The sequence below is a fragment of the Lunatimonas lonarensis genome, assembly GCF_000390185.1.
Classification (GTDB): Bacteria; Bacteroidota; Bacteroidia; order Cytophagales; family Cyclobacteriaceae; genus Lunatimonas; species Lunatimonas lonarensis.
Genome location: NZ_AQHR01000107.1, coordinates 1 through 115,343, shown reverse-complemented (window position 1 = coordinate 115,343; position 115,343 = coordinate 1). Strand labels below are relative to the sequence as shown.

Genomic DNA, 115,343 nt, shown 5'->3' with positions numbered 1-115,343 from the left:
CTCCGGATTCTTCCCCCGTTGATCGCATTGTGTTGATGGAGGTGATCGAGGATACGTTTTCATGGGAGATTAAGGAATTGATCCCCTTGGAAACCCACTCAGACAATTTGCTCAGCACTCAAGTTGAGGTAAGGTTTTGGAACGATGGATACTTGATTTGGGAGAGTCAGCGACGAGGAGATGTGCATTATTTTTTGAGTGATGGGGCTTATGTGGGGAAGTTATTGGAGGTAGGGGAAGGTCCCGATAAGGTAGCCGGTATTTCCCATTTGCTACGGCCCGGCGAGGGGCTTGAAATCCTCGCTGGACAAGGTATGCATACCGAGCTTATTCGGTTTCCAATGCCAAAGGGCACACCGGAATCTACCTCATTGGGTGTTTTGGGCTTTTCAGCGGAATGGAGTCCAACGGGTCGCTTAGCTGTGTACGCCGGACATAATTTACCGGTCTCGGACCATCGACTTTATTTGTTGGATGAGGAAGGGGTGATAGTCGGCCGGTTTTTGGAGAACGATTATTCCAACGATATGATGCCGATCACAGGTGTTAACCTGTATGCGTTCCCTGATCGGTTGTTTTTTCACGATTCCTTTGACGATGTGATCTACGAGGTGGTGGGTGATAGCATTACTCCCCACGTATCCTTTGATTTTGGGCGCATGGCTGTCCCAGCCGAGTTTTGGGAGGAAGATTTGATGGAGGGATTTATGAAGCTAAATGAGCGGGGATTTGCCGATGTGTATAGGATGCACGACAGTGAATCGTACAGTTTATTTGAAATTTACGTTCAATCCATAAAAGGGGTAGAAAACCATCAGGTCTTGCTAGACAAGTCAAGCAAGCTAGACAAGTCAAGCAAGCTAGACAAGTCAAGCAACCGCATAAAGAAGCAAGTTTTGCAACAGCACGAATCAGCGGTTTTTTACCAGCCAGTGGGATTTCGTTCGGATCGGGAGTTGGTTTTCTTGGTAGAAATGAAGACGCTGAAGTCGGGTGTGGGGCAAATGCAATTGGCTCCAGGGCTGCGTGACCAGCTAGAGGGTTGGGCAGACGACGACAACCCGGTATTGATCGTTGCGGCTTTGCGATAGGATAACTCTTGCACTCGGTTCTACATCATCAACAATTATTCCTTATTAAGGGGTATACGTTTGACCCTACGTTTATGCCGAAAGTGCATTTCAAACAGGGAGGATCTAACAGTTTAGCGGACAAACTACAACCTTCAATTTAACCCTCCGTAAAGCAGAAAGGGATATGATAGACTCCCTTTTTCAATCAGGCCATGTCTAAACATTTAGTAGCAGTATTATTTGCTGTTTTTCTATTGATTGGCAGCAACTTAGGGATTGCCCAGCAGGTATCCATTACCGGACGTATAGTTGATGGCACGACCAATGAGCCCCTCCCTTTTGCCTCCGTATTCATCAACAATTCCATGCAAGGATCCATAGCGGATCAAAATGGTCAATTTGAACTGAAGGTGAATAAAGGTGTCTACGAAATTATTGTTTCCATGATGGGGTATGACAGACTGGTTTACCAAGCTGATTTTACCTCCGGCCCTCTGACATATTTGTTTGAGCTTGCTCCACTTGTTGTTGAATTGAAAGAATTGGAAGTAAAGGCGGAAAGAAGCAGCGAGTGGTATGAGAACTTGAAAACATTTCAATTTTTTTTCCTTGGGAGTAGCGAGAATGGGATGCGAAGTGAAATTCTTAACCCGGAAGTGCTGGTCATAGACAGGCAAGAAAGTTCGCTAAAAGTTAGAAGTGTGGATTTTTTGGAAATAGAAAATCACGGATTGGGATTTCATATCAGGTACTTGTTGTCATCTTTTGAATACTATATTGAAGAGGGAATTTTCCGCTATATGGGATATCCCAGCTATATGGAATTCGATGGAGGTAGTAGGCTAAAGCTTAATAGATGGGCAAAGGCAAGGAAAAGAGCGTATTTGGGTTCTTGGATGCATTTTAAAAGAGCCCTCAGGGACGGCATAGTTAGTGAAGAAGGGTTTGAAGTTAGACATATGGAATTAATTCCAAATCCGGACAGGCCTGATGATCAGACCATAGAAGATGCGAAAAAACGCATGCAGGAGATAAATCAGCTTCCGTATAGTTTGTTTAAAGACTCCCTGAACGCATTGATTGAGAAGGAGAAGCTACCAAAAACAATCGAGAAAGTGGAAGAGGAGCTGTTGGCTTCAAATTCCTATAGCCGTAATGTGGAGGGGACCATTGAATTGGATTTTGAAAACTATCTTCAAATAACCTATAAACATGCCAAACTCCCAAAAGAATATGTGAGAAGCTTCCATAGTGGCTACCGCCCGGTTTCTGAAAACCCGGTTTCCAGCATTCGCTTGATAGCTCCCCTCACCATCTACCCATCAGGTCAGGAATCGAATCCGTTGCACCTTCATTTATACGGATATTGGGCATGGCAAAAAATGGCGGATTCACTCCCTATGGACTTTTCATTGGAGGATTAATCGTATATCCATATCGGCCGCTTCGCCGGAGGTGTCTTGAGGCTGATGATTTTATTCTCTCCTTTTAACTTTTGGAATACCTTCATTGACTATATTTGTGTAAACATATAAGAAGGCGATGGGCAAATACCTGAAATACACCAAGAACTTCTACTTTATTTTTACTGTTTTATTTGTTGCGTGGATGGTCTTTATAGATACCAATGATATCGTAAGCCATATCAAGCTACGCGCAAAACTTCGCGATTTGGAACGGCAGAAGGAATTTTACCTGGAGAGAAAAGAAAAGGTGCAGGCTGACAGGGAGGAATTGATGAGCAATTACGAACTTTTAGAGAAGTTTGCCCGTGAAAGGTATTTGATGAAACGAAAAGCCGAAGATCTATATGTTATTGTGGAAGAATAGTTCCCTTATTGTAAAATGCATTGCCCTAACCCTTTGGATTTCCGGGATTATCCTTTTTGAATCGAAAGCGCAGCGAGAGATTTACCCGGAAGACAATCCCCCACTAAGTGAACGGATGTATTTTGGAGGTAATCTGAGCCTACAGTTTGGTACGATTACCTTTATCGATGTTTCTCCGCTTGCGGGGGTTATGGTCACTGAAAAGTACTCCGCAGGTGTGGGTGCTACCTACCAGTATTTTAACGACCGCTTTTTTAATTTTAGTTCCAATATCTATGGTGGGAGGATTTTCAATCGATACAATGTATTGCCACGCATCTTTGCCCACGCAGAGTACGAAACGCTCAACGTGGAGGTAGCGAATCGGGTTCCCAATACCAACGATGTGGTGTTTACGCGGGACTGGGTTCCCGGCTTTCTGGTAGGGGCGGGGTATTTTTCCCCCTTCGGGAATCGGGGGGGAATGAATTTTATGGTTCTTTATAATCTGTTGCACGACAATATCAGATCCCCCTATAATGAACCTTATGTAATTCGGGTTGGTTTTGTATTCTAGCATACATCCCCAGTTGATTAGCCTATGTCTACTTTTATTGATCGCCTGCACCAGTCCCATAACCTTTGCCCTGGATGCCCATCCCCTAAGGTGATCAATCGGTTTTTTCAGGATATCCTCGGACTGATGTTTCCTGAGCATGCCAATGAACTGCTGAAGGAAAGGGGAAACCTGGAAATGAAGTATTTTGACCTTCAGGTTCAGTTGAAAAAGATTCTTACGCGAAACAGTCAGCTGCATTCCGGTGATGGGGAGGAGCTGGCTATAAAGTTTTTTGACTCGATGGAGCATGTGTATGACCTCTTGTTGGAAGACCTTGAGGCGATTTACGCCGGAGATCCCGCCGCTAAGTCAAAGACGGAGATCATTCGCTGCTACCCTGGTTTTTATGCGGTAGCGGCTTACCGCGTTGCCCATTTGTTGCACAGCTTGGGGGTTTTTCTGATCCCCCGAATGATTGCAGAGTATGCCCATAGCCGAACGGGTGTAGAGATCCATCCCGGGGCCCGGATAGGCAGGCATTTTTGTATTGACCATGGCACGGGAATCGTGATTGGTGAGACCAGTGTGGTCGGGGATCACGTAAAGATCTACCAGGGGGTAACCCTAGGGGCACTTAGTGTAAACAAAGAAGACGCCGACAAAAAACGTCACCCCACCATAGAGGATCAGGTGGTGATCTATGCAGGTGCCACCATTTTGGGAGGGGATACGGTAATAGGCAGAGAGAGCATCGTAGGGGGCAATGTATGGCTGACCAAAAGTATTCCTCCAAGAAGTAAAATTTATTACCAGACCAAACTTTACGATGCCTCCTCCAATCTGACCGATCTGTATGTGCTCAAAAGGGATGATTGATCAGATAACTTGTAGAGAAAAACAAATCATTCGATGAAGTTAGTAAGGCTTATAGGCAATACTCCGTTGGTTGCCTTGGAGAATATTCCCGTGAACCCAAAGGTCACGATTTTTTGCAAGTTGGAAGGCCAAAACCCTGGGGGTTCTGTAAAGGATAGAGCTGCCTATCATATGATCAGCCAAGCTATGCAGCGGGGAGAAATAACCAAAGGATCCCGGCTGGTGGAGGCTACCAGTGGCAATACGGGGATAGCCTTAGCTATGGTAGCTAATCTGCTAGGAGTGGAGATGACACTGATTATGCCGGATAATTCTACCAAGGAGCGCGTACTGTCCATGGAAGCCTATGGAGCGAAGGTCATTCTTACGCCTGCCGAGAAGACGATTGAATATTCCAGAACGCTTGCCGAGGACATGGCGGCGAACCAAGGTTACCACATGCTCAACCAGTTTGCCAATCCGGATAATTATTGGGCCCATTACCAGACCACCGGGCCGGAAATTTACCGTGACACGGATGGAAAAGTGACCCATTTTGTCTCAGCGATGGGTACCACGGGCACCATTATGGGAGTATCCCGTTTTTTGAAGGAGAAGAACCCTGCTATTCAGATAGTAGGTACACAGCCAACGGATGGTTCCAGTATTCCGGGAATACGAAGGTGGTCTCCGGAATTTCTGCCCAAGATTTTCGAAGCGGATCGGGTAGACCGGGTGGTGGATGTCAGTCAAGAACAGGCTACGGCGATGACACGCCGCATGGCCAAGGAAGAGGGAATATTAGCCGGTATGAGTAGCGGCGGTGCGCTGCACGCAGCATTGAGGGTGGCAGAAGGGTTGGAGGAAGGTGTGATTGTATGCATCACCTGTGATAGGGGTGACCGTTACCTGAGTTCGGATCTGTTTGGGTAGATGAGGTTACGAACTAGAGGGCCATTTTATTCTGGTTGACCATGGCTCTTTTTCTTCTACAAAAAGCACACTGGCTGCCGCCAATAAAAATAGTACGCCCGCCCCTACCAATGCGTAAATGGCCTCTCCTTCATAGAAGTTTTTGACGATATATCCTCCGATTAAGCCGTTGACAATTTGCGGAGCTGTGATAAAGAAATTGAAGATGCCCATGTACACGCCCATTTTGGCAGGGGGGATGGAGCCGGCGAGCATCGCGTAAGGCATCGCCAAGATGCTTGCCCAAGCGATGCCAACACCCACCATGCAAATGTTCAGCAGCCATCGGTGATTGGGATCGGTAATTAGCAGCATGGAGATCAGCCCTATGCCGCCTAAACTGAGACAGAGTGCATGGGTGCGTTTTCTTCCGATGCGGTTGGCGATAGTGGGAAGCAGGAAGGCAAAAACTGCCGCTACAAAATTATAGACACCAAAGATGATCCCGACATAGTTGCCGGCTTCGTTAAACGCAGCGGAACTGGTGTCCGCAGGATCCAATCCCCAACTATGTTGTGCCAACGCAGGAGTGGTGAACACCCACATGGAAAACAACCCAAACCATGAAAAGAACTGTACCAATCCCAACTGACGCATGGTGTTGGGCATATGGCAAAAGTCGCGGAATATGGAGGTAAATCCATTTGTTTTGGGAGCTATTGACTGAGGGGGCGGGCTTGGAGGGTGTTCTTTGGTGGTGAACACTGTCCAAAGGATCGTTCCCAACAAGACGGCTGCCCCCACAAAGAAGGATACTACCACATTCGTGGGGATGATTCCGGGATCTGCCGTGCTGGAAATCCCCAGCCATTCCCCCAGTACATAGGGAAGCCAAGATCCCAGTACAGCGCCAATTCCGATAAGTCCGGTCTGAATGGAAAATCCAAGCGTCCGCTGACTGTTTGGCAGCAAATCCCCCACCAACGCCCTGAAAGGCTCCATGGCGATGTTAAAGGAAGCATCCATCAGCATCAGGAAACCGGCACCTATCCAAAGTGCGGGAAGGAACGCTACGAAGAGAGATGCGTTGGGCAGCAAAATCAGGCCAGTAGCTGCAAGTAATCCGCCAACCAAAAAGTAGGGACGCCTCCGTCCCAGCCTGGTCCATGTACGGTCGCTATAGTGTCCAATAATGGGCTGCACGATCATACCTGTTACAGGGGCCACCAGCCAGAAGAGCGAAAGGTGCTCTACATCTGCCCCAAAGGTTTGCAGGATTCTGCTAGCATTGGCATTTTGTAGGGCAAATCCCATCTGAATGCCCAAAAAACCGAAGCTCATATTCCAGATTTGCCCGAGTGGGAGTCTCTTTCTAGGCGTCTGTTCGGTCATCGGCAGTAGGGTATTCCCGTTATTGGTTTAATGTAGTGTGATGGTCAGCTTGGCAGGTGGATGCGGAATAGTCAGCGTTCGGGTATCCTCGCATTGATGGTACGGGTGCCGATTGTCTGGAAATGGATCAAAATCGCTGATCCGATCCAAGAATGAGACATCCTCTTTTTCTAACTTCTTCATAACCTCCCCCACGCTAGCTTGGTTTTCCCCAAATCCATGGAAATAAATTTTTACCGTATGGAACTTAGATTTGTAGTTGCCGCGGGACTCTTCAAAAATAAGCACTTTGTGTGAATGGTCAAATAACAAATTTCTTTTGAAATAGGCATTATTTCTATAGTCCAACGTGCTTCCATCATCCTCGTAGTGGAGATGATTGCTCGTGCCTGATCCATGATATACATGCAAATGGAGAATTCCGTCGTGGGCTTCTCCTGTATGGTTTACAGGTTCCTGCAGAGCCACGATACTCCCGGCTTTCACGAATACGGGGAGGTAGCTCAGTGGACATTCCCAATAACAGACCTGATTGCCGTCTACGGGTTGGGAGTTGAACAAATAGTACCATTTCCCTTCGGGCAGAAAGACCTTGGTGACGGGCCGAAAACTTTCGACCGGAACCACCAAAAATTTATCACAAAACAGGTATTGATTATCGAAGGGCCCTTGGAAAACCCGATCATCAAAGGCGTAGTCAATGGCGAGGCTTTTAGCTACAGGAAGCCCGCTGGAGCAACTTTTGTAGAAAGCGGCATAAATGGTCGGAAGAAGCTTGTATCGCAATCGGATGTAGTTTTTCGCGATTTCTTCGACTTCCTCTCCAAATGACCACGGCTCGGAATCGTTGCTGTTGATCATAGAATGCGCTCTGAATAGCGGCGAAAAGGCACCAAGACTGATCCATCTGGCAAATAGCTTTGGGTTGGTGTTCCCCGCAAAACCGCCTACGTCAAAACCGGAAAAAGAAACACCGCTCAATCCCAGGCTGTTTACCAGTCGGATCCCCGCCAGCATGTGCTCGTCGGAGGCCACATTGTCTCCGGTCCATACGGCTGCATCCCGTTGGATACCGGCATATCCGGATCGTGAGAGAACAAAAGGTCTTTTATTATCCGCATGTTGCAGTGATCCTTCCCGAGTACTTCGGGCCATCTGCATGCCGTATATGTTTCGTGCCTTGCGGTGACTGCACTGTTCTCCCTCAAAGTGAAACTCAATGATGTTTGGCATGTGCTGGCCCCAAGTGGCAGGTTCGTTCATGTCTGTCCAGAAGCCGTCTACTCCCAAGGAGCTGTAAAAGGAGAGTTTGTTCGCCCACCACGCCCTCGCAGCCGGGTTGGTGAAATCAGGAAAGGCACACCAGCCCGGCCAGACGTGTCCTTCGTACGGCACTTGATCCGGATAACGTATAAAAAGCCCTTGCTCAATCCCTTCCAAATAGGGAGCGTAATTTGGATCATTTTTAATGCCGGGATCCAGTATTACCACCACCTTAAATCCACGTTCCTTCAGACTTTTGATCATAGCAGCCGGATCAGGAAAGGTTTTGCCGTCAAAGGTAAACACCTTGTATTTTTCCATGTGATGGATGTCCAAATAGATCACGTCAGCAGGAATTTCTTTTTCGCGGAAAGTTTCTGCCAATCGTAGCACCTCGCGATCCGGGTAATAGGAATAACGGCATTGTTGGTATCCCAATGACCATAGGGGTGGCATCTCCATTCTGCCAGTAAGCTGGGTATAGGCCTGAATGATGGATGCCACGGAGTCTTCGTGGAAAAAATAATAGTCCAAGTCGCCATCCTCTGCGCTGAAATAGCTGAACCGGTTGTTACTGGCTCCAAAATTGAAGACCGATTTATGGGGGTTGTCGAAGAATATGCCGTAGGCTTTTCCTCCGTTTAGTCCGATATAGAAAGGGACTGAGAGGTATAAGGGGTCAGCATCAATGCCGTACCCGAAGCTGTCCGTATTCCAGTTGGTGTAGGCTTTTCCCCAGCGGTTCAGCCCTCCGGTCTTTTCACCTAACCCAATAAATTTTTCCCAAGGCTGCAGCTTTTTATAGCAGCTCACTTCTGTTCCCAACCAGTTGATACCGATGGCTGGATCGTCCTCACAGAGTACTTTACCCTGAGGGGTTGCAAAGGACAGCGAAAAGCATTCTCGGGAAATGGTTACGGTCATCTTCTTGGTAGATAACCACAGGATGTCAGGCGAGGAGCGAAACTCAAACAAGCCAGATACAGGTTTGGCGATGACGGCATAGGGATTGGGAGAAAAGGCCTCGTGGCGACTCACTTGCACGCGTATAGTGTGATCTGCATAGACCTGAATCGCAAAAATGGCATCTTCCGTGTGACCGGTTATTCCATAGGGTGTTACTTCCCAATTTCTGATAGGCCCCGGGGAGATGATGGTGTGTTGCTGCGTTACCGGTATCATAGGCAATGAATGGGTTTACATTGTTTAAATGCGATTTAGATGCGATGATTTGGTGTTGTAATTCGTACTAGTTGGCCCCAAGTTAGCGAGTTAAATGAAAGTAAAAAATTCGCCCACACTGCCGTAGAGGGTGATTAATAGCGTTTTCTGGTGGTTTTAAGTAAAAAGACTTGAACGCGGTGCATTTCAATCGTTTGCATAAAAACCGGCAAAAAAATCAACATTTTTTTGGGTGGGAACTTCGTCGAGGTATCAATTCAGTCTTTAAAACCGTCGTTCCCGCTTCATAGCTTTCCGTTTCTATGAAGTTGAGCAGCTTTTTGGTGGCGGCTTCTCCCATCAAAAACCCTGGCTGCATTACCGAGGACATAGGCGGTTCTATCATACTGCTAAACTGCCAATTGCTGAATCCGACTACACCGACCTCTCCCGGAACTTGTATGCCAAGTTCCTTCAGGGCCTGTATTCCTCCCGCAGCGGCAACGTCATTGGATGCGAAAATACCATCTGGGCGATCTGGTTGGGAAAACACCTCCAGGCAAATGGCCACGCTTTCTTCGACAGTGCCACTTGGACACTCAATTACCCGGGCATCTGGGTGGTGGATACCGGCGTCCTTCATAGCCTGTTGATACCCTGCCCGACGGTTTTGGCTGATTGCCAGGTTTAGGGGCCCTGCCAAATGGAGAATGTCTCTATATCCCTGCGAAATCAGGTGTTTCGTTGCGTCATGGGCACCTTGAAAATCGTCCACGATTACGTTGGCCGTCGTTGCTAATTTGGGAATCCTATCAAAAAAAACGATCGGGAAATGGTTGTCCAGAAGCGTTTGAAAATGGTTAAAATCTTCGGTGTTTCTGGAGTGGCTTACCAGTAATCCATCGATTTGGTTGGAGACCATCGTTTCCACCATCTTTACCTCTCGGCTATAATCTTCGTTGGTTTGGCAAAGGATGACATTATACCCGTTTGCAATGGCTGCTTCTTCTATTCCACTTATTACCGTAGAGAAGAAAAAGTGGACCACCTCCGGTATGATAACCCCTAGTGTATAGGAGCGTCTTTTGCGCAGGCTCAATGCAACGGCGTTGGGGCGGTAATTCAGTGCTTCAGCGAGTTGCTTCACCTTGGCTTTGGTTTCCTCACTGATCCCGGGGTAGTCTTTCAGTGCCCGTGATACCGTGGACGGTGAAACCTTCAGCGCCTTGGCAATGTCTTTGATGGTGCTTTGCCCTGTTTTCATGTGTTTATAATTGTTTTTCAATGGTCAGGTCCTGTCCCAGTTTATAGGGAAGGAATCCCTGCCTTCCGGAAGTAAGGATCGATTTCATATGTAGTATTTTATCAAGATTTACCTGATTTCTGATGGTTGTGTTTGGCCTACCCAAGATAGGTAAGTTTTTGATTCAGTTGGGGGAGACAGAGCCATTTGTTGGCCAATTTTTAGAAAATTTTTGAGTTTACGCAAACGTTTGCGGTTTCGTTTGCATAAAAATTCTCGGTCCTAGCGTCTGAAATAATCTGATTTTGTCACTTGCATTCGTCAAAAAAATGGTAAACTCATTTATAGAATCTCAGATCCGGAGTCTACTGATACAGTACTATTGTAATAATAGCTGTAAAAAATAGTGATATTTCGATTGAGTTTTCTTGTTAATTAATGAAGTAAATCCAACCATAACTTACATGAGAAAAGTAAACACCCCCATACCTATTCTGGTATGCTTTCTGGGAATATTTTTAAGCTTACAGGCCTATTCCCAAAACAGAACCGTCACGGGGCAGGTAACTGATGCTGATTCAGGAGAAGAACTCCCCTTTGTCAATGTGCTGATCAAAGGTTCCTCTACGGGTACCACCACCGATATAGATGGAACCTATTCGATCGAAGTGCCCTCGTCAGAAGCCACCTTATTGTTTTCATTTATAGGCTTTCAACCACAGGAGGTGGTAGTGGGTAACCGGTCCATTGTCGATGTGTCCCTACAGGGGGCATTAAAGCAATTGGACGAAGTGGTGGTAGTGGGCTATGGTACCCAACGGAAAGCGGATATCACCGGTTCGGTAGGATCTGTGACAAGAGAAGACTTTAACGTGGGACAGGTCACCAACGCCGAGCAGTTGATCACCGGTAAAGTGGCCGGTGTACAAATCACTCCAAACGGGGGACGACCTGGATCTGGAGGACGTATTCGAATTCGCGGGGGATCTTCCCTCAATGCCACCAATGACCCCTTGATCGTAATTGATGGTGTGCCATTGGACAACTCCGGCGTGTCGGGAACCTCCAACCCGCTGAACTTCTTGAACCCAAACGATATCGAGGCCATGGACATCCTCAAAGATGCGTCGGCAACGGCGATCTATGGTTCCAGGGCTTCCAATGGAGTTATACTAATCACCACCAAGAAAGGGAAAAAGGGCCAGCCTACCCGTGTCAGTGTGAGTACGTTGGCCTCAGTTTCGCAGCCAACCCGACTGATCAACGTGTTGGATGCGGAGCAGTTCCGCGAGGCAGCAATGACGCATACCACGCCACAACAGCAGGCCCTGATGGGAGACGCCAACACCGATTGGCAACGTGAGATTTATCAAAACGCGCTTGCATTCGATAACAATGTAAGTGTATCCGGTGCGATTAGGGATATGCCGTTTCGCGTAAGCGCTGGTTACCTGCACCAGGATGGGATACTTAAGACTGATAACATCGAGCGAACTACAGCGGGTCTTTCACTATCGCCCTCGTTATTTGGTGACCAGCTTAAAGTAAACTTGAATTTGAAAGGTGTGCACACCAAAAGCCGGTTTGCGGATCAGGGAGCCATTGGAGCGGCTGTGGTGTTTGATCCTACCCAGCCGGTGTATGACCCGGAAGGGATCGGTGGGTATTGGGAGTGGCGAAACGCCAATGGGACGCCCCAAACCTTGGCACCCAGAAATCCGCTGGGACTTTTGGAACAGCGAGACGACCTAGGCGAGGTACAGCGAAGTATCGGAAACCTTCAACTGGACTACGCTATCCCGTTTGTAACTGGTCTGAAGGCCAACCTAAACCTAGGTTACGATATCAGTCAAAGTAGTGGAAGAACCTATATTCCCTCTACCGCAGCGGCTGGTATCAATGAAGGAGGTTCCATAGCCGTTTATGAACAGTATAAACAAAACCTTCTTTCAGACTTTTATTTTAGCTATGCCGGAAACTTCGAGCGCTATGGTAGACTGGATGCTACGCTGGGTTATTCCTTTCAGGATTTTTTGGTAAAGAACCCCACGTTTGACAGGCTTAACGAAGCCGGTGATGTGCTGACGCCCGCTGGCGTTGAGACCAGGCCTCAAAATAGGCTGATCTCCTATTTTGGTAGAGTAAATTACAGCCTTTCAGATAAATACCTCTTAACTGCCACGGTTAGGTACGACGGTTCTTCCCGGTTTAGCCCAGAGACAAGGTGGGGGGTATTCCCGTCCCTTGCGGCTGCGTGGAGAATCAGCGAAGAGGACATCCTGAAAGACAATACAACCCTTACGGACCTTAAGTTGCGACTGGGGTATGGAGTAACCGGGCAGCAGGACATAGGTTCCTTTTTTCCGTTTCTTCCCAGGTATACCCTCAGCGACGATGCTGCAAGGTACCGATTTGGTGAAACCTATTATACTATGCTTCGTCCCGAGGGATACGATAGGAACATCAAATGGGAGGAAACAGTAACCTATAATGCAGGATTGGATTTTGAATTGTTTGACGGCAGGGGATACGGAAGTTTGGACTACTATTTCAAGCGCACCAATGACTTGCTTGCAGTTATCCCGGTTCCCGCAGGCACCAACCTGACCAATCTGCTTTTTACCAATGTGGGAAACATCGAGAACCGGGGGCTTGAGGCTTCTTTTACCTATAACATTGTCCGAACTCCGTCCTTTTCTTGGAACTTGGGGGCTAATTTTACCTACAACCGAAATACCATTATTAGCCTAAGTAATGTGGAGGAGGATGCCGTAGGTATCTTGGTGGGAGGAATCTCAGGTGGTACCGGCAATACCGTGCAGGTTCATACCGTGGGCTTTCAGCCCTCCTCCTTTTTTGTATGGCAGCAAGTGTACGACCAAACTGGGGCTCCGGTCGAAAACCTGTATGTGGACCGAAACGGCGACGGGATAATCAATGAGCAAGATCTCTTTCGGGATGGTTTTCCAGACGCCCGTTATTTTTTCGGAATCAACTCCAAGATGAAATACAAGCAGTGGGATTTGGGATTTGTACTGAGGGGCAATCTGGGGGCAAAGGCCTACAACAACGTCGCCTCAGCAAACGGAGCATACCAAAACCTCCGATTTCCGGATTACCTAGCGAACATGCATGCAAGCGTATTGAACACCAATTTTCAAACCCAGCGCTTGCGTTCCAACTATTACCTGGAGGATGCTTCTTTTCTGCGAATGGAGAACATCAGCCTCGGTTACAATTTTGGCAGCCTGAACCAGAAAGGGTATACGCTGCAAGTAAATGCGACGGTCCAAAATGCATTTGTGATCACCAATTATCAAGGTGTGGATCCAGAGATACCCGGAGGAATCGACAACAACTTTTATCCACTTCCACGCATTGTGTCGCTGGGTTTAAATCTGGGCTTTTAACATAAACCTGAAACTACTATGAAACTATCAATCGTATATAAATGGATTGGAATCGGGGCCATTGTCGCCTCGCTAGGTGCCTGTAATGACTTAGACCTAGAACCCTACAATGAAGTGACTTCTCTGCAAGTGTATGAGGATTTTTCCAATTACAAGTCCGTGCTTGCCAAGATCTATGGCGGCCTGGCCCTTAGCGGTCAGCAGGGTCCGGCAGGTAGAGGAGATATTGGTGGTCAAGACGAGGGTGCTTCCACCTACCTGCGCGCGCTATGGAAGCTACAGCAGCTTCCCACAGACGAGGCAATCATTGGCTGGAACGACGAAGGACTGCCCACGCTGAATACAATGACCTGGTCATCGGACAATGGCTTTATTGCCGCTATGTACTACCGGATTTTTTACCAGATTACGCTGGCAAATGAGTATATACGGGAACTCAGCGACGAAAACCTCACAGCGAGGGGGATTGCTGGTGGAGACAGGGATCAAGCGGTGCTTTTCCGAAATGAGGCCAGGTTTCTACGGGCATTGAGCTATTACCACGCCCTGGATCTTTACGGCAACGTCCCTTTCGTGACCGAGGAAAATCCAGTTGGATCATTTTTCCCCTCCCAGATAGAGAGAGGAGATTTGTTTTCCTATATTGAAGGAGAGTTGTTGGAGATTATTCCCCAACTGGTGGCACCGAGGCAGAATGAATATGCGCGGGCAGACCAAGCAGCCGCCATGATGTTGTTGGCTAAGCTATACCTAAATGCGGAGGTATATGCGGGAGAAAACCGCTATACGGATGCAATCACCTATTTGGGCCAGGTCATCGATGCGGGTTTTTCCCTCGAACCTAACTACGAGCATTTGTTTTTTGCCGACAATGACCTCTCCGGAGAGATTATTTTCCCCATTGCTTTTGATTTGGTGAATACGACTTCCTTTGGAGGAACTACGTTTTTGGTCAATGCAGCGGTGGGAGGCAGTATGAATCGGGAGGATTTTGGTATACCAGGAGGATGGCAGGGCCTTCGGGCGAGACCACAGCTCGTGGACCTTTTCCCAACGACAGATGGAGCAACCGATAGCCGAGGCCGCTTCCATACCGATGGCCAGCAGAAAGAGATTGAGAACATCGGTCAGTTTACGGATGGATACGGCGTGATAAAATTCCGAAATGTAACCCGGCAGGGCGTTCGACCTCCGGGCCCGGTAAATGACCAAGTGTCGGTAGATTTTCCGATGTTTCGACTGGCAGATGCCTTCCTGATGTATGCCGAAGCAGTTTTACGGGGCGGTTCGGGAGGATCTCAGCAAGCTGCTTTGGCCTACATCAACCAGCTGAGAGAGCGGGCTTATGGAGACGCATCCGGGAATATTTCCCAAGCAGAGCTCACGTTGGATTTTATTCTGGACGAGCGTGCCAGGGAACTGAAGTGGGAAGCCCAGCGTCGAACAGACCTGATTCGCTTTGGACGGTTTTCCGGCGGGGCCTATTTATGGCAATGGAAAGGTGGTGATGTCAGCGGAGCTTCCACGCCCGCCTACAGAGACCTGTACCCATTGCCCGCGGCGGATCTTACCGCCAACCCCACACTTACACAAAACCAAGGCTACTAACCTATTGATGCCATGCATGAATACACTTTCTGAGGGAGAAATTCCCGGAACATGTACAAGATTCTCCCCATCATGGCATAAAACAAACTGACCGTTTAAAAACAATTATAAACACATGAAATATCAATTCCATAATTTTCTGTCATTGCTGCTACTGCTGGGCTTACTGGCGTCCTGTGCAGAGGAAGAGCTTGTGATGCTTAGCGCCGAAGCAGCACCACCTACGATCTTAAATCCCGTTGCTGGCAGCACCATCGCGCTCCAGCAGGAGGCCGAATCCGAGAGGATAGCGTTTGAGTTCACACCTGCTGATTTTGGTTTTCAAGCGGCCGTTACTTACGTCCTGCAGGCGGATATTGCAGGCAATAATTTTACGGAGGCCGTAGATATGGGGAGCGGGACAGCCTCACCCATTGAGTTGACTGTGAGGGAATTCAATCAGCGATTGATTCAGCGTGGCTTGACTCCCGAACAAGCGGAAGAAATGGAGTTTAGGGTGGTGGCATCCATAAACCCACTGGTGGAAGCCCGGGCGTCTGAGGCTGTTCTACTGGAAGTGGTAGCCTTTGCGGTTCAATTGCAGTTTCCGCGCCTTTACCTCCCCGGAGATCATCAGGGTTGGGATCCCGCCAACGAGCAGACCGTGATCTATTCAGTAAACTCCGACGGGATCTTCGAGGGGTATGTACATATCCTGACCGGTAACGGGCAGTTTAAGATCAATGAAACGCCAAGCTGGGATGTGAATTTTGGAGACAACGAAGGGAACGGTTCGCTGGATGCCGGAGGGGAAAACCTATCGGTAGCGGGAAGACTGGGCACCTTTTTGCTCAGCGTAAACATGAATGAGCTTACCTATGAAATCGGTCCCAATAGAGTTTGGGGTTTGGTGGGAGATGCCACTCCTGGAGGATGGGATACGGATACGCCGCTGGCGTTTGACGCAGCGCAAAATATCCTTACCTTAACGCTGGATCTGAATGCGGGGAACCTGAAATTCCGGGCTAACAACAGCTGGGATTTCAACTTCGGAGACAACGGGCTGAATGGCCAATTGGACAGTGGCGGAGCGGATATCCCGGTGGAGGAGGCCGGTAATTATACTGTAACGATGGACTGGCGCACACCTGGAGAGGTGACCTATACGCTTAAGAAAAATCCCTAATCCTTATTCCCTGCGGAAGTACACGAAATACGACTGAGATGAAACGACTTCGGCATATCATTACCTTATTCACGTTACCGTTGCTACGTCTTTCGGTCGTGCTTGTGTTTTCCAACTCGTGGTTTTTCGGTTGTTCGCCGCAGGAGCAGGTTAGAACCAAGGAGCAACTGGCCGATCATTGGCCCCGTGCGGGGATTACCTATGAAATTTTTATTCGCTCATTTTATGATTCGGATGGGGATGGTATCGGCGATTTTAACGGAGTCATAGAAAAACTGGACTATGTCAATGAGCTCGGAGCCAACGCAATCTGGTTTATGCCCATCATGCCTTCTCCCAGTTACCACAAATACGACGTGACGGATTACAGGGCGGTGCACCCTGATTACGGTACACTGGATGAGTTCAAGGCCCTGATTCAAGCTGCCCACGACCGGAATATTCGGGTGGTGATCGATTTGATTATCAACCACACCAGTTCAGAGCATCCCTGGTTTTTGGAAGCCAAAAAAGGAAGGGACAACCCTTACCGGGACTACTATGTATGGGCGAGAAATGACACCCTTGCGGCGTATATTGACAAAAAGGAAATCACACTGGATTCAGACAACATTCAGCAGTGGCATGATCCGGGGATGGGGGAGGACTACTACTACGGGTTCTTTTATGGGGGTATGCCCGACTTGAATTTCGATAATCCGCGGGTAAGGGAGGAAGTCTACGATATCGGTCGCTTTTGGCTAGAGGAGGTAGGGGTTGATGGATTTAGGTTGGATGCGGCGAAACATATCTTTCCCGACGAGCGGGCTCCGGACAACCATGCATTTTGGCAGGAATTTCGGCAAAAGATGGAGGAAGTGAAGCCCGACCTGTATTTGGTAGGAGAGGTATACGATAAGAAGGAGATCGTGGCTCCCTATTTGCCCGGGCTACCGGCACTGTTTAATTTTGATTTTCACTATGGGCTGCTGGAGGCGCTTCTTACCCAAGACGGTTCCAGCTTGCCCATAAAGCAGGCGGAAGTGCTTACCTATTACGAAGGTATCACCGATGAATTTATTGACGCTACCATTTCATCCAACCACGATCAACCACGAATTTTGACTTCTTTGGGAGGGGATGTGGAAATGGCCAAGTTGGCAGCAGTGATCTTGCTGAGTATGCCAGGAGCCCCCTACCTGTATTACGGCGAAGAGATTGGTATGCTGGGGGATAAGCCAGACCCGAATATCCGAGAACCTTTTCTGTGGGATGTGGCGGGGAAGGATGCTGGGAGGACTTCCTGGATTGACCCAGTATTCAGTACCGATGAGACCGTCACACCCCTTGCGATTCAACGGGAGGATGCGGAAAGTATGTTCTCCCATTACAAAGACATCATACGGCTTAGAAACAGCGATAAGGTACTGGCATTGGGTTCGCTAAAGCCGAGCGGGGACGGCTTGCCAACCCAAGTGATGGCTTATGAGAGGGAGTTTGAGGGGGAGATCCGATGGGTCTTTCATAATTTGGGAGGCGAGCCGGTAGAAATCGCAAAGCCAAAGGAAGCTACGGGCCCGGTCTACACCTTTAATAGGGCTCAACTTAATGGGTCCCAAATTCAGTTGCCCTCACGGTCATCTTTGATTTTAAAATAAAAGGAACTAGAAGTATTCTAAAAGAGGAATGTTTCAGCACCGATTAAGTAGGTATTCCGATTACTATTGATCCACAAAGTTTAGAATTCTTCTTTTGTAGTCAGCTTTGTTAGGACATCTCCAGATTTTTTCCCGTCCTGAGAATAAACAACGTTGGTCATGAGAAATTTTCTACTTGCTGGCGTAGTCCTCATGCTCTTTTCGTGTGGCGAAGATCAAGCCGATCCGTATGTGGGCTTTTTACGGTGCCGGGCCGGTCAACGGCTTTGGCGGAGCGTATCAGGTAGGTGAGAAGGAGGGTGAAATCCGATCAAACGGCCGGATTGGCCAGACATTCGTCGGCTCCACAAAAGCAATGATGGATTTTGAAAGTAACTATTTTTCGGCCCTCCGTTCGATGTATCGGTTTTCGATTGATAGAAACCTCCTCACCATCGGTTTTGGTGATGGTAGCAAAGAAATGGTGTTTGCGCTAATCGATCTGCCTCAAAACCAGCTATTTTCCGTACAACCGGAAGGATCGAACATGCAGGAAGTGCCGAAGTGATGCGAGGCGACTTGGATTATATTTGCGATTCATCCCATTTTACCCCTAATCGTTCACCCAATTCCCTGAGGTCGTCGACTACGGCGGGGAGCAGCGGAATACCTTCCCTTCTTCGAACTTCTTCCAATTCCCGCTCGGGATCTCCGGGAATGACCACTTTTTCTTGGCCTTCCACCGGTTTGGCCTCCCGAAAGCGCCCGATCCAGGTATCCATATGCGATTTGAATTCATCGGCGGGTCGGAAGGCGTCTACCCGCATGGCACCGAAGAAATGTCCCAGTCCTTCACCCACGGGATGGGGATGTGGTTCCAAAAAGGCCACAAACGGCGGCACCCAAGGGCCGTAGTTTGCCCCGGAGAGCACGGCCGAGAAAATATCGACCACGGCTCCGAGGCCATACCCTTTGTGGGAGCCGTGTTCCCGGTCTCCGCCCAAGGGTAGGAGCGCTCCCCCGTCCTTCACCCCGTTGGGGCTGGTAGTTGGGTTGCCGTCTTTGTCCTGGATCCACCCGTAGGGAGCTTCTTGCTGTTTACGTTGTAGGATTTCCAATTTGCCGTTGGCCGCAGTAGTAGTGGCCATATCCAGCACAAATGGAGGCTGGGTTGCGGCGGGAATGGCCACGGATATCGGGTTGGTTCCCAATAGCCGCTCCTTGGAAAAAGTGGGGCTTACCAGTGGGCTGGCATTGGTAAGGGATATACCGATCATGTCGTGGGTTAGGGCCTGCATGGCATGGAAGCCTGCAATACCGTAATGGTTGGAGTTCCTTACGGAAACCCAGCCTGTGCCTGCTGTTTTGGCCTTTTCGATGGCCACCTGCATGGCATAAGGGGCGACGACCAGGCCTAATCCTCCGTCACCGTCCACCACTGCCGTGCTGGGGGTTTCGTGCACGATGCTAACGTTCGGCTGTGCGTTTATGCGGTTTTTTTCCCAGAGCCGCACGTATCCCGAAAGGCGGGCAACCCCATGGGAATCAACCCCCCTAAGATCGGCAGACAGCAGAACCTCTGTCGCGGTGTGTGCATCCGCTGGAGAGCAACCCATACGTAAAAGAACCTCACAGGTGAATTGTTCCAAAAAGGGAAGGGGATATTGTTTCATTTTACTGCATCAAAGGTTTCGGATTTGGGTCGTAAAGTTGCAGAAAAAAATAAAACAACGGTGAAAAAAGCAGTATTCTTATGACCCACGGTAGCTCGAGCCAATCTAGGCAGGCCTTGCGAATTGGGGGGGATTGCTTTGCGCGGCTAGTTGCAAAAGTTCAGCAATAGCTCCTTCCTTCAGTGAATACGTGGAACAATATAGGAAGTCGGTTTCCACCATCTTCAGGACGTGGCGAATCAGGCAAGAGGCCACTACGATCATATCTACCCGCATCGGAATCATTCCCTTGATTTGGAGCCTCGCCATTTTGTTGAGGCTGACCAGTTGCGAGGCAATGTCCTGAAAACTGGTAACGGGTATGGAATAGGTGCTTTGTCGCGTGAATTTATAATCCGTTTGCCTAGCTAGATAAATGTCCGTTAGGGTATCAAAGGTGCCCGAAGCACCCACAAGCCTTTGAGGCTTATGGTTTGCTATTGCCTGTGTTAGGGGGGTCAATTTTTCCTGTAAAAATCCGTAGAGCCTTGCCATTTCCCCTGGAGCAATCGGGTCATGGGCATGGAATTGATCCAGCATGCGCTGCCCTCCAATCTCAAAGCTCTGCTTCCAAAAGACCCTATCTTCGTTGCCAATGATAAACTCCACCGATCCTCCGCCAATGTCCATCATTAGGGTCGTTTCTTTAGTTAAGCTACCACTGAGTCGGATTCCTTTGTAGATCAGCTCAGCCTCCCGGTTTCCGTCGATCACGTCCACGTCTATGCCCAGCTTGTCCCAAACTTCTTGGACAAAGGAAGCGCCATTGGTGGCATTCCGAACTGCACTGGTAGCAAAAGCAGCCACGTGGCGGATATTTTCACCGCTGATCAAATTCGAAAAATGGGTTAGGGTATGGAAGGCCCTCCGCTTTGCTTCTGGAAGTATCACTTGATGTGAGATACCTCCTTCCCCCAGTTTTACGGGAATCTTTTCTTTGTACACCGTACGGAATCCATCACCATCCAATTCTACCATCAGTAGATGAAAGGTGTTTGTTCCCATATCGATGACTGCAGCCTTTTGTCCCATGTCCCATTTTTAATGGTGCGAATATAGAAAGTTTATTTAATTACCCTATATCGATCTCCTCTTTCTAGTTTCAAAAATGAACTATACCCTATAGTACGCCATCATTCATCGGAAAGTTATTATCAAACATCGGTTTGGTTATATTGTTGACGAAGGTTTTCGGTAGTCTCCAACTGCCGTTTTTTTGTCGTAAAACGCTGGGGCTGCGAAAAATGTTAATGGACGGGTTTATTTGTTTTGCTGGCATTTTTCTAGCTGATAGGGGCTGCCTATATTTGGTCAACCAACCAGGCATAGGCCGGGGATCTAGCAAAGAAGGGGTATTGGGGGCCATGGGAAAGAATAGTAAGTTTGAAGAACAAATTATAAACACATGAAATCGAGCATGACGTAGCCGTCACACACCGGGATGCCCCGATAGCTATCGGGGAATTCAGGCGAAATTCCATCCCGATAAACCGGGACTAAGTTGTGACCTCTAAAAAACAATTATAGACAGATGAAACAGGCAGAAGGATCCTCAAAGCAAAACCCACTCGAAATGTTGCGCGAAAAAAATGAGCAGGCACTTAAGGGCGGAGGAGTAGAACGGATTGCCGCGCAACACGCAAAGGGAAAGCTGACAGCGCGTGAGCGGATATCTTTGCTCTTGGATGAGGGTTCTTTTCAGGAACTGGATCGATTTGTCGTCCATAGGGGCACCGATTTTGGAATAGACCGCGAGAAATACCTGGGTGACGGAGTCGTGACTGGTTTTGGCAAGGTTTTGGGCAGACTGGTCTACGTTTTTTCCCAAGATTTTACGGTTTTTGGCGGGTCGCTGTCAGAAGCCCATGCCGAGAAAATCGTCAAAATCATGGATTTGGCGATGAAAAACGGAGCTCCTGTAATCGGATTGAACGATTCGGGCGGTGCCCGTATTCAGGAGGGAGTGAGCTCCCTCGGGGGATATGCTGACATCTTTTACAGAAACACCCTTGCATCCGGTGTCATCCCTCAGATCTCTGCTATCATGGGGCCCTGCGCAGGAGGTGCCGTGTACTCGCCCGCCATCACCGATTTTATTCTCATGGTGGAGCAAACCTCCTACATGTTTGTGACCGGGCCCAATGTGGTGAAGACCGTGACGCAGGAACAGGTAAGTGCCGAAGAGCTAGGCGGAGCCATGACCCATGCGAGCAAAAGTGGCGTTACCCACTTTGCCTGCGCCAATGAGGTAGCATGCATCGATCAAATCAAGCACTTGCTTTCTTACCTGCCACAAAATTGCGAAGAGGAAGCTCCAAGTCTGCCTTATGAAACGAAGGGGGACGAGCTAAGGCCTGCATTGGATACGTTGGTGCCAGAAAATCCCAACCATCCTTACGATATGCGTGAGGTGACAGCGGAAATAGCAGATGGGGATAGTTTTTTGGAAGTCCATAAGGATTTTGCCGAAAACATCGTGGTGGGATTCGCACGGATTGCCGGAAGAAGCGTAGGCGTGGTGGGCAATCAGCCGGCGGTTCTTGCCGGGGTATTGGACATACATGCGTCTATAAAGGCTGCCCGTTTTGTGCGGTTTTGCGATTGCTTCAATATTCCGTTGCTGGTTTTGGTGGATGTGCCGGGGTTTTTGCCAGGTACCGATCAGGAGTGGAATGGGATCATCAGCAATGGAGCCAAACTCCTCTATGCCTTTTCGGAAGCGACGGTTCCTCGGATTACCGTCATTACCCGCAAAGCCTACGGCGGAGCCTATGACGTTATGAACTCAAAGCACATCGGTGCCGACCTGAATTTTGCCTGGCCCAGTGCTGAAATCGCCGTAATGGGAGCCAAAGGAGCCGCGGAAATCATCTTCAAGCGGGAAATCGCCCGGTCTGACAATCCCGAGGCCAAACTCAGGGAGAAAATCGATGAATTTACCGATCGATTTGCCAATCCATATACAGCTGCGGAAAGAGGGTATGTGGACGAAGTGATCCTGCCAAGCGAAACCAGGCAGCGCCTGATCCGTGCATTCGACATGCTGGAGAATAAAGTGGATACCCTGCCCCGAAAAAAACACGGCAACATTCCCCTATAACCAGCGCGGAGCGCCCTGTTGGTGAAGGCCGTACCCACATGATTGGCTTTTTAGATTGAGCAGACAACCCCATTTTACAAACTTGGACGATTAAAACTGAAATGAATAGATATGACAGCTAGTGAACAGTTTCTTTACCGCTACCTAAACAACGCCTCGCCTACCGGATTCGAAGCCTCCGGTCAGCAGATTTGGTTGGACTACGTCAAGCCCCTGGTAGATGACTACTTTACCGACGCTTACGGTACTGCCGTAGGCGTAATCAACCCAGGCTCTTCGTATAAGGTAGTAATAGAGGCCCACGCCGATGAGATCAGTTGGTTTGTAAATTACATTACTCCGGAAGGCTATCTGTACGTAGTGCGCAACGGTGGGTCGGACCATATGATTGCACCTTCCATGCGTGTCAACATCCATACCGACAGCAAGGTGATCGACGGGGTATTCGGTTGGCCTGCTATCCATGTGCGGGATAAGGCAAAAGAAGAGGCACCAAAGGTAGAGAATATATTCATTGACGTAGGTGCCCGCTCCAAAGACGAAGTGCTGGAGATGGGGATCTACGTGGGCTGCGTGGTCACTTTTAAGGATGAGCTTACCGAATTGAACGGACGGTTTTACACTGGCCGGGCATTGGATAACCGGGTGGGTGGTTTCATGATCGCAGAGGTGGCTCGATTGCTGAAGGAAAAAGAGGTTAAACTTCCCTTCGGTCTTTATGTGGTAAATGCAGTTCAGGAGGAAATAGGACTTCGAGGAGCGGAAATGATCGCTGCAAGCATCAAACCAAACGCGGCTTTGATTACGGACGTATGTCACGACACCACCGCCCCCATGTACAATAAGGTAGTCAGTGGAGATTACACAGCGGGTAATGGCCCTGTTCTGACCGTTGGTCCGGCAGTGCACCGAAAATTATTGGATCTGGTCATTGCATCGGCAGCCAAACGGGACATACCCTATCAGCGATCCGCTTCGTCCCGTAGCACAGGTACGGATACGGACGCTTTTGCCTATTCCAACGGAGGAGTACCTTCCGCGTTGATCTCCCTTCCCCTTAAATACATGCATACTACCGTGGAGACTGCTTCCAAGTCGGACATACAACAGGTAATTGCTCTTATGGCAGGGTTTTTGGAAGATTTCGATCCGTCGTTTGATTTTAGGTATGTAAAATAAGGAACATGAAGGTATTTATCAATAAAGTGATACCCGCGTATGGGCTCCGCTTACTAAAGGAAGCTGGGGTGGAGGTAACCATGTGGGAAGATTCGGCGATACTATCCAGGGAGGAAGCCATTGCCTTTTGCAAACAGCACGATGCATTCTTGAGCGCAGGCCAGGCGGGCCTCGATGAGGGCTTTTTTCGGCAATGCAGCCACCTGAAAGTGGTGGCCCTCCATTCGGTAGGATTTGATGGGGTGGATATTGCGGCAGCTACCCAACAGGGTATACCCATCGGCAACACTCCGAATGTCCTGAACAAAGCAACCGCCGAGACTGCTCTTTTATTGATGCTTACGGTGGCACGGCGGGCGTTATTTCTTCACCGGAAGATTAAGCGAGGTGAATGGGGTGTCAGTCAGCCGACCCAGGACTTGGGATTTGACCTGGCAGGTAAGACTCTTGGCATCGTAGGTCTGGGCAGGATCGGGTCTGAACTGGCCCGTATGTGCAGACAGTCTTGGGGTATGAAGATTGTGTATCATAATAGAAGCCGAAACTACGAGGCGGAGGATGAATTTGGGGCGACGTGGATGCCCTTTGAGGAGCTCTTGGCAAGTAGTGATTGCATATCCGTGCACACCGCTTTGACGCAAGAAACCCGAGGACTGTTTGGTTATGAGCAGTTTAAACAGATGAAGCCTGGAGCAATCTTCGTCAACACGGCAAGGGGAGGGGTACACTGCGAGCCGGATCTCATCCGTGCTCTACGTGAAGGGGTAATCTATGGTGCCGGTCTGGATGTGACGGATCCAGAACCCATGGCCCCTGATAATCCCCTATTGGATATGGACAATGCGGTGGTGTTTCCACACATAGGATCTTCAACCGTAGAGACCCGCAATGAGATGTCTCGCTGTGCGGCGGAGAATATATTGGCCGGACTAAGGGGCGAACGTCTTCCTTATCCGGTTAATCCGGAGGTTTATGGATAAAAAAAGCCTGAAGTCCATTTTGGTGGGCTTCAGGTTTGGTGGGCTAAAGTGATTTTTTGGCGAGGTAGAAATCTACCATCTCGTAGTCACTGGCTTCCCGGTCGAGCATTTCGGCTACCGTTTTTGGGGGAGATACGATCACTTGGTCGCCTTCTCTCCAATCCAATGGCATAGAGACCTTGTGCTCATCTGCAGTTTGCAGGGCTACGAGCGCCCGTTTGATTTCGACCATGTTTCTACCCACATTCAGCGGATAGTACATGATCAGGCGTATCTTCCCTTTAGGGTCTATGAAAAATACAGCCCTAACGGCGGCGGTTTCACTTTCTCCAGGCTGCAGCATTCCGTATTTTTTGGAAACGCTCATGTCGATGTCTGCAATGATGGGGAACTCAAACAAAATCCCCGTATTCTTTTTCACGTTGTTGACCCAGGCAATATGGGCATGAATCGAGTCAATGCTAAGCCCTACCAATTTGGTTTGGCGCTGTTCAAAGAAGTCTTTTTCGAGTGCAAAACCACTCATCTCAGTAGTGCATACCGGCGTAAAGTCGGCCGGATGGGAAAACAGGATGGTCCAGCTATCTTTGATATACTCAGAAAAACGGATTTTTCCGGTGGTGGTCATTGATTCAAAGTCAGGAGCGATATCACCGATTCGGGGCATATGATAAATTTGATCTTCCATTGCTTATAGTGTTTTTGTTTTTTTGATAATTCAAAATTAAAAGGTAGGAGGCCTATGCAGGGTGACAACTATCACTAAGAACCCGGTCTGCCAATAGTAATATTCTATGCGCCAGTGACAAAGTCTATGGAAAGCACCTATGCAATGCAATTTCTTGTGAAACATGGGTATATTTACGTTTGGCTGAATTGGATCAGCCGTCAGTCTAGGACATCTATAAAGGAATCAGTTATTATGCAACGAAGAAGTTTTTTTTGGTTACTCTTTTTGGGAATTGCATTGACCATTTATTCGTGTAAGGAAAAGGCCACAGAAGTGCAGCGGGTGCGCTTTGGATTGATTTCGGATGTTCATCTACCAACGATGCATGACTCTGAGCACCGTATTCAGACGTTTATAGACAGCATGCGGCTGGCCAAGCCGGATTTTTTGATCGAGTTGGGGGATCTGGTTACTCCCGCACCCCAGTATCAGCCCCTGTTTGAAATTTGGGAAAACTATCCCGGAGAAAGGTACTCAGTTATAGGAAATCATGAGATGGATGGGGGCTATGGTCTTGAACAAGTACTGGAGCACCGCAAGCTGCAGCAATCCTATTATCATTTTGAGAAAAACGGTTTTCATTTTATCGTATTGGACGGTAACGACAAGCGAACCCCGGAGGAGACAGGCTATCGTGAATACATAGGCCCCGTACAACAGGAGTGGCTAAAGAGCAAGCTTGAGGCGCTCGAAGGGCCGATTGTTATTTTTTCGCACCAATCCATCGGCCCGATAGGATCCATGCACAACGGTGCGGAAATCAGGCAGCTATTGGAAGCCCACAACAAGGACAACGAAAGAAGTCGGATCGTAGCTTGTTTCAATGGACACCTACACTACGACGATGCCCGGCAGGTCAATGGAATTTGGTATATTCATGTCAATAGCGCGGCTTATTTTTGGATGGGAGAGGAATACGCCCACATCCGATATTCCGAGGAGGTAGACCGGGATTTTCGATGGATCAAATACACAGCTCCTTACCGGGATCCCCTGTTTGCCGTAGTGGAGATATCCTCCGATGGAGAAATAAGTATTCATGGCAAACAATCGGAATACGTAGGCCCCTCCCCTTGGGAACTGGGGTATCCGGAAAGAAACAGGGAGTCCATCCGTCCGGCGATTTCTGATCGGAAGCTTCGGTTTGACCCTCTGTAAGCCTGCAGATACAAAACCCGGAAATTAAGGACTACGTTTTAACAGGTAACCTATTAAAATCAAAACTATGAGGGCTTTGGTAATCTCAGGAGGAGGAAGTAAGGGTGCCTTTGCGGGAGGTGTCGCTGAGTTTCTCATTCGTGAATGCAGGCACGACTACCGTCTGTTTTTGGGAACCTCCACCGGAAGCCTTTTGGTGCCACTTTTGTCCATAGGTGAGATCGAGAAGATCAAGGGCATCTATACGTCGGTCACACAAAACCAGATTTTTGATATCTCGCCCTTTTACATTGTCCAGGAAAATGGCGAACCCCGCATCCGAATCAACCACATAAACACCGTCCGCATGTTTATCAAGGGAAGAAAGACCTTTGGTGAGAGCCTGGCTCTGTTGGAGTTGATCAAGAAGATCATGACTCCAGAGGACTTTGCGAGGATGCAGGCAAACGAAGCGAATGTGTATGTGACGGTTTCCAATCTCACAACCAATCGTGTTGAGTATAAATCACTAAAAGAGTGCAGCTACCTGGACTTTTGCGAGTGGATATGGGCGTCTTCCAACTTGGTGCCGTTTATGAGTCTTCTGGAGAAAAACGGATGCCAGTATGCCGACGGAGGGTTTGCGGATATCGTTCCCATATCTGAGGCAATTTATCGGGGTGCCAAGGAAATTGACGTGATCGTGCTGAAATCCAATCAGCCGAGAGGTAAAAAGGACAACGTGAAAAATGCGTTGGAGCTTATGACACGAACCTTCGATTTTATGCTGGATCAGATTTCGGCCGATGACATCAAAATTGGCAAACTGGAAGGTGGAAGAAGAAAGGTGGATTTGAATTTCTATTACCCGCCTACGGTTCTGACAGAAAATTCCCTCATATTCGACCCAAAACAGATGAAGAGATGGTGGCAGGAGGGCTATGATTTTGCCAAAGCACACAATCCGGTTTGTAAATGCCTGGAGGTAGGCTGACAGCAATTCGGGTTGATAATTTGGTTTGTTTTAAATATAATCCCCATGTATCGTTATACCCTTTGGCATTATCTCGTTTCAGTTTCCCTGCTTTTTTTTGGTTGTAATACAAGCAATGATCCCACCAAGGGGAATGACACTCGACGAAAGATTGAGCCCGTAAATTTGAATGAACTTCCCGTCCAAGAAGGAACCATTGCCCTCACGCAGGGTCAGATAGTGGATGTAAAAAACGGAACCATCCTTTCAAACCATACGCTGTTGATACAGGAAGGCCGGATTCAATCCATTTTTCCGGATGGAACGAAAGGTCTGCCTGCTGGGACGAATGTTTTCGATTGCGAAGGCAGTTATGTGATGCCCGGATTAATAGATGTTCATTTTCATTTGGATCAGTTGAGGGGTTTGCCAAACCTCTTTTTGAAGAAAGGCATAACGGCTCTTCGGGATCCGGGAGCATGGATAGAGGCATACGGGAATGAGAGAAGACGGGGATTGCCTATACCGCGGCTATATCTTACCGGGCCTCACTTGGATATGTTTCCTCCCGCCCATCCCAAGGATGCGCTGATTGTGCGGGATGAGGCGGAAGCCCGTCAGCAGGTCAGGAATTTGGTAGCTCGTGGAGCCAGTGCCATCAAGATTTACTATCGCCTTTCCCTTGGACTGATAGAAGCTGTGGCGGATGAATCCCAGAAGCTTGGCGTCCCTACGACTGCCCACCTCGAGATCAGCGATGCCGCGGATGTTTTGCGTGCAGGCGTAAACGGCATTGAACACGTGACTTCCGTCGGCTTGGCATTGGTTCCTACGTTTGAGGCCGAGGCCTATCGGCAAAAAGTTCTTGCGGACAATAATGCCCGCAGGGAGGGTAGGTACGAGATGTGGAGTGGGTTGGATTTTACCGTGAACCAAGAAAGAGTGGATACCATTTTTCAGCTAATGAACCAAGGCGGTGTGTTTTTCTGTCCAACCTTGGCAGTATTTGAAGTTGGGGAAGACGCGGAGGATCCGGTTCGTAGGCAGGGCTTTGAAAAGATGATGGAATTTACCCGCTTAGCCTATTCGGAGGGAGTCACCCTTGCCGTTGGTTCCCATTCGTATGTGCCCTATTCGTCCTATGGATCAGCCTATCAACGAGAGTTGGAACTCATGAATGCCTGCGGGATGTCGCTCCCCGATTTGATCCGTGCGGCCACTTGGGAAAACGCACGTTTCTTGGGCGCAGAGGTGGACATTGGGAGTCTGGAGGCGGGGAAGCGGGCGGATTTGATCTTGCTGCGGTCAAATCCGTTTGAAAACGTCAAGAACATGGAAGGTGTCCGGCGGGTTATGTTGAACGGTGTTTGGGTGGATTGATCTTTTTTTGAGGATACTTACGAATAACACATAGTTTTTGGCCGCTTTTTGTTGCGGATGAGCGTTTTATTCTACACTTTTGTGGGACAAATGCGCACGTGGCGAAATTGGTAGACGCACTGTCTTCAGGCGGCAGCGCCTTCGGGTGTGAAGGTTCGAATCCTTTCGTGCGCACTTTTTATTTCTTCTTTAGCCTACGGGAGAGGAGTTTTACAAAATTTTCCCTCCGCTCGTTTACCGGAAAATCGTCCCCGAGCAAATAGCCATAAGCCTCCAGTCCGGGAATTCTATCCAACGTGATCTTTAATATACCTACCAACGGTATAGATAAGACCATCCCAGAAACTCCCCAGATTGCGCCGCCTATCAGTATAGCGAGTATTACAGCTAGGACGTTCACCTTCACTTTCCCCCCTACCACGACCGGTGTAATCAGGTTGTTTTCCAAAAGTTGAATACCCCAAAGTACGGCCAAGGTTAGCAGGGGATAGAACAAGGTATCGGTAGTCAGGAATACATAGAAAATCACCAAGGCCGAACTCACGATTACCCCAATGTAGGGAATCAGGTTCATGACGGCGATGAAAAGGGCAAACAACAGGTAGAATTTTATGCCAATGAAATAGAAATACACCCCTGCCAACACCGAAACGATCAAGGTTACCTTGGCCATTCCCACGAGGTATTGATGGATTATCCTACCTGAGTCCTCCGCCCATAGGAGGATCCGTTCGTTGCTTTTTTCCGATATTTTCATCAGAAAGGAAACGAAGAAATCCTTGTAATACATCAGTAGGAAAATATACAGCGGGACAATTCCGATCAGGGTGATGGACTTTCCCGTGTTGAAGAGTGTTTCGTTGAAGTTGTCAGGGTTAATAAACAGACTTGTCATGTCGGTTTCTGCCCACACCTCCATGTTCAGTCCACTGATGGCAGCGATGTTTTCCAGGTATCCGGCAAGTTTGGACTGGAAATTGGCACCAATGTGCGGAATGTCTCGAATCAAAGAAACCATTTGATTAAAAACAACAACTACAATACCCAAAAAAACGAGCGTAAACGAAGCCAACGACAACACAATCGCAACGCCTCTTGGAAGTCGTTTGTTTTCCAGCCAGTTAGCTACCGGATATAGAGCAAATGAAAAAAAAATGCCCCAAACCAGCGGAACAAAAATAAAGCTTGCATAGGTCAGTGCCAGTGTGCCAAGTGTAGCTATTACCAATCCATAGGCAGTTTTTTGGATCAGATTTGTTTCTATTGGCATGGTGAAATCGGTTCTTTGATCATCGGATAGAAATCGGAGATAAGATAGGGATTTTGCGGCCTTTTTAATCAAGTTCGCGTTCTTTTTTGCCATTAAGGGGGATCGCATTGGTATCGTTATCCAAAATAGCTATATTCACCTTCCATTTTTGAACGACCCAAATGACAACAATGAGACGTACCATTCTGCTGTTCCTGATTCTTGCCGGTATTTCGTTGCATACCTTAGAAGCACAGGAAGGCCTACTAAAAATCATCATGATTGGTGCCCACCCGGATGATTGTGAAATCAAGGGAGGGGGTACGGCTGCCTTATTTATTGAAATGGGACACCAGGTCAAATTTGTTTCCGTGACCAACGGCGACGCGGGTCACATGGAAATGGGCGGCGGTATGTTGGCAAAACGTAGAAGGGCCGAAACCGAGGAGGTATCCCGCAGGTTAGGGGTGGCCTACGATGTGCTGGACAACCACGATGGGGAACTCCTCGCAACCCTTCCCGTGCGGCTTGATATCATACGGCTGATCCGGGAGTGGGAGGCGGATGTGGTGATTTCTCATCGACCCAACGATTACCATCCTGACCACCGATATACGGCGATTTTGGTACAGGATGCGGCGTATATGGTCGGCGTACCCAATGTGGCCCCTGATGTGCCTCCACTTAAAAAGAATCCCGTCTTCCTTTACTTTCAGGACAATTTCCAAAAACCAAACCCCTTTACAGCCGATATAGCAGTGGACATTTCTTCGGTTATCGACAAGAAAATCGATGCCATGGATGCCCACGTTTCCCAGTTTTACGAGTGGCTGCCCTGGATAGGTGGCTATGCCAACGAGGTGCCGGCAGGATCCGAGGAGCGAAAGCAGTGGTTACGTACCAAACGCTGGGGCAGCGTGAGTCAAACGCTGCTTCCTGCACTGGAAAAATGGTACGGAAAAAGCAGGGCAGCCCAGGCATCATACGTGGAGGCTTTTGAGGTGTGCGAATATGGCAGCAGACCAAGCGAGGAAGACCTCAGGCGATTGTTTCCTATGCTAGGTAAGTGATACCGGATTGACTCTGGCTAGGTGTCTCGAATCAAGTGCATTTACAGTGATAAAAAAAATCATCCATACAATTAATTGCAACTATTCATGAGTAAACGAAATGTGCTGGTAACAGGAGGTGCCAGTGGAATCGGTCTTGCCATATCGAGGCGGTTTGCCGAAGCAGGTGATACGGTCTACGTGCTTGACTTCAACAGGGAAAATGGTGAAAAAGTAGCTGCTTGGATGCAGGATCAAGGATATTCTACCCATTTTTTGGAAACCGATGTGTCTTCTCAGGAGCAGGTTAGACAGGTTTTCGATTCCATCGAAGGGGAGATTCACGTACTGGTCAACAACGCCGGGGTATCTCATGTGGGCAACTTGGAACAAACGGTGGAGAGTGAGTTGGACAGGCTTTACAGGGTAAATATCAAAGGGGTTTACAATTGTTCGCTGGCTGCCATTGGCCGCATGAAAGCGCAGGGTGGTGGTGTGATCATCAACATGGCGTCGGTAGCAGCCACCGTGGGCATTGCAGATAGGTTTGCCTACTCTATGACCAAGGGAGCCGTGCGTACCATGACTCTTTCGATGGCGAGGGATTACGTGGCGTATAACATACGGGTGAATGCCATTTCCCCGGCGCGGGTGCATACGCCCTTCGTAGATGGTTACCTTGCCAAAAACTATCCCGGACGGGAGAAGGAAGTGTTTGACCAACTGGCGGCTACACAGCCCATCGGTCGTATGGGTAGCCCCGAAGAGGTAGCCCAAATGGCGTTTTACCTCGCTTCCGCTGAGGCTTCCTTTCTTACAGGGGCCGATTACCTTGTGGATGGCGGCTTTTCGCATTTAAAAATGTAAACTATCAAACAACCTACATATATCATGAAATTAATTCGATTTGGGAACGTCGGTGAGGAAAAACCGGGTATTGTAACAGAAGATGGCCGGCAATTGGATGTGAGTGCCTTTGGGATAGATTGGAACGAGGAGTTTTTGGGCGATGAATCCGGATTTCAGAAGCTCGCGGAGTGGCTGGAAGCCCATCAACAGGATTGCCCAGAGGTGCCGGCAGGCACAAGGCTTGGCTCGCCCATCGTCCGCCCTTCCAAAATTATTTGCGTAGGACTGAATTATTCCCTGCATGCCAAAGAGAGTGGAATGGAAGTGCCGGCTCAGCCAGTACTTTTCATGAAGGCGACATCTTCCTTGTCCGGACCATTTGATGATATTGTGATTCCAAAAAATTCCCAGGCAACGGACTGGGAGGTAGAACTGGCCATTATCATCGGTAAAAAGGCCTCTTATGTCAGCAAAGAGGATGCTTACGATCACATAGCAGGCTATGCCGTTCATAACGACGTGAGTGAGCGGGATTTTCAGCTACGACATGGGGGGCAATGGGTTAAAGGCAAAAGTGCGGATACGTTTGCGCCCTTGGGACCTTGGTTGGTTACCAAAGAGGCAGTTGCCAATCCCAACAACCTGCACCTATGGCTGAAGCTAAACGGTACAACCGTTCAGGATAGCTCTACTTCTGATTTGGTTTTTGACGTTCCCACGTTGGTAAGCTATATCAGCCAGTATATGACATTACTGCCTGGCGACGTGATCAGCACCGGTACTCCTTCGGGCGTAGGTATGGGTTTTAATCCGCCCGTTTACCTAAAAGAGGGAGACGTGGTAGAGTTAGGTGTGGAAGGCCTGGGAACTTCGAAGCAACAAGTGGTCGCCTATAAAGGCTAACCATAGTACAAGTGAACCCATAAAGCCGATGGCCTGATCTATGGATTGATCGGGCCATTGCTTTTTTCGGTATTGGCCGAGTTTTCAATTCGCAGCCTGGAAGTAAGTCGTTCTACCGACCTAACGTAAAAGAAAGTGACCTCACTATCGATTTTAATTCGGAAAGCCTTTTTTTCAAGCCGTAAGGGCTGTCTTTGGACACCCATATTGCTGCTTGTATTGGTCTTTTCAAATCCTTTTTTGGGGTTTTCCCAGGAGTTGCATTGGCAGGTGCTGCCATCACTTCCCGATGGGGAGGGCTTTGCCGGTATGTACGCGGGGGTAAGTAATGGTGTGCTGTTGGCCGCCGGAGGGGCGAACTTCCCGAAGGGCAGACCCTGGGAGGGGGGACAAAAGGTTTGGTACGACCGGATTTTTTATTTGGCGTCTCCAGGCAATTCTTGGGTTGAGACTGACCAGAAATTGCCTGCCCCTTTGGGGTATGGCCTATCGGTTTCCTTTGACGACTATGTTCTCCTAGTAGGGGGCAGCCATGCAGCAGGTCATACCGATGCCGTTTACGGGCTAGTCTTTGAGGGGGGAGCTGTGCGGGTGGACGAAGCATTTCCTTCTTTGCCCTATCCCTTGGCGAATATGGCTGGGGCGTTGCTGGATGGAGTCCTTATGTTGGTCGGTGGGCAGGTAAAGCCTGATGGTCTGGCCGATAGCCGGTTTTTGTATTTGGATTTAAATCTCCCCCGGGAACGCCTCCAGTGGAGGGAAGGTCCGATTTTTCCAGGAAGCTCCCGCATTCAAGCCGTCGCCGGCGTGGTGGATAAGTCGTTTTTTATACTGAGTGGCTTTCACCTTACCGAAAAGGGCGAAGGTTGGGATAGACACCTCTTGAGGGATGCCTATCGATTTTCGTTTGTGGATCAGGTTGGGGAGGGTGTTTGGGAAAAGTTGCCGGACTTGCCTAGGGGAGTGGCGGCGGCCCCGTCTCCTGCTTTTTCGATAGGTCGGTCGCACTTGCTGATAGCAGGCGGGATTGACACCGACGAACGGGCGGCTCTCGGAGCTATCGACCATCCCGGATTTAGCGAGCAGTTACTGGCTTTTCACGTGCCCAGTCAACAGTGGGTTGATATGGGTTCGTTGCCGGCGGGCGGGTCCCGGGTTACCGCTCCGAGTGTGTTATGGGAAAAGCAGTGGGTGGTTCCCAGTGGGGAGAGGTTTCCAGGCGTACGCTCTCCGTCCGTTTCCGGACTGGCGCAGCGCCCGGTTTTTGGGTGGTTAAACTGGACAAGCCTGGGTGTTTACTTGGGCCTCATGTTGGCCATTGGTTTTTATTTCTCCAAGCAGGAAAAAACCACGGAGAATTACTTTTTGGCCGGAAGAAAGATCCCCTGGTGGGCTGCTGGATTAAGTATTTATGGCACCCAACTAAGTGCGATCACGTTTATGGCCATACCGGTAGTTGTGTTCGCTTCAGACTGGCGACTGATTATGGGTGCCTGTATGATTTTGTTGATCGTGCCGATTGTGGTTCGGTTTTACCTGCCTTTTTTTCGTCGGGTAAATATTCTCACGGCTTATCAGTACCTGGAGCGTCGCTTTGACAGGAACGTCCGTAGCCTAGGTAGTATTACCTTTATTTTGATGCAATTGGCCCGTATGGGCGTTGTGCTTTATTTGCCCGCCATCGCCATCTCCTCTGTGACAGGAATGCCTATTTTACTTTGTGTGGGCATCATGGGGGTGTTTAGCACGCTGTATACTGTATTGGGTGGTATGGAGGCGGTGATTTGGACCGACGTAATCCAAGTGCTGGTATTGTTGGGAGGAGCTGTCGCCGCTTTGGTCATTGCGATCTGGCAAATAGACGGAGGCTTGCCAAAGGTTTGGCAGATCGGGATTGCAGAGGGGAAATTTAGGGTTTTGGAATGGGGCTGGGATTACCGTGAACTCGTTTTCTGGGTGGCAATAATCGGTTTTTTCTTCCTAAATGTCATTTCTTATACCTCCGACCAAGTAGTCATTCAGCGGTACCTAACCGTACGGACAGAGAAGGAGGCGGCCAAGAGCCTGTGGACAAACGGCCTGATTTCGGTACCGGGAATTTTTGTGTTTTTGGGTCTTGGCACGGTGCTGTATGTGCTGTACCAAACCAATCCCCACAAGATAGGAAGTTCAAATCCGGAGGAGTTGCTGCCTTATTATATCGTGTCGGAAATGCCGGCTGGCGTTGCAGGGATGGTGATTGCAGGTATATTTGCCGCCAGTATGTCCTCGTTGGATAGCTCCATGAACAGCATTTCCACGGCCTACATCTCCGATCTCCATCGGTTCATCCGACCCGGATGGGAAGATCGCAGGAACCTGAGATTGGCCAAGTGGCTGACCGTTTGGATCGGTTTTTTTGGTACACTCAGCGCGGTTTGGATCGCCCTGGCCAATGTGGGTTTTATCTTCGATCTCTTTCAAAAGCTCCTGGGTATGATCGGTGGAGCACTTGCCGGGGTGTTTATTTTGGGTATCTTCACCCGTCGAGCCAATGCAAAAGGTGCGGTCGTCGGTATTTTGGGAGGAAGTACCGTTACCTTTTTGGCAAGTCGTTTTACGGAGACCAATGGGTATCTTTTCGGAGCAATTGGTGTGGTGTCCTGTGTGCTGCTGGGGTATTTGGCAAGCCTTTTTTTTCCTGCTGAACCAACGAAGGCCGAGGGGAATACCTACAACAGCTTGATTGGCCGTAAAAGGGTAATCTAACCGGATGCTGATGGCGGATTCTCTGGTGGGTTTGCCATTCCGGTTCCCGAGGCAAGTGTAAGATTGCCTGTTTTGATGTGCAAGTCGCGCTGGGGAAATGGGATTTCAATCCCGGCTTCCTTGAATGACTCGTAGATGTCTGTGAGCACTTTATTGCGGGTGTCTACCCAGATGTCAAAATTGTTTACCCAAAACAACATTCGGAATTCGATGGCACTGTCCGCAAAATTATGCAGCAATACCTTTGGTACGGGAACCGACATGATGTCCTTGTTTTTTAAAACCTCCTCCAGTACTTCCTGCACTTTTTTAAGATCGGAGCCATAAGATACCCCAATGATGATTTCGATACGTCTTCGTCTATCAGAAAGCGTCCAATTGATGAGGTGCTGGGACAAAAGGTCGCCGTTTGGGATGATCACCTCTGAGCCATCGTAAGCCTGGATGGTACTGGACCGGATGCCAACTTCTTTGACAACCCCTGACCTCCCGCCCACTTCTATGGCGTCGCCGATTTGTATAGGTCGTTCAAAGGCGAGAATGATTCCCGAGGCTAGGTTGTTCACAATAGTCTGAAGCCCAAAGGCAATACCCACACTCAGGCCGCCCAAGATGATCGTAAGGTTGTCCAAGGAGATGCCCGAAAATGCCAGGGCCATGAAAAATCCCAGAATCAACACAGCCAGGCGGATCAGAAGCACTGATGATCCCAACCGTTTGTCTCGGCCATCTGCCTTATGACTGTCCCGTATAGATACGAAGTAGGCGATGTTTTTGGCCAAAACAGAGGACGTCCAAATCACCAAGATAAAAATGAGTATACTCCCAAAGGTGAAGGAAGAATTTCCGACGGCACGGGTCTGCGATAGAAATCCGCTCAGCCAATCGATGATGAAATCGTCTATGGAAAGGTTTAGTGCCAGAAAATAAGCCCACATTATCACTCCCAGGAAGATGAAAAAGTTACTTAGTTTTTTGTATATGGCTTTGTAATCCAGGTAGTTTGTGTACTCTTTGTCGTTGCCTTGGAGCAATTCCACTTGCAGGTAAAGGGCTTCCATGATCACTGTGACAAAAAGATACAAACTTATGCCTTGGGTTACACTTAGCGTGGAACCTACGCCCAGTACCTTTGCGAGGCTAAACCTGCCAAAGACGTGGAAAAGCATCGATAGTCCCTGCATGACCAAATAAAGGTAGATCAGACTGATCAGGTGTTTTGGGTACTGTTCGGACTTTTTCCGGATCAGCGACAAACTTTGAAATCCCACATAGAGACCAAAAATAGATGCTAAGGTCAAATACCACCGTTCTTGATTGGCATGCTCCACCACGAGGTTACTGGTTCCAAACACCAATAGGCTAATGACAACAAAAACCCACAGGCGAAACACCTTTTTGATCAGGACTTGTTTTATCAACAAGGTAGAGCAAACGGTCATTCCAATCAGTGTTGCAAAGATAAGGCCGTTCGGAGGAAAAGGGAGGATATACGGTGCTAGGGTAAGTATGCTGAGGATAGCACAGATGAGCGGGGATTTGGTCAGGTATTTATTACGATCCAGGATTAGCTGGGAGAATTTCTTTTCCGTTCGGATTTTATTCACCAAATACACAAACCAAAAATAAATCAGGCTTCCCAACACTAGGATCCACACAAAGGAGCCAAGGTTTCGTTTCAGGTAGGTACGAAGGATAATATGGTTCAATAAAACCGACTCCTCCAAGATGGGATAGAGCTCGGGAAGCTCCTTCAATGAGCGCAGTTGCCAAATAAAGGGAGAGTCTTTTTGGAAATAATCCGATCGAATGGCGCGCTGCTGTTCTTTGATCTCGTCTTTGGCGTCGTTTATCCCCACGCTAAGTGCGGAAAGCTTGGATTGGAGCTCTAGGTTTTCGATGTTTTGTAGGGTAAAGAGGCTATCTGCCCGCGTGAGGCGGTTTAACAGCGAGGTCCATTGTTCATTGAGGGCAGGCAGTGCACTTGAATCTACCATCGAAGTGGCGGATTGGTAGGTGTCTTTGATTACCTGTATGGTTTGGCCGATCTGTGAGAAGGATTCGGTGCGTTCGTCCAGGTCGGCCCGCCAGCGGGCCACAAGTAGGTTATAGCCTGAAAGGAGGTTATCCAGTTCGTTCAGGTATTGAAGATTGAATTCGATTTCACCGGTGTAAAAGTTCTCCATGATTCTTTCCACCACACCTTCGATTATGGGGATGTCTTCATTGATGGTTTCCCAGTTTGGGTCACGCTGGAGACGGATAATGGCAGTCTGTAGGGACTGGAAGTATTCTTCGTTGTTTCGAATGAGTTGGTTGATCGTCAGGGGCTTTTTGGAGGAGGTAGCTGCCAAACTGTCAGTGTTGTCCGCGTTTTCGGTAGCGGTTGCTTTGGTCTGTTGGGCAGCGATTGGGTACAGTGGCCCCATTATGAAAATGCCCCAAACAAGCATGGCCTGAACGATGGAAGTTCCGATTATGGCAGAAAGCCAATGTACACGTTTCCTTGGGTTTGGATAAATAGGGTGCATTTTTTTACATCGACCGTCCAAATGTATGCGTTTTAATTAGTAAATTTAAAGAAATGGTTGGTCGCAGTTATGCGTAGAAGCAATTAAATTTGAAAAAGTTGAAACATGGTATTTTGATTGTGGTTAATCTAAATGTCCGCTAGGTATTAAATCGTTAAATTAACCGATGAAATTTTCACAGGCTCAGTTAAAACCTGTTAAAATATTCTACCGGAAAGTTTTTGGCATCCTTTTGGGACAACCAGAAGCACAGATTATCGTGAATACAGTATCAATTAACAGAAAGAAAGGTATAAAATGAGCAAAAAGCAGTTTTTCTTAGGAATCGTTTTGGCATCACTGATTGGAGGGTTGGTAGCTCTCTTGGGGGTGAGTGTCCTTCAGGAAAAGAACGGAAACTCGTCCTCCTATACCCAACAGCAGAGCGCCAGCTTTGTGAACTGGCTGAATGACGATCGGTTTGTCATTCCGGACGGCATTAATTTCGTGGCGGCCGCCCAAGTGGTAACCCCCGCAGTAGTCCATGTGAGAAGCAGCGTCTCCGTGGCAGGTAGATCTGGAGGTGTAGATCCCTTGGAGGAGTTTTTTGGTTTTCGGTCCCCGTCTCCCCGTGGGGAACAGCCACCCCGAGAGGGAAGAAGTTCTGGCTCCGGTGTGATTGTATCAGCTGACGGCTATATAGTGACCAATAACCACGTAATCGAAAATGCCAGTAAGGTTGACATAACGTTGGAGGATAACCGTCGCTACGTTGCCAAAGTAGTCGGGACTGATCCCACGACCGATTTGGCACTGCTAAAAATCGAGGAGAAAGGCCTGCCGCATATTCCCTTTGGCGATTCCGATGAGGCGAAAGTCGGTGAGTGGGTTTTGGCAGTGGGGAATCCCTATGAGTTGAATTCTACCGTGACAGCAGGTATTATCAGCGCCAAGGCCAGAAATATACGAATATTACGTGATGAAAATCACCTACAGATTGAGTCCTTCATCCAGACGGATGCAGCCGTCAATCCGGGAAATTCTGGCGGCCCCCTCGTAAATCTTTCAGGGGAGATCATCGGAATCAACACAGCCATTGCCTCCCGAACGGGGGGGTTCAGCGGCTACTCCTTTGCCGTGCCCAGTGCCATCGTGAAAAAAGTGACCGAAGACCTGATGGAGTATGGTACGGTGCAGCGTGGTTTGATAGGTGTTTCTATCCAAGACGTAAGTCCTGAACTGGAAGAACGTGAAGGCATCAAGATAAAAGCAAGCAGAGGTGTCTACGTGGCAGGTGTGAACGAGGGAAGTGGCGGTGAAGAGGCCGGATTGAAAAAGGGTGATGTGATCATTGGGATTGATGGAGCGAATACCTTTACCACCTCCGCACTTCAAGAGCGGGTAGCCAGAAAGCGCCCCGGCGATAAGGTAGAGATCAAGTTCCTCCGCGACGGAAAAGAGATGACTACTACCGCTACCCTTCGTAACGTTTCCGGGGACACCAAAGTCGTTATCAGGGAGGTGCCCAAGCGGGAGGAATTCGAAGGCGTAGTGTTTGAGGATGTAGCGGCTGCCGTCAAGAATCGACTGGAAATTGATGGAGGTGCCTCAATCTCCATTGTGGAAAACAAGGCTTGGAAGGATGCCGGTTTCCGTGAAGGATTTATCATCACCAAAATCGGAAGAACCAGAATCAACTCGGCCAAAGACGTGGTAGAGGCCCTGAGAAAATACAAGGGAGAGGAAGTAAGTATTTTGGGTGTGTATCCCAACGGTCAACGTTCTTACTACGATATCCAGTTGTAACGGATAATTAGAAAGACCCAAATCGGAGCCGTTGCCAAGCGCGACGGCTCTTTTTTTCATAATGGGGTAATTTTTTTTGATGATAGTCAGTGGATTGACAACTTAGTGTCAAAAAAAATGTAGCGTTTGTTTGACATAATCGATAATGGGGCTACATTTGCAAACCAATTCAGGAAAACGAGGCCGAAAAAACCAAGTTTAGAATCGGGAGTTTAGCTCAGCTGGTTCAGAGCATCTGCCTTACAAGCAGAGGGTCGGGGGTTCGAATCCCTCAACTCCCACATTATTAAAGTCCTGCTTATCGTAAAAGATGGGCAGGATTTTTTTTGGTTTCTGGCCATTATGTTGTTTGGTACGGCTGGTTCAGAGCATCCTGACGTCCAGTCAGGAGGGTCGGGGGTTCGAATCCCTCAACTCCCACGATACAAAGAGCCCTGCCTATCTCAACAGATGGACAGGGTTTTTTTTATGGTGCCTATTCTTTTCCGTTTGGAGTTTGGCCCGGCCGGTACAGTGCATCCTGACGTCCAGTCAGGAGGGTCGGGGGTTCGAATCCCTCAACTCCCACGATCAGAAAGCCCTGCCTATCTCAACAGATGAGCAGTGCTTTTTTTATGCTGCCAATTCTTTTCCGTTGGGAGTTTGGCCCGGCCGGTACAGTGCATCCTGACGTACAGTCAGGAGGGTCGGGGGTTCGAATCCCTCAACTCCCACGATCAGAAAGCCCTGCCTATCTCAACAGATGAGCAGGGCTTTCTTTATGCTGCCAATTCTTTTCCGTTGGGAGTTTGGCCCAGCCGGTACAGTGCATCCTGACGTACAGTCAGGAGGGTCGGGGGTTCGAATCCCTCAACTCCCACGATACAGAGAGCCCTGCCTATCTCAACAGATGAGCAGTGCTTTTTTTATGCTGCCAATTCTTTTCCGTTGGGAGTTTGGCCCAGCCGGTACAGTGCATCCTGACGTACAGTCAGGAGGGTCGGGGGTTCGAATCCCTCAACTCCCACGATACAGAGAGCACTGCCTATCTCAACAGATGAGCAGGGCTTTTTTTATGCTGCCAATTCTTTTCCGTTGGGAGTTTGGCCCAGCCGGTACAGTGCATCCTGACGTACAGTCAGGAGGGTCGGGGGTTCGAATCCCTCAACTCCCACATTATTAAAGTCCTGCTTATCGTAAAAGATGGGCAGGATTTTTTTTGGTTTCTGGCCATTATGTTGTTTGGTACGGCTGGTTCAGAGCATCCTGACGTCCAGTCAGGAGGGTCGGGGGTTCGAATCCCTCAACTCCCACGATACAAAGAGCCCTGCCTATCTCAACAGATGGACAGGGCTTTTTTTATGGTGCCTATTCTTTTCCGTTTGGAGTTTGGCCCGGCCGGTACAGTGCATCCTGACGTCCAGTCAGCAATATTGAGTGCAAAGAGTGATCTTTGCTCAGGACTTATTTTCCTCCAGTAATCGTTTTTAGCAGTTCGAAGAAGCCCTTTTTTCGTGAAGAACGGATTCCCCAGTCCACCGGCACGCTTTGGTAGCCTTCTTCAAACCCTTCATCCTTCATTCGGAAATCGAAATATCCCCAAGAGGCATACGCCGACGTGGCGGCTATGAAGTTGTTCCAGTCTTTGTCAAAGTCAAAATGGTCATCCTCGTTAAAGACGATGGGTTTGGGCGTATAGCCTTTTACTGCCCGGGTTTCCGCTACCATGGAAGCGATCCGGTTCGGATCTGAAACACCGTTGCCATGAAGCAACAAGTAGTCTGCGGATTCCACTACGTTTGGAAGAGGAATAAAGCCACCTCCATAGCTGGTGCTTACGTAGTAGCGGTAACCGTCCTTTTCGATGGATTGAGCCAGTTGGATAAGCTCGTGGACTCGGGCGGGTTGGAGGATCTCATGGTCGTAGCGTACATTGGATTCATTGTTTATTTCGATAAGCACATTGCGATAGCCTTTGGCATGCAGCCATTCGGTGGCGTTTCTTACGGCGCGTATGACGGCGGTTTCGTCTTCCAAGCGTTCATCCTGGCCAAAATAAAAGAATCCGACCATTGGCACCATCCCCAGTTCGTCTGCTCTGTCGAGGATACGTTCCAGCCGTTTCATGTAGGCGGGGATAAGCTCTCCGTGCCGGTTGAAAGCCGAATTATGCCAGGGCTGCTGCCTTGAGTACCCTTCCGGGCTTCCGCCCTGTAGATTGATCGTGAAGGAAAGCAGTCCATGGTTTCGCCAAGTCTCCATATGCGTGATGAATTCATCTGTATTCCGGTCCGCATCCCAACGCCCGGTATCGGGGTATTTCCAGCGGCTTACGGTAAGGCTGTTCATGTCGTCAAAGATGCCCTGCACCATTCGGGAGTTCATCAGCAGGCCTTCGATCCGGTACTTTTTCCATTTACGTTTTTCGTACGTGGGTTTGCCGTTAATAAAAAACTGCTCCCCTCGTATCTCTACGGTGGTATGGCGGGTCTGTTGGGCCTGACTGGAAGGCAGTACAAAATAAAGTAGCAAAAGCCCAAGAAGGGATCGTATCATGGTTCAAATTGGGTTTACGGGAAGAAGTATGGCCGATTGGCCACCGGCCGATCTCGCGCATGGGACGGTGGCCATTTTTTAGACGGTTTTTGGATCAGGGTGTTGATAGGGAGCTCTATAGGGTCGGCGAAGCCTTTTGGTTGCCTCTTCGTCGCCTACTACCACCATCGCCTTCGGATCATAGACTAGCGGACGACCTAGTTCCATAGACAGGTTGGCAAGTATACAACTGGAAGAGGATATATGTCCCTGCTCTACATCGGCGACGGGGAGGCCTCCTTTTTCGATGGCATTCAGGAAGTCTATCATTTGCCGTCGTGTAGCAGGTGCCGCATGAAGTTCCATGCCCTCCTCGGTTAGGTCTTCGGGGTACTCTTCACGTTCATACAGAGCGGTTCCGGTGATGGTTTCTCCCTGCCCGTGGGGAACAAACTCGTACTTCATCACCGATGCTTTGAGTGTCCCCTTTTCGCCGTAGATTTTGTAGGCCCAGGGGTATTCGGGATCTTGGGGGGTGCCCCAGGAGCGGTGGTTCCATACGCAGTCCAGTTCGTCGTAGGAGAAGGTGGCCGTTTGGGTGTCCGGCGTGGTGGATATGCCGCCTTTCTGCACATAGATGCCTCCCGTGGCATAGATCTGCTTGGGCCAGCCAAGATCCAGCATCCACCGCACAGCGTCGAACATATGTACACACATATCTCCCGGGATGCCATTAGAGTATTCCATCATGGTACGCCACCAGCGGCGGTGGGGCAGGCCGCGATAGGGAAGCTTAGGGGCTGGTCCTGCCCAGCGTTCATAGTCAAAGAAATCCGGTACAGGTTCTACCTCAGGGTTGCCGTTTGCGCGCATATGGTAGTAGCAGCACATCTCGGCATAGGATACTTTTCCCAGCATGCCGGTGTCGATGATATTTTTCTTTGCTTCTACTAGGTGCGGTGTGCTTCTACGTTGGGTGCCTATCTGAACGACCTTTCGGTACTTACGTGCAGCCGCCAGAATGGCCTCTCCCTCGATCACATCCACCGATATCGGTTTTTGCAGATAGACATGGGCACCGGCCTTGATGGCATCGATGGCATGCAGGGCGTGCCAGTGGTCGGGACTTCCCACCAGCACGATGTCCAGCTTGTGTTCCCGTAACAGCTGCTGATGGTCGTTGTAGGTTTGGGGTTGTTTTCCGGATTTTTGTCGGGCGGCGATCAGGGCGGCCGCTTGCTCCCGCATGTTCTTGTCTGGGTCTGCGATGGCTACCACTTCCACGGGTGCCACCTGGATCAAGCGGAACAAGTCACTTTTGCCATACCAGCCCGAACCGATCAGGGCAACCCGGTACGGATCTTTTCGTTTTTTGAAATCCATTGCCTGGGCCCCCAGCGTCGTCAAGGCCACCAGTGCACCACTGCCTTTGATAAAATTTCTTCGGTTTATGGGTTGTTTACTCATTGAATTGTATCGGTATGTAATGGATAAATGTGCTCAAATAAGGTAGTGAATATAGGTAAAAATCCAGGCAGAACTTACCGGAAGGCGGATATCCGTTCAAATTTTCCCGATTTGATGTCATTTGATGGTATGAATGGCCTGGGAGAAGGTGATACATATACTTGATTTCTTGATTAAATGGGGTAGTTTTGGTCAGATTTATTCGTTCTATACACCTAATTGATCCTATGAACCGCCACCAATTTTTGAAGCATACGCTTGGCCTGGGAGCCGGTATGTTGATTTCGCCCCTTTTTGGGTATTCCCTTGATGGTATTTGGTCGATACGTTCCCGCGATGTGCCTTTTTGGGATGCCATGGTAGCCGCCAATGACCGGCATGTGGCGGCCTTGATGGCAGAAGGAGACCGTGCAAACCGACATGGAGGTAGAAGTTATGGGTACAATTTTGCAATCGTAGCGGCTTCCTTTGCTTGTCCGGATTCCCAATTTTTCAGGGACGGGCGACTTTTGCCCTTATTTGAGCATTCGGTCGCCCAATTGAAACGTAATCAACGTCCCGATGGTACCATCAATGCGGGCAATTTGGAGTCGCCACCGGATACAGCATTTATTATGGAACCCTTATGTGCCGGAATTTACATCCTTATGGGCTTAGCGGATGGTCGTCTTGCGGCTATTCTGGCAGAGGCAAAGCCCTTTGTCCTAAAAGCAGGGGACGCGATGCTTACTGGAGGGGTGCATACTCCCAATCACCGCTGGGTGGTCTGTCATGCCTTGGCAAGAATTAACCAACTCTATCCTGATCCGGCTTATGTTCGCCGAATAGACGAGTGGCTTGCAGAAGGGATCTTCCTGGACGAAGACGGGCACTATCCAGAGCGAAGTATGAATTATTCGGACGTGGAAAACAATGCGTTTATTACTTTAGGGAGGTTGTTGGAAAGACCGTCGCTTTTTGCTGCTCCACGTAAGAGCCTTGAAATGACCTACTATTATATGGAACCAAACGGAGATTTGGTTACCTTTGACTCCCGGCGGCAGGATCAGTATGGAAGCAGAAGTGTAGTGGTTCAGTACCTTCACTATCGGTTTTTGGCGGTTGTGGGCGGAGACGGCAAATTCGCTGCCATTGCCAGGCAAATTGAGGGCTTTCAGGGGTTCGACCGGATTATTCTGGGCGAAGCCCTTTTTTATTTTATGGAAAACCCACAACTTCGTAAACCTTTGCCTCCCGATGAGCCGGTTTCTACTGATTTCGAGCGGATATTCGCTTCGAGTTCATTGGTGAGGATCCGAAGAGGAGACACGACTGTTACCTTATTTGGTGGGGTAGATTGGCCGCTGATCATTGCATCTGGTCGGTCGGTAAGTCCAAACTTTTTCAGCTACCGCAAGGGAAAGGCCATACTTAGGTACATGCGTTTGTCTCCCGCCTTTTTCAGCATGGGCTATTTTCGGAGTGAGGGACTGTGGGTGGAAGGAAACACATACGTCCTATACCAAAAATTGGAGGCTCCCTATTACCAGCCTCTGCCCGATAGTCTAAAAAACACCGCTGGAGATTATGAGTTGACCCCGAGTGTGGATGGACGTTTTTGGAGTAAAATGGCCTTTCCGGCACGTCCGGTCAGCAATGTTAAGACCTTGGAAACGACGATTTCTTTACGGGAGGATCAAGGAGAGGTGCGGCTGGAGTTTGAGGTCAGCGGCCTTGAGGGTGTAGCAGTGACCATTGAAATGAACTTTGACGAACGAGGTACAATCACCGGTTTGGAGCCGGCAGATAGAGAAGGGGAGAATTATTTTCTTGCGGAGGGAGAGGCTGTTTACGAGCTTGGGGGCGATAGGATTACCTTTGGGCCGGGCTTAAAAGAGCATGAGCGAATTAGGAGCCTTGACGGGGAGCAATATAGCGTGCATTTTGGAAGTCTGCGTACAGAGGGTACTCACGTATACATTACCGGGGTGTGTCCTTTTCACCATGTGTTGATGTTCTCTTGATTAATTGGCTGTCCATGGAAATAATCAAATTTTTCTGAATAGGCCGTTTGTGTGTGCCGAAAAAAATGTGCAAATTTCCTGAACTAACCAAAAAACATGCAAAATGAAGAAACTATTCTTATTACCAGCCTTGGCTCTATTGGGCCTTCTTTTCTTTCAAGGTACTACCAAAACCTCCAATGGGTATGAGGTAAGCCCTCTTGAAATTATGCCGGATATGCCCGCCAATGTCAAGGCAGTGGTCGACCAGAAATGCTATGGTTGCCACAATGCAGAATCCAAAAACGACAAAGGAAAGGCGAAACTGGATTGGGATGCATTTGAAGCTTCCAAGAAATCTAAGCAAGTGGCTGTAATGAAGAAAATCAATGAAGTGGTGGTCAACGGGGATATGCCTCCTAAGAAATACCTGGAAAACAGACCCGAAGGTAAATTGAGCGAGGCAGACATCGCTACGCTGACATCTTGGAGCTCTGGCAAAAAGAAATAGAACCGATGAAAGTTGGTCGAATCCTTATTGTAGGTTTGGTTTTGGTCGGTTTGGGGATTCAATTGGTGCCGAACGAATTACCGGCCGTTGAGACCGACAACCCAGAAGATCTCATCCACGGTGGATTGGCAAATGGTGGTATTGCCCAAGTAATCCGAACTGCTTGTTACGATTGCCATAGCAACGAGACGGTGTATCCTTGGTACTCCTACGTGGCCCCCTCTTCCTGGTTGGTCGCCAAAGATGTGCGGGAAGGGCGTGAAGCCCTGAATTTCTCGCATTGGGAAGGTCTTGATATGCTCGATAAACTTGCTTTGTTGGACGATATGGCCATTGAAGTAAAGGAAGAAACCATGCCCATGCCCATCTATACATGGCTGCATGCCAGTGCCAAGCTTAGCGAGGAGCAGCGGATTGCAATCGTTGAGTGGGCAGAGGAAGCCATGGATTTGATCTTGGATGAGGAAGAAGCATGGGAGGAAGAAGAGGAAGATTAATAAGGCCGGTCTCCGGCTAGCCTTTTGGGCAGATTTCCCGGCCCGCTAACTTAGCTAGTTGACCACTGGATTAGTCCTAAAAAGGCCCGACCTACAGGTTCGGGTTTTTTTGTGACCTATTCCCGCAATGGGCTCTGTGGGTGGTTATTATCGGCCAAAACGTTTACCTTTGGAATAAACCCAATAGGAACCATGATGAAAGTTGATTTTTGGTTGTTCGTTCTGACCGTATTTCCCCTACGTATTTTTGCCCAGGAAGCAACCCCATTTAATCCTGTCCCCTGGAAAATGCATGTGATCGACAATACCTCTATGGGGGCCGACGGAGCCAAGCTTGCCGATGTAAATGGGGATGGTTTTCTGGATTTGGTGTGCGGTTGGGAAGAGGGAGGCGTAAGCCGTCTTTACATAAATCCCGGTGATGGTACCGGGCAATGGCCATACATCGAGGTCCCCTCTCCTGATGTGGAGGATGCCTTTGCAGTAGATTTGGATGGAGACGGATTCATGGATCTGGTGACCTTATCAGAAGGCAACCATCAGCGGGTGACGATTCACTGGGCACCGGCGGACTGGGATGCCTATTACGACAGTGAAAAATGGATCAGCCAAGATATTCCTGTTAGCATTGGAATGACTCGGTGGATGTTTGGTCGTGCCATCGATGTGGACGGCCAATTTGGCCTGGATCTTATTGTCGGCTCCAAGGATCCCAATGGCCGACTTGGCTGGTTGGAGGCACCGGAGGATCCAAGAAATATGGGGCAATGGAAATACCATGCAATAAGCGATGCGGGATGGATTATGTCTATAGAGACCTTGGATATGGATGGAGACGGACTTTTGGATATACTGATTACGGATCGTTATGGAGATCAACGGGGATTGCGATGGCTTAAAAACCCCGGAATTGGCGGTTGGTTGCGGAGTCCCTGGGAAAACCAGTTCATAGGTCTGCGCGATGGAGAACCCATGTTTTTGGGATTGGCTCCTGTGCAGGAATGGGTCGAAGACGGTGTTCCGGGAATTATTGTTCCTGATTTGACCCATGCATGGTTGCTATTTTTTCGAAAAGCGGGTACATGGTACTCGGAGACAATCCCGTACCCTCGGTTTGGTGGAAGGCGGGGCAAGTCGGTGGCCATTGCGGATATGGATGAAAATGGGACTTGGGATCTGGTGGGATCTTTTGAGGGGGCAGAAGACCGATCTGGCGTGGTGGCCATCAATGGATTTTTGGAAGAGAATCCTTACTATCTGGATATTAGTGGAAAAGAGGGGATTAAGTACGATTTTGTTGTTCTGGTAGATATGGATGGAGATGGTGACTTGGACGTACTTACCTGTGAAGAAACTGCGGGAGATGGCAGCAAGCACGGACTAGGGCTTATCTGGTACGAAAACCCGTTGCGATGAGCACCCTCTGCAACAAAAATTCACAGGGGAATGGGGGTACATTTCGAAGGAAGCAGCGTATTACTACCTATACAGAAATCGATCAAACTAGGTAACCAATTATACAATGAGTGACACAAAAGACATCTACTTGGTAGCGAGTGGAGATTTGAGGCTGGCGGCCAATCAGACCTGTTGGCAGGCCCAAGCGGACATGGAGGCCAACTTGGGCAAGGTGTTGGATACGATGGGATATAGGGTCGTTAGAGGTCATGCCTTTGACGAGTCGAAGGGGCACGGTTTTATCGATTCACAGCGTATGGGGATCGAAGTTTTCAAGAAATTGGATCCTACAAAGCCTTTGATTGTTGCCGAAAGTGTATGGCAATATTCTCATCATGTGTTGCCAGGACTCACTACCCACAAGGGACCCATTCTTACGCTGGCCAATTGGAGCGGTCAGTGGCCAGGTCTCGTAGGTATGTTGAATTTGAACGGTTCGCTTACCAAGGCGGGTGTAAGCTATTCCACGCTTTGGAGTAGGGACTTTGATGATAAATTTTTCTTGGACAAGCTGGGAGAATGGCTGGAAACCGGCAGAATCACGCACGACATCAGCCACGTGAGAGCCTTTGATGTCTCTGGTATTTCCGCGGAATTGGTCGAAAAGGGAAGGGATTTTGCCCGACGTTTTCGACAGGAAAAGGCGATTATGGGGGTGTTTGATGAGGGTTGTATGGGTATGTTTAATGCCATCATTCCCGATCATTTATTGCACCCCACAGGGGTATTCAAGGAGCGGTTAAGCCAATCCACTTTGTTTGCTGCGATGCGGGAGGTTGCTGACGATGAGGCGGAGCGAGTACTCGACTGGCTTCTTGACCAAGGCATGGTATTCCGCTGGGGAGAGGGTGATGTGGAGTTTACCAAAGATCAAACCATCGCACAGTGCAAAATGTACATAGCAGCCCTTCGTTTGGCCGACGAGTTTGGCTGCGATACCATAGGTATCCAATACCAGCAGGGTCTTAAGGACCTGGTTCCAGCCTCCGATTTAACCGAAGGTCTACTCAACAACACACACCGTCCGCCCGCTTACAGCTCGGATGGCAGAGAGCTTTTTCCGGGAAAGGCGTTGCCTCATTTCAATGAGGTAGATGAATGTGCCGGTCTGGACAGTCTGATCACCTATAAACTTTGGAGCGAGTTGGGCATGGTTGGAGACAATACCCTCCACGATCTACGTTGGGGCGAGCATTTCTCAGGGAATGGCATCGATGATTTTATTTGGGTTTTTTTGATATCCGGTGCTGCTCCCCCGTCCCATTTTGCGGGGGGATACACAGGGGCTTCCAGCGAAAGGCAGCCGGCGATGTATTTTAGATTGGGAGGCGGTAGTCTCAAAGGAGTGAGTAGACCCGGGCACATCGTCTGGAGCAGGGTATACGTAATGAATGATGCTCTTTATGCAGACTTAGGTGTGGGAGAGGTGGTCGCACTGCCCGAAGAGGAAACTCAACGACGCTGGCAATTGACTACCCCGCAATGGCCTATCATGCACGCCCGCTTGGAGGGAGTTTCCCAAAACCAGATGATGGCCCAACATAAAGCCAATCATATCCACGTGGTATATGCGGACAGTAAGGAAAAAGCGAAAGAGGCATGTCAGGTCAAGGCAGCGGCACTTCAGGAACTAGGCATCCACGTTTCATTTTGTGGGATATAGCCTGTGAAGTCGATTCTGCCCAAAGCTAAGTAGTAGATGCTTTGCACACGGGAATGGCCCAGCCGCTGTGTTCTTTCGAATACAGGTACATCATTTCCCAATCCGATGCAATGAATACGTTTTGAGCAATTGAAGAAAAATAACCAAACATGAACAATTCCTTCGTTAGTGGACTCGTGGCAATTGCCCTAGCGCTTCAGTTCTCCTGCGCTTCAGAAAGACAGGCAGGATCAGAAAGCACCGTTGATAGGGAACCCAATGATATTACCGGCAGGTATTTCCTGCCTCCATTGGTAACACCTGGGGAACAGGGTTACTTACATGGCGCATTGATCTACGGAATGGACAATAAGCCCACGCCGCAGGTGCATGCTTCCACCATTGTGGAGACTCCGTCTGGGTTGGTAACGGCCTTCTTTGCAGGAACCCACGAAAAACATCCCGATGTAGGGATCCGGGTTTCCAGATTGGTAGATGGCCAGTGGACTTGGCCAGAGGAAGTTGCCAATGGTGTGGAAAATGACACGCTTCGATATCCTTGTTGGAACCCCGTCCTTTTTCTGCCCAAAGAGGGGCCGCTGATGTTATTTTACAAGGTGGGGCCAAGCCCCATGGACTGGTGGGGCATGCTAATGACTTCCGAAGATGATGGTAAGACCTGGTCAAGCCCGGTAAAGTTGGGAGAAGATCCCGCGGTCGGACATTTGTTGGGACCCATCAAAAATAAGCCGGTTCAACTAGCGGACGGAGTCATAATCAATCCATCCAGTGTGGAGGTGGTGAACGGTGAGGATATCAAATGGACCACCCATTTCGAAATCAGCCGTGATAACGGGCGTAGCTGGGAAGTGATAGGGCCGATCAATGATGGAGAGGAATTTGACGCTATTCAGGCAAGTATCTTGACCCACCAAGATGGCACGCTTCAGATCCTTTGCCGTACCCGACAGGGGGTGATCTCCACCAGCTATTCAAAAGATAATGGTATTACGTGGTCCAGGATGACAGCTACCTCCCTGCCAAACCCCAGTTCTGGCACGGATGCCGTTACGCTCTCAGATGGCCGGCATTTACTCATCTATAACCATAGCACCCGGGAGGGAGAGGAGCCAAAGGCAAGAAACATCCTCAATCTTGCCCTGTCTTCGGATGGAGAGGAATGGGTTCCTGTGATGACGCTCGAAAACGAGCCCATAAGGGCAGGTTACGCTTATCCGGCCATCATACAATCCAGCGACGGCTTGGTGCATATCACCTATACCTATAATAGAGAAGGAATCAAATACGTCGTTATCGATCCGACCAAACTGTAACTCACAGACAACCGCTGGAGCAGCATTTTAATCATAAACTACCTATCTTAGATTTTACTTAATACATGTCAGAAAATTCATTTTCCATGCCTTTGGAGGGAATCGTTCCCCCATTGGTTACTCCATTGATCGACGATCAGACCCTTGACCTAGAAGCATTGAAAGAGCTCGTGGACCGTATGTTGGAGGCGGGCGTTCACGGCCTATTTGTATTAGGGACCACAGGAGAATGTACCAGCTTATCCTATTCCCTGCGAAGGCAGCTTATAGAAGAGGTTTGTGGTATGGTGCAGGGAAGGGTGCCTGTATTGGTCGGGATAACGGACACCGCACCCGACGAAAGCGTCGCCCTGACCGATTTTGCCAAAAGGGTGGGTGCAGCCGCCGTAGTTGCAGCACCGCCGTATTATTTTGGCCTTTCACAACCCGAATTGGTGACCTATTTTGAGCGACTTGCGGATAGGCTTTCCTTGCCCTTGTTCCTCTACAACATGCCCTCCCACACAAAAACCATGATCTCTGTGGAGACCGTGGTGGCATTGTCCAGGCATCCCAATATCGTGGGGTTCAAGGACAGTTCTGCCAATGGGGGATACCTGCACGCGCTGATTTATGCGTTTCGCGATCGTCCGGAATTCTCGATTTTTGTCGGCCCAGAGGAGATGATGGCGTCCTCCGTGTTGATGGGAGCGCATGGCGGTGTGAGTGGGGGCGCTAATATTTTCCCAAAGCTGTATGTTGATCTCTACCATGCGGCAAAAGCCAATGATAAAGAATCGATAGTGACCCTACAGGCCAAGGTTATGGAGATTTCCGCAAAAATCTATGCCTTGGGTACCTATGGATCCAGCTACCTGAAGGGGCTGAAAGGAGCCATGTCCTTACTGGGACTATGCCAAAATGTATTGGCCGCTCCGCATACAGCATTTGGGGAGGCAGATATGGAGAAGCTGAAGCGAAATTTAGAAAGCATCGAGGGAGTTTAGTGTTAAAAATAACAGGGAAAAAAGGGAATGGATTTACCACTGATTGACTTAGCCGTTTTTTTGGTATACATGCTGGCGATTGTCCTCTTTGGCGCATCGTTTTATTACAAGAAGCGTTCCGCCAATGACTTTATAACCGGAGGTGGAAAGCTGCCTTCCTGGGCGATTGGCATGTCTATCTTTGCTACCTTTGTGAGCAGTATCAGTTTTCTGGCCCTACCGGGAAACGCATACCTTAACAATTGGAACGGCTTTGTGTTCAGTTTATCCATTCCGTTTGCTGCTTGGTTGGCGGTTAAGTTTTTCGTTCCATTGTACAGGGGCATCAAAAGTCCCTCTGCCTACTTCTTTTTGGAGACCAAGTTTGGCCCTTGGGCCCGAATTTACGCATCGATCTGTTACTTGCTCACTCAATTGGCCCGAATGGGGGCCATCATGTATTTGTTGGCCTTGCCTATGAATGCGCTCTTTGGATGGAGCATTCCGGTTATTATCGTGGTGACGGGAGTAAGCGTACTTATCTATTCCATTATGGGCGGCTTTGAGGCAGTAATTTGGACCGATGCCATTCAGGGCATTATTCTTATCACTGGAGCGCTTGCCTGTGCGGGCATTCTGCTTTTTTCCATGCCTGAGGGGCCTGGACAGATGTTTGCGATCGCCTCTGAGCAGCAAAAATTCAGCTTGGGAAGCTTTAAGCTCAGCTTTTCCGAATCTACCTTTTGGCTTATTCTTGTATACGGGTTGTTTATCAATGTACAGAATTTTGGTGTGGACCAAAACTACGTACAGCGGTACCTGAGTGCCAAAAATGAAGGAGAGGCAGTCAAGTCTACATTGATGGGCAGTCTGCTCTACGTGCCGGTTTCTTTGCTGTTTTTCTTTATTGGAACGGCTTTGTTTTCTTATTACCAAGCCATGCCTGAAATGCTCCCCTCAGAACTTTCATCGTCTGAAAATGCCGATAAGATATTCCCCTATTTTATCGTAAACGGACTGCCTAAGGGCATGACGGGACTGTTGATCGCATCCATTTTTGCCGCTGGGATGAGCACGGTATCTACCAGTGTCAATAGTTCTGCTACGGTGATTTTGACCGATCACGTCAAGAAATACCTCAATCCCCACATCACGGAAGGAGGGGAGGTGAAAACACTCGTTATCGCCTCGTTGGTAATGGGTCTCCTGAGTATAGTGGTTGCTTTGGCATTTAATGGAGTTACGAGTGCCCTAGATGCTTGGTGGGCACTTTCGGCTATCTTCAGCGGCGGTATCCTAGGTCTGTTTTTGTTGGCCTATGTGGGAAGAAACATTCGTCAGAAATATGCGGCCATCGGTGTGGCCTTGGGAGTACTTACGATTGGTTGGATGAGCCTATCGCCATTGATCCCTTCTGAAAGCGGCTGGGTAACCTTCCGAAGTCCTTTTCATGCCAACCTTACGATCGTCTTTGGTACGGTGGTCATCTTTCTTGTGGGATTCTTGTTTTCAGCACTGTATCATCGAAAGGCTTCCAATTAAGGATTTACTTGGGATTTCTGCTTGATGGATTTGGAGGTAAACACCAGAATTACGATCAGGATAAACAGAATAAAGAGAACTGCATATTCGAAGGTTAGCCAGATATCCGAGCGGGCTTTGATCTCGTAGGATCGTACAGTCAATTTTGCTCCTTCCTCCAGTTGGATGTTTGAAAGCTCACGGAGGTCGGTCAAAACACGCTCAAAATCCGCATTGAACCTGTCCACTGTCATTTCAAAATCCAGATTCTCACTTTTATCGGTATCAAAATAGGTTTGTATTTCCAGTTTGTTGGTGATTAAATCCTTGAATTCCTCCAAGTACTCGGCTTCCTTTGGCGTCAGCTTGGTCATTTCAAAATCCCCAATAACTGCCAATATCTGATTATGGTACTCAATCACTTCGTCTTTTACATCCAAGTATTCTTCCATGGAGGCACATTCCGAGACCAAAAGGCGCATGCGAAAGACCATTTCAGTTATCGAAAAGATGTGTTCCTGAACCACCAGTCGATCGTCATATACCGAGATAAACGCCTCTTCTAGTTCTTCTACATTTTGCTTGTCTATGATGCTTTTGATAAAGATTAAAAACAGGACGGCGCTTAGGGCAATCGCCATTTTGATCTTAAATCGGATAAACTTACTCTCTTTCATCGTTGTCTATAATTGCTTTTCAATGGATACATCTTATCCTGTACTGTCTGCCCATTTTCATTAGGATCCCTCATGGCAATACCAATTAAAGGAGCGTTAGCGGCTGATAAAGTCCTGAATCGCTTGGTGCGAAACGACAGGAATCAGCTGCAAATACACTACCTAAAGGAAACTGTCGTAAAAGGGAAATTTTTTAACTAGGCGGTGCTGAAACACCCCTGACCAGTTTCATGATTCGGCATACTGATTGTTCATTTTTGGCTAATATATAAAAAGATTCCGTTGGAACTCAAAAAAATCAAACGAAGAATCTACTAGTTGGTTTCAGGCAAGGTAAAACTAAAGCGGCTACCAACCCCAAGCTCGCTTTCAACGGTAAGTTCTCCTCCGTTCTTCTCCACAAAATCCTTGACTAGAATCAAGCCAAGTCCGGTTCCTTTTTCTCCAGCAGTCCCATATCGTTTGTTATTGAAATCCGCTTTGAAAAGTTTATTTACGGTGTGTTCGTCCATGCCAATTCCAGAATCCTGAACGGTAAACTTCCATGTTGCAGGAAGAATTTTCTCTGCAATTAAGCTAATCTCTCCTCCTTGGTGGGTAAATTTTAGCGCGTTGTTTACAAGGTTTCGAAAAATCAGGTTCACCTGTTCACGGTCTGCCCAACAAGAAATGCTAGGGTCAATTGTATTGTGGATTTTGATTTCCTTGCTTTGTGCAACGGGACGGTACAGATCTAGCGTTTCCCCGACAAGCTCCTCGATCGAGATATGGGTTGGGTCTGTCGTGATCCCCCTCATCTGGGTTTTTGCCCATTGCAATAAATTAAGTAAGGTGAAATGGACATGTTCCACCTCATTCTTTAGTTTGTGCGAAATCTCTGTAAACTCTTCCTGCGATAGGTTTTCGTCCAAGGTATATTGCATCAAACTATTCAGTGAATTGATCGGGCTACGCAGGTCATGGCTTACAATTGAAAACAACCGGTCTTTGGTTCGGTTTACGTCTTCAAGATTTCTGGCGATGCTTTCGATTTTTTCTTTTTGTTGCGTAGTCTCCAGGTATAATCTTTCCAGTTCGTCTTTTTGCTTGGTCGCTTGCTGCCTTGCCTGTCGGTGTATTTTCACAGACCTAACCGAAATGATCAGTGCCAAGCTCATGATCAGGAGAAGCACGATTATCCCATTCCGGAGGATTTGGGCTGTTTCCTGGTCTTTCTCCTGTTCGCGATCCTTGAGCAACTGCCGGTATGCAGCCTCCTCTCTTTCCAGCTTATACCTTTCTTCAAAGTCTTTTCTGCGACTCGCAGAGTCGAGATTGAAAATGTGGTCGTGAATTTCTTTAAATTTCTTGTGGTACGTAAGTGCCAATGCCCATTCTTGACGTTTCTCGTAAATCTCGCTGATAAGTTCATGGATTTCCGCATGTAAAATGCGGGCATCGGTGTCCACTGATAGTTTCAGTGCTTCCTGTAGGTAACCGTAGGCGATCTGTGAATTTGAAAGTGCTAAATGGCTTCGAGCTAAAGCAATCAAATCTTTTGTGACACCGTAGAGCTCATCCATCGATTGATCCAATTTCAACGCGCTTTCCAGTAGTTCAATGCTTTCGGTGTAATTGCCTTGGCCATAAGCAATAAGCCCTAAGTTGTGCTGCACGATCGAAAGGAGGTAGGTATCGTCAGATTCCTCTGCTGCTTTTTTGGATTCTTGCAGCAACTGTAGCGCTTCATCGATTCGGTTTTGCTCCTTATAAACCAACGCAATATTGGTCAGCAACGATTCTATATTTTGAGTCAATCCCAACTCCTCCCGTATTTGCCTTGCCCGCAGGAAATAGCTGAGCGATTTTTCATATTCATTGGTGCGGTAGGCCAAAAGGCCAAGGTTGTTGAGTGTACTGGGGAGTTCCTTTATCAGTCCGTTTTCCTCCTTTATTTTAAGGGCCCGGAGATAATATTCAAAGGAAGAAGTTAGATAGCCTTTGTCTTCCAACGTACGAGCTTTGGTAGAAAGTAAATTGGCCCTACCTCTGGGGTAATCTAATTCTTTTACGGCTTCGAGGCCGAGATCTAAAAAGTAAAGGGCACTGTCGTAGTTGGATATTCGATTATAGTACCCGCCCAGATTACGGAGGGCATCTATTTTCCCATTTGGGTAGTCCAGTTTTTCACTTAGGTCCAATGCGATAGAAGCATAGAAGAAAGTGGAATCCGGATCGTAGTTGTACAATTGTTCGGCGAGTGAATTAAGTAAGTCGATGCGGGTTTCTGAAATCGACTCGGTACTCAAAGTAATTTCTTTTCTTGTCTGGTCTATTTGATCTGTCTGGCCATAACCTTGACTGGCAAAGAAAAATGAAAGCAATGATAAGCCTAGACCATAATAAAAATAGGGGAGCCCCCCATGGGTAGTATTTTGGTGGCGTAAAAATAAATCTTTATCGTCTAGTTGCATTTTATACTCAAAATATGGGAAAACTAAACCCCAGCACCTATCTCCCTTAGTAAACAGATGCAAGTTAATGAGTTTTGAACTTTCATTTGTTTTTTTTTACAGAATTATAAATAACCCATGACCAATGCCTTGTCGCTTCTTGGGGTGTACCACCAAATCTTTAGGATTACCAGTAAGTACTGGTATGTGAAGATTTATTTGTAGGATAATTTTGTTAATTTACCAAAAAAAATTCAATAATCTATGTAGTATATTTTGGATGGATTTTTCATTTTCTCAGTAGCAGACATTAAACGATTACAGGCCTGTTGAGGTTCCGGTAACATTGGAGTATGGTTTGAAGGAATGTTTTGCTGGATTCAAAAAGGCTTGTCTGCGACGGTCCGTTTGCAGGTAGGCCTGTTGTCTTTTTCAGAAGGTAATTTAGCAAGTGCGACCTGATCTCCGGTTTTTTTTCGAACAAAAGGAGGGTCGCCCAATCGGACAATCCTCTCTTAACTCTGTGATCCCGCTGGGGCCTCCCGATATCGTTCTGCCGCGCGTTGTTCATCGGGATAAACTTCTCGCCCTTTTAGCTTTTCCGGGCAACAAAAAGAGGATCGCCCAATCGGACAATCCTCTCTTAACTCTGTGATCCCGCTGGGGCTTCCCGATATCGTTCTGCCGCATGTTGTTCATCGGGATAAACTTCTCGCCCTTTTAGCTTTTCCGGGCAACAAAAAGAGGATCGCCCCAATCGGACGATCCTCTCTTAACTCTGTGATCCCGCTGGGGCTCGAACCCAGGACCCTAACATTAAAAGTGTTATGCTCTACCAGCTGAGCTACGGAATCATAATAAAAAGAAAAACCAATCTGATCAGTTTATAGATGGGTGATTCAGACTATTTTACTTGTGATCCTGTCAGGACTCGAACCTGAAACCTACTGCTTAGAAGGCAGTTGCTCTATCCAGTTGAGCTACAGGACCAAATTACTTTATATTCGTATTTTGCTGCCAAAAAGCCACAGTGGTCTGTTGTTTTTGGCAAGGCAAAAAGTATCCCAAACGAAGGTTGGGGAGGCTTTTTCAAAAGCTGATGCAAAAGTAGAATAAGATTTTATCAATACCAATACTTGGGTCTAAAAAACGCATCTTAAGTTGGTTTTTGAAGCCCAAGTTTCTAATTTCCCTTTTTATTAGAATGGTATGAAGAGTCGAAGCAGCACTGGAATAGATGATTTTTTTTCCAAAAAAATCAGTGAGTTGCCTATGCGGGAAATACGGGTTTTCTTGCCCAGTGAGCCGGTATTTAAAGTGGCGCAGCAAATGGCGTCGGAAAAATACAGTTGCGTCTTCATCGGAGATTCAACGCGGGGTTTGTCGGGATTTGTTACCGATATTACGCTTAGGGATAGGGTGCTGGCACAAAACATTTCCCTTTCCACTCCAGTGGGAGAAGTGATGGACCAACGTATCGTATCGATAGATCCTGGGGCTTTTGTTTATGAGGCGTTGCTTTTGATGTTCCAAACAAAGACCCGCTACCTGATTGTCAAAGACTCCGACGGAAAGCTGGGACTGATCAGTCGTAACAAGATTCTAACCGAATCATCCAAGTCTCCATTCCTGTTTATTCAGTCTGTCAAGCAGGCGATCCATAGAGAAGAGCTCAAGAGGAAATGGGCAAAGGTACCAAGGATTGTGTACAAGCTGGTACAGCGAGGAGTGAAGGCGGAAATTGTCAATCAGATCATCTCTACGGTAGCTGACACGGTAATAGTTCGTGTCATTGAAAATGTAGTGAAGGAAAAAGGGCCTCCTCCCGCGAAGTTTGTCTTTTTTACTATGGGGAGTGAAGGTCGGATGGAGCAGACACTGAAGACGGATCAGGATAATGCAATCATTTACGAGGACAAAGCCAATGAGCAACGGGAACTGGTACGCTCGTATTTCCTAGGTTTTGCGGGGGAAGTATCCCGTCGCTTGGATTTCATCGGATTTGATTACTGCACCGGAGGATTCATGGCACAGAACCCAAAATGGACCCATTCGCTTTCCCATTGGAAGGCGAACTATCAACGCTGGTTTTTGGAATCCTCGCCGGAGACCGTCATGCAGTATGGGTTGTTTTTTGACTGCCGTCCACTCTATGGTGATTTCCAGTTGCTTTCAGACCTAAAGGCTTTTATGGGAGAGCAGTTGAAGCATCCATTGGAACGTTTTTTTTACAATATGGCACAGAACGCGCTCCAGTTTAATCCACAACTTACCTGGTTCAACAATATCAAGACTTTTAAGGTGGATGATATGGCGGTGTTTGACATTAAACGAGCCATGAGTCCCATGGTAGAGGCTATTCGTATTTATGCGCTCAGTCAAGGGATATTTGAGACCAATACCGGACGAAGGTTAAAGTTTTTACTGGAAGAAGCGGTCATAGATTCCAAAACCTATTCCGAATGGTATAATGCGTACTACTACCTTATGGCCCTTAGGCTGGAGACCCAGGCGGCGCGGATTGTTAAGGAGGGAAAGGAGCCCCGTAATTATATACAGGTAAACGACTTGACAAAAGTGCAACAGGTGACGATCAAAGAAATCTTTAAAGTGATCAGCGATGTCCAGTTGAGGATCAAAATTGAATTTACCAAGTCCTTTTAAACCGTTTGAACGACTTTCTTTTTTGGCATCTAATTTATTTCTTAGTTTAGTGGATCGGGATAGTGCCGAAGGTATTCGGGTACCGTAGTCTATGAAGGAAAACAACTCAGCATTTGGCACAGGCCCCATAGGCTCCCTACTGTTTCAACAGGCAGTGCCTGCCGCAGTGGGGATTTTGGTGCTTTCCATCTATGGTATCGTAGACACCATTTTTGTAGGGCGGTTTGTGGGGTCTATGGGGATAGCGGCCATTACCGTAGTGTTGCCGATTTCTTTTCTGATTTCCAGCGTAGGAATGGCTATCGGGGTTGGGGGTGCCTCGATTATCTCGCGGGCATTTGGGGATAAGAATCCCCTGAAAGCGTATGCCACCTTTGGGAACCAATTGGGTATGACCCTTACGCTGGGATTGCTGGTGGTAGCATTTGGGATGTATTTTAGTGAATCGATCGTCAAACTTTTCGGTGGCAAAGGGGATGTGTTGGCCGAGGCTAAGGAATTTTTCACCATCATTCTTTTCGGTGTTCCGTTTTTGGCTTGGGCGATGATGAGCAATAATGTAATTAGGGCAGAAGGGCACCCTAAAGTGGCGATGTTTACCCTGATTGTACCAGCCGTGTTCAATATCGTCCTTGACCCGGTCTTTATTGTGTTTCTCAACATGGGACTTGCAGGGGCTGCATGGGCCACCACGATTTCGTACGTGGCAAGTGCCGGGTATACCCTTTGGTTTTTTTTGTATGGAAAGTCATCCATGCAGCTATCATTCAGATGGATGAAGCCAGATCTGGGCATTGTCCGAGAGATCACCTCATTGGGATTGGTCACATTGGCCCGGCAGGGTACTGTTAGCGTGTTGGCAATCGTGCTGAACAATGTCTTGTTTGCATATGGCGGCGACATGGGTCTGGCAGTATATGGAATAGTGAACAGGGTGATGATGTTTGCCAATTTCCCGGTGCTCGGCATCACCCAAGGCTTTGTACCTATCGTTGGGTATAATTTTGGAGCCAGGAACAAGGAGCGGGTTCATTTGACCATTCAGCTGGCACTTCGCTACGCCAGCCTTATTGCGTTGGGTATTTTTTTACTAATTATCGCATTTACAGACCCTCTAATTGGTGTGTTTACGAACGATCAGGACTTGGTCAACGAAACAGTGCCCGCAATGCGAAAGGTGTTTTTAGCAACGCCTTTATTGGCATTTAGCCTAATAGGAAGTGCCTATTTCCAGGCGGTAGGGAAACCAAGGCCTGCTTTGCTGCTGGCACTTAGCAAGCAGGGCCTATTCCTCATTCCCTTGGTTTTCTTTATGCCCATGGTTTTTGGGTTGGAGGGGATTTGGTATGCATTTCCGCTTGCAGATACCGGTGCTGCCGCGATTTCCTATTTTTTCCTAAAAAAGGGGGAGGGGGCTTTGTGAAAGTTACCATCCATACTTATCGGGATTCCAGTCCTTTTTCACCAAATCCTGCTTGAGCAAAAGCATCTTGTTGGATTCCAGGTCATCGTAGAGGACTACACCAGGGCCCAATACGCTGGAGGAACCCATTTTTACGCCGGGCAGTAAAACGGCGTTTACACCTGTCCGGCACTGATCTCCAATGTAGCAGGCATTTGCGAGCCCAGTGTCTTGGAGTGTTTCTGCCCGGCCTTTTATACGTTGGATCGTACCGGCGTCGTCAAACCGGAGGGATCCGCATACCGTTCCTGCACCCAGGTCGGTATTTTCCCCCACCACTCCGGCAATTTCCATGTAATGATACAGGTAAACGTTGGGGAAAAGCAGGCCGCTCAACTCTGCCCCGTGCAAAACCTTACAGCGGTCGCCGACTACACTCCCTGATTCAATATAGCAACCATAGCCAATCTCACAATGATCCCCAAAGACAACGTTTCCCCGTATGAACGCACCGGCATCGATCTGTGTATTGTCTCCTACCCAAATGTTTCCTTCTACGATTACGTTTCTTCCTATGCTAGAGCCCTTACCCAGTCGTACTTTTCCATGAATTTTAGACGAGGGGTCGATGCTTGCTCCTTCAAGAAGTTGGTTATCCCTAAGTTCACTGCACTGCTGCAAGGCAAGTTGGGTATTTACTTCCAGTAGGTGCCAGGGCTTGTCTATGTCAAGGGCAAACCCCTTGGTCTCAATCGCTTTAATAGGTATGCCGGCATCCATCAGGCCAAGCAGTCCCGCCTCCAAAAAGGTTTCTTCCGGCACCATCATGCCTACATCTACCTTGGGGAATCTCGGAGGTGCGTCGGCGAAATAGGAAAGGTGCTGGGGAAGCAGCGTAAACGCCAGAAAATGATGGGTGGTTTTGTCGCGGGAATGACCCAAAATGGCGGTTAGCTTACCGTCCATCTGGGTACAGCCGATGTAATTTCTGGAGGTTTCTCTATGAGGCGTGATAAGCGCACCTGGGGAAGCAAGTCCCTTCAGGCGTCGTAAATCCGCTGTGTCAACCCAACAGTCTCCATAAAGCACCCATACGGGTTCGTGGCAGTTTTCAGGGAACACACGTACCAGCGTATCAGCGGTGCCTCTACTATCTTTTGTTGGTATGACCTCCACGTTTCTGTCTCCGGCAAATAGACGGGCAATTTGGGGATGCTCTGTCGGAGCAGCAATGATGATACGCGTTGCACCACATTGCTTGAGCCGATCTACCTGATGTTTGACAAGGGGTATATTCACTATTGGAAGTAGGCATTTTGGTCTAAAGGAGTTGTAAGGCCATATTTTGGTTCCTTTTCCGGCGGCAAGAATAACAGCGGTATACATAGAAGCGTAGGCAAACGGTGTAAAAGGTAGACTCTACTCAGGGATGAATGCGCCGAATATAGCGATATCTAGTAATTCGACTTCAATTTAGGGAATAAAAAAAGCCCCGGCCAATGGACCGGAGCCTTTCCTCTACAAACCTAACCAACTTTAATTACCAACTTTGCCGCACGATTTAGATCCCCTGGGGTTCCGCTTCGATTGGCACTTGTATGTTTATGCCCTTAATCGGGTGCCTTGTCTTTTGGTGCTCATTATATTATACGACAAATATACAAGTGAAGATGAGTAGGATATTGTGATAAAAGTCATAAACGGGTGTGATTTTTTTCGTAAAAAGGCCTAGCGGGTGTCTTTTTGGCAGATTCTCTGATTTTTAAAAAGTAAGACCTTGATACACAATAAGTTTTTGGAGACAGGTGATGTTTTGCTAATCAGAATTCCTGTATTTACACCTGATTCGAAGCCGTTTAAAAGGGATTATTTTCCTTAAACTAAGAATATATTATAATAATATGCGTCTAGGGGATGTATATTCTCTTTATTTTTTATATATTTGATTCCGTTATGCGTGGTTTGGAAATATTACTTGTTGAAGACAATGAAGGGGATATTTATCTGATCCAAGAGGCAATGGAGGGTCTGTCTGTACCTGTTAAGTTGGCTATCAAAAAGGATGGTCAACAGGCGATGGATTATTTGCTGGAATCGGTAGAGCGAGACCCTAAGAGTCTTCCAGACTTGATCCTCTTGGATATCAATCTGCCCAAGAAGAATGGGCACGAGGTGCTTCAGTTTATCAAGCAGAACGATAAGCTGAGACATTTGCCTGTCATCATGCTTACTACTTCTTCCTCGCCGGAAGACGTACTGACGGCCTATCAGCATTATGCCAGTAGTTATGTAACAAAGTCTAGCCATGAGCAGGATTTGTCCGGGGTGATGGCTCTGTTAGAGGATTTTTGGGTTAACCTAGCCAAGCTACCTTCCCGCCGCTAGGACAACATTTTCCCCATCACAAAATCATCCATGTAGTAGCCGTTTCCTATGGGGATGATTTCCTCCCGTACTTTCTGAAATCCCAATTTTTGATAAAACGCTATGGCGTTTTGATTGTATTTGTTCACATTAAGGGTGAGGGACTTATCCCCTCGGTCGGACGCATAGCCGCTTATTTCTTTGATCAGAAGCTTTCCAATCCCTTTGCCCTGCACACTCGGCAATAAGTACAATTTATGGATTTTGGTAGCATCTAGTTCCTTGTACGAAAATTCTATTGCCGAAAACCCCACTGGCGAACGTTTTTCATCTTCCGCTATCAATACCAGTTGGTTTTTACCATTCAAAACGGCGGCCAAGGCTTCCTGCCCATACATCATGTGTAGCATGTACTCAATCTGCTGAGGAGACAGGATGCCTCCAAAGGTTACTGGCCAAGCGGTAAATGCGATTGATTGGATAGTGGGAATGTCTGCTTCATAAGCGATGCGAACGGATGCCATGGTCAGTCAGTTTCAGTTGCTGCAAAAATACATATAGTGGGTAGTATTGAAAGCGCAATGATCGAGTTTTTGATCAGTTGGCGATAAAGCCGAACCTGCCAAAGAAAGACAGGTACGAGGTATACGTCACAAACTGGGATACATGTTACCGATGCGGCCTGCTTGGTAGAGGCAGGGCTTCCCTATCCTAGTGGAGCCATAGGTGTGGGCATTCCAAAAAACCGGGACAAGGTCTAGTGTTTAAAATTTAGATTTTAATCGGCTGGTAGTATCCTATATTTTTTTACATTTAACCATGCAAAAACCAACACAGCCCGAAGAGCAACCCAACAACCCGTTGCACGGAGTGACCTTGAAGCAAGTCATGGAGTACTTGGTTGACCGGTACGGGTGGGAGGCACTTGGGCGAAGAATCCCTATCCGTTGCTTTCTTTACGATCCCTCCGTCCAGTCTAGCCTTACGTTTTTACGAAAAACCGATTGGGCGAGGAAAAAGGTGGAGGAATTATACATTCATGCTGTAAAAAGGAAACCAACGCCCAGGCCTTAATAGAGGTAGATGGGATTGGTATATAGCCAGGGGACAGACTTTCCGTTTAGACGTATCCGGCACACAATCCGGTAGTTTCCGTGCTCGGTGATTTGGTAGTCAAAGGTGTAGCTCTTCTCTGCAATGTCGATTAATTTGCCGTTTTTTATCAGTTCAAAATCAACAGGATAGGGAGAAATAGCGCGGATCTGTGCGACATCAGCTACGGAAATGGAGTCTCCCATAATGCCCGACAGCGTTCCGTCCTTCGCCAATCCAAAGAATTGAAAGCCCTTTGCTTCCAGTAGGTTTTCAAAGGATACAAATGCCCTGCCCTTTTCAAGCCCTTCCTTGATGGAACGGCTGCTCAATTCATCTGTGAAAATATGGGTCTGTACGTATTTAAAGGAATGGAAATACGTGTCAAGCTCCCATTTGAAAGCCCAGCCTGCCATGTCCGGTTCCCCTAACAAGAGTTTTTCTTTCCATCCCGGCTCTACGATTCCTATGGTTTTGGCGTTAGAGCCTACCCATTCCACCGTTCCATCTTCCAAGTACCTGGCGCGTATGCTTTGGTTGTTATGAACGTCCGGAGCGCCGTATCCCACAATCTTTCTGTGATGGTTTAATGAGTCCCAAAGGGCAAGAATGTCGGTTTGCTCATCAAAGATCTCCCGATAGGTCCAGTGTTTGAATTTTTTTCCGTTTACGATGCTGTTTAGCAAGAAAGGGAGGATGCCCTTTTCATCTAATAGGTCGGTGTGGATATTGTATATCTCCATACCTTGGTAATGGGGGTTTGACCAGTCGTGGTCCATTTCTGTATGTAGGTATAGAACCAGTCCGCCATTTTCCACTACCTCCCGAATCAACGTGTCCTGGGGTTTGTTCCAGTCCAAAACGGTTTCCCGTAAGGGGCTTATCATCAACAGGTTCGATTCTGTTCCTGGTTCAAATAGTATGCCTTCGTGTATCCCTCGGATAGACCTTGGAAAGGAATCCAGTGCATGACGTTTGTGATCAGAGAAAAAAACGAAATTAAGTTTCGCTTCTTTGGCAGCAGGCAGGATTTCTTCCAAAACACCCCTGCTATCATGGGACCAATAGGTATGGGCATGGAGGGCACCTTGGAAACTTGGCAGTGGGATGATAGCCTCCGGTGTACGGTATTGCTCAGAGAGCTGCTTAAGCTCCCGCTCAATCCTGGGATAGATTATCCATTTGTTCCAGAAGGGCTTTGCCAAGAAAAATGCAAGGAAACAAATAGCAATCAGGAAAAGCCATTTTAGAAATGTCGTTAAAATACGGGCCAAGGTATATTTTCTGGGCATAAGCAACGTGGTACCAAACGAATATACGGAGAATACTGGGAACAGGCTACCCGACTGGTGATCTTGTGTTTTTGTTTTTGACGGAGTAGGCTGCGATCAAGCAATCTCTTCGCTAAATAAATCAATCGAAACTACCGGTGAGAAAGTCCCTGAATTCCTTCGTGTCGAAGTTGCTCATGCCTTCTTGGTAAAAGACGATTTTTCCTTCGGGGCTTACCACCAGCGTGGTCGGGATTGCCTGACTGTGTAATGAGGGGTTAAGTCCATAGGCTGCATGGACGATGGGGAATGGGAATTTCTTGTCCTGCACAAACTTTTTGCTTTTTTCAAAGTCATCGTCCAGGGCAATCATCAGGAATACCAAGTCGTTGTTGGCAGTCTTTTTGTAAAGCTCGGCGATATGGGGCATTTCCGCTCTGCAAGGCGGGCACCAGGTAGCCCAGAGGTTGATAAAGAGGGTTTTGCCACGGTACTGCGACAAACCCACCCGGTCACCCTGTTCGTCCAAAAATTGACCACTGAAGTCAAACGCTTCCGCAGTTTTGTTTTCGAGCGTAATTTTTGGCTTGATCAGTCCTGTATGCAGCAGCAATGACTGCAGGCCTCCCATCAGCGGCGTTATCAGTCCAGTAAAATATAGGAATGCAAAAACGCCCAAAAGGATTCCCCAACTTTTAATTTCCTTCTTCCAGTCCATACAATTTTGTTTCTGTAAGCTACCATTGCCTACGCCAAATCCCTGCAATAATACAGGTATTTTTCGACCCTTGGGGTGACTTTAGGTACAGAATTCATGCATGGCCAATTTACCGAAAGCCATAATAGACCCTCACTTCCTCATAATTGTTGAAGTCAATATCAGGAAGTGCTGCTCGGCCTCCGGCATTTTGTACCAGAGGAACCGTTATTACCCTGATCTGTCCATAGGTTTCTCCAGGGCCCGAGTAGCGGTTGATGCGAACGCTAGCAGAGGTCGATACTCGGAGCCACCATACCCTGTACAGGCTCTGCCCCCCGCCCCCCGGGCCGGGCAGCGGATAAAACAAGTTGGAGTTGGTGTCTACCAGGTATACAAAAAACATCAGATTACTTACCTGCGGCCCGATGTTGGGGATGTCAAGAACCCGCGTGGCAAGGGAAGAAAAATCATGGGAGGGGAAGGTATATAAAGTGGCGTTAAATGACCCAGGTTCCCCTTGAGGGCCTTGTGGTCCGGTTGCTCCCTGAGGGCCGGCTGGTCCTTGCGGCCCTGCTTCGCCCGGGGCACCCTGTTCGCCTTGAGGTCCCTGCGGCCCTGCCGGCCCCTGTTCACCTTGTGGTCCCCGTTCTCCCTGGGAGCCTTCTGGCCCTTCAAATAAAGTGCAGGCTCCGCAAACTATCAAAATAAGAAATGCAGCAATGAATCCGTTTCGTTGAGTTTTCATCCTGTGGTCCGAAATAATGTGTTGTCAACTTCGAAGTAAAATAAAGATACCTTTAAGGTTCTTTTTACCGGTTTTGAATTAAAAATTACCGTACCGTAAACACCGTCTAAAAGGTCTAAAAAATATCGGACAAAAGCAAAAACGATTGTTGTTTTATTTGGTTTTTTCAGCAGTTTACCATGTGATTTGCAGCTTTCACGAAGTAGGCCAACAATGATTCCTTGGTTTCCGGCTGCATTGGCACTGAATCAATCGCCGTGAGCATACAGTTTAGCCATTTGGTTCGCATGTCCCCGTCAATAGGCCATTGAAAGTGGCGTCTTCGTAACATGGGATGGCCCCTTTGCTCAAGATAGGGAGACGGGCCTCCAAAAACATGTAATAGGAACCAATATAGACGTGTTTGCGCGGGTTCCAATTCTTCGGGATAAAGGGCTCTTAGAGTGGGTGTTTTTTCCACCTCTAGGTAAAAGCGTGTGGAAATTTGCTTGATTTTATCGTTTCCGAGCTGCTGGTACAATGATTCTTGTGAGTCCATTCTGTAAAGCTACCATTTCATTTCTAAAAAGGTGTAGTTTTGTGCTGTCCTGAATAAAGTTCTTTTTCGGCTTAATAATTAGCTTAAAATTGACGAAATTTGAATGATACAGTTGGAATTCGAACCTAACTCATACGTACATGGATGCCCTGCTTCGTCTATTCCTTGTGTTTTTTTTGCTTGGTGGTGGTTTTGTTCAGGCGCAAAAGCTGAAGAGTGGCCCGCAGGTGCTCACGTTTCATAGTGTAGCAGATGATACCGAGCAGCCTTATGCCATTTACCTGCCATCCAATTTTGATGAGACCCAATCATACCCGTTAGTGGTGATGCTACACGGCGCGGGTTCCAACCACCGTCTGGCGCTGAAGCGAGTGTTTGGCAAAAGTAACCTAGAGGGAGAGACGGATGTGGAGGCAAGCCGGTATTTTCCTCATTTGGGCGAAGTGGATTATATCGTGGCCGCTCCTTATGCCAGGGGTACAGCAGGCTATCAAGGAATTGTGGAGCAGGATGTATATGCCGTATTGGCTGACGTTAAAGACCGGTTTAAAATAGATGCCGATCGGATTTACCTTACAGGACTGTCTATGGGAGGTGGGGGATCACTTTGGATTGGCCTAACCCGTCCCGATGTTTGGGCCGCGATCGCACCCGTTTGCCCAGCTCCTCCCCAGGGTACACTTGATTTGTTGGGCAATGCCATCAATTTGCCTGTCCATTTTTTTCATGGAGATGCTGATCCGGTGGTGCCTATTGAGGGTACTAGACTTATGGTGGATAAAATGCAGGATAGGGGAATCGCCGTTTACTTGGAGGAATATGAGGGCGTAAGGCACGACAGCTGGGTAAACGCCTATGCAAATGGACGTATTTTTGAATGGTTTTCCCAGTTTAAACGGAATGGTTATCCGAACCGGGTGTCCTTCACCACCCATTCGCTGAAACATCCGACAGCGTATTGGGTGGAACTCAGGCAGCTTGTACCTGGTGCGCTTGCCACTATTGATGCGGTCATCGAAGAAGGCCAACGAATAAGTGTTGCCTCCGATTCGGTGTTGGAGTTTACCTTGCACCTCGCCAACCATCCATCGATAACCTTGGACAGGGCCATCGACGTCACCCTTGATGGCAAATCTCTGAAGATCCAGCCAAGTGCTGAGTTGTCGTTTTATAAAGATGGTAATACTTGGCGGATAGGTAGCCTGTCACAGGCCGGCGGTATGATTAAGAGGCATGGGATCTCGGGGCCTGTTTTCGACGCATTTTCTGACCGGCACATTTATGTCTATGGCACTGCCGATAGTCCTTCGGCAGCTGAGCTGGAGCGACGTAGAAACGAAGCAGTTACCGCTGCCAATTGGTCGGCCTATCGAGGTGAGTTTTTGGGGCGGATGCTTTTTTTTCCAAGAGTATTGGCAGATAAGGAGTTGCGCGCCAGTGATTTGGAGTCCAGTCACCTTATCCTGTTCGGCCACAAGGAGACCAACTCCGCTATCCGACAGTTGGAGGATATACTTCCGATGCATTTGGATCCTGCTTTTTCAGACTATGGATTGCTGTACATTTATCCACATAATGAGCGATACGTAGTCATACAGTCGGGCATGCCTTGGTGGGGAGGAGGTCGTACTACGGGGTATGCTTTCATGGGGCAAGCCCATCAGAAACTAACCGGCTTCAAGGATTTTGCGTTCTTCAAGAGTAATCCTGATGAAATGATTTTGGAGGGCTATTTCGATAGCCGCTGGGAGCTTTCCGATCAAGACCGGAGAATGCTTCAGGATATGGAGGCCATCATTTTAAAATAGTTAAGATGCCAGACAGTGATTCCAGGTACGCCGCGATAAAGTGGTACAGACGACTACGTCTGAATTGGATATTCAATACCTCTACCTTTTTAGGGAACGTAGTCATTGCGTTGATAGTTACCTCCTTTTTTAGCCAGTTGGACTATGGAACGGAGGTGAATTACGTTTTTTTGATAACCGTACTTGCCATCGGCCTCTGGGTTACGGAAGCGATCCCGCCCTTTGCCGTGGGTATTTTTATCATAGCCATGATGTTGATAGGGTTCAGTACAGACTATGTATTCGAAAAATCTGCCTCCCCGGAGCTGTTTTTGGATACGTGGACTTCCAATGTGATTTGGCTTCTTCTTGGAGGGTTTTTTCTGGCTGAGGGTATGAGTATGGTTGAGCTGGATCGACAGCTTTTCCGGTTTACCGTAAAAAAATTCGGAAGTAAGCCTGAGCGGTTGCTATTGGGATTCATGATGATGACCGCTCTCGCCAGTATGGTAATGTCAAATACTGCCACTACGGCGATGATGATTTCTTCCATTATTCCGCTGGTGCATTTATTAGGGAAATCATCTCCTTACTCCAAGGCTTTGTTGACGGCTATTCCAGCTGCTGCTTCGGTGGGTGGCATCGGTACGATCATCGGAAGTACACCCAATGCCATCGCCGTGGGAGCGTTGCAGGAAAAGGGCATCTCGCTGACTTTTATCGAATGGATGGCGGTTGGTTTTCCGACCGGGTTGTTTTTGGTATGGCTTTTCTGGAAATACCTTTGCAAGCGCTATGATTTTTCAGAGGTTGTACTGGATCTGGAGCGACTGCCCAAAAAGGAAGGCAAGGTAGAGCCAGCCAAGCGCTACGCCGTGATTTTCACACTGCTGATTACGGTGGGTATGTGGTTGACGGAGCCTTTTCATGGTATTCCGGTAGCGGCTACCTCGGCGATACCCATAGTTCTGCTGACCATGACCCAGGTAATCCACGCCGATCAGGTTCGTACGTTGCCTTGGGACACCCTGATGTTGGTGGCAGGTGGGCTGGCTCTGGGGATTGGGCTTGTTGATGTTGGGCTGGCTGATATTGTTATGACAAAGGTCAACGATCTGCCCATACATGTCATCGGGGTAACCATGGTGTTTTGTGTCATTGCTGTTTTGGTTTCCAATGTCATGAGCAATACCGCAGCGGCATCCATATTGGTGCCTCTGGGTGCTTCGTTGCCCGGGTCATACGGCATTGCGGTGCCGGTTATGGTTGCCATCAGCTGTTCTTGTGCGCTGTTATTGCCCGTGTCCACTCCTTCCAATGCCATTTCTTACAGCACAGGGTTGTTGGATCAAAAGGATTTCAGGCAGGGTGGACTGTTTTTTATCGTGTTAGGTCCGATTTTGGCCTTCCTTACCGTGATGGTTTGGGTATTGTTTTATATTTAGCGCGCTGTACCGGTATTATTTTTATCTTTAGCCGTAAATTGCGCTTCTGATTATGAAATCCAAAATACCGACTCTTTTATCTATTGGCCGCTTATTGCTGCTCCTTAGCTGTTGTTTTTATTTTATTCAGGCAAATGCCCAGCAGGTCGGCAGAGTTACCTGGGAAGGATACGGTATATCTTTCCATGTTCCAAATGGATGGATAGGTCACGAGCTACCTGAAGGGTATGTGTTGATAGCTGAAAACAGCCCGGGATTTATGTCCCTTTCCCTAAATTCCTTTGATTCTCCTACCCAGTTAAAAGCGGAGATGGTTCGTGGGATTACAGAGGGTGACGAGGTGAACCTTAACCCTATCGGGGATATCCTGGAGATTGATTCAGGGGTATACGGTGCCCATTTCGCCGGCACTATCGAGTCAGATTCAGCCATTGCCTACGGGCTGGCAATATTGAACGCAGAGGGGTTTGGTGTTAATGTGTTGGCGGCGACCAATGTGGTGTCTTTTGGAGATATCTTAAAGGAAGATGCGATTCTGCTCGCAAAAAGCCTTGTATTTGATTCCATAAAAACCATCGATGTTGGACTGGTAGGTTTATGGCAGGAAAGGCTTAGTCAAATGACCCTAAACCTTTTGCCGGACTGTTCGGGCAATCAGTGGGAGGAGGGAACTCTTCCCGCGCGGATTGATCTTGGTGCCGACGGCCAATTTCGTTTTTCCGATCCGCCCACACAATACCAGAAGGATACCCGGGTTAATGCTATGCCGAGAAGCCCCGAACCTATAGTTAAAGGTACTTGGGAGATCCAGGCTACGGATCAGGGAGGAGCAAAACTGCTGTTGCATTTGGAAGATGGCGGTACCGTTGAATTTCACTTGGATACCGCCCCCCAAGGACATGTCTACCTGGATGGAACCTGCTATGCCCCAGTAGCCATGACTCGTTGATTAAACCCTATTTTTAAGCTTGACTGGCTTTCCTACCCCTGCTTAGCCGATTTCACTCACAAGTGCTTTCATTTTGGCGAGACCTGTTTTGGCTACTTCCAGCGGATCCTGCTCCCAATAGGTGGGGTTAAACAACTCGAGGGAAAGAACCTTTTCACCTCCCATGTTGCTGAGATCCGTCAAGATCTGACGCATAGGTGCCGCACCATCCCCCGGATAAACGCGGTCCTTATCTTCCTGCTGTTCCCTTGGGATAGTGTCCACGTAGTCGTTCATGTGAAAGATCTCGATTGATTGCCCACTCAGCAACTTAAGCCCGTCGTATCCAGATCCTCCGCGGAAAAGATGGTAAACATCGGCCAGAATCCTCGCATCGGGATGGTTGGCGGCAGCAGCAACGGCAAGTGTTTGCCCTAAGTGGTGAAAGGGCTTGAATGCTCCCCAGAATTCCAATTGGGGTCTTACCCCTGTCTTTTGCCCAAGCTCTAAAAGGCGTCTGTATTTTTCGCCGGCGGCCAGCAGGTCAATAGGGCCGTCGTTTCCGATAGCAGGGGCGGCAATGCGATGACACCCGATGGACGCCAACATCGTCATTTCTTCTTCCATTTGACGAAAACCGGCTTCACTTCGGGATTCGTCCATGGCCATCCACGGGGCAAAGCCAATGGCGTTTTCGGGCTTTAACTTGTTGGATTCAAGATGTCTTCTAAGGGCTGGAGCACCCTGTTCGTCCACGAATTTTTTGATGTCCTCCACCCAAAGTTCTATCCCATCGTATCCGGCCTTGGCCGCGATTTCAATGTATCTTACGATACCGGGGTTTTGTCCCCGAATGGTGCTGGTGTTAAGGCAGAAGCGAAACTTGCTTTTTCCTTTGGGTGTGGCATGTGCTGTTTCGGACAAAAAGGGCATAATGGGAAGTAATGATAGGCCTTTTAGGATAGTGCGTCGTTGGTCCATGGGCAGTGTATCAGATTCGGAAATGGTTTGCAATCTCTAAAGATAGATGTTAGGTAGAGTTAAGTGAAGTTAATTGTACTAAAAATTGAGGATTGTGTCGCTCTAAATCAGTTTTTTTTAATCCTTTTTACGTTGGTACCAACTTTGAGTATGTAGATTCCCGGAGAAAGGGTACTCAGATCAAGTTCAAAAGATAGGGAATTTTTAGGATGTACAATCACTTGGCCACTTACGTCGAATCCTTGACCAGATATGATGGCAAAATCGCTCATGGAACTGTGTGTACCGGTAACGGTTACGAAGCCAGCCGTTGGATTAGGGTACACTTCCAATATGATAGGTCTATTGATGGGAGGGGCAACCCTTCGAACCTCTGAGTAAATCCTGCGATCCGGTTCCGTTACGACACATATTCGATAAAAAGTAGGCTTTGTGGGGTTTGGAAACGGATCAATATAGCTTAAGTCAGCTTGGAGTGAGGGTACTTTTTGTGGGTCCTCGTGAATGGAAATCCAATTTCCTCCGTCTGATGACCTTTCAACAATGGTACGGCGTCTTTCTGGAGAGGATCTTAATTTCCAACTAAGTGAAACCTCTCCCTTTGGTAGCCAAGTTGCATTGAAGTGAATGAATTCCGAAGACAAAGCTCCGGCAGCTACGTCAATAAAAACAGTTGCCTCATCACATTGAAGTTCACTTGAGCCACATATTTCGTAGATGAAAAAATCCAGTCCTGAAAATCCATCGTTGGGAGTATAGGTAATAACCCCAGTTTGGTTGTTTATTTGGGTTGCTCCATTCGCAGCGGAGCTGATTATCCTCAAAAAAGCGGGATTCAGTATTTCTTGCGGGAGGTCGTTTGCCAATACATTAATTTGTACGGGTAGTTTTGGAAGGGTTTCTGCATGGTCATCATTCGCTGCTATAATGTCAAAAACCCCTACTTTGAAAGCGGCGAATGCAGGATCGCTTGACCCGTTAAGAGTGTATCGCATACTTCTTACGAGATGATAATTATCCAAGGTTATTCCAAACGCACTAAGTTCGGCTACCCAAAGCCGTAAGTCCCTAGTGCCTTTGATAAAGGCTGCGCTAGTTCCGTTCAGTCGATAAAAATCAGCCGACCACTTCCCCAATGAAGGGATCGTCAGATGGTTGATACTTAGTGCATTGCCTATCATGTTGCCATCTGCATCTGTCATAAAGATTGCATCGAGGTTTCCGTTTGGGTCTGCCATTTGTGTCACCAAGATATCCGGTATGCCATCTCCGATTTGTGTTTCGTCAATTATACCCGTGAAATCAAATATAATGCTTCCCGCCGCAATGTTTGCTACCCCAGAACCGAAATCCAAGCCTTGTAGTCCTCGGGTTAGAAAGGAAGATAGGTTTGGTGGAATAGAAAACGGTGGTGGCGAGGATATACCGTTATCGATCCCATCATAAAGCTGACCAAGTCCTATGTAAGTGACATTTGTAGACTGTATATTGCGTACGGGAAATGCCTGGTAAATTTGGGGTGAAAAGTTCACTGAATTGGCTGCTAGATTTTCGTCGTCAACTCCAGTGGAGAAGACCTGTCCGTTCCAAGAGAATGCCAATAAATGATGGGTGTTATCTGGCATTATCGGATTTATCGCATTGATGGATGAGTTCCAAAAACCATTGTAATCAGTAATGATTCCCGATGCGCCTCCAAACGCTTGGCCCGACAACTTCGTTGAACCTGACAGTAAAAAGGCACCGCTGATGAGGAAGATATAGAAAAATCTTATCGAAAATCCCTTCAAGGTCGATCCAAACCAAAAAGTCAGGCGTTCTATTCTAAAAGGTTTTTTGAAAAACATAAATCTTATAATTGACTTCTTTTTTATGTATATCAAAATATACGACTGAAATATGTATAAAAATAGAATATAATTCTTGAAAGTTAAAGACAATTGAGTTGAAATATGATACAAAACAAATCAACACCTGCTACCCTAGAAGTTTGGCAACGTGGGCCGATTGAGGGAGTGCCAAGCCTATTGCAACCTGTTGCCCATGCGCTATTACAAACAGTGGATGATGTGGCCCGTTTTCTGCATGGTTTCGAAGTGGAAAAATTGTGGATACGTCCGGCAGGGATGGCTTCCGTGGGATTTCACCTCCAGCATATGGCAGGGGTGGTAGACCGCCTTTTCACCTATGCTGACGGGCAACCGCTCAATGGGGATCAACTTGCATTTTTAAAACAAGAAGGCATTCCTCGTCCCGGTTTGGAGACGGTGGAAGACCATATACGTTATTTGGAACGACAGATCGGATATGCTATAGATAGACTGCGAACGACAGACCATACTACGTTGACAGAAACCCGGCTTCTGGGTCGCCAAAAAATTCCCACCACCCAACTAGGGTTGCTTTTTCACGCAGCCGAGCATTTGCAGCGCCATGTAGGGCAGCTGCTTGTGACCGTCAAATGGGTGCAGCTGGTAAATTAATTGGCAGCACACTGAATAGAATGCAATGGTTGGAGCCTCATTACCTCAATAGGTACATCTTGCCGTAACCTCGCTTAAAGGCCTTATCTCCGGCGGTAGCCCGGTGTTCCATAAACTGCCCGTTTTTCCTTACGAGCACCCGGTAGATATATACCCCATTGGCCAATTGGTCTCCGTATTCATCCTTGCCATCCCATGCAAATTCCGAAATATTGTTTCCTATCCGAATCGGCCCGAGCTCGTCCTGGAAGATCTCACGGACGATTTTGCCGGTGACGGTCATGATCTGGATTTTGATTTCATCAGGAACCTCCGATCCGGTCACCGTAAATACAAAGCGGACACTGCTGCTGAATGGATTCGGATAGGGGTAGAAATTGGTGATCTGACTTTCGTTTACCACCTCAAAGTTGATCTCGTATGGTTTTTCTCCTGCCATATTTCCTGCCACATCGCTGGCATTGACACGCAGTACATACAAGCCATCTTCCAACGGGCCCGGCTGAAATTCGATCTTAAATTCACTGTTTTCCGTCGCTTCAAACCACCGAACCTGTGGATTGCTAAAGCTGATTCGTTGGAAATCACATCCCTCACAGGGCTTTTTAAGCATCAATTCGATGCCTACCGTATCTTTTTTGAGGGAGAAGCGGTTTTCGTCTTTCACCACAGTGGAAATCAGGACTGTAGGGGAAACGATATCCCCATCCATGATATAGATCCCGTCAAAATGAACATCTAGGATGGGATTGAGGTCGTCCCCGGCAACGATAAAATAATCCGGTAGATCCATCAGGTTGTTTCGGAACCGTTGCTCCATAAAAATACGGGGGTTGACGGAGACATTGACGGCATTTTTGCCGGCCTTTCCCCTCGAATCAAACGGTAGGGAGAAAGCGTGGCTTTGGCCTCCCTTTACAGCAGGTATTTTCATCGTAAACCGCTCGGTTCTGCGCTGGTCGACATTGTAAAAACTGTATTCGACCGTCAGCGAATCCGGAAAATCAAATTTGGAAATGTTGACAAACTCAAAGGCTACCTCCGATTCCTGTCCTTCGAAGAGGTTTATTTGGTCCTGCCGGGTTTTTAGAATCAGCACACCCTCGGGAACCCCTGTGTAGTTTACCTGCCACTTGTCCAAGTGCTCCGGTACCAAGGCGTCAGGGTCTTCCATGGCATACTTCAGCCGAAGGTAGGGGTAGTCGGTTGGATTAATGCTGTTCAGATCTAGCTGCGTGGTTTGTAAATGGGGATAAAGCGTTACCTCTCCGCCTTCGGGCGTGATACCCACCAAGTCAAAGTGGGATAGGGAGGTATTGAAATAATCGCGCTCCAACACACGGTTGAAGAAGGAAACCCAATGAGAAGAGGGGCCGATCAAAGGAGAAGTAATGCTGGCAAAGGGAGAGAAGCCTTTTAATACGGTTTCAAACCGTAGGGACTGGGCACTGGCCGGTTCTTCCTTTTCATCGTTGGGAACCAGTTCGATCGCATCTCCAGGACGCATACCTTTCCGGCCGAAAAGGACGTAGGGGTCTCCCGTCCGTAGGTTTCGGATCGTAGCCTCATTGGCACCTACCTCCTTCATCTTCATGATCACTTCGTCAGACCAGTCTGAAAAGGTCACATTGCCTATGGAGAATATCACGACATAGTCATCGGGAGCCAAGTTATTTATATAGTCTAAGAGCATGGTTTGTCCGGCACCCGTGATCCATTGGTTTCGGATGTTTTGTATGATTTGGGGGGATCTGCCGCAGGCTTTTGGATCCAAAATCTCGGCAGTGGTCAACGGGATGGGCAGGTAGGGATTGAGCGTTTTGTCCTGAAATGCCAACAATCCAAGCGATCCGGGAAAACAAAGCCTTCCTGCCTGATCCAGTATGTAGGAAACACCGTTAATCAGCAGTTGGATATTGGTCGGGTCCATTCCCTCCATTTCTGGGCCAAATGTGAAGAGGTCAATCGCCAGCTGTTTGTCTTCGAATCTCCAAGAACTGCTTTGCCGATCGATCTGTATATTTTGGAGGCGAGATCCTTCAAACTGGGGTAGTTCCCGTTGGGTCCATCCCTCCGGTCCATTGCGGATATAGGAAAAGCTGGTGGGTGTCCACGCCGCGTTTTCACCGGGCTTAGGTTCTAAAAAGCGGGTTCTCCAATAATAAGTGAGCGAATCCCGTTGCGGAATTTGTTGGAACAGATCGACTTGCCACCTGGCGAGGTTTGAGGTGGTAATACGGGTTTCTCTACGCCAGGCACTTGAAAAGTTGGCGGCCGTGTCAAGCTGTACCACGATGGTACGTTCCTCAACCGACTTGCCCGGAATCTGGGCGATGATTTCTACATTTCTGCTATTTACGATGGCAAAGTCTATGGGGAACAGGTTTAGCGTACCGCTCATTGGTATGTACTTACTTACCATGACGGTATTGTTGGCAAAGGTAAGCTCTTGGATGGGTCTACGTTTGTTGACCTCTATGGTGAAGTGATTATCCCCAAATGCATTGACGCCTGTGTTGCTTATGCTAAGCGAAAGGGTGTCTTTTCGGAATATCGGTTCAAATTGCCTTGTATCGTATGCGACGGTGGTACCATCCGGGAGTTGCCTGCTCACATTGATCTCTATCGAGTCTAGGTTTACAATTCCCAGGTTCCTAACCACGACGGATAACTTGACGGAATCCAACAGCGAGCTGAGCGGGTCGCCGTTGAACCCTTCGAGCCATACTTCCTCAGCGTTTAACGAGTAGTCTGCTTTGTTGGCGGGAAAGATCCTGGCGGCAGGATCTCCCAGCATGATCATCTGGTTGGCATGGCTCTGATTTACTTCAGATGTGCCGTATCGCTCGTATAGAAGCTTGTCCGACTCTATTTTTACCTTTCCCACACTCTGGTATATAAGTGAGGAGTCGGAAAAGGCCTTGGCGTAAAAGGATTCACTGTATCGCCTTAGGTATACGTCGATTCCCACATCCGAATGGGCCAGAAAGTTCGAAGCTCCCCGATCCGGGGTATTGATCCAGTCTTCTCCAAACGTATAGGCTGCTCCGAAGGCATTTCCGGCATCGCAACCATTCAATAACAGTACCGGATATTTTCCTTTATTGCGGTATCCCATTTCGTCGATACCCGCAAAACCGATGTCAATGTCCGTACTGGAGGGAGCAGCATGTCCGAAAAAGGTGACCAAGGAAACGCCTGCATTTACCTGTTCGGAAATATTGATAAGTTCTACGGTTGCATTGGATCGCTTCCGAAAGGTAAACACACTGCCCCCCAAGTAAATATCTTCGGCGGTAGCTCTGAATCCGGACAGGAAATTATAAAATCGCTCCAGCTCAAAGGCAGATCTTCCTCCGCTCAGGTGGATCAGGTTTTTTTGCCAAGGCTCCTGCACACCCAAAGCATCCTTTTCTTTGATCTTTTCTAGGTAATTTGCTACGTCCTCTGGTGTACGGGCGGGTAATCGCCCCACTGCGATGTCTTGCCGCAGTGGAAATGCGGGATCCAATCCCAGCGCATACTGGTTGTCGGAGTACGGATAGCCGAAGACGGGTACCAGGTCCTGGATGGGAAAAATAGCCGGGTTGTTTCGGTAAAAATAGCTGACCCCTCCCGATCGCTGCGTGTTGTAGATGCCAAAGGCACGTCCAATCAACAGCAGGTGGTCGGGCTGATGGATGGGGAAGTAGGTTTTCAAAAATTCACGGATGGCAAGGGGGGATTTTTCGCCATAGGAAAATTGGTTGTACAGCTGTTCCATGGTAACGGTCAGGGTATCGTAACCGCCTCCCGCAGGCCCGGCTCGGTGGGCTGCGTAGGCTTCCACCGGGTTGCCATAGGTGCTCGATGGTTGGGTTAATTTTCTGTGGGAGATAATCAGGTAGTCGGCATTTTGAGCCAGCAAATTCCTAAATCGGACCCGTTCCAGCACGTTTGGTTCTATCACCGTGGAGGTTTGTTGCAGGTGAAGGGTGGCCGGTCGCCCGGGATCCCCTGCGATGGTTTCCAGCAGGTTGCCGGTTCTGCGTACCTCGTGGCGCACCACATGGTAGCTGTCAGAAACATCGTAGACCAGGTAGTTTTGCGATGTGTTCTGTATGGAGAGGCGGGAAATGCCTGAGGGAAACTGCATCCGTCGCTGGTTCACGTCTCCGGCGGGAATTACCACACCTAGCGTTACTTTTATGTAGTTGATGGAAATGTTATCAATCGCACCATCTACGCCCATAGAAGCCACCCGAACCACAAGATTGCCATCTGAGCTGAAATCGGTTGCTTGCAATGGTTCGGAAAGGACGTTAACTTCAAAATTTTGGTAGTCATAGGTGCCCAGTCCACGCAGCGCAGAAAGCGAGGGGCCTACCTGAATTGCTGTACGATGCGGGGTTTCTGATCTGCCCAATAGGCTGATTTCCAAGCTGGGCACCACCAAAGGGCTCAGGGAGCCAAGATTGTTCAGGTTGATAACCCGGTTGGCACCTCTGGCTAGGTTGGTACCGGTCCATCCTTGACCTTGGTCGTATTTGGAAAGACGGACTCCCGGAAAGTAAGACCTGCCCAAAAAGTACTGTTCTGAGAAATCCACTAATTCTTCCCGTATGTAGCTTGAAGTTAAGGGAACCTGATTGGTGGGTGCCTCTTTCACCTGCATGCGCTTTCCCCTTACCCCCGGAGTCACTGTCAAAAAGAAGGCAGTGGTGTCGTTATGGGTATTGTAGTAGGGATTGGGCAGGTGATTTGGGTCGGAATATAACGCTAAGTCTAGGGAGGCATCGTTCTTTTTTCCCATAAATTGGATGAAATCACCCGTGTCAAACCGACCATCCTGCTGTCCGTCGAGCTGAATGGCTACCTCTTGTCCTCTGTGATAGATCCTGATATCCCGGGGATCGAGGGTGTTCATATTGATGCCCGAAGCAGCCAATGTCGTGTAGCTAAGTCGGTAAATGCTGTTTGCTGCGGTAGGGATTTTGTAATAGTCTTGGCTATAGTTGATCCATTGATTGTTTTGACCGAAAACGGCCCCTATCCACCACGTTAGTATAGCTGTAAAGAATACCTTTTTCATTTTTCCTCCACGGTATCCCAACCTTTGTTTAATCTGAAATTAGACTTAAGCGGGTTTAGGCTCACTTTTACGCTAAACACATGGGAAAACGGTGTTTCCGACACGCTACCAATATCTGTCAATGCATAATCAATCTGCACCTTGCTGTTTACCAAAAAGCCCAGGCCGAAACTTGGTTGAAACGAGGTGTAGGTGGACTGATCAAAATCTCGAACCCGCTGTATGTTCCCTGCCCCGAGGCGCAGGGAGGCTGTCTTTTTATAATTCACTTCCAATCCCGCCCTTGGGTCTACGCTGAACAAGTCGGTGGCCAACACGGCATTTCGCTTGCCATCAAAGGTCATGTCCAGATCAACTGCAAACACAGCATCAATCAAGTCGTTTATTTCCAGGTGCTTTCCCACGCTGAAAATCGCCCGGGGAAGCGTCAGTTCAATGCTGTTGATGGGGACTTCGTTGTTGGTCTGATTGTAAATGTCCCGTACCATATCTGCATTGTGAAACCATGCGTTGAAGGTAGTCGTCACATCCCTGAGCATTAGTCCAAATCGCCATGAATCGTGGAGGTATATCCCGCCCACATCCAGCCCAAATCCCCATGCGTTGGCAAATTTCCCCACATTTCTGTGAATCAGTTTCGTATTTACCCCGAGCTTAAAGTGGTCACTGATGTCGCGGGCATAGGATAAAACCAGCGCATAATCTGCAGCATTGAAAAATTGGATATTGTTGTAGTTCAAAGCTCCGTTGGCATCGTACAAAAAGCGTGTGTCGGGAATATCGTCCACCCCAAACCGGATGATTGAAATGGCGACTTGGTTGTCTTCCTGGATATTGGTGGTGAAGGCACCGTAATCATATTTCGCAATGCCGGCAAAGTACTCCGCGTGCATCAGCGCAAATTCTTGTTCGTGCTGTACGCCAATAAGTCCCGCAGGATTCCAATACGCAGCGGTAACATCCCGGACGATGGACGCCTGTGCACCCCCCATGCCCAGCGCCCGCGCTCCGACCCCTATCGATAAAAATTCGTTGGAGTACTTGGGAGCAATACCTTGGCCTACTGACTGAAAAACTACCCCAGCAAACAATACAACATAAAAATACCCCCTGATAATCATTTGATTGATTCACATCCCAGATGCAAAATAACAGGAATTTGGATTCGTATAAATAATCCGTTGCAATTAATTTCCTTTTTTTCTGAATGGGTGGCCGATTTCGGACAAGTGAGTGTTCAGTGCCAATACAATCCTTGCTTGTTTTTTGGGGATTGCAGTCAGTTTATTCGTTTCCTTGGAAATTTATTTAGGGTGGTAAAGGGATAAAAACGGCCCGAAAACCGCATTGGGGGCGTGTTTTTGGATTATGGGTGGTCAAGCACGCTTCCCTATTTGGTATTGCCCAGTACCTTTGGTAAACTTGGTACTGTTTTTTTAGAAGGAAACCAATAAATGGCCATTTTCAAACGCCCAAGTGAAAGGGCATGGCCTGAAAAGGAAAATGACGGAAATCATGAATGTGTCAAACACAAAGGTTCAAATGCGCAAAGGAATATTGGAATGCTGCATTCTCCATATCATCGCCAGGGGAGAAGTATATGCCAGCGATCTGATGGAGGAGCTGAAAGGGGCGAATCTCATCATCGTGGAGGGAACACTCTATCCCCTCCTTAACCGCCTCAAAACTGCCGGATTGGTAAGTTACCGATGGGTAGAGTCCGAGTCAGGGCCGCCCAGAAAGTACTATGTCATCACAGACGAAGGGTTGGTTTTCTTAGGGGAATTGGCCGAGACGTGGACTACGCTCCATGTTTCCGTTAATTCCATACTATCCAAAACAGAAGTGCCGAATCAAACTCCCGATAAGTAACCCCAGCAACAATAAATCGAAGTCAAATGAAGAAGACGATCAGTATAAACATCAGCGGAATCCTTTTTCACATCGAGGAGGAGGGATACGCCTCGCTCAAGAAATATTTGGATGCCATCAATGCCCATTTTTCCCATTACCAAGACAATCATGAGATCATCACTGACATTGAAAGCAGGATTGCCGAGATATTTCTGAGCAATTTGAAAAACAACAAGCAGGTCATTACAGCTGAGGATGTAAAAAACCTGATTGAAAAAATGGGGACGATTGCCGATTTCGAATCGGTGGAGAGCCAAGAAAGTGAGGAGGATGCCCCTCAGGAAAACGATTTTTACAAATACGTCACTCCCAATGATCAACAGGCCAGTACAGCCTATAAGAAGCTGAAGCGTTTTCAACATGGGAAGGTGTTGGGTGGGGTTTGTGCGGGTTTTGCCCATTACTTTTCCATAGATCCCCTTTGGACCCGTCTCATTGCTATTTTACTTTTGTTTAGTGGAGGTTTGCGCTTTGCGAAAATGCCCTTTGAGTTTTTTGGAGATGCCTTCAATCTTCGACTGTCACTGGGGTGGTGGTCGGTGGTTGCTTATCTGTTGCTTTGGGCCATCTTGCCCGTCACCGACGAAAAGCCAGAGGATAAAAACATCAAAAAACTGTACCGAAATCCCGATGACCGGGTGCTTGGAGGGGTGGGTAGCGGCTTGGCAGCGTACTTCAAAATTGATGTTATATGGCTGCGTTTGGCCTTTGTGGCCATGGTGTTTGCTGGTGGAGCGGGTATTGTCCTTTATCTGATTTTATGGATCATTACCCCCATGGCAAAATCCATCACGGAGCGAATCGAGATGAAGGGAGGGGCCATCACGCTCACCAACATCGAAAATACCCTCCAGCAAAATATCAAGCCGGAGTCGCCAAAGGAGGAATCGTCGGTAAAGCGCCTGCTCCTTTTTCCGTTTCGGATCCTTGGAGAGATACTTAATGGACTTGGAAGGGCATTGGGGCCGTTCGGGCGATTTATTGTCGACTTTGTCCGGGTAATATTTGGCCTTTTAATTTTTGTATTAGGGATGTTGATCGTCGTTGCTCCGCTTATCTTTCTGGGGATTTACGCAGAGGTGTTGACGGACAATGATTGGGGGTATTTCCTTGATGGGGTACCGGTAGAGGCTTTTGTGGAGACATTCCCGTTTTGGTTGGCTATTTCGGCTGCTGTGGTGGCGATTATTCCGGGCATCGTAATTACCCTTCTGGGTATAAGTGTACTCGTGAAAAGAAGCTTGATAGACTCAAGATTTGGCTTGGTACTTTTTGGTGTATGGATTCTCAGCATCGTGTTCACTGCCTTTCAGTTCCCTAGATTGATTTCCCAGTTTAAGGAGCAGGCCAGTGTGGATTTCGATCATAGAGTTCCGTTGCCAAGCCAGACACTATTTATCAAATCGGGCGGACTTTCCCCGTCGGATCATGAAATAGGGAGTGTGTCACTCACGATCAAAGGCCATCCGGGAAATGCGGCCTTGCTGGAACAGACCTTTACCTCCAAAGGCAGAACTGAAATAGAAGCGATGGAAAATGCCGAATTCGTTACCTACGAATACGTGTTGGAAGACAGTATTCTGACCTTTGGCAGCAAGCTGGGCTTTCCCGACCTTTCCAAGTATCGTGGGCAAAACCTACGGCAGACCCTATTGTTGCCATATAATTATCCATTTGTCCTGGATCGGACGCTTTTGCCCATCCTTCGAGGTACAGTAAGTGCGGGCGGGTATAAAAACCGGGACGTAAATGGAAGAAATCATTGGGTGTTCAATGAGGAAGGATTGCTCTGTTTGACCTGTACCCCAGATCGTCCACAGTCGGAGATTGATAGTCTAACAAGGGTCAAATTCCGGGACAAATATTTTATGAATCCCTAAGCTCTGGGTTAATACCTGTATATTTGGGGGGAGCTGTTCGAAAATGGATTGGGCCAATAGCATAGCAGCGTCAAGGACAGGTGTCCTGTTAATAGGTCTAGCGGTCGCCAATCCTGCTTTTGAGCAGCCTACCCCAATCTCCTGATGAACGAGGGGCTGTAGAAGCTGATCGAAGATGGACTTTTGATGACGTCGTGTGTTGAGTACTCCATAAATTAGTTGGGTAACTGTCAGCCATGCGGCCCACCGCGGGAGAAGGTTGGAAGTTATGACAGTTGAATGATAAGTAGAGACACATGAACGTAAGGGTTAAGTTTTTAGGAGGTGCCGGTACGGTAACCGGTTCAAGGTTTTTGTTGGAAATTGGATACGTCAGGGTCTTGGTGGACTGTGGGTTGTTTCAGGGAATGAAGGATTACCGTCTCAGAAATTGGGAGCCTTTTCCTGTAGATCCTGCCGGGATAGACATGGTTTTGTTGACACATGCCCATATCGACCATTCCGGCTATTTGCCCAAATTGGTGAAGGAGGGCTTTTCGGGTCCGATTTATTGCACGGAGCCGACGTTGGAGCTGGTAAAAATCTTGCTCTTGGATGCCGGCAAACTCCAGGAGGAGGAGGCGGAGTATGCGCAGAAGAAAGGGTACTCAAAGCATGAAAAGCCGGAACCCCTATTTAATATCAAAGATGCCGAGCGCGTCTTCCCCTTGTTGGAGCCATTACGGTTTGAAGAGGAATATGTCCTAAATGATGTTTTAAGGGTCACGGCCTATAATGCAGGCCATATATTGGGTGCCGCTATTTTAAAATTGAAGGTAAAAGGAGACAATCAAGAAAAGAAAATTGTGTTTTCGGGGGATTTAGGACGCTACAGGGACCCCATTTTAAACCCGCCGGCAGATATTCCCTTTGGCGATGTGGTATTTATGGAGTCTACCTACGGGAATCGGGTAAATGAAAACACCATGGTAGCGGGACAACTGGCTAAGATTATCAAAGACACCTATATGAGGGGAGGCGTGTCAGTGATCCCTTCATTTGCCGTAGGTCGTACGCAGCTGATTTTATACATGCTGCACCGCATGCAGAAATTGGGGGCGATTCCAGACATACCCATTTACGTAGATAGTCCCATGGCTATTGATGTGACTCAGTTATACAAGACTTTTGGGCATTACCATCACTTGGGGCCGTTTTTGGATGAATCCGATGCAAACCCATTTTTGCACAAGAACCTTCACTATTACAAAACGCAGGATGCATCCATGACCTTGAATCACCTGAGGGGAGATGCGATCATTATTTCTGCCAGTGGCATGGCCACAGGAGGCAGGATCCTCCATCATCTGTACAACCGATTACCCAACGAAGACGATAGTGTGATTTTTGTCGGTTTCCAACCAGAAGGTACCAGAGGCCGCAAGCTGTTGGATGGAGACAAGGTATGCCGCATTTATGGGGTAGATGTTGCAGTCAAGGCATCGGTTCACTTTGTGGAGGGACTATCGGCCCATGCAGATCAGCGGGAATTGGTGGAGTGGAGCGATGGGTTTATTCATAAGCCCAAAATGGCGTTTATGGTTCATGGTGAAAAAGAGGCGTCTCAAGCCCTTGCCGGCTTACTGAAGGAACGCCATGGTTGGAATACTCTATTGCCTGATTATATGGAATCTTTTGAGTTGTTTTCCGGGATCTAGCCCTAGTGATATGAAGGTGCGGGGGCTTTGGTTGGGTATACTGTTCGTTGCTGCGTTTAGCGCGTGTAGACCTACAAAACCTGTCTCACAAGGCCTTAAGGGACAGGTTTTTTGGTTGGAAGGCAATTTGATGCCCCAAGCGGGCGGAACTGTTTCGGCGCCCCAAGAGAAGGATCTCCGATCCCCCGTGGCCCGTAGGGTGGTAATACACACCTTAACAACACTTGACCAGTTGAATGTTGGGGACTTTTTGATAGGTTCTATTCAGACACCAAGGATCGCAGAGCTCGAAACTGACGAAAACGGTCGGTTTGAGATTGAGTTGCCTATTGGCGCTTACTCCGTTTTTACGGTAGAGGAGGAAGGGTATTTTGCCAACGTTTTTGACCAGTACAACCACGTCAATCCCATCCAGGTAAAGGAGGGAGAATGGACTTTTTTGGAAATAGTCGTTAATTATCTTGCTGTTTATTAGTTAGTTATATTTATAGTGTTAAATTTCCCAAAATATCCATCGGGTTGGAGGCAACCTACAGGGATGTTATTGTATCTAGTCTAGTAGAATCGTCGTTCGAATGTTTGTCCGGAAAATTTACCAAGAAGAAGAGCTGATCAAAAAGTGTCTTGCGGGAGAGCGAAAAGCCCAACGCGCGCTTTACGAGATTTATGCCGGTAAATTTTTGGCGGTTTGCAGGCGGTATGTAAAAGATCCCGAATTGGCGGAGGATGTTATGATTGAGGGTTTTGCTAAGATATTTGAGAATCTACCTCGCTTTCAGGCCAAGGGAAGTTTTGAGGGATGGATGCGAAGGATTATGGTCACGCAGTCATTACTGTACATTCGGAATAACAAGGACCTACAAATGGAGGTACAGCTAGATGGTATAGAGGGGGTATTTCATGCAGCATCGGAATATGACAGGCTGGAGACTGATGACATACTCAGACTAATAGATGAGTTGCCGACAGGGTACAGAACGGTGTTTAACCTATACGCAATAGAGGGGTATTCGCATAAGGAAATCCATGAGTTGCTGGGAATATCGGAAAATACGTCAAAATCTCAATTGAGCCGTGCCCGGGCTTTGTTAAGGGAGCGAATAGAGGCAGAAGATGTAAAGGAAAGGAATCATGGACGATAAACAAGTGGATAGACTGTTTAGAGAGAAATTATCGGGTTTCGAAATGAAGCCTAAGCCGGACTCCTGGAGCCGGTTGGAGGGTAGGCTTTCGATCCCCAAAAAGCCACACCGATACCATCGGATCTGGCAAGCTGCCGCGGTTGTTGTACTGGGGATGCTTGGTTTCTTGGCCTGGGAATTGGTTCCCTTTCGGGACGAACCCACCGCTGATCATCTTGCTACCAGTATTTCAGAAGACTTCTCTATGCCGCTGGAAATTGCCATCCCTGCCCCAGAGTTGGTTGAAAAACGCCAGCGTCCGAGGGAACCCAGCAAAATCACTCCATCACCGAGAAAAGCTGTGGCCGTTGTTGGGACTCCGGAATTGCCTCCCAAGAAGGAAGAAGAGGTGTCTTCAGACATTTCTGGTAGCGAAGGGTGGAAGCTTGATGATTTGGCCTTGGAAGCTGGATTTATCTCTGAAATAGAGGTTGGTATTGAACCGGAGGCAGCTGATATTGGCGAAGGCCTCGTTGCTGATGAGCCTCTGCTGGTGAGGGTACGCTTGGTGTCAAAGGGGTATGCGTTCGCACCGGATAAGCCGGATCTTATCGAAGGAATCGAGGATGGGATCGAGAAATTGAGCGGCCTCATGGCCAAGGTGGACAAAGGCTTTGCCGATCTACAGGATGTGAAAAACAACTTTTTTTCTTCGGTTGGATCGCAGATGAGAAACAGAAAGGAACTCCGATGAATATAATCTAAAATCTAGTTTTCCAAAGGCAGGCAGTATGGCCAAAGTACCACAAAATGTAGTGAATTTGCACCAAATCAATATCTCCGAGTAGTTGGAATCGGCTTTATCCTCCTTTGGGTTTTGGAAATGTTTTGACCGTTAAAAATATAATTTTAAACAGATGAAGAAGTACCTAATTGCAGTCATTTTCATGGCTCTATACCAACAGTTGTTTGCTTTTCAGGGCGATGTAGTGGAAAAAACCGGGCGAGACAGTATCATTGTAGAGTTTGGTAAATCCGGAAAGCTGGTTTTTGCTATCGACAATCCCCGTGATTTTGAGCGGCTCAAGCAGATGGACGTAAATCAAATCATCCGTGAATTGGAGCTGAACATACCCGATATGGAAGGGGAGCAAACCGTGGTAGAAATCAAATACCGAGATGGAAAAAAGGAAATCGTTCGGGTATATGAAGACGGGACCGAAACGGAAGTTTCCGTAGGGAGGTACAAGCTGATTGTTGACGAGTCCGGAGCAAAGACTACGGTCAAGCTGGAGTCCGAGCCCAAGACCAAGAAGGATCCTGATTTTCGTACCTATTTTAGCATGGATTTGGGGATCAATACCTATTTTGAGGACGGTTCCATTCCCAGTCCCGCGGAGCCCTATTCGGTAAAAGGTTGGGGCAGCTGGAACGTCAACCTAAACTGGATGGCGAGTCAGAAAATATCCCAAGGGGCCTACTGGGATTTTGGGCTGGGTGTTCATTGGTATAATTTTAAGTTTAACAATACAGGATATCAGCCGCGCACTACGGATATGGGAGTAGATTTTTTGCCCCGTCCAGACGTAAACGGATTTAAGAGTAAGATATCGGCTTCGTATCTGACAGCGATGACTTTATTCAAGTATGACTTTGGCAAAAGGTATGAAAAAGGGAGGGATGGCATACGGGTCGGTATCGGTCCCTATGCGGGCTATCGCTTGGGAGGGCGAAGCAAGTTCGTGTACCGGGAATTGGAAGGGTCTGGCAGGAGAAAAATCAAGGAGGGTGCGGGAGGCTACCTAAACAACTTTCGGGTAGGCCTTCGTGGAGAGTTTGGATTTCGTAGCGTGACATTCTTTTCTACCTACGACTTTAACTCGCTGTTTCATCCGGATTTGGGACCCTCCGTTAGCCCCATGTCCTTTGGCATTGTATTTTGAACAAGCTTAACTGATAGGATCTATGGATTTTCATAAAACTACGTTTCTTCTGGGAATACTTCTCCTCTTTTCGGGGTCTTTGCTTGGGCAGGAGTTAATTGAGAAGAGTTTTGGCCAAATTGAGGTATTGGAAATGGACATTGGCGGTGTCGATGTGGCATATGTCGGTATCCCAGGCAAAGAGGATATTAGCCTTAGTGCCATGTTCGGAAAGACTGAAGATGGGGCACGCAATTTTTTCATGGTGACGGTAGGAACCACACTGAAGCTGTCCTACAAAACACCTTCGAAGCCAATTCCTCCATTGGAAAAGCGATTTATTCGTTTGGAGGGGCCGGAACAAATCCGTATCGTCGCCAAGAATTCTACGGGACTCCTTTCAATAAGGAACGTTACCTCTGCAGAGACCAGGTTATCCGTAAACTCGGGAAGTATCAGAAGTCAGCAGATTCGTGGAGACCTCGTCCTTAGGGCAAATTCGGGTAGGATAGAAGTGCAGCAAGTAACCGGAGATGTGGTGTGTTCGGTGGCCTCCGGCGAAGCGGATCTTACGGATGTAACCGGGCGCGTGACACTCACCGCAAGCAGCGGTTCCCTAAAGGGCAAAAACCTTCTTGGTTTGGTGCAGGTAACGCTTTCTTCGGGCAATGCCAGGCTCGATCAATTGGGAGAGTTGGGGAGTGTGACGGTATCGTCAGGAAATGTAAGGATTACCAAGGCCGAATTAGGGCCAGAAACCCAGTTCACCGGCTCCTCCGGCAACATAGATGTTTCTACTTCCTCTGATTTGTCCAACTTTAACTTTCAACTAGTTGCTGGAAGCGGATCGCTGAAGGTAGGCAATATCAGTAACACAAAGGCTCTACAGATTGACAACGGGGCCGAGGTCACCATACGGGGAGCGATGCGTTCCGGATCACTGCGGATCACCAACTGACCTGAAGAAGGTGGCAGTTAGGGATCTCTGCGGTTGATTTCGTAAACCAGGTCTTTTTCTTCACCTTTCAGCCTAAGTCCACGGATGATCCGATCCGGAGTGGGCTTGCCGAGTGAGACGAATACAAGACAGACGGCATAAGTAATGGTAAATCCCGGCATCTCGTAAATCAGCAATCCGGCAGCAGATAGGAACCCCACCGCAAATAGAATGTAAAACCTCTTATGGGATGCAACGGCATAGGCTTTAAATTTTTCCATGATCGGATTGGGTTGCGCATTTATCGCTCGAATCTCCTTCCGGAACTGGATGGTTTGTAACAGCAGTAGGCCAATGGCCGTCCAAAGAAGTAAGGGGGAAAAAATGGGGGGCAGCGACGGAATTGCCAGCTGCATGGTGCCTCCCGTAGTGTATAGGTACGAGAAAGAGAAGAAAGGAAGCGGAACGGCTGTTAGTATCAGTACGTTTCGCTCCAGCTTCCGAAATTCTTTTTTTAGGGGATTCTCAGCGCTCATTGTATTTGCTATTCGATGCTGATTTTTATTTCACCGGACTTTGGTTTGGAGGAACAACAGAGAATATATCCCTGGGCAATTTCGTTTTCGCTCAAACCGGCATCTTCTACCATGGAAACTTCGCCAGATAGCAGCCTTCCACGACAGGCGGTACAAAGTCCACTTTGACAGGAATAGGGCATGTCTATGTTTTCATCCAGCCCTGCTTCAAGGATGGTTTTTCCCGGAGGTACCTGAAACGTGTAGGATTCGCCCTCCAAAACCACACTCACTTCTTTATGGATAGGAGCGGCTTCCAACGATTCAACTTCTTCTTCCATCTCATCGGCTTCTTTATAAAAGCTCTCAGAGTGGATGTATTCTTTTTTCAAACCCTGTGCTAATAACGTTTCCTTCGCCAACTCCATCAATTCATTCGGTCCGCAAAGGAAATAATGGGATTCGCTATTGGTTGGCGTTTTTTGGTTTTCAATAAAACGTTGAATCGTATTCGCTTGAATACGCCCACTGTTTCCTTTCCAGGTATCAGAAGGTTTGCTGAGTTGATGTAGGATTTCCAGTCGCCCGGGGTATTGCTGTTGTAGCTTCTCTAGGTTTTCCTTGAAAATAATTTGGTCTTCTGAGCGACTTCCGTAGAGAAGGTTTATGGTGGAGAGGGGTTCGTTGATCAAAATTGATTTGAGAATACCCATGATAGGCGTAATCCCACTCCCGGCGGCAATCATGCCATAGGAGCGCTCGTGCTTGGAGTGGTATTCATTGGTGAAGTTGCCCAAGGGTTTCATCACGGCGATTTTTTTCCCAGGGAAAATATGATCGTTCAAATAGTTGGATACGATGCCTCCCGACAGTCGTTTTACGGTAATGGCTGGGTGAGGGTCTAAATAGGGCGAGGTACACAAGCTATAGGAACGCCTTTCCTCTTTTCCATTTATTTCGATAATTACCGTCAGAAATTGTCCCGGTTTATATTCAAGGTGAGGCTCAGGCTGTTCAAAAACAATGGTGACTGCATCTGAAGTTTCCCGAATGACTTCCCTCACTTTTAGGGTGAGATAGGAGGAATTGGATTCACTGTTTTTGGGATTTTTTGAAAATAACTTGAAAAGCATCCTGTTTTTATCTTTTGTTTTACACAGCGTATTTTTACACAAGTATTCGTTTTGTTTACATTCAATGCCATTTACCAAGCATTGGAATGGTTTTGTCATCAAGTAAACCATTCAAGACAACCAAAGGTTCTTTTAAAAAATCATATTTTTTTGTGATCGTTGTAGCGTTTTTGCCTGTCTATACGTATTGGCGCTGAAAACTAATAAAAATCCAACAATGAACATTGAGAAAAGAGCCAATTTGTCCCGGGTTTTAAAACGGATAACGGTGGCTGTAATGATTGTGTCGGCAGCGGGGCTTAGCTCCTGTTTGAACGAAACGGAAATGCCCGAGATGGCACCGATTGCCTTTGTGTCGTTTTACCATGGATCGCCGCAAACGGATCAACTGACCATCACGGTGGACAATAGGGTTTATAACTCTAATCCATTCCGCTTCGGAAATTACTTTGACTATGGCAATTTTTATACGGGATCCAGAAATTTCTCATTCCGTAATCCAGGGGCTTCCAGCAGTCTACTGGATACCTTGGTGACCCTGAAGGCCAGTGAAACCTATTCTGTATTTCTGGCAGACCATCAAGAATTGTTTAAGACCATTATCGTAAAGGATAAACTGGAGAACCCGGGGCCTGGAAAAGCGCTGCTGCGGATTGCCCATCTGTCGCCCGATACCCCTGCGGTCAACCTAGTAATTGGTAATGCCGCTCAACCGGTTATTGAGGAGCAATCCTTTGGGGAAATTTCGGATTACAAAGCGATCGATGCAGGACGTTTTAACCTAGCAATACGAGAAGCAGATGGCAGCGGGGCAACCTTGGTAGTCGCCAATGAAACTTCCGTACTAGCTGGACGAATTTATACGTTGGTGATAAGGGGTTATAGCGAACATGGGCAGGGCACAGAAAACCGGCTTAGTCTGCAAATGATACGCAACTACCCTAATTACTGACCGTTTCAAATAACTTGCCACTCAGGTTGGTGCCCTGTGGGGTATGGGAGAGAGAGTAAATTTTTCAGATTACCGGAATCCATTGGAGATGCTAATTTTCTCCAATGGATTTTTTCGTTTCTACCGATCTATTTAACTGGGTAGGTTGGAGCTCTATTGGACGGATCGGGCCAATATTTTCGGAATAAAAGCGTATTTTTGCATTTCTTTAAAAAGACATCGGAACATAGACTACCTCATGGAACTAAATCATTTGACGGCAATTTCATCAATCGATGGACGATACGGAAGTAAAACCATTGAACTACGAGCGTATTTTTCAGAATTTGCCCTCATCAAGTATAGGGTCCACGTGGAAGTTGAGTATTTTATAGCCTTGTGTGAAATGCCTCTTCCCCAATTGAGGGATGTCGATGAAGCCGTTTTTCCATCGCTACGTAAGTTGGTGGAAGACTTTTCTGAGCAGGATGCTAATTACATAAAGGAAATAGAAAAGACCACCAACCACGACGTAAAGGCGGTAGAGTATTTTTTGAAAGCCAAATTTGAGGCCCTTGGACTGGGTGCCTTTTTGGAGTTCATCCATTTTGGACTTACTTCGCAGGATATCAACAATACCGCAGTACCGATGATGCTGCGTGATGGCTGGAATAATTCCACTCGTGGAGAGCTGGAAGCGGTGTTGACCGCTCTACGTATCCGGTCGGAAGAATGGGCAGAGGTGCCCATGTTGGCCAAAACCCACGGACAGCCTGCATCGCCGACCCGGCTGGGCAAGGAAATCGCGGTTTTTGTTAGCCGCTTGGAAAAGCAGATGGCGGATCTGTCCAATATACCCTTTGCCGGTAAATTTGGGGGGGCGACTGGCAACATGAACGCCCACTATGTAGCCTATCCGTCGATTGATTGGCACGGGTTTGCCGATCGTTTCGTCAGGGATTATTTAGGACTCCACCGGAGTTTTCCAACCACACAAATTGAGCATTACGACTATTTGGCTGCATTTTTTGACGGGCTCAAGCGGATCAATACGATCCTTTTGGATCTTTCCAAAGACGTTTGGCAATACGTTGCCATGAATTACTTCAAGCAAAAGATCAAAAAAGGTGAGGTGGGTTCTTCGGCGATGCCACATAAAGTAAATCCCATAGATTTTGAGAATGCAGAAGGCAATCTAGGTATAGCCAATGCCTTATTGGAGCATCTGTCGGCAAAACTGCCCATCAGTAGATTACAACGTGACCTGACCGACAGCACGGTACTACGCGTCATTGGTGTACCGTTGGCGCATATGAGTATTTCCTTTCAGTCATTAATCAAAGGCCTAGGAAAGCTGGAGTTGAATGAGGCGGCGTTGCGCGCTGATTTGGAGGATAACTGGGCAGTGGTGGCTGAGGCCATACAGACCGTGTTGAGGAGGGAAGGCTACCCGAAACCCTACGAGGCACTCAAAGACCTTACCCGTACGAATTCCCATATCACAGAGGAGAGCATACGAGAATTTGTGCAAACCCTAGAAGTGGCAGACCACATCAAAAAAGAGTTGTTGAGGATCAGTCCATTTAACTATACCGGGAAATAATAACCTGGGAAAATCGTAACATTTTTTGTTGAATCAACGTTGGTCTTAGTTTATTTCAAAATTTCAGTTTAACAATGATTTTGATTGTGCTTAACAAACCCGTTTTTTATTTGGTCGGTTGAGTGTAGCTCATTAAATACTTTTAATTTTGGAGAATAGGTGGGTTTCTGATATGGTTTCAACCATTTTTCAGTAGCTGCTAAAATGAATATCAACCGATTAATTTAGTTTCTAATGCCTAATAGAAAAGGGTTGTTTGGCAATCTTGGAGCAGATTTGCCAGCAGGTTTAGTAGTTTTTTTGGTGGCACTCCCACTTTGCTTGGGTATAGCCCTTTCATCGGGTGCGCCTCTGTTTTCCGGCGTTATTGCAGGCGTGGTAGGGGGTATTGTCGTCGGGTTTTTATCCGGTTCGCATACTTCGGTTTCAGGTCCAGCTGCGGGACTGACAGTGATTGTACTCAATGCGATCACCGATCTAGGTGCATTTGACCTTTTTTTGACGGCTGTTTTCCTTGCCGGAGCGATCCAAGTTGGCTTGGGCATGGCGAAGGCAGGTGTCATAGGATACTATTTCCCCACATCGGTAATAAAGGGCATGCTTGCCGGAATCGGAATTATCCTAATTATAAAGCAGATTCCGTATGCCTTTGGTGTAGCTGATACCCGGGATTTGTTGGAATACGCCCCTTTTGTCAATGATTTGGATGCGGTGATGTCCCTAAACCTTCTTGTGACGAGTGTGATCGAATACGGATCCTTAATTGTAGCACTGGTCTCCATTGGTATTATGCTCCTTTGGGAGAAACCGGTTGTCCAAGGGAATAAGATTTTGAAGCTGTTGCCAGGGGCTTTGGTGGCTGTTTTGGTGAGTATTGGCATCAATAAGTTTTTCAAGTTTTTTGTTCAAGACCTCTATATCACTACCGAAGATAAAGTGAAGCTTCCCGAGATTTCGGGTTTCAGCAGTTTAGTGGATCAATTGATGTTCTTGGATCCAAGCGGATTTTTGGATTCGAAAGTATGGGTAGTAGCTATTACTATCGGAATAATCGCGAGCTTGGAAACGCTTTTGAGTCTGGAGGCAGCCGATAAAATTGATCCCTACAAGCGCATTTCTCCGCCCAATAAGGAGCTTTTTGCACAAGGTATAGGTAATATGGTCAATGGACTGATTGGTGGCCTGCCTGTTACAGCGGTAATTGTGCGGAGCTCAGCCAACGTCAGTTCCGGAGCGAAATCAAAGCTATCGGCTATTTTTCATGGTCTTTTGTTGTTACTAAGTGTGCTGATTATTCCCAACCTGTTGAATCTGATCCCCTTGGCCAGTTTAGCCGCGGTGTTGTTGTTGGTAGGGTATAAGCTGGCCAAGATATCTTTGTTCAGAACCATGTACAAACTGGGGTGGGATCAGTTTTTGCCCTTCTTTGCGACAATTTTGGGAATCATCGTTTTTGATCTGTTGAAAGGAATCGGCATAGGCATGGCCATTGGTGTCGTTTATATATTGATGAGGAATTATAAAAATGCCTACTTCTACAAAGAAACTACGGATTCCGATTCAAAACTTCACCATATTGTCCTATCAGAGGAAGTAAGCTTTTTAAACAAGGGAGCTCTGATTTCCGCACTCAATAAGATTCCGGTAGATTCCAAGGTCATTATTGACGGATCCAACTCAAAGGTGATCGATTACGATGTATTGGAGGTGATCGAAAACTTCAAAACGAATGCCCTGGAGAGGAATATTGAGGTAGAAACCATCGGCATTCAATCGGTGGTGATCAAATCCCTTCATTGAGGGTCACCCAATGATGATGGAAGCCTATCGTATCGGTAGAGTACCGGTTCGATCTTTAGCCGCTTTTCGCTCAGGGTAAAGTAACTGGATGCGTCTGGTAGGAAGGAAATGGCCTCTCCCTGAGGTTCTGGCTTGTAAGGAAGTAGAATCGGGTCTTTGGCCAAAGCCTGTCCTATGCTCTCCGATGGCACTCTGGGCCAATAGTAAACTACCCAGTAGTTTTTGATCACAATATGTCGACCATCTTTGGATATGTCACCCGCGACAGACATGGTGATGGGCAGTTTTCGGACTTTTTCCAGTTCGAAGCTTCTCTCTCCACTTCGAAGTTTTTCCGCATGCAGTGTATAGAGGGTGTTGCTGGAATCCCGTTTTGAAAGGATAAAGATGTCTCCACTCAGTGGGTCAACCATAAGGGTTTCGGCGTCTTTGGAGCCATCAGGGTACCTGAGCTCTATAACGTCCGGTGTTATTTCCATGTCTTTCGATAGCTCCGTTGGTTCCGGAAACCGAAACAGGCTGATAGAAGGGTACTTCCCCTGATTGTCGCCGATTTCACCGACATAAATATAGGAGCTGCCCGGATTTGGTCCCGGCCCTATGGCGATGTCCTCCCAATCTCTGTTTTTGACACCACTGAGTTTGATCGTGCCGATGTCTTTGCCCTTGTGGTCAATCATAAAAACAAATGGATCGCCTCCACTATCATTGTGGGTATAAAGTAAGTTGGGATGTTGCCAGGAGGCGGCCAATCCGCTTGCTTCATCGATGGCCCTATTATCGATTTTTCCGGCCGTGATGGGTTGGGAATACAGTGTGTCGATGACCTGGGGGTCTATCCTTACATCGTACTTTTCCTGGATCTTTTCGGCAATCAAAAAGGGGAATATCGAAATAGCGAAGAAAAACTTCCAGATTAGCTCTATGTAATACTGCATGTGCCGGTCTTTTCGAGGTGGGACGGGACTAACAAGAAAACGTTGGCCGTCATGATTTATTTCGATACGCAAAAAAGATTACCGCGGTTCGCCCTGCCTGGAATTTTTCATGGGAGTTCGATGTATTGGGCATCCCTTTCTTGGAAATACGGCATTGTCTGTTACGTGCATTTAGGATGGCCTAAAACCAAAAAAGCGGAACCCAAAGGTTCCGCTCCCTGTCCGTATAGATAGATTAATCTGCTTTTTCTTTTCGTGCTACACTGATGGCTAAGGCGTCTCCCTCACCCGCATAGTCCGCCATAATCACATCACCTTCGGAAAGCTCCCCTTTGAGGATCTCTTCGGCGATGGCATCCTCCAAGTATTTTTGGATGGCACGATTGAGTGGTCTTGCACCGTACTGTTTGTCGTACCCCTTATCCGATAGGAAGTCCTTCGCCCTGTCGGTAAGCTTGATTTCATATCCCAGATCGGTGATTCGCTTGAACAACTTTGCCAAGTTGATATCGATGATTTGATGGATATGTTCCTTGCTCAGGCTGTTAAAGATAACCACATCGTCGAGTCTATTGAGAAATTCTGGGCTGAAAGCTTTCTTCAACGCACTCTGTATGGTGGATTTCATCACGTCATCCATATTGTCTTCTTTGGCTTTGGAAGAGAATCCTATGCCTGCACCAAAATCCTTAAGATCCCTCACGCCGATGTTTGAGGTCATGATGATAATGGTGTTTCGGAAGTCAACCCTTCTACCCAGCCCGTCGGTTAGGATACCGTCATCCAGTACTTGGAGAAGAATGTTGAATACATCTGGATGTGCTTTTTCGATTTCGTCCAGCAAGACGACGGAATAGGGTTTTCTCCGCACTTTTTCGGTCAATTGTCCACCCTCTTCGTAGCCTACGTAGCCCGGAGGAGCTCCCACCAATCGGGATACGCTGAATTTCTCCATGTACTCCGACATATCAATCCGTATTAGGGCATCGTCTTTTGCGAATAGGTAGGTCGCCAGCATTTTCGCGAGCTCTGTCTTACCCACTCCCGTTGGACCTAGAAATATAAAGGAACCGATGGGTTTCTTGGGATCTTTGAGACCTACCCGCGTACGCTGAATGGCTTTGGTCAACTTGACAATGGCATCGTCTTGTCCCACCACTTTACTTTTCAGCTCGTTGGCCATATTGAGCAGCTTTACTCCTTCGTTTTGGGCGATCCGTTTGGCGGGTATACCGGTCATCATGGCAATGACCTCCGCTACGTTATCTTCTTCTACGATGTAGCGTTTGGTCTTGCTTTCTTCTTCCCATTTCGCCTTGGCGTTTTCCAGTTGCTCCAACAGTTTCTTTTCACGGTCACGCAACTGGGCTGCCTCTTCGTATTTCTGTGACTTTACAACACGGTTTTTTTCGATCTTAATCTTCTCCACCTCTTCTTCCAGGCTGAGGATATTTTCTGGCACGTGGATATTGTTGATGTGTACCCGTGCACCCGCCTCATCCAGGATATCGATGGCCTTATCCGGCAAAAAGCGGTCGGATATGTATCGGTCGGATAGGTTTACGCAGGCTTGGATGGCTTCGGGAGTGTAGATCACATTGTGGTGATCCTCGTACTTGTCCTTGATGTTTTGCAGAATTTGTACGGTCTCTTCAGGAGAAGTCGCATCTACCATTACCATCTGAAACCGACGTGCCAGTGCACCGTCTTTTTCAATGTATTGTCGGTATTCGTCCAACGTAGTTGCCCCGATGCATTGGATTTCGCCCCTGGCAAGTGCCGGTTTGAACATGTTGGAGGCATCCAGTGAGCCGCTGGCACCACCTGCTCCCACGATCGTATGAAGCTCGTCGATAAACAGAATCACATTCGGAGATTTCTCCAGCTCGTTCATCACGGCTTTCATTCGCTCCTCAAATTGGCCACGGTATTTGGTGCCCGCAACCAGGGAAGCGAGATCCAACGTCACCACGCGCTTGTTGAACAATACACGGGAAACTTTCTTTTGGATAATACGCAGTGCCAAGCCTTCCGCAATGGCAGTTTTACCTACTCCGGGCTCTCCTATCAGAATGGGGTTGTTTTTCTTTCTTCTGGAAAGAATCTGTGCCACCCGCTCGATCTCTTTTTCCCTACCTATGATCGGATCCAACTTGTCCTCTTCGGCCATGCGGGTCAGGTCTCTGCCAAAATTGTCAAGTACAGGTGTACGTGACTTTTCGGCGGTTCCTGATTTGCCCGTGGTGGAAGACCCGCCGGATGACCCAAACAACTTGGATCCGTCGTCGTCCGAATCGTCCGCCTCGGTGCCTGAACGTGGGGATTGGTCTGTCTGAAACTCAAGCATCTCCTTTACGGCATCGTAGTTGGCATCAAATTTTTGAAGGATTTGGGTAGCGATGTTATCTTCATCCCGAAGGATGGACAACAGCAAATGTTCTGTGCCGATTAGTTGGCTTTTGAATATTTTTGCTTCCAAATAGGTGATTTTGAGTACCTTCTCTGATTGTCTGGTCAGTGGGATGTTTGCCAGATTCTTTACGGTGTGGTTAGCGGTGCCTTTAACTGCCCTTTCCACAGCGTTTCTCAATTCATCCAGGTTAACTCCCAGTTTTTTTAGAATGGAAACAGCTACACCTTCTCCCTCACGGATCATTCCCAACAGAAGATGTTCCGTGCCTATGTAATCGTGACCTAGACGCAACGCTTCCTCACGGCTGAGGGAGATTACTTCTTTGACTCTGTTTGAAAATTTTGCTTCCATTTATGTGTAGGTATTTTCAGCTTTTCAATTCCTTCTTTAATACTATCAAATTTGTGTTAAAAACACAAAACATTTATGTATTGTTCAACCTGTTTTTTGCGGATAGGTTTAAAATCGCTTTGGCATCCGGCCCCATACAAAACAACAGATCGACAATGCTAAGGTTTGGTACAAAGTCTAAGCCAAATACTTGGGGGTAACGAACCGGTGTGTAATATTCCCCATCCAACACCTTCGATTTCGCGTCCAAAGCCCCTCTCAGATCCAATAATCCCTCTTTTTGGTTGGGTTTACTTACCCATGCCTTCTTGCCACATAGATTCAGAAATCTAAGACAAATTGTCAGTAAATCCAAGTTAAGTTTCCACAGGAACCTGGGTTGCGAATGAATCACTGCCTCCAAGTCCGGGAATAAATGCTCAAAAAAAGGAGCCTTCCCATACGCACTCTGAAAGCCACGTAGGTGCACATTCACCCATTTTTGCCTATAATCGATTTCCTGGGATTCATAAGGCTTGCCTTTGGTGCCTTCTTTTACCGGGACACTTAATTTTTCTACTTTGTTTGCCAGGCGAATCTCACACCGGTTTCTATAGCTTTGTTTAACGTATCTGTCTTCCAGTTGGATATGAATTTGACTGAAATCTTTTACCATGCAGAAATATTCCAGATTAGGCAGGTAGTACAGATCCGTAATTACACCACTCATCATGTTAATTTGTTGCCCTTGTCGTCTTTATGGGTATCTGGGTTTATTCGTCAGAGATAGTCGTCTATTTCACCCATGCCCTGGCGGATGATGGTAATTTCATCATTGGTACAGTCCACTACGGTCGAGGCCACATTATGGCCATATCCACCGTCGATGATGATATCGACCTGGTCTTTGTATTTTTCGTAAATCAGTTCCGGATCGGTGCTGTATTCGATGACATCGTCTTCATCCCGTATCGAGGTGGTCAGAATGGGTTGGCCCAGTTCTTTCACCAATAGCCTGGGGATGGCGTGATCGGGAACGCGTATACCCACCGTCTTTTTTTTGCTGTTGAGCAGTTTAGGTACTTTGTTGTTTGCTTCCAGGATAAAGGTAAATGGACCCGGGAGTGCCTTTTTCATCAGCTTAAATACGCGGTTTCCCAACGCCCTCGTGTATTCGGATATGTCGCTAAGGTCGTAACAGATAAAGGAAAAGTCATGTTTTTCCGCCTTTACCCCTTTGATCTGCGCAACCCGTTGAATGGCTTTTTGATTAAAAATGGCACACCCCATTCCGTAAATCGTGTCGGTGGGGTAGATGATCACTGCACCAGCTTCGAGCGCATCGACAATCTTTCGGACCCTCCGGGGATCTGGATTCTCGGGATACAGTTTGATAAATTCGGCCGGCATGCGTGGTTGGGATCTCTGGTTTGGACGCAAGTAGCGCAAAAGCACTATACTTTTCGCGAAAAGTAGAATTTTTATTTTTCAAATAAAAGCATCCACCCGCGTTTACCATTGAAAATACAATTTTTGGGTCGCCCTTGTGGGGTGTATCGGGGATTTTTCGCCCCAAACCGGATGGTTGTCCAAGGGTGGTCCGATCGGTCAGTACGTACATCCTACCTGTCGATGAACCCCAATCTTGCATTTTCCTGTTATATTTGCGCGTTGCTTTCAGACCAATGAGCGGTGTTTTCGTATTTGGAGGGAGTGATGACCGGAGAGCAACATCACTAGATTTACCTATGGATTCAGACAAGCGGACAAAATATATCATGGTGGGCATCGTGGCGTTTTCCGTGCTATTTGCTTCCCTGTCCTTTTATTTCTATCAAGCTTTTTTTTCACCCAATACATTGGTTGAGGCCGATTCGCCGGTAAGTTTCTACATTTCGACCGGGGCGGATTTCAACCGGGTTCGGGACGACCTGATCGAGCAGGGCATTGTACAGGATCTGGTGACCTTTAGTTTCGTCGCCAAAGTAATGAACTATCAGGAACGGGTACTTCCGGGGCACTACCGCATCTCGCCCCGCCTCACCAACAGGGAGTTGGTGAGGCTGCTGCGTTCAGGAAACCAGACAGGCGTAAACGTAACCTTCAACAACGTGCGCCTGGATGTGGATTTGGCAGAGAAGATCACCCGCAACCTTGAGATGGATCAAGAGGACTTCCTCCGGCTTCTAAGAGATACCGTGACGATTGCACGATTTGGTTTCGAAAAGGAAACCATTCTTTCCGTTTTTATTCCCAATACCTATCAGGTTTTTTGGAACGTTACCCCTGAGGGCCTGTTTGATAGGATGTACCGGGAGTACGAAAAATTCTGGACGGCGGAACGCAGGGCCAAGGCGGCCGCACTGGGGCTAAGTCAGCAGCAGGTGTCTACGTTGGCCTCCATCGTGCAGGCCGAGACAGCAAAGGTAGATGAGAGGCCTCGGGTGGCCGGCGTTTACATCAACCGCCTCCGCATCAACATGCCCCTACAGGCAGACCCTACCCTGGTGTTTGCGATGGGGGACTTCGAAATCAAACGTGTGCTCAACGTGCATAAGGAGATAGAAAGTCCCTACAATACCTACAAGTACACCGGCCTCCCTCCGGGCCCTATCAACCTGCCGGAGATCTCCGCGTTGGACGCGGTGCTCAATCCCGAGTCGCACAACTACCTGTACTTCTGCGCCAAAGATGATTTCTCGGGCTATCACGCCTTTGCAACCAGTCTGAGTGAACACATGAACAATGCCCGCCGGTACCAGGCAGCTCTCAACCGTTCCAAAATCTTTAAGTAAGCCATACATGTATACATCCGAAACGACGCTGAGGGTCCGCTACGCAGAAACAGATCAAATGGGATATGTGTACTATGGGAACTACGCCATGTATTACGAGGTGGGAAGGGTTGAAGCAATGCGGAACATCGGCTTTTCGTACAGTCAGATGGAAGAGGACGGTATCATGATGCCTGTACTGGAAAACCACTCCCGATTTCTCTGGCCGGGAAGGTACGATGAAATGCTCACCATAAAGACCCACATCAAAGAAATGCCAGGTATGCGCATCCGTTTTCACTACGATGTATTCAATGAAGCGGGGAAGTTGATCAATCAGGGGGAGACATTGCTTACCTTCCTGCGAAAGGAAGATCACAAGCCCTGTAGGCCACCTAAGAATTTGTTGGAGTTGCTTAGGCCCTATTTCGGTTAAAATAACAACTGTGTTTCTTGCGTAAGCCTCTCCACGATATCGCCGTCAAGTTTCACCAACAGGCACTAAAGTTGCGCTCGGTGCATTTTGGGAACCCTGATCAGAATCTCTATGACGTCGGGAAAATTTTCTTGCGCCAGCTTCAAAAGGACGAGATCATCGAGCGGGCAAGTGCCATGGCATTCAATTTTACCATTGCGCTTTTTCCGTTGATCCTATTCCTGCTGAACGTGATTCCCTACGTGCAGTTTTTTATTGCAGAGGTGACTACCGAGAACATCCTTCTCTTTATGCAGGAGATCATGCCCATATCCATTTACCAAGAGGCCGAGGCTACGATTATGGATATTGTTAGCAAGCCCAGGCAGAGCTTGTTGTCCCTGGGCTTTTTTCTGGCGCTTTACCTGGCGACCAATGGGGTCATCTCGTTGATGAACGCATTTAACGCCGTCTATCGGACCAAAGAGAGCCGGGGCTTTTTTCAGACGAGGGCCATCGCGGTGAGTATCATCATGGTGTTGGTGCTAAGCGTGTGCGGGGCCGTATTGGTTATGATCGTGGGCAGTGGGATGTTGTATCGGCTCTCTACGTATGAAATCGTGAACAATACCATCTATTATTATTCGCTTTCTGCGCTCAAATTCCTAGTTCTCCTGTTACTTTTCCTAGTTGCCACCGCCTACATTTTTCGGTTTGCTCCGGTAGTGCATGACAAGTGGCGTTTTTTTTCGACCGGATCGATTATTGCCGCCCTGCTGATCAACCTGGGCTTCTATGCCTTCACCTTTTACCTGAACAACTTTGCCAGCTACAACAAACTCTACGGGTCGATCGGAACCATGATCGCGCTGATGCTTTGGTTGTGGATTACCTCCATCATCACCCTGATAGGCTTTGAAATCAACGTCAGTTTGGACAAGGCGGCCAACCGAAGGAGGCGAAAAAGCCAGGGAGGCTCACTTGCCGAGGCCGGTTAAGGGCGGGGGTTTCGTCAAAAATGGGTACCTTTGTCCCGAACAGGTAGGAGGGGATTGTCTGGAGGAGGGTGAGAATTATCGCGTCATTTGAAAAAGTTCCATGGAAAACAACAAGCGTATTTTTATTGCTACTACCCAGCCCTTTAGTGGGAAATCCGTGATCGCGCTGGGTCTGGTAGACATGCTGCTGGCTAAGGCGCAGCGCGTGGGTTATTTTAAGCCTATTATCAATCATCATCCGGATGTGAAGCGGGATCCCCATATTGACACCCTTATTCAGCATTTTAAGCTCCCGATCGATTACAGCGGTTCGTATGCGTACACCAAAGATGAGGCAAATCTGCTGATTGAGTCGGGCCACCAGGATGAAATCATCGATACCATCATCGAGCGCCAAAAGGCGGTGGAGACCAAGTATGACTTCACCGTCATTGAGGGCAGTGACTTTTTAGGGGAGGGAACAGCGTTTGAATTTGATGCCAACGTTACCATCGCCAAAAACCTGGGCGCTCCTGTGATCATAGTGTTGTCCGGCGAGGACAAAACGGTATCGCAAATCGTCAGCAATGCCCTGGTGACCTTGCGCAACTTTGTGGACCGGAGGGTAAAAGTGGTCGCGTTGGTTGTGAACAAGGTAGATGAAAGGGCCGTCACGGATGTCCGCACTGCCCTTCAGGCGCAGGTTGCCCCTTCTGTAATGCTAGCGGTGATTCCGAAGATTCAGGAGCTTAAAAGCCCGACCATGCAGGAGGTGAAGCGCTACTTGGACGCCCTCCTGCTTTTTGGAGACCGGTTTCTGGACAATCGGGTCGATCACTTTATCTTTGGGGCCATGCAGGTTCCCAACTTTCTCCAGCATATCAAACGCAATGTACTCATCGTCACCCCTGGAGATCGCTCCGATATCGTACTGGCTACACTGCAGGCAAATCTCTCCAAAAACTATCCCAAGATCGGCGGCATCGTGTTGACCGGAGGGTTTGAGCTGCCTGAATCGGTGCTCAAGCTTATCGAAGGTTCCGAGCATACCCTTCCGATCCTCGCCGTAAAGGAACCTTCGTTCTATGCGGCAACCAAGGTGGCCGGTATCCACTCCAAAATTATGCCCGACGACGTGGAAAAAATCCATCAGGCGGTCGGTACCTTCCGGAAATTCATTGATGTGGAAAGGCTGGAATCGGAAATTGCCTCCTTCAAGCCGGTGGGCGTGACCCCTCGTATGTTCCAATACCAACTGGTAAACCGCGCTAAGCAACGAAAGCGTCACATCGTGTTGCCGGAAGGTAAAGATGAGCGGATCCTTCGGGCAGCGGATCGGCTGGTGAAGCAGGACGTGGTCAACGTCACCCTGTTGGGAGATGTGGATGAGATTCTGGCAACGATCAACCGGCTGGGTCTAAGCCTGGACAGGCAAAATTGCCAGCTGATCAATCCGGTGGAGGCCGTTTACTTCGATGAATACGTAAACACGCTCTATGAACTGAGAAAGACAAAAAACATGACCATCAGCCTGGCCCGTGACCTGATGAGTGACGTGGCCTATTACGGCACCATGATGGTGTATAAAGGCCACGCCGACGGGATGGTTTCCGGTGCCATCCATACCACCGCCCATACCATACGGCCGGCACTGCAGATCATCAAGACCAAGCCCGGGATCTCCCTGGTTTCTTCCGTCTTTTTTATGTGCCTGCCAGACCGGGTCACCGTTTTTGGTGATTGTGCCATCAACATCAACCCTACCGCCGAGCAACTGGCTGAAATCGCCATCTCTTCGGTGGAGACCAGCGGGAAATTCGGTATTGAGGCGCGTGTGGCCATGCTGTCGTATTCCTCGGGGGCCTCTGGCACTGGAGATGACGTGGAGACGGTTCGCCGGGCCACCGCACTCGTGAAAGAAAAGCATCCGGAGATCAAAATCGAAGGCCCCATACAGTACGACGCGGCCGTAGACCCCGCTACAGGCCGGCAAAAAATGCCGGATTCTGAAGTGGCGGGCAATGCGTCGGTTCTGATTTTTCCCGACCTGAACACCGGTAACAATACCTATAAGGCAGTACAGCGGGAATCCGGTGCCATGGCCATTGGCCCCATTTTGCAGGGGCTAAATAAGCCGGTCAATGACCTCAGCAGAGGATGTACCGTAGACGACGTGTTCAATACCGTTGTCATCACTGCCATACAGGCGCAGGAATAAGGCCTGACCCTGCAAACCACTACCACTATGAAGATACTTGTGATAAATTCGGGAAGTTCGTCCCTCAAATACCAGCTTTTTGACATGCCGTCCGAGACGCCCCTGTGCGTGGGGCTGGTGGATCGGATCGGCCTGCAGAATTCGGTGCTCACACATAATGTGCAGCGGGATGGGCAGCAACTGGTGTTTCGGGTGGATGTACCCATTCCCGACCACAAAGCGGCCCTGCTGAAGGTCACCGACCTGCTGACCGATTCCGAAGCAGGGGTATTGGATCGATTGGACGAGGTAGCGGCGATCGGCCATCGGGTGGTTCACGGCGGAGAGGAGTTTTCTTCCACCACACTGGTTACCGCGGCCGTTCGGGCGTCTATCGAGGAGCTTATTTCCTTGGCACCTCTCCATAACCCGCCCAACCTGCTCGGCATCGAGGTGGCCCAAGATCTTTTTCCCAATGCCAGGCAAGTAGCTGTGTTTGATACCGCCTATCATCAGACCATGCCTGCAAGGGCTTACCGGTATGCTGTCCCAAGGGAGCTTTATCCCCAACAGGGCATTCGTGCCTACGGTTTTCACGGAACCTCCCATCAATATGTGACACAGCGGGCCATCTCGTATTTGGGCAGGCCCAAATCGAAACTTATCAGCATTCACCTCGGAAACGGTTGTAGCATCACCGCTGTTCAGGACGGGAAATCCGTAGACCACAGCATGGGACTGGGTCCCATGGGAGGGTTGGTCATGGGCACCCGATGCGGCGACATAGATCCTTCGGTGATTTTTCACCTGATACGGGAAAAGGGGTTTTCCGTTAAAGAGGTAAACGACCTGTTCAATAAAAAAAGTGGCCTTCTGGGGCTGTGCGGGTACAGCGATATGCGTGATGTAAAGAACGCCATTGCTGAGGGTAACGAGGAAGCCAAGCTTGCCTATGAGCTGTATGCATACCGGATCAAGAAATACATCGGCTCCTATGCCGCAGTGCTCAATGGCCTGGATGCGCTGATATTTACCGCAGGTGTTGGGGAAAACGACCCCGATATGCGGGAGGCCGTTTGTACATCGATGGACTTCCTCGGGATCCGGTTGGACAACGAAAAGAACCATGCCGCAGGGCAGGGAATCCGGGAAATCCAGGCCGATGCCTCCTCCGTGAAAATTCTGGTAGTCCCCACCAACGAGGAGTTGGAGATCGGGTTGCAGACCTATCACCTTGTGTCATCCGAGCAAGCAGCGGGGTAATAGCTGGATCCTGGGAAAAAAAGACACCCACCTACAGTCAGCTGCCGAGGTGGATGCTTATGTGCTGTCAGCGATCAGAAACCCAGCCCGACTGCCATGGCAGTAGCTTCAATGGCGAAGTCGGCAATTTTGGTTGCGTTTCCGGTAGAAAGGTCAATACCGTATACGCCGGTGCTGTTGTTTACTTTTAGCAGGGCAAAAGCCATGTTGGAGCTTCCGCCAATGTCGAATCCATTATCCGCTTCTATATCTATCCCCAGCTGACCCACCGGCTGCAGTACGCCATCGTTTGGTGGATCTTGGGTGTATAGCATGTTGCTCTCTGAGTCGATTACGTACAAGAGGGTCGAGGCTGTTCCCGGAAAATTGTTGGTATATGCTGCCGCAGTGGCCATGGGGGATCCGGGATTTAGATTGCCGTCAGTGGCAACCACGGTACCCAGAACGGGGTGCAGTCGCAGGTTCTGCCCAGAACCGCTGATAAGTCGTATCCGGTCTACCAGTGGGTTAAAGTCGAAGCCGAGGTAATATCCTTCTACGGTCGGCGAAAGGCCATCTCCAACCTCCATAACGGTTCCATTGGCCGTATTGACTACAAGCAACCGACTTTTGTTCGTGATGGCAAAGAGAGCTCCGTTAGCGGGACGGAAGTCCAGGCCAGCTATCCACTCACCCTCCATCAGGCCCGTAAGGTCTACGGGGTTCATAGTGGGCGCATTAGGGTTAAATCGGTACAGTTTGTTGTCTTTGCTGCTGGCGTAGGCTATCGGATTGGTTTTGAAGGCGATCCCGAGGATGGGAAGCGTGAATCTGCCCACCCATTGCGTTTGCCCAGAGGAGAGGGCGATACTATACAGTCTGGATTCTCCCTCGTGCAGGGTTACTGCCAGGGCGGCGTTGTTGTCGGGTGTAATGTCAAAGTTACCCATACCCATCAGGTCCATGCCCAGCGGGCCCACCTCTTCCAGGCCGCCTTCGTTGGGCGGGTTTTGGATATAGAGGGTGTTGGCTCTGAAATCAATGTCGTACAGGAGGGTCGAGGATGCGCCTGCCATGCTGTTGGTATAGGCGATGGCACCGATCTGGGGATTGTCCCCGCCCCTGATCATCCCGTCCGTTGCTATCACCTGACCGGTTTCGGGATGCAGGCGTAGATTTTGGCCGGAGGCGGTTACCAGTCTGATCCGGTCCACGGTGGGGTTAAAGTCGATGGAGGCATTTTCGCCCATGATAGCCGGGGAAAAGGCACCTTCACCGAGTGGGGTAGCCATGCCATTATTTTCGTTGATCAGGTAGAGGCGGCTACTGCTACCAAGTGCATAGAGCTGACCCGTGGCGGGTCGGTAGTCGATGCTGATGATCATCTCGCCACTGGGCAGTCCGCTAATGCTACGGATATCCATGGGGTCGTTCAGGTTTCGGGCCTGGTAATTGACCAGTCGGTTGTCATTGGTAAGTGCCGTGAACATCACCTCTGGCGCAGTTCCCATAAGTTCATCGGGGTTTTCTACAGGTGGCATCATATCATCGTTGCAGGATGAGAGGCCTATGCCTACCGCAAGGGCAAGCGGCAGCATGCTTTTTGAAAAGTGGAAAGTAATCATGATAGAAGTTTGTTTGGTTTGGGGCATGTACGAGCTGGTTTATGTAGTTGGATTTGGGTGGTGTATTAAAAAGCTGACTTTTTTCTTTCCCAGTAGGGCCCGCTGGTGCATTGTTCCTGAAAATCAATGCGCTGGGATGTGTTGGAAAAAAAGCCGTTGGGGCTAAAAAAAAATTACAGGTGCCGTCATTTGAAAAATCAAAGAATGGGATTACCTTTGCAATCCCAAAAGGATAGAAATGGTCTTTGGGATGTTCGACAGAACTAGAGGAGTGGCAGAGTGGTCGATCGCGGCGGTCTTGAAAACCGTTGAACCGAGAGGTTCCGGGGGTTCGAATCCCTCCTCCTCTGCAAAAGAAAAGCCTTTCCGCATAGCGGAAGGGCTTTTTGCGTTTATGAAGCCAAGCTCGCTTGAGCTTCGTAAAAAGCAAAAAGGGCCTAACGAACGGAGTGAGTAGGCTTTTGTTTTGCAACTCCCCCAAAACGGGATCGACGTAGTCAATCCCTCCTCCTCTGCAAGAGAAAAGCCTTTCCGCATAGCGGAGGGGCTTTTTGCGTTTTTGGCAGTCAGGTTTACTAGCGCAACCTGAAGTACAAAAGGGCCAATTGGAGGTAAGTGGGCAGTTTTTTTCTTTTTGCAATTCCTTCCTCTTCCTATTATCTTCCCAATTCTGTATCATCAATCAAACCTCAATTTTTCGGGACCTGGTCCCGGTAGGAATATTTTATGGCCATTAAAAAATCTGAATTATACAGCAGCCTTTGGGCTGGGGCTGATGCTCTTAGGGGAGGAATGGATGCTTCCCAGTACAAGGATTATGTACTGATTTTGCTTTTTCTGAAGTATGTCAGCGATAAGGCGGAAGCGGATCCTAATGCGCTGATTGAAGTGCCGAAAGGCTGCTCTTTCAAGGAGTTGGCAGAGCTGAAAGGAAACAAAGATATAGGGGAGAGAATCGATATCGCCATCGGTCAAATTGCCAAAGCCAATGACCTGCAAAATGTCATTGATGTGGTTTCCTTCAATGATGAAGAAAAACTGGGGAAGGGCAAGGAAATGGTGGATAGGCTGAGTGACCTGATTGCCATCTTTGAAAACAAGGCGTTGAATTTCAGCAAAAACAAAGCAGGAGGGGATGATATCCTAGGTGATGCTTACGAATACCTGATGCGGCACTTTGCCACGGAATCTGGAAAAGCAAAAGGACAATTTTACACACCTTCCGAGGTCAGTAGGGTGATGGCGATGGTCATAGGCATTAACAAAGATACCCAACGCAGCCAATCCTTCTATGACCCGACATCGGGATCGGGATCGCTGCTTTTGAAGGTGGCAGATGAATGTGAAGGTCCTGCTTCGCTTTTTGGTCAGGAGAAAGATGTGGCAACAGCCGCCTTGGCCAAGATGAACATGATCCTCCACAACAATCCCACAGCAGAAATCAAGAAAGGACAAAGTACCTTGTCCAATCCTTTGTTTCTGAACAATCAGGGCTTTTTGATGACCTTCGATTACGCCGTGGCCAATCCACCCTTTTCTGTCAAAAACTGGATACAGGGATTCAATCCTCAAGAAGATGAATATGGAAGGTTTACTGGATTTGGAATTCCTCCGGAAAAGAACGGGGATTATGCCTTTTTGCTACACATCATTGCTTCGCTGAAAAGCACTGGCAAGGGAGCAGTTATTCTTCCGCATGGGGTCTTGTTCCGGGGCAATGCAGAAGCTGAAATCCGTAAGAACATCATCAAAAAAGGCCTGATCAAAGGCATCATCGGTTTGCCTGCCAACCTGTTTTATGGCACAGGTATTCCCGCTTGCATCATTGTGATTGATAAGGAAGATGCAGAGGATCGCAAAGGAATCTTTATGATCGATGCCAGCAAGGGCTACATGAAAGATGGCAACAAGAACAGGCTGCGTTCACAGGATATCCATAAGATTGTGGATGTGTTCAACAAGCAACTGGAAGTGCCCAAGTACAGCAGGTTTGTCAGCCTAGAAGAGATTTCAGATCCAAAAAACGATTACAACCTGAATATTCCACGATACATTGACAGCCAAGAAGCAGAGGACATACAGGACATAGAAGCACATTTGTTGGGTGGTATTCCTGCCGGGGATGTGGAGGCGCTTGAAGCTTACTGGGAGGCTTATCCTAGTCTGAAAGATGCCTTGTTTGAGGCGGGAGACCGAGCAGGATATTATGAGTCTAAAGTTGTGAAAGAACATATCAAACAGGTGATTTTTGAGCATCCTGATTTCAAGGGATTTTCACAGCGCATGTATGAAGTGTTTGAAGCCTGGGCAACTGATGCCGTCCGTCTGCTGAAGGATCTGGAAAAGGGGTTCAATCCCAAGCAGGTGATTTTCCAGATTTCTGAGGATCTGTTGCAGGCCTATCATGGCAAGCCCTTGATCAGCAAATACGATGTGTACCAAAGCCTGATGGACTATTTCAGCGAAACCATGCAGGATGATCTGTACCTGATTGCAGAAGATGGTTGGATTGCCAAACCTTACCGGATCATCGAGAAAAACAAGAAGACAGGTAAGGAAACAGACAAAGGCTGGACCTGTGATCTGATTCCTCCATCGCTGATGATTGCAGAGTATTTTCAGACTGAAAAGGAAGCCTTGGAGGCCATGGAAGCAGAGAAGGAATCCATTGCAGCACAACTGTTAGAACTGGAAGAAGAACACAGTGGAGAAGATGGTATTTTTGCAGATTTTGACAAGGTAAACAAAGCATCGGTCAGCAAGCGCTTGAAAGAACTTTCCAAGGAGGTTCCTGTAGCTACAAACATGGCTGCTGAACCCCAAGCACTGTATGGAGAGACAGCCATTCTTGACCAATACCTGGAATGGACAGAGCAACAAAGCAGGCTGAATGCACGGATCAAAAAGGCCGCTGAAGAGCTGGACAAAAAAGCCCTTGCCCAATACCAGCGTTTAAATACGGATGATGTCAAAAGGATTGTGGTGGAGGCCAAGTGGATGGCAGCCATGACTACGGCCATTGAGGGGGAGATGGAACGTATCTCCCAGTGCTTGACGGGACGTATCAAAGAACTGATGGAGCGCTATGAAACTCCACTACCGCAAATCGATAAAGAATTGGAAGTGTTGGAAGCAAGGGTACAAGAGCATTTAAAGAAAATGGGGTTTGTATGGACATAGAAAGCAGTCAAAAAAAGCTTTACCTTGACATTTGCAAATTAGTCGAGGATGCAAGGAATTATGTAGCCATAACTTCTAATAAGACATTAACGCTTCTATATTGGCAGATAGGAGAGCGTATTAACTCCAATCTGCTTGAAGGGCAGCGGGCTTCTTACGGTAGAGGAATTGTGTCGGAGCTGGCGACAAAATTGCAAGAACAGTTTGGAAGCCGTGGATTTCAGGAGCGTAATATCAGAAGAATGATGCAATTCGCTGATCTTTTCAAAGAATACTCCTTTGTGTCGGAGGCGGCGACATATTTAAGTTGGTCTCACTTTATTGAGCTCTTGAGTGTTAATGATGCTTTGCAAAGGGAGTTTTATGTGCAAATGGCCATTCAAGATAGATGGAGTACCAAAATGCTCCGGTCAAAAATTGACGGAATGTTGTTCGAGCGGACCGCTATCAGTTCAAAACCCCAAGATTTGATAAAAAATGAATTACTCAATATGAGGTCAGGGAAGCAATTTTCCCCGGATCTGGTATTTAAAAGTCCATATTTTCTCGACTTCACAGGGCTAAAGGGTACTTACAGTGAAAAAAGTTTGGAAGACAATCTTCTAATGTTTCTTGAACAGTTTCTTTTGGAGCTTGGTGGAGGATTCAGTTTTGTGGAGCGCCAAAAGAGAATGATCATCGATAATGAAGATTATTACTTGGATTTGTTGTTCTATCACAGGAAGCTCAAGCGTCTAATCGCCATCGAGTTAAAGTTAGGGAGGTTTAAAGTCGCCCACAAAGCGCAGATGGAATTGTATTTAAGGTGGCTTGAGAAGTATGAAATGCAAGAGGGAGAAAACAGCCCTTTAGGTTTGATTTTATGTGCAGAAGGTGGACATGAAAAAATAGAATTATTGCAACTGGAAAAATCAGGCATCAAGGTGGCAGAGTACCTTACCGAGTTGCCATCCAAAGAGCTTCTGATACAAAAAATCCACAAAGAGTTAGAATTAAGGAAAAATCTAATTGAAAATAAACAACAAGATGATTCTGAACTGTAATTTTAATTTTATGGTGATTTTTGAGTATGAGCCTTGAGGTCGCAAAATGCGACCTTAAAACCTTAAGGTTCCAATTTGGCACCTTAAAACCCTTAACTATTCCAAAGTTCAGAACTTTGGAATAGTTATCTTGAGGTCACAATTTGTGACCTGTTTGGGAGTAAAATGGCGGTTTCTTATTTGGTATGTAGTAATCAGTTATAGAAGACTTTTATGGAGCTGGTAAAAGAAAATATTGAGAATAAAATATTCACTATCAGGGGTGTTCAAGTCATGCTGGACGCTGATTTGGCTGAAATGTATCAAGTGGAAACCAAAGTTTTAAATCAAGCTGTAAAGAGAAACATTGATAGATTTCCCGAGTCATTCAGATTTCAACTGACGAATGAAGAGGCTTGGGAGGTTAAATTAAGTTCAATGGTTTCAAGTTCAAGGTCACAAATTGTGACCTTGAAGACTAAACGAGGTCATAACATAAAATATTTGCCCTATGCCTTCACCGAACAAGGAGTGGCCATGCTTTCTGCCGTGCTGCGCAGTGAGATCGCTGTCAAAGTCAGTATCCAAATCATGCAGGCGTTTGTCGCCATGCGCAAGACCTTGGGTAATCTGCATGGGGTGATCCAACGACTGGAAGGAGTGGAGTTGAGGCAGCTGCAAACAGACAGTAAACTGGAACAGATTTTCCAAGCTTTGGAAAAAGACAGCAAACCTACACAGGGCATTTTCTTTGAAGGACAGTTGTTTGATGCCCATGTTTTTGCCTCAGATTTGGTCAAAAAGGCCAAGAAATCCATTCTCCTTTTGGATAACTATGTAGATGAAACAACCCTGCTATTGCTTAGCAAGCGGAAGAAGGGTGTCAGCTGTATCATATACACACGCATCAAGCCAGTCTTGCAAAAGGACTTGGAGAAGCACAACAAACAATACGACCCCATCACCTTGATAGAAAATAAGGGCAGCCATGATCGCTTTCTGATCCTGGATGATCAGGAACTGTATCATATCGGAGCATCCCTGAAAGACCTTGGACATAAATGTTTCGCTTTTTCGAGAATGGACGATCTTTTGGAAACCATCAAACTCAATTTACTGAATGATTGAGAAAGAAGTTGAAAATTGGAAATCACAAATTGTGATTTTCAGTAAAGACAAACTAAATCATTGATATGGAAACAAAGAACATACAAGGCTACAAGCAGACAGAAGTAGGGCTGATTCCTGAGGAGTGGGAGGTTTTATCTATTGATAAGATTTTTGATTTCTATTCTACTTCAAATTATTCAAAAGCTGAAATGACTTTAGAAGGAGAGATTGGCTGTATTCATTATGGGTTGATTCACGCAATTACAAAGACAAGTTACAATCTGCAAAAAGGAATAAAATTTTTTATAAAGCCAGAGCAAGCCAAGTATGCAGAAATAAAAGATGGAGATGTTGTAATGGTAGATGCCTCAGAAGATATGGAGGGAGTCAATAAGTCCATAGAGGTGTTTGGTGTAAATGATAAAAGGTTTATTGCTGGTCTTCATACTTACTTGCTAAGAGACACCAATTTAAGACTTGCAAATAATTTTAGAGGTGCAATTCTTAATTCAAGTTTAATAAAAAATCAGTTTAATAGACTAGCAGTTGGAATGAAGGTTTTTGGAGTCTCAAAACCTCAGCTTAAAACTGTTTTAATACCTGTCCCCCCTTTCCCCGAACAAACCGCCATCGCCTCCGCCTTATCGGATATGGATGCCCTGATTGCCCAAACCGAGAAGCTGATCGAAAAAAAGAAAGCCATCAAACAAGGGGTGATGCAGGAGTTGTTGAAGCCTAAAGAGGGGTGGGTGACGAGGAAGTTGGGGGAGGTTTTGAAAATTAGTACTACTTTACGGAGTTAAAAATTTTGGCCAATAAGGCAAA

General features: G+C 47.8%; 87 protein-coding genes and 10 tRNA genes (1 of these 97 running past the window's edge). 66 read left to right on the top strand and 31 right to left on the bottom strand.

The genetic code is table 11. The features are described from left to right. The 6 genes from ADIS_RS18775 to cysM form a co-directional block, all read left to right on the top strand. A protein-coding gene (locus tag ADIS_RS18775) for a 6-bladed beta-propeller (protein ID WP_010856266.1) crosses the window boundary here: on the top strand, nucleotides 1-1,091 show its 3' portion. The gene continues 67 nt to the left of window position 1, outside the view; 1,091 of the gene's 1,158 nt are visible here — the last part of the coding sequence; its start codon lies beyond the left edge, outside the window; it ends in the stop codon at nucleotides 1,089-1,091. Between the two features lie 194 nt (nucleotides 1,092-1,285). Further along, nucleotides 1,286-2,497 carry a carboxypeptidase-like regulatory domain-containing protein gene (locus ADIS_RS22470; RefSeq protein ID WP_010856265.1) on the top strand — a complete coding sequence of 404 codons (1,212 nt, stop codon included), beginning with the start codon at nucleotides 1,286-1,288 and terminating at the stop codon, nucleotides 2,495-2,497. Nucleotides 2,498-2,615: 118 nt separating this feature from the next. Then, nucleotides 2,616-2,903: an FtsB family cell division protein gene (locus tag ADIS_RS18765; protein ID WP_010856264.1), complete on the top strand. Its 288-nt coding sequence runs from the start codon at nucleotides 2,616-2,618 to the stop codon at nucleotides 2,901-2,903. After that, nucleotides 2,884-3,459 (top strand): hypothetical protein, encoded by a 576-nt coding sequence (locus ADIS_RS18760; RefSeq protein ID WP_010856263.1) that lies wholly within the window; start codon nucleotides 2,884-2,886, stop codon nucleotides 3,457-3,459. Before ADIS_RS18765 ends, ADIS_RS18760 begins: the two co-directional genes overlap by 20 nt. 24 nt (nucleotides 3,460-3,483) lie before the next feature. After that, nucleotides 3,484-4,317, top strand: a complete 834-nt coding sequence (epsC, locus tag ADIS_RS18755; protein ID WP_010856262.1) for a serine O-acetyltransferase EpsC — start codon at nucleotides 3,484-3,486, stop codon at nucleotides 4,315-4,317. Nucleotides 4,318-4,350: 33 nt separating this feature from the next. Continuing rightward, nucleotides 4,351-5,229 carry a cysteine synthase CysM gene (gene cysM / locus ADIS_RS18750; RefSeq protein ID WP_010856261.1) on the top strand — a complete coding sequence of 293 codons (879 nt, stop codon included), beginning with the start codon at nucleotides 4,351-4,353 and terminating at the stop codon, nucleotides 5,227-5,229. 6 nt (nucleotides 5,230-5,235) lie between these two features. Here cysM and ADIS_RS18745 read toward each other — a convergent pair whose 3' ends face one another. The 3 genes from ADIS_RS18745 to ADIS_RS18735 all read right to left on the bottom strand — a co-directional run bounded on the left by ADIS_RS18745 (nucleotide 5,236) and on the right by ADIS_RS18735 (nucleotide 10,288). Next, nucleotides 5,236-6,600 carry an MFS transporter gene (locus ADIS_RS18745; protein WP_051113355.1) on the bottom strand — a complete coding sequence of 455 codons (1,365 nt, stop codon included), beginning with the start codon at nucleotides 6,598-6,600 and terminating at the stop codon, nucleotides 5,236-5,238. A 27-nt stretch (nucleotides 6,601-6,627) separates the two neighbouring features. Continuing rightward, the gene (locus ADIS_RS18740) at nucleotides 6,628-9,045 is read right to left on the bottom strand and encodes a glycoside hydrolase family 31 protein (RefSeq protein ID WP_010856259.1); all 2,418 of its coding nucleotides are present in this window, start codon (nucleotides 9,043-9,045) and stop codon (nucleotides 6,628-6,630) included. 217 nt (nucleotides 9,046-9,262) lie between these two features. After that, nucleotides 9,263-10,288 carry a LacI family DNA-binding transcriptional regulator gene (locus tag ADIS_RS18735; protein ID WP_010856258.1) on the bottom strand — a complete coding sequence of 342 codons (1,026 nt, stop codon included), beginning with the start codon at nucleotides 10,286-10,288 and terminating at the stop codon, nucleotides 9,263-9,265. A gap of 443 nt (nucleotides 10,289-10,731) precedes the next feature. Here ADIS_RS18735 and ADIS_RS18730 point away from each other — a divergent pair, with 443 nt between their 5' ends. From ADIS_RS18730 to ADIS_RS18710, 5 genes are all read left to right on the top strand, one after another. After that, nucleotides 10,732-13,677 carry a SusC/RagA family TonB-linked outer membrane protein gene (locus ADIS_RS18730; RefSeq protein WP_010856256.1) on the top strand — a complete coding sequence of 982 codons (2,946 nt, stop codon included), beginning with the start codon at nucleotides 10,732-10,734 and terminating at the stop codon, nucleotides 13,675-13,677. Between the two features lie 18 nt (nucleotides 13,678-13,695). Beyond that, nucleotides 13,696-15,285 carry a RagB/SusD family nutrient uptake outer membrane protein gene (locus ADIS_RS18725; RefSeq protein WP_010856255.1) on the top strand — a complete coding sequence of 530 codons (1,590 nt, stop codon included), beginning with the start codon at nucleotides 13,696-13,698 and terminating at the stop codon, nucleotides 15,283-15,285. A 115-nt stretch (nucleotides 15,286-15,400) separates the two neighbouring features. Then, nucleotides 15,401-16,450: a SusE domain-containing protein gene (locus ADIS_RS18720; protein WP_010856254.1), complete on the top strand. Its 1,050-nt coding sequence runs from the start codon at nucleotides 15,401-15,403 to the stop codon at nucleotides 16,448-16,450. Between the two features lie 38 nt (nucleotides 16,451-16,488). Continuing rightward, a complete protein-coding gene (locus ADIS_RS18715; RefSeq protein ID WP_010856253.1) occupies nucleotides 16,489-18,087 on the top strand; it encodes an alpha-amylase family glycosyl hydrolase in 1,599 nt (532 codons plus the stop codon). A 205-nt stretch (nucleotides 18,088-18,292) separates the two neighbouring features. Beyond that, the gene (locus ADIS_RS18710; RefSeq protein ID WP_155907614.1) at nucleotides 18,293-18,634 is read left to right on the top strand and encodes an META domain-containing protein; all 342 of its coding nucleotides are present in this window, start codon (nucleotides 18,293-18,295) and stop codon (nucleotides 18,632-18,634) included. 16 nt (nucleotides 18,635-18,650) lie between these two features. Here the strand turns inward: ADIS_RS18710 and ADIS_RS18705 are convergent, their stop codons facing one another. Further along, nucleotides 18,651-19,739, bottom strand: a complete 1,089-nt coding sequence (locus tag ADIS_RS18705) for an Ldh family oxidoreductase (protein WP_035806956.1) — start codon at nucleotides 19,737-19,739, stop codon at nucleotides 18,651-18,653. A 105-nt stretch (nucleotides 19,740-19,844) separates the two neighbouring features. Then, nucleotides 19,845-20,810, bottom strand: a complete 966-nt coding sequence (locus ADIS_RS18700) for a Ppx/GppA phosphatase family protein (protein ID WP_010856249.1) — start codon at nucleotides 20,808-20,810, stop codon at nucleotides 19,845-19,847. Between the two features lie 499 nt (nucleotides 20,811-21,309). On the opposite strand from ADIS_RS18700, the gene ADIS_RS18695 reads away from it, so the two are divergent. From ADIS_RS18695 to ADIS_RS18685, 3 genes are all read left to right on the top strand, one after another. Continuing rightward, complete coding sequence (locus tag ADIS_RS18695) at nucleotides 21,310-22,878, top strand: acyl-CoA carboxylase subunit beta (RefSeq protein ID WP_010856247.1); 1,569 nt, start codon at nucleotides 21,310-21,312, stop codon at nucleotides 22,876-22,878. 111 nt (nucleotides 22,879-22,989) lie between these two features. Continuing rightward, complete coding sequence (locus tag ADIS_RS18690) at nucleotides 22,990-24,057, top strand: M20/M25/M40 family metallo-hydrolase (RefSeq protein WP_010856246.1); 1,068 nt, start codon at nucleotides 22,990-22,992, stop codon at nucleotides 24,055-24,057. A 5-nt stretch (nucleotides 24,058-24,062) separates the two neighbouring features. Continuing rightward, nucleotides 24,063-25,037, top strand: coding sequence for a 2-hydroxyacid dehydrogenase (locus ADIS_RS18685; protein WP_010856245.1), 975 nt, complete (start codon nucleotides 24,063-24,065; stop codon nucleotides 25,035-25,037). 43 nt (nucleotides 25,038-25,080) lie between these two features. On the opposite strand, the gene ADIS_RS18680 is transcribed toward ADIS_RS18685, so the two are convergent. Next, nucleotides 25,081-25,725, bottom strand: a complete 645-nt coding sequence (locus tag ADIS_RS18680) for a peroxiredoxin (protein ID WP_035806953.1) — start codon at nucleotides 25,723-25,725, stop codon at nucleotides 25,081-25,083. A 234-nt stretch (nucleotides 25,726-25,959) separates the two neighbouring features. Here ADIS_RS18680 and ADIS_RS18675 point away from each other — a divergent pair, with 234 nt between their 5' ends. From ADIS_RS18675 to ADIS_RS18660, 4 genes are all read left to right on the top strand, one after another. After that, nucleotides 25,960-26,925, top strand: coding sequence for a metallophosphoesterase family protein (locus tag ADIS_RS18675; protein WP_010856243.1), 966 nt, complete (start codon nucleotides 25,960-25,962; stop codon nucleotides 26,923-26,925). A 67-nt stretch (nucleotides 26,926-26,992) separates the two neighbouring features. Beyond that, a complete protein-coding gene (locus tag ADIS_RS18670; protein ID WP_010856242.1) occupies nucleotides 26,993-27,898 on the top strand; it encodes a patatin-like phospholipase family protein in 906 nt (301 codons plus the stop codon). 45 nt (nucleotides 27,899-27,943) lie between these two features. After that, nucleotides 27,944-29,257, top strand: a complete 1,314-nt coding sequence (locus ADIS_RS18665; protein WP_051113354.1) for an amidohydrolase family protein — start codon at nucleotides 27,944-27,946, stop codon at nucleotides 29,255-29,257. A 92-nt stretch (nucleotides 29,258-29,349) separates the two neighbouring features. Continuing rightward, nucleotides 29,350-29,431, top strand: a tRNA-Leu gene (locus ADIS_RS18660). A gap of 4 nt (nucleotides 29,432-29,435) precedes the next feature. On the opposite strand, the gene ADIS_RS18655 is transcribed toward ADIS_RS18660, so the two are convergent. Further along, a complete protein-coding gene (locus tag ADIS_RS18655) occupies nucleotides 29,436-30,527 on the bottom strand; it encodes an AI-2E family transporter (RefSeq protein WP_010856240.1) in 1,092 nt (363 codons plus the stop codon). A gap of 170 nt (nucleotides 30,528-30,697) precedes the next feature. Between ADIS_RS18655 and ADIS_RS18650 the strand changes: the two genes are divergently transcribed. The 4 genes from ADIS_RS18650 to ADIS_RS18635 all read left to right on the top strand — a co-directional run bounded on the left by ADIS_RS18650 (nucleotide 30,698) and on the right by ADIS_RS18635 (nucleotide 36,055). Next, the gene (locus ADIS_RS18650; protein WP_010856239.1) at nucleotides 30,698-31,576 is read left to right on the top strand and encodes a PIG-L deacetylase family protein; all 879 of its coding nucleotides are present in this window, start codon (nucleotides 30,698-30,700) and stop codon (nucleotides 31,574-31,576) included. Between the two features lie 87 nt (nucleotides 31,577-31,663). Further along, complete coding sequence (locus ADIS_RS18645; protein ID WP_010856238.1) at nucleotides 31,664-32,422, top strand: SDR family NAD(P)-dependent oxidoreductase; 759 nt, start codon at nucleotides 31,664-31,666, stop codon at nucleotides 32,420-32,422. 24 nt (nucleotides 32,423-32,446) lie between these two features. Continuing rightward, nucleotides 32,447-33,307 (top strand): fumarylacetoacetate hydrolase family protein, encoded by an 861-nt coding sequence (locus ADIS_RS18640; RefSeq protein ID WP_010856237.1) that lies wholly within the window; start codon nucleotides 32,447-32,449, stop codon nucleotides 33,305-33,307. Nucleotides 33,308-33,547: 240 nt separating this feature from the next. Continuing rightward, the gene (locus ADIS_RS18635) at nucleotides 33,548-36,055 is read left to right on the top strand and encodes a sodium:solute symporter family transporter (RefSeq protein WP_238325457.1); all 2,508 of its coding nucleotides are present in this window, start codon (nucleotides 33,548-33,550) and stop codon (nucleotides 36,053-36,055) included. On the opposite strand, the gene ADIS_RS18630 is transcribed toward ADIS_RS18635, so the two are convergent. Beyond that, entirely contained in the window at nucleotides 36,052-38,586 is a 2,535-nt protein-coding gene (locus ADIS_RS18630) for a mechanosensitive ion channel family protein (RefSeq protein ID WP_051113353.1), read from the bottom strand. The genes ADIS_RS18635 and ADIS_RS18630 overlap by 4 nt on opposite strands. 297 nt (nucleotides 38,587-38,883) lie before the next feature. Here ADIS_RS18630 and ADIS_RS18625 point away from each other — a divergent pair, with 297 nt between their 5' ends. From ADIS_RS18625 to ADIS_RS18595, 7 genes are all read left to right on the top strand, one after another. Then, nucleotides 38,884-40,371, top strand: a complete 1,488-nt coding sequence (locus ADIS_RS18625) for a Do family serine endopeptidase (protein WP_010856233.1) — start codon at nucleotides 38,884-38,886, stop codon at nucleotides 40,369-40,371. Between the two features lie 206 nt (nucleotides 40,372-40,577). Next, nucleotides 40,578-40,652 (top strand) — tRNA-Val (locus tag ADIS_RS18620). A gap of 210 nt (nucleotides 40,653-40,862) precedes the next feature. Next, nucleotides 40,863-40,938: transfer RNA gene (locus ADIS_RS18615), tRNA-Gly, on the top strand. Between the two features lie 69 nt (nucleotides 40,939-41,007). Next, nucleotides 41,008-41,084: transfer RNA gene (locus tag ADIS_RS18610), tRNA-Val, on the top strand. Nucleotides 41,085-41,153: 69 nt separating this feature from the next. Further along, nucleotides 41,154-41,230, top strand: a tRNA-Val gene (locus ADIS_RS18605). A gap of 70 nt (nucleotides 41,231-41,300) precedes the next feature. Next, nucleotides 41,301-41,377 (top strand) — tRNA-Val (locus ADIS_RS18600). Nucleotides 41,378-41,447: 70 nt separating this feature from the next. Continuing rightward, nucleotides 41,448-41,524 (top strand) — tRNA-Val (locus ADIS_RS18595). 290 nt (nucleotides 41,525-41,814) lie between these two features. On the opposite strand, the gene ADIS_RS18585 is transcribed toward ADIS_RS18595, so the two are convergent. Together ADIS_RS18585 and ADIS_RS18580 are read right to left on the bottom strand one after the other, a co-directional pair. Beyond that, nucleotides 41,815-42,906, bottom strand: a complete 1,092-nt coding sequence (locus tag ADIS_RS18585) for a hypothetical protein (protein WP_010856232.1) — start codon at nucleotides 42,904-42,906, stop codon at nucleotides 41,815-41,817. A 78-nt stretch (nucleotides 42,907-42,984) separates the two neighbouring features. Beyond that, complete coding sequence (locus ADIS_RS18580; protein WP_010856231.1) at nucleotides 42,985-44,352, bottom strand: Gfo/Idh/MocA family oxidoreductase; 1,368 nt, start codon at nucleotides 44,350-44,352, stop codon at nucleotides 42,985-42,987. A 227-nt stretch (nucleotides 44,353-44,579) separates the two neighbouring features. Here ADIS_RS18580 and ADIS_RS18575 point away from each other — a divergent pair, with 227 nt between their 5' ends. The 8 genes from ADIS_RS18575 to ADIS_RS18540 all read left to right on the top strand — a co-directional run bounded on the left by ADIS_RS18575 (nucleotide 44,580) and on the right by ADIS_RS18540 (nucleotide 54,283). Beyond that, complete coding sequence (locus ADIS_RS18575; protein WP_010856229.1) at nucleotides 44,580-46,355, top strand: hypothetical protein; 1,776 nt, start codon at nucleotides 44,580-44,582, stop codon at nucleotides 46,353-46,355. A gap of 103 nt (nucleotides 46,356-46,458) precedes the next feature. Continuing rightward, nucleotides 46,459-46,845 carry a heme-binding domain-containing protein gene (locus ADIS_RS18570; protein ID WP_010856228.1) on the top strand — a complete coding sequence of 129 codons (387 nt, stop codon included), beginning with the start codon at nucleotides 46,459-46,461 and terminating at the stop codon, nucleotides 46,843-46,845. Between the two features lie 5 nt (nucleotides 46,846-46,850). Beyond that, a complete protein-coding gene (locus tag ADIS_RS18565) occupies nucleotides 46,851-47,342 on the top strand; it encodes a heme-binding domain-containing protein (RefSeq protein ID WP_010856227.1) in 492 nt (163 codons plus the stop codon). A 192-nt stretch (nucleotides 47,343-47,534) separates the two neighbouring features. Continuing rightward, on the top strand, nucleotides 47,535-48,758 hold the full coding sequence (locus ADIS_RS18560; protein WP_010856226.1) for an FG-GAP repeat domain-containing protein: 1,224 nt from the start codon (nucleotides 47,535-47,537) through the stop codon (nucleotides 48,756-48,758). Between the two features lie 106 nt (nucleotides 48,759-48,864). Then, nucleotides 48,865-50,463: an L-fucose isomerase gene (locus tag ADIS_RS18555; protein WP_010856225.1), complete on the top strand. Its 1,599-nt coding sequence runs from the start codon at nucleotides 48,865-48,867 to the stop codon at nucleotides 50,461-50,463. Nucleotides 50,464-50,612: 149 nt separating this feature from the next. Next, nucleotides 50,613-51,776, top strand: coding sequence for a sialidase family protein (locus ADIS_RS18550; RefSeq protein WP_010856223.1), 1,164 nt, complete (start codon nucleotides 50,613-50,615; stop codon nucleotides 51,774-51,776). 65 nt (nucleotides 51,777-51,841) lie between these two features. Next, entirely contained in the window at nucleotides 51,842-52,762 is a 921-nt protein-coding gene (locus ADIS_RS18545) for a dihydrodipicolinate synthase family protein (RefSeq protein ID WP_035806948.1), read from the top strand. A gap of 27 nt (nucleotides 52,763-52,789) precedes the next feature. Next, nucleotides 52,790-54,283, top strand: a complete 1,494-nt coding sequence (locus ADIS_RS18540) for a sodium:solute symporter (protein ID WP_010856221.1) — start codon at nucleotides 52,790-52,792, stop codon at nucleotides 54,281-54,283. Here the strand turns inward: ADIS_RS18540 and ADIS_RS18535 are convergent. The 4 genes from ADIS_RS18535 to ADIS_RS18515 all read right to left on the bottom strand — a co-directional run bounded on the left by ADIS_RS18535 (nucleotide 54,280) and on the right by ADIS_RS18515 (nucleotide 58,361). Continuing rightward, the gene (locus tag ADIS_RS18535) at nucleotides 54,280-54,939 is read right to left on the bottom strand and encodes an MCP four helix bundle domain-containing protein (RefSeq protein WP_010856220.1); all 660 of its coding nucleotides are present in this window, start codon (nucleotides 54,937-54,939) and stop codon (nucleotides 54,280-54,282) included. The genes ADIS_RS18540 and ADIS_RS18535 overlap by 4 nt on opposite strands. 314 nt (nucleotides 54,940-55,253) lie before the next feature. Further along, on the bottom strand, nucleotides 55,254-57,227 hold the full coding sequence (locus tag ADIS_RS18530; protein WP_162141588.1) for an ATP-binding protein: 1,974 nt from the start codon (nucleotides 57,225-57,227) through the stop codon (nucleotides 55,254-55,256). A 925-nt stretch (nucleotides 57,228-58,152) separates the two neighbouring features. Then, a tRNA-Lys gene (locus ADIS_RS18520) sits at nucleotides 58,153-58,225 on the bottom strand. Nucleotides 58,226-58,287: 62 nt separating this feature from the next. Further along, nucleotides 58,288-58,361 (bottom strand) — tRNA-Arg (locus ADIS_RS18515). Between the two features lie 219 nt (nucleotides 58,362-58,580). On the opposite strand from ADIS_RS18515, the gene ADIS_RS18510 reads away from it, so the two are divergent. Both ADIS_RS18510 and ADIS_RS18505 read left to right on the top strand, forming a co-directional pair. Continuing rightward, nucleotides 58,581-60,035, top strand: coding sequence for a DUF294 nucleotidyltransferase-like domain-containing protein (locus ADIS_RS18510; protein WP_010856216.1), 1,455 nt, complete (start codon nucleotides 58,581-58,583; stop codon nucleotides 60,033-60,035). A 91-nt stretch (nucleotides 60,036-60,126) separates the two neighbouring features. Next, nucleotides 60,127-61,458, top strand: a complete 1,332-nt coding sequence (locus ADIS_RS18505; RefSeq protein ID WP_010856215.1) for an MATE family efflux transporter — start codon at nucleotides 60,127-60,129, stop codon at nucleotides 61,456-61,458. Between the two features lie 3 nt (nucleotides 61,459-61,461). On the opposite strand, the gene ADIS_RS18500 is transcribed toward ADIS_RS18505, so the two are convergent. Next, complete coding sequence (locus ADIS_RS18500; RefSeq protein WP_010856214.1) at nucleotides 61,462-62,823, bottom strand: NTP transferase domain-containing protein; 1,362 nt, start codon at nucleotides 62,821-62,823, stop codon at nucleotides 61,462-61,464. 567 nt (nucleotides 62,824-63,390) lie between these two features. Here ADIS_RS18500 and ADIS_RS18495 point away from each other — a divergent pair. Further along, nucleotides 63,391-63,822: a response regulator gene (locus ADIS_RS18495; protein ID WP_010856213.1), complete on the top strand. Its 432-nt coding sequence runs from the start codon at nucleotides 63,391-63,393 to the stop codon at nucleotides 63,820-63,822. On the opposite strand, the gene ADIS_RS18490 is transcribed toward ADIS_RS18495, so the two are convergent. Beyond that, nucleotides 63,819-64,325 (bottom strand): GNAT family N-acetyltransferase, encoded by a 507-nt coding sequence (locus tag ADIS_RS18490; RefSeq protein ID WP_010856212.1) that lies wholly within the window; start codon nucleotides 64,323-64,325, stop codon nucleotides 63,819-63,821. The two genes, ADIS_RS18495 and ADIS_RS18490, sit on opposite strands and share 4 nt — an antisense overlap. Before the next feature lie 295 nt (nucleotides 64,326-64,620). Between ADIS_RS18490 and ADIS_RS18485 the strand changes: the two genes are divergently transcribed. Further along, entirely contained in the window at nucleotides 64,621-64,875 is a 255-nt protein-coding gene (locus ADIS_RS18485; RefSeq protein ID WP_010856211.1) for a VF530 family protein, read from the top strand. Here ADIS_RS18485 and ADIS_RS18480 read toward each other — a convergent pair. From ADIS_RS18480 to ADIS_RS18465, 4 genes are all read right to left on the bottom strand, one after another. Next, nucleotides 64,872-66,185: a CehA/McbA family metallohydrolase domain-containing protein gene (locus tag ADIS_RS18480; RefSeq protein WP_035806940.1), complete on the bottom strand. Its 1,314-nt coding sequence runs from the start codon at nucleotides 66,183-66,185 to the stop codon at nucleotides 64,872-64,874. The genes ADIS_RS18485 and ADIS_RS18480 overlap by 4 nt on opposite strands. Before the next feature lie 121 nt (nucleotides 66,186-66,306). Then, entirely contained in the window at nucleotides 66,307-66,882 is a 576-nt protein-coding gene (locus tag ADIS_RS18475; RefSeq protein ID WP_010856208.1) for a TlpA family protein disulfide reductase, read from the bottom strand. Between the two features lie 109 nt (nucleotides 66,883-66,991). Continuing rightward, on the bottom strand, nucleotides 66,992-67,609 hold the full coding sequence (locus ADIS_RS22465; RefSeq protein ID WP_010856207.1) for a collagen-like protein: 618 nt from the start codon (nucleotides 67,607-67,609) through the stop codon (nucleotides 66,992-66,994). 166 nt (nucleotides 67,610-67,775) lie between these two features. Beyond that, nucleotides 67,776-68,147: a globin domain-containing protein gene (locus ADIS_RS18465; RefSeq protein WP_035806937.1), complete on the bottom strand. Its 372-nt coding sequence runs from the start codon at nucleotides 68,145-68,147 to the stop codon at nucleotides 67,776-67,778. A 140-nt stretch (nucleotides 68,148-68,287) separates the two neighbouring features. On the opposite strand from ADIS_RS18465, the gene ADIS_RS18460 reads away from it, so the two are divergent. The 3 genes from ADIS_RS18460 to ADIS_RS18450 are packed head-to-tail and all read left to right on the top strand — an operon-like array spanning nucleotide 68,288 to nucleotide 72,328. Then, on the top strand, nucleotides 68,288-69,955 hold the full coding sequence (locus ADIS_RS18460; RefSeq protein ID WP_010856205.1) for a carboxylesterase family protein: 1,668 nt from the start codon (nucleotides 68,288-68,290) through the stop codon (nucleotides 69,953-69,955). A 5-nt stretch (nucleotides 69,956-69,960) separates the two neighbouring features. Then, nucleotides 69,961-71,379, top strand: a complete 1,419-nt coding sequence (locus tag ADIS_RS18455) for an SLC13 family permease (RefSeq protein ID WP_010856204.1) — start codon at nucleotides 69,961-69,963, stop codon at nucleotides 71,377-71,379. Between the two features lie 52 nt (nucleotides 71,380-71,431). Continuing rightward, complete coding sequence (locus ADIS_RS18450) at nucleotides 71,432-72,328, top strand: hypothetical protein (RefSeq protein WP_010856203.1); 897 nt, start codon at nucleotides 71,432-71,434, stop codon at nucleotides 72,326-72,328. 42 nt (nucleotides 72,329-72,370) lie between these two features. On the opposite strand, the gene ADIS_RS18445 is transcribed toward ADIS_RS18450, so the two are convergent. Together ADIS_RS18445 and ADIS_RS23725 are read right to left on the bottom strand one after the other, a co-directional pair. Further along, nucleotides 72,371-73,288, bottom strand: coding sequence for a sugar phosphate isomerase/epimerase family protein (locus ADIS_RS18445; RefSeq protein ID WP_010856202.1), 918 nt, complete (start codon nucleotides 73,286-73,288; stop codon nucleotides 72,371-72,373). A 107-nt stretch (nucleotides 73,289-73,395) separates the two neighbouring features. Then, the gene (locus ADIS_RS23725) at nucleotides 73,396-74,283 is read right to left on the bottom strand and encodes a T9SS type A sorting domain-containing protein (RefSeq protein WP_394330320.1); all 888 of its coding nucleotides are present in this window, start codon (nucleotides 74,281-74,283) and stop codon (nucleotides 73,396-73,398) included. A gap of 957 nt (nucleotides 74,284-75,240) precedes the next feature. Here ADIS_RS23725 and ADIS_RS18435 point away from each other — a divergent pair. Then, nucleotides 75,241-75,771, top strand: a complete 531-nt coding sequence (locus ADIS_RS18435; protein ID WP_010856200.1) for a DinB family protein — start codon at nucleotides 75,241-75,243, stop codon at nucleotides 75,769-75,771. A 40-nt stretch (nucleotides 75,772-75,811) separates the two neighbouring features. Here ADIS_RS18435 and porU2 read toward each other — a convergent pair whose 3' ends face one another. Then, complete coding sequence (gene porU2, locus ADIS_RS18430) at nucleotides 75,812-80,842, bottom strand: putative type IX secretion system sortase PorU2 (protein ID WP_010856199.1); 5,031 nt, start codon at nucleotides 80,840-80,842, stop codon at nucleotides 75,812-75,814. Further along, entirely contained in the window at nucleotides 80,839-81,963 is a 1,125-nt protein-coding gene (locus ADIS_RS18425; protein WP_010856198.1) for a putative type IX sorting system protein PorV2, read from the bottom strand. Before ADIS_RS18425 ends, porU2 begins: the two co-directional genes overlap by 4 nt. Nucleotides 81,964-82,357: 394 nt before the next feature. Here ADIS_RS18425 and ADIS_RS18420 point away from each other — a divergent pair, with 394 nt between their 5' ends. The 8 genes from ADIS_RS18420 (at nucleotide 82,358) to ADIS_RS18385 (ending at nucleotide 90,334) form a co-directional block, all read left to right on the top strand. Further along, the gene (locus tag ADIS_RS18420; RefSeq protein ID WP_035806996.1) at nucleotides 82,358-82,714 is read left to right on the top strand and encodes a PadR family transcriptional regulator; all 357 of its coding nucleotides are present in this window, start codon (nucleotides 82,358-82,360) and stop codon (nucleotides 82,712-82,714) included. A 26-nt stretch (nucleotides 82,715-82,740) separates the two neighbouring features. Next, a complete protein-coding gene (locus ADIS_RS18415) occupies nucleotides 82,741-84,636 on the top strand; it encodes a PspC domain-containing protein (protein WP_010856195.1) in 1,896 nt (631 codons plus the stop codon). 296 nt (nucleotides 84,637-84,932) lie between these two features. Next, entirely contained in the window at nucleotides 84,933-86,333 is a 1,401-nt protein-coding gene (locus ADIS_RS18410) for an MBL fold metallo-hydrolase RNA specificity domain-containing protein (RefSeq protein ID WP_010856194.1), read from the top strand. Nucleotides 86,334-86,343: 10 nt separating this feature from the next. Then, a complete protein-coding gene (locus tag ADIS_RS18405; protein ID WP_035806932.1) occupies nucleotides 86,344-86,808 on the top strand; it encodes a hypothetical protein in 465 nt (154 codons plus the stop codon). Nucleotides 86,809-86,908: 100 nt separating this feature from the next. After that, nucleotides 86,909-87,475, top strand: a complete 567-nt coding sequence (locus tag ADIS_RS18400; RefSeq protein ID WP_010856192.1) for an RNA polymerase sigma factor — start codon at nucleotides 86,909-86,911, stop codon at nucleotides 87,473-87,475. Then, nucleotides 87,465-88,208, top strand: a complete 744-nt coding sequence (locus ADIS_RS18395) for a hypothetical protein (protein ID WP_010856191.1) — start codon at nucleotides 87,465-87,467, stop codon at nucleotides 88,206-88,208. The genes ADIS_RS18400 and ADIS_RS18395 overlap by 11 nt, the downstream gene beginning before the upstream one ends. Before the next feature lie 163 nt (nucleotides 88,209-88,371). Continuing rightward, nucleotides 88,372-89,397: a porin family protein gene (locus ADIS_RS18390; protein ID WP_035806929.1), complete on the top strand. Its 1,026-nt coding sequence runs from the start codon at nucleotides 88,372-88,374 to the stop codon at nucleotides 89,395-89,397. Between the two features lie 22 nt (nucleotides 89,398-89,419). Beyond that, nucleotides 89,420-90,334, top strand: a complete 915-nt coding sequence (locus ADIS_RS18385) for a DUF4097 family beta strand repeat-containing protein (RefSeq protein WP_010856189.1) — start codon at nucleotides 89,420-89,422, stop codon at nucleotides 90,332-90,334. A gap of 17 nt (nucleotides 90,335-90,351) precedes the next feature. On the opposite strand, the gene ADIS_RS18380 is transcribed toward ADIS_RS18385, so the two are convergent. Both ADIS_RS18380 and ADIS_RS18375 read right to left on the bottom strand, forming a co-directional pair. After that, nucleotides 90,352-90,849 carry a hypothetical protein gene (locus ADIS_RS18380; RefSeq protein ID WP_010856188.1) on the bottom strand — a complete coding sequence of 166 codons (498 nt, stop codon included), beginning with the start codon at nucleotides 90,847-90,849 and terminating at the stop codon, nucleotides 90,352-90,354. A gap of 8 nt (nucleotides 90,850-90,857) precedes the next feature. Then, nucleotides 90,858-91,961, bottom strand: a complete 1,104-nt coding sequence (locus ADIS_RS18375; RefSeq protein WP_010856187.1) for a ferredoxin--NADP reductase — start codon at nucleotides 91,959-91,961, stop codon at nucleotides 90,858-90,860. Between the two features lie 217 nt (nucleotides 91,962-92,178). On the opposite strand from ADIS_RS18375, the gene ADIS_RS18370 reads away from it, so the two are divergent. The 3 genes from ADIS_RS18370 (at nucleotide 92,179) to ADIS_RS18360 (ending at nucleotide 96,295) form a co-directional block, all read left to right on the top strand. Then, nucleotides 92,179-92,913: a DUF4397 domain-containing protein gene (locus tag ADIS_RS18370; protein ID WP_010856186.1), complete on the top strand. Its 735-nt coding sequence runs from the start codon at nucleotides 92,179-92,181 to the stop codon at nucleotides 92,911-92,913. Nucleotides 92,914-93,151: 238 nt separating this feature from the next. Beyond that, the gene (purB, locus tag ADIS_RS18365) at nucleotides 93,152-94,495 is read left to right on the top strand and encodes an adenylosuccinate lyase (protein WP_035806926.1); all 1,344 of its coding nucleotides are present in this window, start codon (nucleotides 93,152-93,154) and stop codon (nucleotides 94,493-94,495) included. A gap of 234 nt (nucleotides 94,496-94,729) precedes the next feature. Further along, on the top strand, nucleotides 94,730-96,295 hold the full coding sequence (locus tag ADIS_RS18360; RefSeq protein ID WP_035806924.1) for a SulP family inorganic anion transporter: 1,566 nt from the start codon (nucleotides 94,730-94,732) through the stop codon (nucleotides 96,293-96,295). On the opposite strand, the gene ADIS_RS18355 is transcribed toward ADIS_RS18360, so the two are convergent. The 4 genes from ADIS_RS18355 to ADIS_RS18340 all read right to left on the bottom strand — a co-directional run bounded on the left by ADIS_RS18355 (nucleotide 96,289) and on the right by ADIS_RS18340 (nucleotide 101,386). Continuing rightward, nucleotides 96,289-97,233 carry a hypothetical protein gene (locus ADIS_RS18355; RefSeq protein WP_010856183.1) on the bottom strand — a complete coding sequence of 315 codons (945 nt, stop codon included), beginning with the start codon at nucleotides 97,231-97,233 and terminating at the stop codon, nucleotides 96,289-96,291. The genes ADIS_RS18360 and ADIS_RS18355 overlap by 7 nt on opposite strands. 235 nt (nucleotides 97,234-97,468) lie before the next feature. Further along, a complete protein-coding gene (locus ADIS_RS18350) occupies nucleotides 97,469-99,997 on the bottom strand; it encodes an ATP-dependent Clp protease ATP-binding subunit (RefSeq protein ID WP_010856182.1) in 2,529 nt (842 codons plus the stop codon). A gap of 73 nt (nucleotides 99,998-100,070) precedes the next feature. Continuing rightward, complete coding sequence (locus ADIS_RS18345) at nucleotides 100,071-100,709, bottom strand: WbqC family protein (RefSeq protein ID WP_010856181.1); 639 nt, start codon at nucleotides 100,707-100,709, stop codon at nucleotides 100,071-100,073. Between the two features lie 47 nt (nucleotides 100,710-100,756). Continuing rightward, nucleotides 100,757-101,386, bottom strand: a complete 630-nt coding sequence (locus tag ADIS_RS18340) for an L-threonylcarbamoyladenylate synthase (RefSeq protein ID WP_010856180.1) — start codon at nucleotides 101,384-101,386, stop codon at nucleotides 100,757-100,759. A 338-nt stretch (nucleotides 101,387-101,724) separates the two neighbouring features. On the opposite strand from ADIS_RS18340, the gene mltG reads away from it, so the two are divergent. The 5 genes from mltG to ADIS_RS18315 all read left to right on the top strand — a co-directional run bounded on the left by mltG (nucleotide 101,725) and on the right by ADIS_RS18315 (nucleotide 107,602). Next, a complete protein-coding gene (gene mltG / locus ADIS_RS18335) occupies nucleotides 101,725-102,771 on the top strand; it encodes an endolytic transglycosylase MltG (protein ID WP_035806920.1) in 1,047 nt (348 codons plus the stop codon). A 7-nt stretch (nucleotides 102,772-102,778) separates the two neighbouring features. Beyond that, nucleotides 102,779-103,186 (top strand): acyl-CoA thioesterase, encoded by a 408-nt coding sequence (locus tag ADIS_RS18330; protein WP_035806918.1) that lies wholly within the window; start codon nucleotides 102,779-102,781, stop codon nucleotides 103,184-103,186. Nucleotides 103,187-103,203: 17 nt separating this feature from the next. After that, complete coding sequence (locus tag ADIS_RS18325) at nucleotides 103,204-104,163, top strand: YihY/virulence factor BrkB family protein (RefSeq protein ID WP_010856177.1); 960 nt, start codon at nucleotides 103,204-103,206, stop codon at nucleotides 104,161-104,163. Between the two features lie 100 nt (nucleotides 104,164-104,263). Further along, nucleotides 104,264-106,360: a phosphate acetyltransferase gene (gene pta, locus ADIS_RS18320; protein ID WP_010856176.1), complete on the top strand. Its 2,097-nt coding sequence runs from the start codon at nucleotides 104,264-104,266 to the stop codon at nucleotides 106,358-106,360. Between the two features lie 27 nt (nucleotides 106,361-106,387). Continuing rightward, entirely contained in the window at nucleotides 106,388-107,602 is a 1,215-nt protein-coding gene (locus ADIS_RS18315) for an acetate/propionate family kinase (RefSeq protein ID WP_010856175.1), read from the top strand. Between the two features lie 74 nt (nucleotides 107,603-107,676). Here ADIS_RS18315 and ADIS_RS18310 read toward each other — a convergent pair whose 3' ends face one another. Then, entirely contained in the window at nucleotides 107,677-109,206 is a 1,530-nt protein-coding gene (locus ADIS_RS18310; RefSeq protein WP_035806917.1) for a DUF4394 domain-containing protein, read from the bottom strand. A gap of 265 nt (nucleotides 109,207-109,471) precedes the next feature. Between ADIS_RS18310 and ADIS_RS18305 the strand changes: the two genes are divergently transcribed. The 5 genes from ADIS_RS18305 to ADIS_RS18280 all read left to right on the top strand — a co-directional run bounded on the left by ADIS_RS18305 (nucleotide 109,472) and on the right by ADIS_RS18280 (nucleotide 115,321). Beyond that, nucleotides 109,472-109,556, top strand: a tRNA-Ser gene (locus tag ADIS_RS18305). Nucleotides 109,557-109,932: 376 nt separating this feature from the next. Continuing rightward, entirely contained in the window at nucleotides 109,933-112,386 is a 2,454-nt protein-coding gene (locus ADIS_RS18295) for a type I restriction-modification system subunit M (RefSeq protein ID WP_010856173.1), read from the top strand. Continuing rightward, the gene (locus tag ADIS_RS18290) at nucleotides 112,377-113,429 is read left to right on the top strand and encodes a PDDEXK nuclease domain-containing protein (protein WP_010856172.1); all 1,053 of its coding nucleotides are present in this window, start codon (nucleotides 112,377-112,379) and stop codon (nucleotides 113,427-113,429) included. The genes ADIS_RS18295 and ADIS_RS18290 overlap by 10 nt, the downstream gene beginning before the upstream one ends. Before the next feature lie 213 nt (nucleotides 113,430-113,642). Continuing rightward, nucleotides 113,643-114,536, top strand: coding sequence for an ORF6N domain-containing protein (locus ADIS_RS18285; protein WP_010856171.1), 894 nt, complete (start codon nucleotides 113,643-113,645; stop codon nucleotides 114,534-114,536). Nucleotides 114,537-114,601: 65 nt separating this feature from the next. Next, nucleotides 114,602-115,321, top strand: coding sequence for a restriction endonuclease subunit S (locus ADIS_RS18280; RefSeq protein WP_010856170.1), 720 nt, complete (start codon nucleotides 114,602-114,604; stop codon nucleotides 115,319-115,321). The last annotated feature ends 22 nt before the right edge of the window (nucleotides 115,322-115,343 follow it).

What these genes read in the sequence shown, in the direction of transcription:
- ADIS_RS18380 (WP_010856188.1), bottom strand. Translation starts at nt 90,849, where the DNA reads ATGAGCGCTGAGAATCCCCTAAAAAAAGAATTTCGGAAGCTGGAGCGA.
- ADIS_RS18645 (WP_010856238.1), top strand. Translation starts at nt 31,664, where the DNA reads ATGAGTAAACGAAATGTGCTGGTAACAGGAGGTGCCAGTGGAATCGGT.
- ADIS_RS18705 (WP_035806956.1), bottom strand. Translation starts at nt 19,739, where the DNA reads ATGAAACAATATCCCCTTCCCTTTTTGGAACAATTCACCTGTGAGGTT.
- ADIS_RS18420 (WP_035806996.1), top strand. Translation starts at nt 82,358, where the DNA reads ATGAATGTGTCAAACACAAAGGTTCAAATGCGCAAAGGAATATTGGAA.
- ADIS_RS18735 (WP_010856258.1), bottom strand. Translation starts at nt 10,288, where the DNA reads ATGAAAACAGGGCAAAGCACCATCAAAGACATTGCCAAGGCGCTGAAG.
- ADIS_RS18570 (WP_010856228.1), top strand. Translation starts at nt 46,459, where the DNA reads ATGAAGAAACTATTCTTATTACCAGCCTTGGCTCTATTGGGCCTTCTT.
- ADIS_RS18500 (WP_010856214.1), bottom strand. Translation starts at nt 62,823, where the DNA reads ATGTATACCGCTGTTATTCTTGCCGCCGGAAAAGGAACCAAAATATGG.
- ADIS_RS18435 (WP_010856200.1), top strand. Translation starts at nt 75,241, where the DNA reads ATGATACAAAACAAATCAACACCTGCTACCCTAGAAGTTTGGCAACGT.
- ADIS_RS18665 (WP_051113354.1), top strand. Translation starts at nt 27,944, where the DNA reads ATGTATCGTTATACCCTTTGGCATTATCTCGTTTCAGTTTCCCTGCTT.
- ADIS_RS18740 (WP_010856259.1), bottom strand. Translation starts at nt 9,045, where the DNA reads ATGATACCGGTAACGCAGCAACACACCATCATCTCCCCGGGGCCTATC.
- ADIS_RS18640 (WP_010856237.1), top strand. Translation starts at nt 32,447, where the DNA reads ATGAAATTAATTCGATTTGGGAACGTCGGTGAGGAAAAACCGGGTATT.
- ADIS_RS18330 (WP_035806918.1), top strand. Translation starts at nt 102,779, where the DNA reads ATGTATACATCCGAAACGACGCTGAGGGTCCGCTACGCAGAAACAGAT.
- ADIS_RS18475 (WP_010856208.1), bottom strand. Translation starts at nt 66,882, where the DNA reads ATGGACTGGAAGAAGGAAATTAAAAGTTGGGGAATCCTTTTGGGCGTT.
- ADIS_RS18555 (WP_010856225.1), top strand. Translation starts at nt 48,865, where the DNA reads ATGAGTGACACAAAAGACATCTACTTGGTAGCGAGTGGAGATTTGAGG.
- ADIS_RS18465 (WP_035806937.1), bottom strand. Translation starts at nt 68,147, where the DNA reads ATGGACTCACAAGAATCATTGTACCAGCAGCTCGGAAACGATAAAATC.
- ADIS_RS18675 (WP_010856243.1), top strand. Translation starts at nt 25,960, where the DNA reads ATGCAACGAAGAAGTTTTTTTTGGTTACTCTTTTTGGGAATTGCATTG.
- ADIS_RS22465 (WP_010856207.1), bottom strand. Translation starts at nt 67,609, where the DNA reads ATGAAAACTCAACGAAACGGATTCATTGCTGCATTTCTTATTTTGATA.
- ADIS_RS18395 (WP_010856191.1), top strand. Translation starts at nt 87,465, where the DNA reads ATGGACGATAAACAAGTGGATAGACTGTTTAGAGAGAAATTATCGGGT.
- ADIS_RS18550 (WP_010856223.1), top strand. Translation starts at nt 50,613, where the DNA reads ATGAACAATTCCTTCGTTAGTGGACTCGTGGCAATTGCCCTAGCGCTT.
- ADIS_RS18410 (WP_010856194.1), top strand. Translation starts at nt 84,933, where the DNA reads ATGAACGTAAGGGTTAAGTTTTTAGGAGGTGCCGGTACGGTAACCGGT.
- ADIS_RS18690 (WP_010856246.1), top strand. Translation starts at nt 22,990, where the DNA reads ATGACAGCTAGTGAACAGTTTCTTTACCGCTACCTAAACAACGCCTCG.
- ADIS_RS18450 (WP_010856203.1), top strand. Translation starts at nt 71,432, where the DNA reads ATGAAATCCAAAATACCGACTCTTTTATCTATTGGCCGCTTATTGCTG.
- ADIS_RS18495 (WP_010856213.1), top strand. Translation starts at nt 63,391, where the DNA reads ATGCGTGGTTTGGAAATATTACTTGTTGAAGACAATGAAGGGGATATT.
- ADIS_RS18535 (WP_010856220.1), bottom strand. Translation starts at nt 54,939, where the DNA reads ATGAAAGAGAGTAAGTTTATCCGATTTAAGATCAAAATGGCGATTGCC.
- ADIS_RS22470 (WP_010856265.1), top strand. Translation starts at nt 1,286, where the DNA reads ATGTCTAAACATTTAGTAGCAGTATTATTTGCTGTTTTTCTATTGATT.
- ADIS_RS18400 (WP_010856192.1), top strand. Translation starts at nt 86,909, where the DNA reads ATGTTTGTCCGGAAAATTTACCAAGAAGAAGAGCTGATCAAAAAGTGT.
- ADIS_RS18345 (WP_010856181.1), bottom strand. Translation starts at nt 100,709, where the DNA reads ATGATGAGTGGTGTAATTACGGATCTGTACTACCTGCCTAATCTGGAA.
- ADIS_RS18630 (WP_051113353.1), bottom strand. Translation starts at nt 38,586, where the DNA reads ATGCACCCTATTTATCCAAACCCAAGGAAACGTGTACATTGGCTTTCT.
- ADIS_RS18280 (WP_010856170.1), top strand. Translation starts at nt 114,602, where the DNA reads ATGGAAACAAAGAACATACAAGGCTACAAGCAGACAGAAGTAGGGCTG.
- ADIS_RS18760 (WP_010856263.1), top strand. Translation starts at nt 2,884, where the DNA reads ATGTTATTGTGGAAGAATAGTTCCCTTATTGTAAAATGCATTGCCCTA.
- ADIS_RS18285 (WP_010856171.1), top strand. Translation starts at nt 113,643, where the DNA reads ATGGAGCTGGTAAAAGAAAATATTGAGAATAAAATATTCACTATCAGG.
- ADIS_RS18455 (WP_010856204.1), top strand. Translation starts at nt 69,961, where the DNA reads ATGCCAGACAGTGATTCCAGGTACGCCGCGATAAAGTGGTACAGACGA.
- ADIS_RS18485 (WP_010856211.1), top strand. Translation starts at nt 64,621, where the DNA reads ATGCAAAAACCAACACAGCCCGAAGAGCAACCCAACAACCCGTTGCAC.
- ADIS_RS18575 (WP_010856229.1), top strand. Translation starts at nt 44,580, where the DNA reads ATGAACCGCCACCAATTTTTGAAGCATACGCTTGGCCTGGGAGCCGGT.
- ADIS_RS18510 (WP_010856216.1), top strand. Translation starts at nt 58,581, where the DNA reads ATGAAGAGTCGAAGCAGCACTGGAATAGATGATTTTTTTTCCAAAAAA.
- ADIS_RS18390 (WP_035806929.1), top strand. Translation starts at nt 88,372, where the DNA reads ATGAAGAAGTACCTAATTGCAGTCATTTTCATGGCTCTATACCAACAG.
- cysM (WP_010856261.1), top strand. Translation starts at nt 4,351, where the DNA reads ATGAAGTTAGTAAGGCTTATAGGCAATACTCCGTTGGTTGCCTTGGAG.
- ADIS_RS18580 (WP_010856231.1), bottom strand. Translation starts at nt 44,352, where the DNA reads ATGAGTAAACAACCCATAAACCGAAGAAATTTTATCAAAGGCAGTGGT.
- ADIS_RS18360 (WP_035806924.1), top strand. Translation starts at nt 94,730, where the DNA reads ATGCCTAATAGAAAAGGGTTGTTTGGCAATCTTGGAGCAGATTTGCCA.
- ADIS_RS18625 (WP_010856233.1), top strand. Translation starts at nt 38,884, where the DNA reads ATGAGCAAAAAGCAGTTTTTCTTAGGAATCGTTTTGGCATCACTGATT.
- ADIS_RS18565 (WP_010856227.1), top strand. Translation starts at nt 46,851, where the DNA reads ATGAAAGTTGGTCGAATCCTTATTGTAGGTTTGGTTTTGGTCGGTTTG.
- ADIS_RS18505 (WP_010856215.1), top strand. Translation starts at nt 60,127, where the DNA reads ATGAAGGAAAACAACTCAGCATTTGGCACAGGCCCCATAGGCTCCCTA.
- ADIS_RS18655 (WP_010856240.1), bottom strand. Translation starts at nt 30,527, where the DNA reads ATGCCAATAGAAACAAATCTGATCCAAAAAACTGCCTATGGATTGGTA.
- ADIS_RS18370 (WP_010856186.1), top strand. Translation starts at nt 92,179, where the DNA reads ATGAACATTGAGAAAAGAGCCAATTTGTCCCGGGTTTTAAAACGGATA.
- ADIS_RS18405 (WP_035806932.1), top strand. Translation starts at nt 86,344, where the DNA reads ATGAAGGTGCGGGGGCTTTGGTTGGGTATACTGTTCGTTGCTGCGTTT.
- ADIS_RS18340 (WP_010856180.1), bottom strand. Translation starts at nt 101,386, where the DNA reads ATGCCGGCCGAATTTATCAAACTGTATCCCGAGAATCCAGATCCCCGG.
- ADIS_RS18425 (WP_010856198.1), bottom strand. Translation starts at nt 81,963, where the DNA reads ATGATTATCAGGGGGTATTTTTATGTTGTATTGTTTGCTGGGGTAGTT.
- ADIS_RS18290 (WP_010856172.1), top strand. Translation starts at nt 112,377, where the DNA reads ATGGACATAGAAAGCAGTCAAAAAAAGCTTTACCTTGACATTTGCAAA.
- ADIS_RS18670 (WP_010856242.1), top strand. Translation starts at nt 26,993, where the DNA reads ATGAGGGCTTTGGTAATCTCAGGAGGAGGAAGTAAGGGTGCCTTTGCG.
- ADIS_RS18560 (WP_010856226.1), top strand. Translation starts at nt 47,535, where the DNA reads ATGATGAAAGTTGATTTTTGGTTGTTCGTTCTGACCGTATTTCCCCTA.
- ADIS_RS18355 (WP_010856183.1), bottom strand. Translation starts at nt 97,233, where the DNA reads ATGCAGTATTACATAGAGCTAATCTGGAAGTTTTTCTTCGCTATTTCG.
- ADIS_RS18685 (WP_010856245.1), top strand. Translation starts at nt 24,063, where the DNA reads ATGAAGGTATTTATCAATAAAGTGATACCCGCGTATGGGCTCCGCTTA.
- purB (WP_035806926.1), top strand. Translation starts at nt 93,152, where the DNA reads ATGGAACTAAATCATTTGACGGCAATTTCATCAATCGATGGACGATAC.
- ADIS_RS18490 (WP_010856212.1), bottom strand. Translation starts at nt 64,325, where the DNA reads ATGGCATCCGTTCGCATCGCTTATGAAGCAGACATTCCCACTATCCAA.
- ADIS_RS18415 (WP_010856195.1), top strand. Translation starts at nt 82,741, where the DNA reads ATGAAGAAGACGATCAGTATAAACATCAGCGGAATCCTTTTTCACATC.
- ADIS_RS18460 (WP_010856205.1), top strand. Translation starts at nt 68,288, where the DNA reads ATGGATGCCCTGCTTCGTCTATTCCTTGTGTTTTTTTTGCTTGGTGGT.
- ADIS_RS18315 (WP_010856175.1), top strand. Translation starts at nt 106,388, where the DNA reads ATGAAGATACTTGTGATAAATTCGGGAAGTTCGTCCCTCAAATACCAG.
- ADIS_RS18695 (WP_010856247.1), top strand. Translation starts at nt 21,310, where the DNA reads ATGAAACAGGCAGAAGGATCCTCAAAGCAAAACCCACTCGAAATGTTG.
- ADIS_RS18445 (WP_010856202.1), bottom strand. Translation starts at nt 73,288, where the DNA reads ATGGACCAACGACGCACTATCCTAAAAGGCCTATCATTACTTCCCATT.
- ADIS_RS18540 (WP_010856221.1), top strand. Translation starts at nt 52,790, where the DNA reads ATGGATTTACCACTGATTGACTTAGCCGTTTTTTTGGTATACATGCTG.
- ADIS_RS18720 (WP_010856254.1), top strand. Translation starts at nt 15,401, where the DNA reads ATGAAATATCAATTCCATAATTTTCTGTCATTGCTGCTACTGCTGGGC.
- pta (WP_010856176.1), top strand. Translation starts at nt 104,264, where the DNA reads ATGGAAAACAACAAGCGTATTTTTATTGCTACTACCCAGCCCTTTAGT.
- ADIS_RS18480 (WP_035806940.1), bottom strand. Translation starts at nt 66,185, where the DNA reads ATGCCCAGAAAATATACCTTGGCCCGTATTTTAACGACATTTCTAAAA.
- ADIS_RS18585 (WP_010856232.1), bottom strand. Translation starts at nt 42,906, where the DNA reads ATGATACGATCCCTTCTTGGGCTTTTGCTACTTTATTTTGTACTGCCT.
- ADIS_RS18385 (WP_010856189.1), top strand. Translation starts at nt 89,420, where the DNA reads ATGGATTTTCATAAAACTACGTTTCTTCTGGGAATACTTCTCCTCTTT.
- ADIS_RS18350 (WP_010856182.1), bottom strand. Translation starts at nt 99,997, where the DNA reads ATGGAAGCAAAATTTTCAAACAGAGTCAAAGAAGTAATCTCCCTCAGC.
- ADIS_RS18680 (WP_035806953.1), bottom strand. Translation starts at nt 25,725, where the DNA reads ATGGAAGATCAAATTTATCATATGCCCCGAATCGGTGATATCGCTCCT.
- ADIS_RS18295 (WP_010856173.1), top strand. Translation starts at nt 109,933, where the DNA reads ATGGCCATTAAAAAATCTGAATTATACAGCAGCCTTTGGGCTGGGGCT.
- ADIS_RS18310 (WP_035806917.1), bottom strand. Translation starts at nt 109,206, where the DNA reads ATGATTACTTTCCACTTTTCAAAAAGCATGCTGCCGCTTGCCCTTGCG.
- ADIS_RS23725 (WP_394330320.1), bottom strand. Translation starts at nt 74,283, where the DNA reads ATGCGATACACTCTTAACGGGTCAAGCGATCCTGCATTCGCCGCTTTC.
- ADIS_RS18765 (WP_010856264.1), top strand. Translation starts at nt 2,616, where the DNA reads ATGGGCAAATACCTGAAATACACCAAGAACTTCTACTTTATTTTTACT.
- ADIS_RS18725 (WP_010856255.1), top strand. Translation starts at nt 13,696, where the DNA reads ATGAAACTATCAATCGTATATAAATGGATTGGAATCGGGGCCATTGTC.
- ADIS_RS18545 (WP_035806948.1), top strand. Translation starts at nt 51,842, where the DNA reads ATGTCAGAAAATTCATTTTCCATGCCTTTGGAGGGAATCGTTCCCCCA.
- ADIS_RS18745 (WP_051113355.1), bottom strand. Translation starts at nt 6,600, where the DNA reads ATGACCGAACAGACGCCTAGAAAGAGACTCCCACTCGGGCAAATCTGG.
- ADIS_RS18730 (WP_010856256.1), top strand. Translation starts at nt 10,732, where the DNA reads ATGAGAAAAGTAAACACCCCCATACCTATTCTGGTATGCTTTCTGGGA.
- epsC (WP_010856262.1), top strand. Translation starts at nt 3,484, where the DNA reads ATGTCTACTTTTATTGATCGCCTGCACCAGTCCCATAACCTTTGCCCT.
- mltG (WP_035806920.1), top strand. Translation starts at nt 101,725, where the DNA reads ATGGATTCAGACAAGCGGACAAAATATATCATGGTGGGCATCGTGGCG.
- ADIS_RS18650 (WP_010856239.1), top strand. Translation starts at nt 30,698, where the DNA reads ATGAGACGTACCATTCTGCTGTTCCTGATTCTTGCCGGTATTTCGTTG.
- ADIS_RS18375 (WP_010856187.1), bottom strand. Translation starts at nt 91,961, where the DNA reads ATGCTTTTCAAGTTATTTTCAAAAAATCCCAAAAACAGTGAATCCAAT.
- ADIS_RS18715 (WP_010856253.1), top strand. Translation starts at nt 16,489, where the DNA reads ATGAAACGACTTCGGCATATCATTACCTTATTCACGTTACCGTTGCTA.
- porU2 (WP_010856199.1), bottom strand. Translation starts at nt 80,842, where the DNA reads ATGAAAAAGGTATTCTTTACAGCTATACTAACGTGGTGGATAGGGGCC.
- ADIS_RS18700 (WP_010856249.1), bottom strand. Translation starts at nt 20,810, where the DNA reads ATGGGACAAAAGGCTGCAGTCATCGATATGGGAACAAACACCTTTCAT.